This is a genomic window from Frankia sp. R43 (assembly GCF_001306465.1).
In the GTDB taxonomy this organism is placed as follows: domain Bacteria; phylum Actinomycetota; class Actinomycetes; order Frankiales; family Frankiaceae; genus Parafrankia; species Parafrankia irregularis.
Map to the genome: position 1 here is coordinate 1 of NZ_LFCW01000004.1, position 115,343 is coordinate 115,343.

A 115,343-nucleotide genomic window follows, 5' to 3' on the forward strand; every position below is an offset into this window, starting at 1 on the left:
GGTCCTCAAGAACTGGCACATATTCGACCGTTTCCGCGGCTGCCCACGCCGCGTCGGCATCTTCGCCCAGGCCGTCCTCGTCCTCTCCAGTGAGGGCCTTTAGGAAAATCGACTTTGAAAAGGCTCATTCTGAATAGTTCGTTCGGCATTCCTGTGTTGCCGATGATCCGGTGGGCGCGGAACATCGCTCAAACGGTCGGATTCGCGTGATCGCCGAGGCTGGCCGGCCCGCTCCTGTCCCAGGTCGCTCCGCCGTCCAGGTCGGTGCGACCGGGCCGGTGCCCGCCGCGGAGAACGTGCCGGCCGCGGTCACCGCCCACGACAGCGTTGTTCGCTCCGGACGCTGTCCAACAGAATGGACACGGACATGCAGTTGACGGTCCTCGGATGCCGGTCGGGAATGCCCGGCGCCGGCCAGTGCAGTTCCAGCTATCTGGTGGAGAGCGAAAAGGCTCGCCTGTTGCTGGACTGCGGCCCCGGGGCCGCGACCGCGCTCAGCACGATCACGCATCCGGACCAGCTCGACGCCGTCGTCATCAGCCACCTGCATCTGGACCACTGCTACGACCTGCTTCCCCTCGGGAAGACGCTGCTCGCCGGATACGGGCAGTTCGCCGAACTGTTCCCGACGCTGCCGTCGCTGACCCGGCGCGTCGAGCGGGCCCCGGTGCCGCTGTACGTTCCGGCGGGCGGACGGGAGCGGCTGACGGCGCTGGCGGCGCTGTTCCCGGTCGCGACGATCCCACTGCTGGACCGCGCGTTCGAGGTCGCCTTCGACGTCCGCGAATACGCGCCGGGGGACGTCTTCGAAATCGGCGACACCACCGTGAGCCTGCATGAGCTGCGCCATTCGGTGCCCAACTGCGGAACCCGCATCGACAGCGGAACCGGCAGCTTCGCCTACACCGGCGACACCGGGGTGACGGCGGATCTCGTCCCGTTCGCCCGTGACGTCGACATGCTGCTCGCCGAGGCGACGCTGGAGCTCACCGATACCACGGGCCACGGCCACCTCAGCGCCACCGACGCCGCCGCCGTGGCCGCCGCGGCCGGGGTGGACCAGCTCGTCCTCACCCATTTCGTGACCGCGGATCGGGCCTGGCTCGCCGCCCGCAAGGTGGACGCGGAGCGTGTCTTCGCCGGTCCGGTGCATCTGGCCGCCCCCGCGGCCCGCTTCACGACGCGGAGCCCCGAGGTGCTTGCGCCCGTCGTCCCAGGCGCGGAGCTGGCGCGATCCGGTCGGGCCGGAACGGAGCTGGCGGGTACGGAGCTGGCGCCCCGTGGTTGAACCGTTCAGCACGGCGCCCGCCGCGCCGCGGCGGCACCGGACGCCCGGCGCCGCCGCGGCCCTGACCGTGCGCGCACCGCGCACCGCGCCGCCGGTCCGAGCCCTGTGGTGCGACTACGGCGGTGTCCTCACCTCCCCCGTCGCCGACGCGCTCAGCCAGGTCGCGGCGGCTGCCGAGGTCCCGGCGGCGGACCTGATGGCGGCGATCCGCCAGGTCGCCGAACCGTTCGGCGGCACCCTCATCGAGCCGCTCGAGCTGGGCATTCTTCCGCAGCGGGAATGGGGGCTGCGGGTGACGGCGGCACTCGCGCCCCGCTGGACACCGCGCATCGACCTGACCCGCTTCGGCGACTACTGGTACGTCGGCCGGACCGTCAGCACAGAGCTGTTCACGCTGCTGGCGCGGGTGCGCGGTGAGGGCGTGCGGGTCGGCATGCTCACGAACAGCGTGCGGGAATGGGAGCCGCACCGGCGGGCCCTCGCCCCGGATGTCGACCCGTTCGAGGTGACGGTCAACTCGTTCGAGGTGGGCCTGCGCAAGCCGGATCCGGCGATCTTCCGGCTGGCCGAATCGATCTTCCGGGTGCCGCCGGAATCCTGCCTGCTCATCGACGACCTCGGCGCCAACTGCGCCGCCGCCCGGGTGCTCGGCTGGCAGACAATCGAGCACACCACCGTCGCCGACACCCTCGACGTGGTGCACCGACTGGTTTTCGAGCGGCGCTGAACCCACTTTCAATTCTTTTCCATCCCTGACCGTGGACCGCGGGACGGCGAGGGAGAACCGCCCGCGAGAACGATAAATAGTTTCCATCGATCCATCGAAATCGATCACGCGCCGACGATTGCTGTCGTTTACGGATCGTTCGCCACAATCGCATTGCCAACCGCGACGCACCGTTCGAGACTGAGTCCGGAAAATCCGCCAGGAATTCCCCGGAACTCGTCACGGAACAGGTGGTCGGTGTGTCGCAGTACACCCTGGGAGCGGGCCTCGTCCTTCCTGAGGACCGTGGCCTCTACTCCCTCGTCGACGACCGGGTACGGGTCACCCCCGAACTGGTTGTCCTGAGCCGCCCGGCGGCGTCGGGCTGGCAGGACATCACCTACCGCGAGCTCGACGCCCACGCGCGCCGGGTCGCGGCGGTCCTGCTGCACCGGGGAGTCGGCGCGGGCGACCGCGTCGGCGTCCTGGGCCGCACCAGCTACGAGTGGGTGGTGGCCGACCTCGCGGTGCTCGCGATCGGCGCGATCACCGTCCCGATCTTCCCGACCGCCTCCGCGGCCCAGATCGCTCACATCGTCGCCGATTCCGGGATGACGTGGTGCTTCGCCGAGACACCGGAGCATCAGGAACTGGTGGCCGGCGCGGCGGCGGGCGCGCTGCGGGCGGCCCCCTGGCCACTGGCGGACCTCGACACACTGGCGGCATCCGACGACACCGCCCGCACCGACGGCGAGTTCGAGCGGCGCCGCGACGCCGTCCGCGCGGACTCGATCGCGACAATCGTCTACACCAGCGGAACCACCGGGATGCCCAAGGGCTGCATTCTCACCCACGGCAACCTGTTCGCGTCCAGCGCGAACACGGTCGAGCACACCGGCGGGCTGTTCCGCGTGTGGCGTCCGGAGCACACCGTCGGCACCGGTGCCGACGGAGACGGCGCGGACGCCAGCGATGTCGTGACCGAGCAGGCCGCGACGCTGCTCTGCCTGCCACTGGCGCACGTCTTCGGACGCACCATCCTGGTCGCCTGCCTGTACGCCGGGACCAGGACCGGGCTGCTCTCGGCCGTCACCGACCTGCTGCCCGCGATGGCCGGTTTCCGGCCGACCGTGCTGGCGCTGGTCCCGTACGGGCTGGAGAAGATCCGCAAGGGCCTGCGGGCAGCCGTCGACGCCGACACCGAGCTGGCCGCGGTCGCCGCGGGGCTGGCACAGGTCGGCACCGGCACCGGCACCGGCACCGGCACCGATGAGCCTGGCGGCCGCCCGGACGAAGCCCTGCTGGCCCGGGTCGGCGCCGTGTTCGGTGGGCGGCTGACCCACGTGATCAGCGGCGGCGCGTCGCTGGACAGCACGACCGCGGCCTACTACCGCGGGCTCGGCGTGCACATCCTCAACTGCTACGGCCTGACCGAGGCCGCGACCGCCGTGACGGTCAACCAGCCCGAGACCAACCGGGTCGGCACCGTCGGCCAGCCCATCCCGGGAACGACGGTGGGCATCGCACCGGACGGCGAGGTGCTGGTCGCGGGCCCGAACGTCTCCCCCGGCTACTGGCGGACCGGCCAGGACCCGCTCAAGGCAGGCACAGACCCGCTGAAGGCGGGAACGGACCCGTCGACCGCCGGCGCCGACGGGCAGGACGGCACCGACGCCGCGCCCCGCTGGCTGTACACCGGCGACCTGGGCCGGCTCGACGCCGACGGCTACCTCGTCATCACCGGCCGGCGTAAGGAGATCCTGGTCACCAGCGGTGGCAAGAACGTCACACCGACCCTGCTCGAGGACCGGATGCGGTTGCACCCGCTGGTCGCCGACTGCATGGTCGTCGGCGAGGGCCGCCCGTTCGTCGCCGCACTGGTGACGCTGGAGCCGGCGGTGCTGGCGAAGCTGGCCGCCGAGGCCGGCCTCGACCTCGACGCCGACCGGTGGTGGGAGCATCCCGCCCTGGCGGAGCGGCTGCGCGACGCGGTCGACGACACGAACAGCCTGGTCTCCCGGGCCGAGTCGATCCGGCGCATCCGGGTGCTGCCGACCCAGTTCACCATCGCCGACGGCCATCTGACGCCCTCGATGAAGCTGCGCCGCGCACAGATCGAGGCCACGTTCGCCGCCGAGATCGACGAGCTCTACACCGCCGCACCCGAGCCGGCCGGCCCGGCGCCGACCGAACCGGCGACCTCCGCCGCCTGACCAGAGCCGCCGCCTGACCTGAACCAAAGGCCCCAGTCCTGTTCCACCCGCCTGTACGACGGGAGTTCCCAAGGATGTACGACGTCATCGTGGTCGGTGCCCGCTGCGCCGGATCGCCGCTGGCCATGCTGCTGGCCCGCCAGGGCCACCGGGTCCTGGTCGTGGACCGGTCGACCTTCCCCAGCGACACTGTGTCGACCCACTACATGCACCAGACGGGGCTGGCCCGGCTGCGTGACTGGGGCCTGCTGGACCGGCTGATCGCCAGCGGGGTGCCGCCGATCCGCAACCTGACCTTCTACTACACCGGCATGCTCGTCGAGGGCTTCGCCGACCCGATCGAGGGCATCGACGCGGTGTACTGCCCGCGCCGGACCGTCCTGGACAAGCTGCTGGTCGACGCCGCCCGCGAGGCCGGCGCCGAGGTGATCGAAGGCTTCACGGTCACCGACCTGCTGTTCGACGCCGGGCGGGTCACCGGCATCCGCGGGCAGGTCGGCGACGGGCCCGAGCAGGAGTTCCGCTCCGCGTTCGTGGTCGGCGCGGACGGGCGGACGTCCACCGTGGCGGACAAGGTCGGCGCCGACTTCTACAAGGTCGTGCCGGCGGAGGGCTTCATCTACTACTCGTACTTCGAGGGCCTGGACTGGGCGATGCAGCACCGGACCGGCCTCGGCGAGCAGCAGTTCGGCACCTGGCCGACGAACGACGGCCAGCACCTGCTGTCGATCATCCGGCCGCGCGCGGCGTTCAGCGAGTTCCGCGCCGACGTCGAGGGCAGCTTCCAGGCGATCTTCGACAACGTGCAGCCGGAGTTCGGCGAGGACCTGCGGGCCCGGGGCAAGCGGGTGGAGGAGTTCCGCCCGATGCGCTACCCGGACAACTACTACCGGCGCTCGAACGGCCCGGGCTGGGCGCTGGTCGGCGACGCCGGCTACCACAAGGACCCGTTCACCGGCTGGGGCATCACCGACGCCTTCCTGCAGGCGCAGCTGCTGGCCGACCGCCTGCACGCGGGCCTGGCCGGCGAGCGGACGCTCGACGACGCCGCCGCCGAGTACGTCAAGATCCGCGACGAGGAGAGCCACGGCACGTTCGAGCTGACCTGCACGCTGTCCAAGCTCGTCCTGCCGCCGTTCCTGGACTCGGTCTTCAACGCCACCGCGGCCAGCCCCCGGTACATCAAGAAGTTCTTCGCCATGATCGCCGGCGGCGCCGACGGCCACGACTTCTTCGAGCGCGACAGCCTCGCCGAGCTGTACGAGGAGGTCGGGACGCCGGCCGACAAGCGCCTGCTGCCGGCCGCCTGAGCCCGCGCCCGAGCCCAGAAACCCAGGAGGCGTCCCCCCGATGACCACCGCCCCGGCCACGCGTCCACCCGCGCCCGCCGGCACGCCCGAGCCCGCCGGTTCGCCCCCGCCCGCGGGCCCGGGGGCCGACGTCGCCGAGCTCGCCCGGCGCACCCGTGCCTTCGTCGACGACCACGTCCTGCCCGTCGAACGCGAGCTGGTCGTGGCGGGCCGGCACATGGACGACGACGTCCGGGTCGACCTGCAGCGCGCCGCCCGCGCGGCCGGGGTGTTCGGGCCGCTCACCCCGGTCGGGCTCGGCGGACTGGGCCTGTCCAACGCCGGCCTCGCCGAGGTGCTCGAGGCGGCCGGGCGCAGCCTGATCGGCCCGACCGCGGTCAACTGCGCCGCACCCGACGACGGCAACATGCACCTGCTCGCCGCGGTGTGCACCCAGGCGCAGGCCGAGCGCTACCTGCACCCGCTGCTGCGCGGTGAGACCCGCTCCTCGATCGCGCTCACCGAGCCCGCGCCCGGTGCCGGCTCGGACCCGTCGATGGTCCGCACCAGCGCCGTCCCGGTCGACGGCGGCTGGGTCATCGACGGGGCGAAGCACTTCATCACCGGCGCCGAGGGTGCCGCGTTCACCATCTGCATCGCCCGCACCGAGGGCGGCACCACCATGTTCCTGGTCGACCAGGACAACCCGGGCCTGCGGGTCGGGCGCCGCATGCCGACCCTGGACCACAGCGCCGCGGGCGGGCACTGCGAGGTCACCTTCGCCGACTGCTTCGTCCCGGACGACGCCGTCCTCGGTGACGTCGGCGCCGGCCTGCGCTACGCCCAGGTGCGCCTCGCCCCGTCCCGGCTGGCGTTCTGCATGGCCTGGCTGGGCCTGGCCGCGCGGGCGCACGAGATGGCCGCCGCGTGGATCACCGGCCGCTCCTCGTTCGGCCAGCGGATCTCCGACCACGGCATGGCGCAGGCACACGTCGCCGACAACGAGATCGACATCGCCGCCGCGCGGGCGCTGGTGCGGTCGGTGGCGCGGGTCCTCGACGAGGAGGGCCTGGCCAGCTCCGGCGCCCGCCACGGCGCCGCGATCGCGAAGACGTTCGTCGCCGAGGCGGTGTGGCGGGTGCTCGACCGGGTGGTCCAGCTCTACGGCGGGCTCGGCATCTGCGAGGACCACCTGGTCGCCCGCTTCCTGGTCGAGGCCCGCGGGTTCCGCATCTACGAGGGCTCGTCCGAGGTGCTGCGTGCCTCGATCGCCCGCCGGGTGCTGCGCGCGCACAGCAGCCCGGCTCCCATCAGCCCCGAGGAGGCCCGATGACATCGACATCCGCACCTGCCACGCCGCCCGCGACGCAGCAGGCCGGCGCCGGAGCCGGCGGATCCGGGCCGTTCTCCATCTTCGGCCCGGCGACGGCCGATCCGTCGGCACCGGACTTCGCGCGGATCTGCGAGATCGCCAACGCGATCGTGCCGTTCCGCCGGTTCGTGGGCATCGACATCACCCAGGTCGACCCCGACCACTCGGTCGTGGAGATCCCCGCCCGGCCCGATCTCACCAACCAGCTCGGCACCGTGCACGCGGGCGCGCTGTTCCTGGCCGCCGACCTCGCCGGGGCGGCCGCCGTCGCCGGGGCGATGGCGGCGCGGCTGAGCCGGTTCGAGAGCCTCGTCGTGCGCGACGCCCGCTCGTCCTTCCGCCGGCCCGCCCGCGGACGCATCCGGGCGATCGGCATGGTCGACGAGCGGGAGGCGCGCCGCGTCCTCGCCGGCACCGGGCCCGAGCGGTTCGACCTCGACGTGCGTGCCGTGCTCTACGACGACGACGACGTGATCGTGGCCCGCTTCGGCTTCGACTACGTCTGCGCGATCGGCGGCGACTGACCATGGCCACCACCGAGTCGACGGCGTCATCACCGTCCCCGGCCTCGTCCTCGTCCCCAGCCCCGGCCCCGGCGCAGGGCTCGTCCGCCGAGAAGGTGGCCGTGCCGGTCGGCGGCGGCGTCGTGCTGGGGCTGCGGATCATGGCCCAGCCCGACCCGGCCGTGCCCGTGGTCGCGCTGCTGCCCGCGATGGCGCTGAAGGCGAAGTTCTACGTGCCGCTGGCGAAGGCGCTGTTCGGCGCCGGCCTGTCGGTGGTGCTGTGTGACCAGCGCGGCTACGGCGACAGCACCCCCGGCCTGCGCGAGCAGCCGAACTTCGGCTACCGCGAGCTGATCGAGGTCGACGTCCCGGCGGTGGTCACCACGATCCGCGCCCGCTTCCCCGAGTCCGCGCTGTACCTGTTCGGCCACAGCCTCGGCGGGCAGCTCGCGCTGTTCCACGCGGCGTCCGCGCCGGCCGGTGTCGCCGGCATCATCACCATCGGCACCGGCACGCCCTACTGGCGGGCCTTCGGACGCCGCAACTGGCTCGAGGCGTACTGGAAGATCCAGACGATCGGCCTGGTCGCGCGGCTGCGCGGCCACTGGCCGGGCGGGATGCTCATCGGCGGCGCGATGTCCGGCCAGGTCATGGTCGACTGGGCGCGGCAGTCGCGGACGAGCTGGTGCCGGCCGCGCGGCTCGTCGCGCCGCCACGACGACGCGCTGCGGGCGCTGAGCCTGCCGGTGCTCGCGATCTCGCTCGACGACGACCGGCTCGGCCCCGCCTCGAACGTGGACTTCCTGTGCTCCCGGATGCCGGTCGCCCGGCTCACCCGCTGGCACGTCGTGGCGGCCTCGGGAGTCGAGAACCGGGACCACTTCGCGTGGATCAAGGACAGCGCGGTCATCGGGAAGGCCGCCGCGACCTGGATCGCCAGCGGCCGGCTGCCCGCCGCGGCCACCGCGGGCTCCGGCACCAGCTCGACCGACGGGGGCGGCCGGTGACCCGGGCCCGGCTGACCGTGCTCGGCGACAGCTTCGCCGAGGGCCGCGGCGACCCGCGGCCGGACGGCTCGTACGGCGGCTGGGTGCCGCTGTTCGCCGACCTGTTCGCCGTCCCGCGCGGCGGCCACCGCAACCTCGGCACCCACCAGGCCACCACATCCGACATCCTGCACCGGCAGGTCCCGGCCGCCCTGGTCAACAAGGCCACCATGATCGGTTTCATCGGTGGTGTGAACGACCTGGTCAGCGACTACGACCCCGATCGCTTCGCGCGCAACCTGGAGGCGATCCTGCGCCGGCTCGCCGGCCCGGACACCGTCCTGTTCACCGCCACCTACCCAGACATCCCCGGCAACCTCGACATCCCCGCGCCGTTCCGGGCCCTGCTGCGCGACCGCTTCGCCCGCGCGAACGAGGACCTGACCCGGGCCGCCACGGCCGTCGGCGCGGTCTGCCTCGACATCGCGGCCGCGGCCGAATGGCGCGGGCCGACGTTGTGGGACCCCGACGGGCTGCACCCGAACCCGCGCGGGCACCGCCACTTCGCCGACACCATGGCCGACTTCGTCGGCCTGCACACGGGCATGGCGCCGGTCGGGCGCGAACCCGTCGGCGCCGGCGCGGGGGCCGGCCTCCTGTCCTACTGACCCCTTCCCCCAGGCCCTGGCCTCCGGCGCCGCCGGCCGCTGTGCCCGCCCGCCGCGGGGCCTGCCGCCGCGGGGCCGCCGGCCGGCCCTGTGCCGCCGGTGCCGCCGTCATCCCCTGGCGGCACCGGCCCACCGGCCCCGCGGCCCCGCGGCCTGGCGCGGCTGACCATCCAGCGCCCCGCCCCCACCACCTGATGAAAGGTTCATCGTGCGCGAGAGCGGACCGCCCCGGCGACTCGCCGACACACCCATCGCCATCGTCGGCATGGCGGGTCTCTTCCCGCATGCCCGTGACGTCCGTGAGTTCTGGCAGAACATCGTCGACGCACGGGACTGCATCGAGGACATCCCGGCCAGCCGCTGGAACATCGACGACTACTACGACGCCGATCCGACCCGGCCCGACCACACCTACTCCCGGCGTGGCGGCTTCGTCCCGGACGTCGACTTCGACCCGCTGGAGTTCGGCCTCCCGCCGAACCAGCTCGAGGTCACCAGCACCCTGCAGACCCTCAGCCTCGTCGTCGCCCGCGACCTGCTGCGCGACGCCGGCGCCACCGACTCCACCTGGTACGACTCCGAGACCACCGGCGTGGTCCTCGGTGTCACCGGGCCGGTGCCGCTCATGCACCCGCTCGGCGCCCGGCTCACCACCCCGGTGCTGCGCGAGGTCGTGCGTGCCTGCGGGCTGACCGAGGACGACGCCCAGGCCATCGCCACCCGCTACGCCGAGGCCTTCGCGCCCTGGGAGGAGAACTCCTTCCCCGGCCTGCTCGCCAACGTCACCGCCGGGCGCATCGCGAACCGCCTCGGCCTCGGCGGCATGAACTGCACCGTCGACGCCGCCTGCGCGGCGTCGCTTTCCGCGGTGCGGATGGCGATCGCCGAGCTGGTCGACGGCCGCTCCGACATGATGATCGCCGGTGGTGCCGACACCGAGAACTCGATCTTCGGATACATGTGCTTCAGCAAGACCCAGGCGCTGTCGAAGTCCGACCGCATCCGCCCGTTCGACGAGGGCGCCGACGGCACGCTGATCGGCGAGGGCGTCGGCATGATCGCCCTGCGCCGGCTGGCGGACGCCGAGCGCGACGGCAACCGGATCTACGCGGTCATCCGCGGGCTCGGCTCGTCCAGCGACGGCCGTTCGAAGAGCATCTACGCCCCGCGGGCCGAGGGCCAGGAGCGCGCGCTGCGGCGCGCCTACGCCGACGCCGACTGCTCGCCGGCGTCCGTCGAGCTGTTCGAGGCCCACGCCACCGGCACCGCCGTCGGCGACCGCACCGAGCTGACCGCGCTGGACGGCGTCCTGCGCGCCGCCGCCGACGGGCAGGCCCACTTCGCCGCGATCGGCAGCGTCAAGTCGCAGATCGGCCACACCAAGGGCGCCGCGGGCACCGCCAGCCTGATGAAGCTGGCGCTCAGCCTCTACCAGAAGACGCTGCCCCCGACGATCAACGTCGAGCGCCCCAACGGCCCGCTCGCCGAGGACGCGACCCCGCTGTACGTGAACACCCGCACCCGGCCGTGGATCCGCGACCCGCGCCGGCCGGTGCGCCGCGCCGCCGCCTCCGCGATGGGCTTCGGCGGGACGAACTTCCACGTCGTCCTGGAGGAGCACAGCGCGCTGCGCCCGGCGAACGGGATGGTGCACCGCACCGCCCGTGCCTGGGTGTGGCACGCCCCGGACCCGGCCGCGCTGCGCGCCGCGCTCGAGGCCGGCGCCGCCCCCACCGACGGCCCCATCCCCGCCGACCACGCCCGGGTCGGGTTCGTGACCCCGGCCGGCGACCCGGACGGCGCCGAGCCGCGCCGGATCGCGCTCGCCCAGCTCGCCGCGTCCCCCGACGCCGAGCAGTGGACGCACCCCGCCGGGGTCTACTACCGCCGCCGCGCCCTGGCGGACCTTCGCGTCGGCGCGCTGTTCGCCGGCCAGGGCAGCCAGTACCTGGAGATGGGCCTCGACGCCGTGCTCGGCGTGCCGACCGTCGGCCAGGCCCTCGACGACGCGAACGCCGTGTTCGACGGCGACGCCACCGCGCTGGCCGCGGTGATGTACCCGCCGCCGGTGTTCGATCCCGAGCTGCGCCAGGAGCAGGAGTCCCGGCTGCGGGCCACCCGGTACGCCCAGCCCGCCATCGGCGCACTGTCGGTGGGCCAGTTCCGCTACCTGGCCGAGCTGGGCCTGGACTGCGCGGGCTACCTCGGCCACAGCTTCGGTGAGCTCACCGCGCTGTGGGCCGCCGGCGCGCTGACCGACGCCGACTTCTTCCGGCTCGCCCGCGCCCGCGGCGCCGCGATGGCCCCGCCCGACGCGCAGGCCTCCCCCCTCGATGCGGCGAGCTCCGATCCCGGGACGATGGCCGCCGTCCAGGCCGGCCGCGAGGAGATCGAGCAGATCCTCGCCGACTTCCCCGACGTGGTCGTCTGCAACCACAACGCCCCCGACCAGGTCGTCGTCGGCGGCGGCACGCAGGCCGTCGGCGAGGTGCTGGCGGAGCTGGCCCGGCGCGGCCTGAACGGGCGGCTGCTGCCCGTCTCCGCCGCGTTCCACACCCGCTACGTCGGGCACGCGGTGGACCGGTTCGCCGCCGACCTGGCCTCCGTCGAGATCGGGGCGCCGACCGCGCCGGTGTACGCCAACACGGCCGGCGCGAGCTACGGCACCGAGCCAGCGGCGAACCGCGCGGTTCTCGGCGGCCAGCTGCTGGCACCCGTCGACTTCGTCGCCGGTGTCCGCGCGATGCGCGCCGACGGCTGCAACGTCTTCGTCGAGTTCGGCCCGAAGCAGGTGCTCGCCCAGCTCACCCGCCGCATCCTCGGCGACGAGCCGATCGCGGTCGTCTCCACCGACGGCGGCCCGCTGCGCGACGGCGACGTCATGCTCAAGCAGGCCGCCGTGCAGCTCGCGGTGCTCGGCGTGGCGATCACCGACATCAACCGGTACGACCCGGCCTCGCACGCCGAGGGCGGGCAGGCCGCGCGCCGTGCGGCGATGACCATCACGCTCACCGGCGCCGAGTACATCCCCGACTCCCGCCGCGCGCTCTACAACGCCGGCCTCACCGACGGCTTCCGGGTCAGCGCGCTGGCGGCCCCGACCGCCGCCGCACCGGTCGCGGACGCCGCCGCGGTCACCGCCGTCACGCCGGCCACGCTCACCACGGCGGCGCTGGCTCCGGCCGCGCTCACCCCCACCGCGGGCGGCGCCCCCACCGCGAACGGCGGCTCCGTCCTCGGCGGCCTGGCCACCACCAGCGCCAACGGTGACCTGTCGGCCGCCAGCCACGCGCCGGCGGTCGACGGCCCACCCGCCCCGAACGGTCTGGCCGTGGCCGGTGCCGCCGCGGCGCCGAGCCCGGTGGTGGCCGCAGGCACGGACCTGGACCCGGCGCTGGTGACCGAGGCGGTGAACCGGCACCTGGACCTGCACACCCGGTACCTGGACGGACAGCTGCAGATCACCGGGGAGCTGGTCGCCCTGCTGCGATCGGGCGCTAGCACGGACCAGCCCGCCTGGATCCCGGCGGCCATCGAGCAGGTCGCCGAGCAGAGCCTCGCCGCCGGCCGCACCCACACCCGCGCCAACGAGGTGCTCGCCGCCCTCGCCGGTCTGCGGCTGCCGGCTCGGGAGGACGCCTTCCTTCCCGCGCCCGCCCCGGCCCCGGCTCTGCCGGTGGCCCCGGTTCACGCGGCACCAGCCGGACTCACGCCGGCCCCGCCGGCCGGTTCGGCGGCCCCGGTGGTGCCCTGGATCCCCAGCCAGGACTCCGGTGACGGCGTTGCCAGCGGCAACGGCAGCACCCCTGGCAACGGCAGTGCCAACGGCAACGGGTACCGGCCGGGGACGCCGGCCCTCGGCGCGGGCGAGCCCGTCGGGACCGAGACCCCGGCGAGCCCTGCTGCCAGCGCACCGGTCGCCGCGGGCCCCACCGCGGACGAGGTGCGCACCGCACTGCTGGGCGTCGTCGCGGACCGCACCGGCTACCCCGCCGAAATGATCGACACCGGCATGGACCTCGAAGCCGACCTCGGCGTCGACTCCATCAAACGCGTCCAGATCCTCGGCGCCCTCCAAGAACACTTCCCCACCCTCCCCGCAGTCGGCCCCGAACGCCTCGCCGAAATGCGCACCCTCGACCACATCACCGACCACGTCCTCACCAGCCTCACCAACACGGCAAGCAGCACCCCCACCGCCAGCACAACCGGACCGGCCACCGCCACGGCGAACGGCACCGCCACCACCGCCGTCTCCCCTGACGCCGTCCGCACCGCACTGCTCAGCGTCGTCGCCGACCGCACCGGCTACCCCGCCGAAATGATCGACACCGGCATGGACCTCGAAGCCGACCTAGGCGTCGACTCCATCAAACGCGTCCAGATCCTCGGCGCCCTCCAAGAACACTTCCCCACCCTCCCCGCAGTCGGCCCCGAACGCCTCGCCGAAATGCGCACCCTCGACCACATCACCGACCACGTGCTGACGAGCCTCGCCGGGCCGGCCGAGCCGGCCGCCGGAACGCTCGACCCCGTGGCACCGGCCGCGGCCGAGTCCCTCGACGGCGGGGCACCGCTGCCCCGGCGCCGGGTCGAGCTCGTACCGACCGCCCCAGTGGACGTCCTCGACGCCGCGCCGTTCGGGTCGGACCCGGTCGCCGTCGTCGTCGACGCCTCGGCCACCGGCACGGACGCCGCGACGCTGGCCGCGCTGGACGAGGAGCTGATGGGCCGAGGCTTCGCGGTCCGCACGGTGCGGCTGCCGGCCGCGGCAGCCGGCGGCACCGAGCCCGGCGCCGGCACCGAGACCGCCGACGAGCCGGCCGACCCGCTCGACGAATGGGACGCCGCCGCGGTCGAGAGCGCGCTCACGGACGCGTTCGGCGCGGGGGAGACCGCCGACCTGTGCCTCCTGCTGGTCGGCACGCCGGCTGGACCGGATGACGGTTCCGGCTGGACGGACGGCATCCGCCGGCTCGCCGACGCCGTCCTGGTGGCCAAGCACGCCGCCGGGCCGCTGCGCCGCGCGGCCGCGCGTGGCGACCGCGCCGCCTTCCTCACCATCACCCGCCTCGATGGCGGTCTGGGCCTTCGCGGTCCGGAGCCCGCGGTGCAACGCCTCGTCGGCGGGGTCTCCGGAGTGGTGAAGACGCTGGCCCGCGAGGAGACCTCGCTGTTCTGCCGGGCCCTGGACGTCGATCCCGCCGTGGCGCCCGCGGATCTGGCCCGGATCGCGCTGACCGAGCTGTGGGACGCGGCTGTCGACCTCCTCGAGGTCGGCGTCGACCCGGACGGCACCCGCTGGACGGTCCGGCCCGGCCCCTTCGGCGCCAGCCCGGCCACGGCGACCGCCGACCGTGACCCGGAGACCGGGCCCATCGACGACGGCGAGGTCACCAAGCTGAGCCCGCAGGACACGGTGATCGTCACCGGGGGCGGGCGCGGGGTGACCGCCGACTGCGTGCGGGCGCTCGCGGCCCGTGTCCCGGCGCACTTCGTGCTCCTCGGCCGGACCGAGGCCGACGCCGATCCCGCCTGGGCGCAGGGCGTCGCCGACGCCGCCCTGCTCGGCGCCGCCGCCGCCGACCTGGCGGCGCGGGCCGGCACCGACGGCCCACGCCCGACGCCCCGGCAGGCCGAGGCGGCGCGCCGCGACGTGCTGGCCCGCCGCGAGATCCGCGACACCCTCGCGGCGCTGGCCGCGACCGGCGCCACCGCCGTCTACCTGAGCGTCGACATCGCCGACCGGGCGGCGGTACGGGCCGCGCTGGCTCCCTACCGGGACGTGGCCAGCGCCCTCGTGCACGGTGCCGGGGCACTCGCCGACAGCACGTTGGAGGCCAAGACCCCCGACGCGGTCCGCCGGGTCCTGACCCCGAAGCTGACCGGGCTGCGCAACGTCCTCGACGCGCTCGGCGCGCTCGACGCATCCGAGGAATCCCGTTCCGGCGCGGCCTCGCCGCTGGGGCATCTGGTGCTGTTCACCTCGGTGGCGGGCCTGATGGGCAACCCGGGTCAGGCCGACTACGCGGCGGCGAACGAGGCCCTCGGCCGGCTCGCCGCCGGCTGGAAGCACGCGGCGCCCGGCCGGCACATCACCGCGATCGACTGGGGTGCCTGGGACGGCGGCATGGTCGACGCCGACCTGCGCGAGCTGTTCCGCTCCCGCGGCGTCGCGCTGATCGACCGGGCGCAGGGCGCCGAGGTGTTCGCCGACCAGTTCGAGCCGCCGGGCACCGCCGACGTCCGCCTGCTGGTCGGGTCGGCCGAGGCGCTGACCGGCGCGGGCGGGGTGCGGCCCGCACCGGCCCTGGTGGCCCGCCGCGACCTCGGCGAGATCGCCGAGCACCCGGTGATCCTGCACCACCAGGTCGGCGGGTTCCCCGTCCTGCCGGCGACCTTCGCGATCGGCTGGCTCGCGGGCGTCGTCGAGCGGGCCCACCCGGGGCTCGCGGTCGTGGAGGTCCGCGACTTCGACGTCCACAAGGGTGTGGTGTTCGACGGGACGGGTGAGCTGACCCTGCGGGTGCACGCCGCGGCTGCCGAGCCCGACCCGAGCGCCGGCGGCGCGGCCGGCACGGGTGACCGGCTCGTCGTGAAGGCGAGCGTGCGCAGCCCGGGCGCGCTGCCGATCGGCGTCTCCCGCTACGCGGCGACGCTGGTCCTCGCCGCGCGGCCACCGGCGCCGACACAGGTGGAGGACTGGTCGCGGCTGGAGGCGCTGTGGTCGGGGCCGGGCGCGCAGGACGGCCTGGAGATCTACACCGGCGGCACCCTGTTCCACGGGCCGTTGCTGCGGGGGATCACCCGGGTCCTGGAGCGCGCTGACCGCAGCCTCGTCATCGAGTGCCGCCTGCCCGCGGCTCCGGTCGCGCACGGCGCGTTCGCCGCCACGCTGCACGATCCGGCGCTGGCCGACCTGCTGCTGCACGGCCCGTCGGTGCTCGGGCGCTGGGTGACCGGCCAGGCCTGCCTGCCGCTGGCCGTCGGGCGGATCGACTACCGGGCCCCGCTGCCGGCGGACGAGCCGTTCGCCGTGGTGGTCGACGAGACCCAGGTCCGCGACACCGGCCTGCTCAACCGGGTGACCGCCGTCGGCCGGGATGGACGGATCCTCGTCCGCCTGCACGACGTGGCGATGGTCGCCACCCCGGACATGGCCGCGAAGTTCGCCGAGGGTGCCGCGCGCTGGGCGCAGGAGGTGACGTCATGACGATCGCCGAGGAGGCGCCCCGCATGTCCGTGCCGGGCTTCGGCCCCGGTGCGCTGCCGGCCGCCGCGTTGGACGACGAGCTCGGTTTCGAGGGCGAGCCCTTCGACGCGCTCCGGCTGACCGTCCCGGCCACGCCCACGGCGCCCACGGCGACCACCGTGGCGACCACGGAGGCGCTCGCTCCGGTGACCCCCGGGGCAACCACGGTGGCGGCGGTGACGGTGCCGCTGCCCGCCGGCTCCGCGCTCACCGGCGCGGGTCACCTCGCCACGACCCGGATCGCCGGGCTCATCCGCGAGGCGGGCGCCGTCGTGGCGGCGGCGCACGACTCCGCGCTGGCGGCGCAGCTCGCGCTGAGCCGGCTCACCCTCGCCGGCCCGGCGCCCACCGGCACCGGCACCGGCACCACCCGCCCCGCGCCCATCGTCACGCCGGCGATCGCGGGCACCCCGACGATCAGCGTCACGCCGGCGATCACGGGCACGGCGATCACGGGCACACCGGCGAGCGCCACGGCGGCGACACCAGGCATCACAGCGATCACGGCGGCCACACCGGCCCTCCCGCCGGCGGTCACGACGGCGGCCGTTCCTGAGACCGGGCCGGCGCAGGCCGGGCCGGCACCCACCGGTCCGGGCACGGAGGACGACCCGGTCACGGAGGCGTCCTTCAAGGCGCTGGCGCGCACGGAGCGCCGTGAGCTCACCGCCGCGGACCTGGCCGCGCTCGGCCGCGGCGAGATCGCGGGCGTCTTCGGGCCGGCCTACGACCAGGAGGGCGCCAGCCCCGACCTCACGCTCGTCGATCCGGGCGACCGGCCGCTGCTGGCCTGGGTGGCGGGGCTGCGTACGCATGGCGGTGCCAGCGCGGCCGGCTCCCTGCACGCCGGCCTGCTGCCGCTGGACGCCGCGAGCGGCACCGACGCGCTCACCACCGAGCTGCTGTCCGCGGCCGGGCAGGCGCTGCGGGTCTTCGCGCTGTACGTCGGCCTGCACCTGTGCCTGGCGGACGCACGCTTCGTCCCCGCCGCGCCCGCGGAGGACCCGGACGGCCGCCCGCGCACCGGCCCGGCACATCCCGCGCCCACCGTGACGCTCGTCGGCACCGGCGCCGACGGCGCGTCGCGGTGGGACGGCACCGGCGGGGAGGTCGTGCTCGACATCGACACGATCGACCTGCTGCCACGGCCCTGGCTGGCCGCCCGGGTGCTGGTCCAGGCCGGCGGACGGGTCGTCGCCGAGATCCGCGACGTGGCCGTGACCGTCCGGGAGCGTCCGGGCACGCAGATCGGACCCGACCACGGCGGCGCCGTCACGGCCTTCCTCGGCCGGCGCAACGCCGCCGGGGAGCGGGCGCTGCTCAACGAGTTCCACATGGCGCACTGCGCCCGCGGGGACCAGGGCATCGGGCTGGGCCCGGAGTTCGGCGCCTACCGGGGGCGGCGGGCCACCCGGCTGCCCGGCGGCGGGCTGCGGCTCGTCGACCGGATCATGGCGTCGGACTCCCGCCGCGGCGACCTGCGCGGCGGCGCCACCCACATCACCGAGTACGACGCGGCGGCGGACTGCTGGTACTACGCCGACACCGCGAACGCCTCGATGCCCAACGCCGTCTACATGGAGACGTCGCTGCAGTCGGCGCTGCTGCTCGGCTACTACCTGGGCGCGACCCTGGCCGAGCCGGAGGAGGACTACAGCCTGCGCAACCTCGGCGGGAGCGCGACGGTGCTGCGCGAGGTGGAGCTGCGCGACGCGACCATCCGCCAGCACTCGACGCTGATGTCGACGAACCCGATGCCCGGCACGGCGCTGCAGGACTTCTCCTACTCGATGGCCGTCGACGGCGAGCCGTTCTACACGGGCGAGTCGATGTTCGGCTACTTCAATGCGCCGGCACTGGCCCGCCAGACCGGCCTGGACGGCGGGCGGCTCGTGCCGACCTGGCTCGACGAGGTCGCCGAGCGGGGCGGTGAGGCCCCGGCGGTCCGCACGATCGACGTCGCCGCCCGCCGCGCGGACCCGGCGGCGCCGCTGTGTGCCCGCGGCCAGCTCGCGCTGCTCGACGACGTGGAGGTCGTCGACGGCGGGGGCCGGCACGGGCGCGGCTACCTGCGGGCGGTCCGCCCGATCGACCCGGCGGACTGGTTCTTCACCCGGCACTTCCACCTCGACCCGGTGATCCCCGGATCGCTCGGGGTCGAGGCGGTCATCCAGGCCATGCAGGAGTGGTCCGTCGACGCGGGCCACGCGGACGGGATGGCCCGGCCCGGGTTCGTCCTGCCGGTCGGCCTGACCATGCACTGGAAGTACCGGGGCCAGCTGCTCCCGTCCGACGGGACGTTCACCCTGGAGGTTCACATCTCCGATGTCAGCCGCCGGCCCGGCCGGGTCCGTGTCACCGCCGACGCGAGCCTGTGGAAGCCGACGATGCGGATCTACCAGCTGACCGACATCGCGATCGAGCTGCGCGACGAGGGAGCGCCGTCATGGTGAGCCCGCCCCTGGTCACCACGCCACTGGTCCCCACACCCCCTGCCGCGGCCTCGCCCGCACGACTCGCACCGCCCGGGCGGGCCACACCGCTCGCCCGGACCCCGGCGGACGTCCTCCGGGTGCTCGCCGACCTGGAGCGGCCCGTCTACGTCGTGCGCGACGCGGCCGGGATCGCCCTCACCGGCGACGAGCAGGCCGCGGCGACGGCCGGGCAGGTGCTGGCCGCCGCGGGCCCGCTGCCGCCGCGGCGCCTCGGCTCCCCCGCCTTCCGCCGCGACCACGGGGTCGACCAGGCCTACATGGCCGGGTCGATGGCGAACGGCATCGCATCCACCGATCTGGTGGTCAACCTGGCCCAGGCGGGCTACCTCGCCTCGTTCGGCGCGGCCGGCGTGGTCGCCGCCCGGGTCGAGGAGGCGCTCGCCGACATCAACCGCCGTGTCGGGGGGCGTCCCTTCGCCTGCAACCTGATCCACAGCCCGACCGAGGCCGCGATGGAGCGCGAGGCCATCGACGCGTGCCTGCGCCATCAGGTGCGCTGCATCGAGGCGTCGGCCTTCCTGGACCTGACCCCCCAGGTGGTGCGCTACCGGCTCGCCGGCCTGCACCGCGGCCCGGACGGGCGGGTCGTCGCGGCGAACCGGGTCGTGGCGAAGGTGTCCCGTACCGAGGTGGCCGAGCTGTTCCTGCGGCCGGCTCCGGAGGCACTGGTCCGTCCGCTGGTCGAGCAGGGGCTGGTCAGCGCCGAGCAGGCCGCGCTCGCCGCGGCGGTGCCGCTCGCCGACGACATCACCGCGGAGGCCGACTCCGGCGGCCACACCGACCGCCGCCCGCTGGCCGTCCTGCTGCCCGAGTTGCTGGCCCTGCGCGACGCCCTTCGGGACGCGCCGGGTGGCCCGGGCGGCGCAGGTGGCGGGTGGTCCGTCCGGGTGGGTGCGGCCGGTGGCCTCGGCACCCCCCGAGCCGTCGCCGCCGCGTTCGCCCTCGGCGCGGACTATGTCGTGACCGGCTCGGTCAACCAGTCCTCCGTCGAGGCGGCGCAGTCGCCGGCGACCAAGGCGCTGCTCGCCCAGGCCTCGGTGACCGACTGCGCGCAGGCTCCGTCCGCCGACATGTTCGAGATCGGCGCCGAGGTGCAGGTTCTCAGCCGCGGCACCATGTTCGCGTCGAAGGCGCGCCGGCTGTACGACCTGTACCACCGGTACGACGGGCTGGACGACATCCCCGCCGACGAGCGGGCCGCGCTGGAGAAGCGGATCTTCCGCCGGCCGCTCGACGACGTCTGGGCCGACACGGTCACCTACTTCTCCACCCGCGACCCCGAGCAGATCGAGCGGGCGCGGGAGAGCCCGAAGCGGCGGATGGCACTGGTGTTCCGCTGGTATCTCGGCCTGTCCTCGGGCTGGAGCATCGGCGGCGCGGCCGACCGGGTCGCCGACTACCAGGTCTGGTGCGGCCCGGCGATGGGTGCCTTCAACACCTGGGTACGCGGCAGCGTCCTGGAACCGCTGGAGAACCGGCACGCCGCCGCGATCGCCACCGAGCTGATGCGCGGGGCCGCGTTCACCAGCCGGGTCGCGGCTCTCGCCCAGGCCGGCGTCCGGCTGCCCGCCGCGGCCACCACCTACCGGCCGCTCCCCCACCGACCAGAACAGGAACGACGGCCATGACCGCACCGGTACTGCAGCACCAGCACCGTCCCGAGGGGGACGACGGCACCTCCGCGTGGCTCGTCTGCGACGGCTGCCGGCGGATGATCTACAGCCGGCGGTTCGCCCGCGGCGGGAGCGTCTGCCCCGAATGCGGCTGGCACGCGCGCCTGACCGCCGCGCAGCGGATCGACCTGCTGCTGGACGCGGACTCCGTCGAGCTCCTCGACACTCCGGTCACCGCGGCGGACCCGCTGCACTTCATCGACACCCGCCCCTACACCGACCGGCTTCGCGGCGCCCGGGCCGCGACCGGGATGTCCGAGGGGGTACTGGTCGCCCGCGGCACGATCGAGGGCTGCCCCGTCGTCGCCGCGGTGATGGACTTCCGCTTCCTCGGCGGCAGTCTCGGCGCGGCCGTCGGCGAGGCGATCACCTTGGCCTGCGAGATCGCCCTGCGGGAACGCACCCCGCTGCTGCTGGTGACCGCCTCGGGCGGCGCCCGGATGCAGGAGGGCGCGCTCTCCCTGATGCAGATGGCCAAGACGGCCCAGGCCATCGGTCAGCTCGACGAGGCCGGCATCCTCACCGTCTCGCTGGTCACCGACCCGACGTTCGGCGGTGTCGCCGCGTCCTTCGCGACGCTGACCGACGTCATCATCGCCGAGCCCGGCGCCCGCCTCGGCTTCGCCGGCGCCCGGGTGATCGAGCAGACCATCCGCCAGACCCTCCCGCCCGGGTTCCAGACCGCCGAGTTCCTGCTCGAGCACGGCGTCGTGGACCTGATCAGCCCGCGGGCAGCTCTGCGCCCGACACTCGGGCGGCTGCTGTCCGTCGCCACCCGCCGCCAGGCGCCGGCGCCCGCAACGGCCGCGGCCGCGGCGAGCCCGGACGGGGAAGCCGACGGGCACGGCTCGGCGGGCGTCGTCCGTGACCCCACCCGGCTCGCCGAGCGCCACCCCTGGGAGGCGGTGCGCCTCGCCCGCCGGCTCGGCCGCCCCAGCGCGCTGGACTACGTCGGCGCGCTGGTCGAGGACTGGACCGAGCTGCACGGCGATCGCGCCGCCGCCGACTGCCCGGCCATGATCGCCGGCCTGGGCCGCTTCGACGGGATGTCCGTCGTCGTCATCGGGACGCAGAAGGGCCACACCGCCGCCGAGCTCGCGGCCCGGGCCTACGGCATGCCCTCGCCCGCCGGCTACCGCAAGGCCGCTCGGGTGATGCGGCTGGCGGCGAAGCTGGGCCTGCCGGTCATCACGCTGATCGACACCGCCGGGGCGCATCCCGGCATCGAGGCCGAGGAGAACGCCCAGGCCGTCGCCATCGCCGAGAACCTGCGGCTGATGGCCGGCCTGCCGGTGCCCGTCGTCGCGGTGGTGACCGGTGAGGGCGGCAGCGGCGGCGCGCTCGCGCTGGCCGTCGCTGACCGGGTGCTGATGTGCGCGAACGCGATCTACTCGGTGATCAGCCCTGAGGGCTGCGCCGCGATCCTGTGGAAGGACCCGGCCGCCGGACCGGACGCCGCGGCCGCGCTGCGGGTCGACTCCCGTGCCCTGCTGGAGGCCGGGATCGTCGACGGCGTCATCCCCGAGCCCGACGGCGGTGCCGACGTCGACCCGCTCGCCGCGGCGGACGCCCTGCGCGCCGCCCTGGCCGGCACCCTCGCGGACCTCGTCCCGCTGGACCCGCCGACCCTGGTCTCCGGCCGCCGGGCCCGCTTCCGCCGCTTCGGCGCCCCGGTGCCGGCCTCGGCCTCCGCCACGACCCCGAGCGCCGCCACGCCTGCCGTACCCACCCTCCCCGCGGCACGCCCGCCGATGGGGCAGCGCTCCACCGCCGATCTCGACGACGTGAGGCAGCCTTGATCATGACCACCGCGAACGGCAGTCACACCACCCCGGTCACCGGGACCGGCCAGCGGGCCGGGGAGAACAGCCTCGGCGAGGTGATCGCGGTCCTGCGCCGCGAGGCCCTGGAGGCAGGAGCTGGCGGGGGGCGCCCGGTGAGCCGGGTACGGGTCAGCGCCGGGGACATCACCCTGGAGATCGACTGGACGACGCCCGCCGGGCCGGGCGCCCGGGACGGCTCGGTCGCCACCGGGCCGGCTGTGCCGGTGCCGGTGACGGGACCGGCCGCGCTCGGGGCCCCCGCCGGGCCGGGTCATGCCGACCCGGCCCAGGCCGCGGCGGCCCCGCGCCCGCGCGAGAACGCCGACGACGCGCTCGCCTACGTCGTCCCGGCGCACACCGTCGGCGTCTTCTACCACTCCCCCGAGCCGGGTGCGGACCCGTTCGTGCGGGCCGGCGACACCGTCGTCGCGGGCCAGCAGGTCGGGATCATCGAGGCGATGAAGCTGATGATCCCGGTCGAGGCGGATCGCGGCGGTGTGGTCCGTGAGGTCCTCGTCGCCGACGCCACCCCGGTGGAGTACGGCCAGCCCCTGCTCACCCTGGACGTCGACGCGCCCGCCGGCAGCCGGTGATGATCAAGAAGGTTCTCATCGCCAACCGGGGCGAGATCGCGCTGCGCGTCGCCCGCACCTGCCGCGAGCTGGGCATCGCCACCGTCGCCGCGCACTCGTCGGCGGACCGCGACAGCGCCGTCGTCGCGTTCGCCGACGAATCCGTCCAGATCGGCCCCGGACCGTCGCGGGAGAGCTACCTCAACATTCCCGCGGTCATCGAGGCGGCGCGCATCCGCGGCGCCGACGCCGTGCACCCCGGCTATGGCTTCCTGTCGGAGAACGCCGACTTCGCCGAGGTCTGCGCGGCCGAAGGGCTGACCTTCATCGGCCCGCCGCCGGAGGTCATGGCCCGCCTGGGCGACAAGGCCGTCGCCCGGCGGATCATGGCCGAGGCCGGCCTGCCGCTGCTGCCCGGCAGCCGTGACACCCCCGACCAGCCGGAGGCCGCCGCCGCGGTCGCGGCGGAGATCGGCTACCCGGTCATCATCAAGGCCGCGGCCGGCGGCGGCGGGCGCGGAATGACCGTCGTGCACGACGCGGACGCCTTCGCCCGCGCCTACCGGCACACCCGGGCGACCGCCCAGGCGGTGTTCGGCGATGGCCGACTGTATGTGGAGCGATACCTGCCGTCCGCGCGCCATGTCGAGGTCCAGGTCCTGGCCGACACGCACGGCAACGCCGTCCACCTGGGTGCCCGGGACTGCTCCCTGCAGCGGCGCCACCAGAAGCTGGTCGAGGAGACCCCGGCGCCCGGCCTGCCCGCCGAGGTCGTCGAGCCGCTCTGCGCGGCGGCGGTGCGCGGCACGCTGGCCAGCGGGTACGTCGGCGCCGGTACCTTCGAGTTCCTCGTCGACCCGCAGGGCCGCTTCTACTTCATGGAGGTCAACTGCCGGCTGCAGGTGGAGCATCCCGTCACCGAGATGGTGACGGGCCTCGACCTGGTCGCGGAGCAGATCCGGGTGGCCGCCGGCGAGCCGCTCGGCTTCGCCCAGGCGGACGTCGACGCCCGCGGCGTGTCGATCGAATGCCGCATCAACGCCGAGAACCCGCGGCGCGACTTCGCCCCCGCCCCCGGGACGCTCGAGGAGTTCACCGCGCCCGCCGGCCCGTTCGTCCGGGTCGACACCCACGCCCGCCCCGGGTACCGCATCCCGGCCTACTACGACTCCCTGCTGGCGAAGGTCGTCGTCTGGGCCCCGGACCGCCCCCGGGCCCTGGCCCGGATGCGCCGTGCCCTCGAGGAGCTGCACGCGGACGGCCCCGGCGTGGTCACGACCACGGAGTTCCTGCGCGGCCTGCTCGACCATCCCCGCTTCGTCGCCGCCGAGCACGACACGGTGATGATCGAGACCCTGACGTCCTGACCACCACGCCGTACACATCACTCGCCGCAGGCAACCGTCCCGGCGGCCCGACGCGACGGGGCGTCGGGCCGGCCGCGTGGACGTCAGGCACCGACCCGGACGGAGACCTCGGTGCTGCCCTTGAGCGGGAGGGACATCCCGACGAAGCCGTTCGCAGGGTCGCGGACGTACTCCAGGTAGTCCTCCTCCGCGTTGTCGTTGACGACGATCGCGCCGCCCCGCAGCTGCGGGGCGACCAGGCCGGTGATCGAACGGGACAGGCTCGGCGGGTTCGCCGTCGGCCAGCCGTCGACGAGCAGCAGGTCGACGGGCCCGCCGAGGTCGGCGAACGTCTCCAGCGCGTCACCCACCCGGATGTCGACCAGATGGTCCAGGCCCGCGTCGGCGAGGTTCTTGCGCGCCTTCGCCGCCTTCTCCGGGACGATCTCCGAGCCGATCACCAGCCCGCCGCCGTTGTCGCGCATCGCGGCGGCGAGATACAGCGTGGAGATCCCCAGCGACGTCGCGCACTCGGCGACCCGGGTCGCGCCCGTCGCCCGGCACAGCAGGTAGAGAAGGTCGCCCTGTTCGGGCGCGATCGGGAACGCGACATCGGTGAACTCGAACGGGTCGCGCGGCGGGAACCCGCCGCCCCCCGCCCGCGGACCACGCCCGCCCCTCCCACCGGGACCACCCGGCCCGCCGGCGCCACCGGGGCGGGGGCCCCAACCGGGCGGCCTGCCCTCAGCCCTGACACGCTCGATCACCGCGTGGACGTTGGTGTCCCGCAACGGTCCGTTCAGCACATCACTCACTTGACCCTCCATCGAGCTATCGCGATACATCGCGATAGTACCCGGTATTGGACGGCCCGCTACACCGCACACGTGGGGCACCGGCGTCTCACGTGTGTCGGGCTCGAACCCGACCATGGGACAGCAACGCGTTCCCACCCACAGGCGCAACCCGTTACAGGCTCGCCGTCCATCTCGCCACCGGAACGGGCGCCGCTCGGTAGCTGATCGAATCCGATCCAGCACCCGGCCGACGGCACCGCGAACGAGGCGAAAAGGCGAGGCGCTTCCCTCACCAAAGTGATCGATTGAGCCCGGATAGTCTCGACGCCAAACGCCTCTGCCGGGGGCACCGATTGCGTTACCACGATCTCGTTCTCACCCGATGGCCGCGCGCTTGCCTCCGCCACTGACGAGACATCCAGCAACCGGTACGGTGATATCAGAAAAGCCTTCCGAGTACACCCGACAACAGATTCGGCATTAAAGGCGAGCGAGCTCCTCCTTCACCCACAGGGTTTCAGGATGCTCTTCCCCCAGAATCTGGCGCGACTTCCTAAGGACATCAACAAGCATCTCACGAGCTGATGACACCTCACCCGATCCGTCTAGCGCGATAGCGAGGCGGGCGGCCGTGTACAGTGTTCTTGGATGTTCCTCTCCGAGCGCGTCCCGAAGCCGGCCAAGGAGTTCAGTCCCAATATCACGAGCCGCGATATAGTCGCCAAGCCCGTTCAGAGATATGATCAGACGGCTCGCCGTGTACAGCGTCCGGGCGTTGCCCTCTCCCAGCACTCTACGGCACCGAATCAGATTTTCCTCCGCCAGATCACGTGCTACGACATAGTCACCCATCTTGTTAAGGGCGGTCACCAAGTTGCCCGCTGTAAGCAAGGTGTCGGGATGGTCCTCTCCCAGAACTCTTTTCCGGCGCGACAGCGTGTCCTGGTGGAGCTCTCTGGCTTGCCCGTAGTCACCGGAAAGGTCCAGTGCTCCAGCCAGTTCGTTGGCGGACTCAAGGGTCACTGCATGGTCAGGACCGTAGACTGTGCGGGCCCGCTCAAAAATGTTATGCGCTAGCTCACGGGCTTCAGCGTATTGACCAAGGCCGTTGAGGTTGGCGACAAGGCTGTTCCCCAGCCGCAGCGTGTCGATATGATCGGACCCTAGGGTGGCGACCCAGTGGCCGTTGACCTGGCGAATGAGCGCCGCCCCGGTCGCAGATCTGCCAGCGGCATAAAGGTACTGGGAGACGTCCAGAAGAAGAACGCGAAACGAAGCGGGGTCGGGCTCGGTTGATTCAGGGGCGGGAAAGGGCGCGCCATCAGCAGAATCATGGTTCTCGCTGAGCGCCTGGACGTGTGGAGTGACAGCAGCGTAAGAACTCCAGGTCCCAGGATCCTTTGGATCTCCGGGTCTCGCGGTTGCTATGAGCTTCTGGGCCTTTTGATAGGAGCTGACGCGCTGGCCAGTTGTCATGCGAGCCCGGAGAAGGGCTTGCACGAGGCGATGCACCTGCAGGGCTGCTCCAACGCGCCGCGCCAGTCCGAGTCCCGTCAGGATCTGAACAACCCTCACAGTGGCGGCCGCGTCTCCTATTTGAACACTCTTTCCCTTCTCCTTGTAGGTCGTTTCGGCCGGAGCGAGGAAGAGAGGTTCGGGTGCGAGGAAAGCCACACAGTCAATAAGCTCGGCGGCGGCCGCGCTGAGAGATTCCACACGGCTACGGCCGTTAATGACCACATCGCTGAGGCCCGGGTGCCGTTGCAGGGTCGGCTCATCGAACCCGGAGGTCTGAGGTTGTCTCTTCAGTAGACGGAGATAGTCCACAGCCGGAAGGCCGCTCTCACCGAGAAAACAGGACGCCTGCTCTACCGCAAGTGGAAGGTCGCCGACCGCTGTCGCCACAGCATCCGCTTCCTCGGCTGTGAGTGACGGACACCGCCTCCGCAGTAGGGCGAGGGATTCTTCTCGATCAAATTCACCGACCTCTATCAGGTCAGCCACCCTACCGACCGCCGACCTGCGGCTTGTAACCAGCAGGTTCCCACTGCTCGGCGGACGCAACTCCGAAAGAACTTGCGCCTCGTCGATATTATCGAAGATCATCAACCAGTCACTCCGCGCCTGGAGTGCCATCCATAGCTGCTCGACAACGACCAGTACCGGCCCTTCGGTCGGAATTCCAAGCGCTCCAGCCAACGAAACTAAACTAGTAGTAACGAGATCGGAACTAGCCGCATCCACCCACCACAGGATGGAATAATTGGCCGCATACAGGTGAGCATATTCGACCGCGATCTGCGTTTTCCCTACGCCACCTATACCAAAGAGCGGGACGACGCCAACCGTGACACCTCGGCCCCCTTGCGTCAACTTTCGGTGGATCTGCGCAAGCATTTCCATACGGCCGGTGAAAAATGCGTTACGGGGCGGCATATTGGATATCGACGGTAGCTGTCGAGGGAAGATAACCCCTGGATCCACTTTTCGCCTCCCTGCCACCCCGTCGCCGTCAGGCTGCAATCCAGGGTATTGGATCGATTTCTTCCATGGTCCGGTCGGATAGTCGAGACCATCCAGCAGACGCCTCGAGGCCTCACTCTCGTCAAGACCGACGAGCTCGATCCGAATCAGGGTAGCATACAGATCAGGGATTTCGCACGACTCCACAAGAACCGGCACTATCCGAGGCAACGAGTTCTCCCTCTGCGAGACCAGCGCCGCATGGTGTTCAAATTGTGCGTACGGTCTCGTAAAATATGAGGGTGTGTAGACGGCAATGATCCGCGCCGCCCTTCGAAGGGCGGCCTCCATCGCGGCAACGAAGTTCGATCCTGGCGCCCACTCCCATACATCCAGTTCGACCTTGTAGCCCGCCGCCGTCAGCTGTTTTCCGATCCATTCCGCCCACTGCTGGTCGACCCCAGCATGGGAGATGAAGAAGTCTCGTCCGTCCGCATCGAGCCCACCCATCACGAACACATCATCGCAGGATTATTCGACACTGTCGCCCAGGCGGTCAATTTTACGGTGAAGTCATCACTCGGTCGCGCAAGCTAGGTGGTGCAGCACAGCACCGAGGCTGTGTCCCAGACATTTGACTGGCATCCTTGTCCAGAACGGATTTTCGTGACACGCACAGGATCGATGGTTCGACGCATGTAGGTTCTCGGCGGAATTGCCGACGGGACATCCGTGCTCGGCCCGTTACCCGGCAGCCAGCTCTCAGCAGGCCTCCTTCTGCTTCTGACGGAGGTTCGGGAGGCCGGTATGGCGAATCCCATGACGGCGCGCATGGGCGGTCACGGATGCCCTAGCCTGTGACTATGTCGACAGACCACCGCATGCGCGCCCAAGCGGCGTGGGTGGTCGTCGTGGTCATGACGGCGCTACTTGGCGTGGGTACCAGCACAGGCAGTTGGGCAGGCTACTCCGCGGACGGCGACGTGCACATCGCTGCCGGGTCGGCCCTAGCCACCGTGCCACCTGTCCAAAGTGGCCTGCAGTTCCCCAGCATCGACCGCGCCGCCCACCTCGCGAACTCGTTGCCGTCGTGGGCCGGTAGTCACGAGGTCGGCCTCGCCACCGCGCTCGTCCTGATCGCGTTATGCGATGTCCTCCTGGGATGGTCGGGCTCCCGCCGCGCGGCCCGACTGCTGTGTCCCGTCGGCCCTGGTGGCGCACGCAGCCCACCGACGCGGGATGGATCTGCGGACTGACCGCGCGCGCCGCGGCGCGCGCGGTCGCGGTGCACCCGGCCGCGAACCTTGATCGCGGGTTGGCGCTCAGTACCAGCGATGCCCAGACCGTTCACCGCCCGACGCCGTTCCCGCATATGCGAGTCCCGGGGCCTTCGTGGTTCGGCGGCGCTGACATCGCGCAAGGGTTCTCAGCCGTTCGCCGCCGGCCTGTGCCTCAGAGCAGCCAACTCACCGCCGCCAACCGGCCCCCGGCCTGCTGGCCTGCTGCGGGCAGCTCACAACTGCTCACGACCTGCCGCGGACTTCTGATGACCGCCGACGGCCGCAGACCCCCATGCGGCCGGCCCGACTCACTTCCTGACCTGACACGCACATCAATGACGGGGATCCCCATGAATGTCGAAGAAACCGGGCTTCCGGGAATCGGCCTGCGGCACGACTTCTCGACCCGCGCCGGCCGGCGGGTCGGTGTGGTGTCGCATCACAGCGGCCGCCGCGTCCTGGTGGTCTATGACGCCCAGGATCCCGATTCCTGCGCCGAGTCGATAAACCTGACTCCTGAGGAGAGCGATGTGCTGTCCGAACTACTTGGTGCTCCTCACATCGTCGAGAAGCTGGCCGACATCAGCCGGGCGTTCGCCGGCCTGGTAGGCGACCAGATCACGATCGTCGCCGGGTCGCCCTACGACGGACGACTGCTCGGCGACACCAGGGCCAGGACCCGCACCGGCGCGTCGATCGTGGCCGTGGTCCGCGACCGCGAGGTACTCGCCTCGCCGCGGCCGGACTTCAGGCTCCAGGCCGAGGATGTCGTTGTCGTCGTCGGGACACCGGAGAACACCGCCGCTGTCGGCGAGCTCCTGCGGTCCGGCTGAGGGGCGCCGCGACCATATGCATGATCTTGCCTCGATAATGATGGAGCTGGGCGCTGTCCTGTTCCTGCTCGGCCTCGTCGGCCACGGCGCGGCCCGGTTCGGGATCTCCCCGATTCCCTTCTATCTGCTGTGCGGCCTCGCCTTCGGCCATGGCGGGCTGATCCCGCTCGGCGCGAGCGAGGAGTTCATCGCGATCGGCGCCGAGATCGGCGTCGTGCTCCTGCTGCTCACCCTCGGCCTGGAATACACCGCCGGTGAGCTGCTGGTGGGCCTGCGGCGCAACGCTCCGGCCGGCGGCCTGGACCTCACCCTCAACGCCGCTCCCGGGGTGGCCGCCGCGTTCCTGCTCGGCTGGGACTGGCGCGCGGCGGTCGTACTCGGCGGTGTCACCGCCATCTCGTCCTCCGGCATCATCGCCAAGGTTCTCGGGGACCTCGGCCGGCTCGGCAACCGGGAGACCCCGGTCGTGTTGTCGGTGCTCGTCCTCGAGGACCTCGCGATGGCGGTCTACCTGCCCGTCCTGACCGCGCTGCTGGCCGGCACGACGTTCGCCGGTGCGGCACAGTCGCTCGCGATCGCGCTCGGCGCCATGGTCGGCGTCCTCTACCTCGCGCTGCGGCACAGCGCGCGGGTGACCAGGCTGGTGTACAATCCGACGTCCGACCGCAACGACGAGATCATCCTGCTGCGCGCGCTGGGCCTGGCGCTGCTCGTCGCGGGAGTGGCCCAGCAGGTGCAGGTGTCCGCCGCGGTCGGCGCCTTCCTCGTGGGCATCGCGCTTTCCGGCCCGGTGGCCGAAGGCGCGCGGGAGGTGCTGACACCGCTGCGCGATCTGTTCGCCGCCGTCTTCTTCGTGTTCTTCGGCCTGCAGTCCGACCCGGCGCAGATCCCGTCGGCGCTGCTGCCGGCGCTGGGGCTGGCAGCAGCGGGCATCGCCACGAAGACGTTCACGGGCTGGTGGGCGGCGCGGCGCTCCGGCATCGCCACCATGGGACGCTTCCGCGCCGGTGCGGCGCTGATCGCGCGCGGCGAGTTCTCCATCGTCATCGCCGGCCTCGCGGTCGCCTCCGACGTCGAGCCCCGGCTCGGGCCGCTCGCGGCCAGCTATGTGCTGCTGATGGCGATCATCGGCCCGGTGGCAGCCCGCGTCGTCGAGCCGCTCACCCGCGCCGCACTGCGCCGCCGGCGCGGCCCCCGCGCGGCGACCGGTCCAGCTCCCGCGACCAGATCAGCCCCGGCGACTGCCTCGATCGCCGTGACCAGCCCGGTCGCGTTGGCTGGCCCGGTTCCTCCCGAACCACGCGGCCCGCTGTCGGTCGAGGCCGCCGCCGATCCGGCCGCCGCCGGCCGGGACGATCCGGCTGATCGGCCACAGTCTCAGCGGGACACCGTGCGCGACTGACTCCGGCCCCAGGCACCGGCCCGCGGCACGTCCGTCGAGGGCGTGACCGCGGCCGGCGCTCGGGCCGCGATGCCGCCGTCCAGCACGATCATCGGGCCGTTGGGGAAGGATCCGGAACCACTGGCTCGAACCACCCCTGAACCACCCGCTTCCCGAAGCCACCGCCCGAAGGTCTGAGGATTCCGCCGCTACTGCCGCTGGCCCCGAGCAAGATTGAAGGATTTTGGCTGCTACAGCAACCATAATCCTTCAATCTTGCGGATCGCCAAATGATTCCGCGCCCCGTTTGTCCACCTTGGCGTGAATTGCTGACGCTGCGCGGCGACGCCGGATCCCCGGTTGGTCACCATGTGGTCGGCGGACGCGGACCGCCAGGTCAATATCGGTGGCCCCGGATCCGCCGCTTCTCTGGATTTTGCTACGCACTCCCCCCGCATCCACAATTCTCAGGGTCCCGCTCGGCAGTAGCGGCAGCCCGCAGCCACCGCCCGAGGATCTGAGCGTCTCTACGGCTAACGGAGGACCGGTGGGCCGTCGGCGAGGTAGTCGTGAATGCGCGCGAGATTGCTCTCCTGTATCTCCAGCTGGTCGAGCGTGGCGAGGTCATGAAAGCCGACCGCAGTGGATTCCTCGCTGACCTGCACCGATCCGCCCGTGATGGTGCAGGCGCAACAGATGTTGAACTGTTGGCGGATCTCACCGTTGTCGTAGGCGAAGACGTGATGCGGGTCGGAGTAGATACCGATGATGCGGTCGATCCTGACGTCGAACCCGGTCTCCTCCTTCGTCTCCCGGATGACGCAGTTCGCGAACGACTCGCCAATGTCCATCTGCCCACCGGGAAGGGCCCATTTCCCGGTGTCGGCGCGCCGCTGCAGCAGGATCCGGCCCTCGCCGTCGACCACCACCGCAGATCCCCCGACGACCAGGGAGTTCGCGGCGGGAGCGTCAGGGTCGTGGTAGTAGTCAACGCGTCCCATCAGGCAATACCTCCTGGTCTCGACAGGTCGTTCGGCCGAGCGGCGGCCGTCCGGCATCCCTGCGCCGCAGGTCTCACTATGGCGACGGCCGGGCCGCATCCGCACGGGAACGCACCAGAAGCCCACGCAAAGTCACCAGACCCACCGGCCCACCGAGACGGGGCTCCTTTCCTGCGACGTCGGCCCTGCCAGGAGATCCCAGCGGGGCTACCATCATCGGAGGATGCGCCGAAACCCGCGCGCGGCCGACCGTTTCGTGGAGGGGTCATGCCCGACCTGGGTGCACCGGAAATTCTGATCATCGCGATCGTCGTGCTGGTGTTGTTCGGGTCGAAGAGGCTCCCGGATGCGGCACGTTCCCTCGGCCGTTCGATGCGGATCTTCAAGTCCGAGGTGAAGGGCCTCCGCGAGGACGACCACAGCGAGCCCGCACCGGTGGCCACCACACCGGCCGTCGCCACTGCACCGGCCGTCGCCCCCGCGGCACCTGTCGCCCCCGCGGCAGCGCCCGACGCCGCGACCCCGGCCGCAGGCGAGGCAACCCCCTCGGCCGCCGCCAGGTAGCACCAGCAGCACTGGGCCAGCGGAGCAGCGCCGACGAGACCGACGCTGCAGAACGCCAGAGGCACTCAGGTCAGACAACCGGACACAGGGGCACGCAGCGGTATGGACGCACCGAGCGGAATCATCAGTGCGATCGTCACCGGGCTCGTCATCGGGGTGCTCGGCCGCCTCGTGGTTCCCGGGCGGCAGGCGATCGGCTGCCTCATGACGATCCTGGTCGGCCTGATCGGCGCCGCCGGCGGTCTCGCCATCGCGAACGCCATCGACGCCGCCTGGCTGCTGACGCTCCTGCTGCAGATCGGCGTCGCCGCCGTACTGGTACTGATCACTGCGTCAGCCACCGGTCGCAACCAGTAGCATCCACCCGTCCAGGGTCAGCAGTCGATCTAGGCAGGCGCGCCACCGCCGACACGGAGGACCTGGTCGATCTGCCCGTTGGTCCGGGCCTGGTGTATCACCGGCGAACCGACCATGCCACCAGATGCGTCGGCCCTACTTCCGTTCCTCTGTGTTCGAGCGCCCGTGGTAAACGGGTCCGGCTGCCATCGGATGCCGACAGCCACCTCGACAGCTATGACCGCAGGCGAGGATGGACTCTGACGGACGACGGTGGACGGTACGCACGAAATCACCGGACCGGGTGCACGGCCTCGGACGTCGATGGAAGATCCAAATCTGGCTACGGATCGGTGAATGTGTCGCTGCGGTGCTCCCGGGTCGGGTGCCCGCAGGCTCGGTGCCGGTAACCTCGGCGTGACTCGCTGCGGATTCGCCCACTGCGGCGTGCCCTGCATTTGACCCGTCCCGGGTCGCGGCGGGTGGTTTCCATCAGTGCCTCGTCCGCGTAGCTACGACAAGTACGGCATCAAGATTGGTCCGTAGCGTCGCCAGTAGGGGATGCTCCTCGTCCAGTACCCGTTCTGCGTCGGCCAGGGTGCGCTCGAACAGGCTCATTGCCTGCTCCACCCGTCCCGCTGCCCAGTAGGCGAGCGCCAAAGTATTCCTTGAAATCAGTGTGTTCGGATGGTCGCTGCCCAGTACGCGCTCTCGATCGTTCAGGCTCCGTTCGGACAACCTGATCGCCTGTTCCACCCGTCCCGCCTCGCGGTGGGCGCCAGCGAGGTTATGACGTGAGTACAGGGTATGTGGATGGTCAATACCCAAAACGCGTTCACGGTCATTCAGAGCCTGCTCGTACATACCGATCGCCTGCTCCAGCCGGCCGGCCTCCCGATATGCTCCTGCGAGGTCATTCCGCGAGTGCAGGGTATGCGGGTGGTCGCTACCCAGGACACGTTCGCGATCGAGCACAGTCTGCTCATACAAGCCGATCGCCCGCTCCAGCCGGCCCGCCTCCCGGTACGCGAAGGCGAGGTCATTTCTTGAGAGCAGCGTGTCAGGGTGGTCGCTACCCAGGACACGTTCGCGATCGAGCACAGTCTGCTCATACAAGCCGATCGCCCGCTCCAGCCGGCCCGCCTCCCGGTACGCGAAGGCGAGGTCATTTCTTGAGAGCAGCGTGTCAGGGTGGTCGCTACCCAGGACACGTTCGCGATCGAGCACAGTCTGCTCATACAAGCCGATCGCCCGCTCCGGCTGGCCCGCCCTCCGGTACGCGAAGGCGAGGTCATTTCTTGAGAGCAGCGTGTCAGGGTGGTCGCTACCCAGGACACGTTCGCGATCGAGCACAGTCTGCTCATACAAGCCGATCGCCCGCTTCAACCGCCCCGCCTCCCGGTATGCGCCGGCGAGGCTATTTTGTGAGGCCATGGTATCTGGGTGATTGCCACCCAAAACGCGCTTCTGATCGGCCAGATTTCGCTCGAACATCTGCGTCGCAACCGGAAGTTGTCCGTGCACCTGCAGGTATGTGGCTGCCCGGTGCACTAGCCAGCAGCCGTCGTTGAACGCTGGAGACCGCTTGTCGCGAGTATAGTCGGTCACTGCCAGTACGTGCGACAGCAGTGATTGCCACGCTGGCCACCCGGCAGGATTACTCAATATTTCATCGGGCAGTACAGCACGTAGCAACCCAGCCAACGTCTCCACACAATGTAAAGACCGCTCGGAGGGAGTCCTTCGACGGGTCGCCGCTGTCACTAGCCGGTGCACCACGAGCGCATCATGGTCGCGGCGCGCTAGATTGTATCCTACCAAGGCGCCGATGGTGTCGGCCCACTGCCTCCCTTCAGGGGAAATCTTCGACAACGCGCCACCCAAGAGGCCTGGATTTCCTGTGAAGAGATTCACCGGGATCGGTTCTGCGCCACACCACGCGCAGAGTTCCAGCAGTTCTACCGCCGCAGGGGATACCCCACGCAACCGTTCTACCGACAGGTGCCATGGGTCATCTATCGCCAACTCGGGATTGTCTGCTAAAAACCGCACGTACTCGCCGATAGGCGCGTCGGTTTCGTCCAGATACCCGGCCGCTGTCTCGACGGCCAGTGGAAGATCTCCCAAAAGTTCGGCCACCCGACCTGCTTCCGTCCGGTCAGCCTCCGGCAGCCGCAGCGTCAACAGTTCGATCGACGTGTCTCGGTCGAATGGCGCTACCGCGACCGACGTTCCCAAGCGCCGCGCTGCCCGCCGTCGCGACGTCACCAAAACCTTTCCTCCTCCGGAAGGCTGGAACTGGCTCACCGCGTCCACATCTTCGACGTTGTCGAATATCACCAGCCATGACTGCACCGCACGCAAGGCTAACCAGACCCTGGCTGAACCAATCCCGGCCGGCAATCCTAGTGGCTGTGCCAGCCCAGAAAGCCTTTGCTCGACTAGATCGACCCGTTCCGACGGCACCCACCACACGACGTCGAAGCGGTCGGCATGTCGATACGCATACTCGATCGCGAGCGATGTCTTACCGACGCCTCCCATCCCGTCCAACGCCACCAAGGCCACCCGGCCAGATTCCGACAACGCCGCATCCACCTGGGCCAGTAGATTCTCCCGACCCACGAACCGGACCAGCCTCGTGGGCAAATTCCACGCAACCGGACTCGCCGGCCCCCTTCCCGGCGCCGCAGCCGGGCCTCCTGAGCCAAACACCGCATTGTTCGGGTACAGCGTCCGGGCTGCATCCAACAGCCGGCCTCGCCCACCGGACATCACTCCGTCGCGCAGCAACCGCGACACGGACGTCCAGAACGCCAACCCACTGGTCGCGTCCCAGGGATGCGCCCCTTCAGGGAAGCCCGCCAGATCCAGCACCTGCCGCGCCGACACGGAATCCGCGAAGACCCTCGCGAAAGCCGCGATTTCGCTGTCCGACAGACTGTCGGTCACCGGCCACCCCCGTCAGCCAGAAGCCCCATGAAAACATCAGCGCAGTCGCCCACCGGCATTATCCATCGCGTCGGCGGTCGGCACCACATGCGGCCGGGCGCAGAGCGGAGGGCTGTCGCTCCACTGTGACAGCTCTTTCGGGCGGGCATACGACCGGAAGCCTCTTGGCGTGAATCCATCGTGTCAGCCAGAGTGACAGCCGGCTGGGCCGAAACCGTCCAACAAGCGTCAACCTCCCGGCGTCGATCTCACCAAAGGATCTTAACTGGGAGTAGGCTGTGAGTAGCTGGAGGACTACCGGACGGCGATCTCCGTCCAGCCTGTGCGGTCGACTGCAAGCTCATTCCGCGAGCGCCGTCGCAGCCAACCCTGTACTGCATTTGTACTGCGGCGGGGACCGACGACGGTGAACGCGGCCTGTGCCGTCGCCTGCGCCGATGGACGTCGGGGACGTCGGTGGACGGTGCGCCGAGGGCTGCGGAATACAAGGTTGAGTCGTGCCCGTTCGCACGTCGAGGAGAATCAGCGAGACTGCCGGCGGGGCGGCGTTGGTATGGCCACACCTAGCTGATCCCTTCCTCGGCTGGGCGCCAGATGATCTGACGAGAGAACAGGTGGGAGAAATGGGAGGGTGCGGCAGTCTCCGTGACCTCCACCCGATACTCCGAACCGCCAGCGGCGCTGTGGGCGGGTGCCGGTCGATCCCGAGGATTGTCACGCACCGCCGTCCTTGTGGCCGGCGGCGCCCGCAGGTCCCGCTGCCATGCACCGGTCCGAGGGCGGAAGACGACCCCCACCAGGGGCAACTACCGAAGGCGATAACTACAGGGCAGGTGGCAGAAAGTCGTCTGCTCTTGTTCCGTCCGGATCTCGCACCTCAGCCCGCAGACAGACCTGCCGAAGCACATCCGACGGCCGCGGTGGCGCCGGACTGGTCAGGTGGCCGCGGACCGCTAACGTACGGGGATGGCAACCGGGACTCAGTCTGATCTGGCTCTGGAGAGCACCGCCTGGGATCTTGGGCCGCTGCTCGGCGGCCAGGGCGAGGAGAGCATCGACGGGCAGCTCGCCGACGCGCAGGCACGCGCCGAGGCGTTCGCGCGGCGCCACGCGGGCCGGGTCGCCGCGTTGGACGGGCCGGGGCTGGTCGCCGCGATCGGCGAGCTGACCGCGATCTACGAGCTGATCGGTCGGGCGGGCAGCTACGCGTCGCTGCGGTTCTCCACCGACACGGCCGATCCCGGCCGGGGTGCGCTGATGCAGAAGGTGCGGGAGCGCTCGACCGCGATCGAGACCACCCTGCTGTTCTTCGGCCTGGAGTGGGCGGCACTGGACGACGATGCCGCCGAGCGGCTGCTCGCCGCGGACGGCCTCGACCACGCCCGCCACTACCTGCGGACGGAACGGCGCTACCGCCCCTACCTGCTCAGCGAGCCGGAGGAGAAGCTGCTGACCGAGAAGTCGGTGACCGGCCGGGCGGCGTGGAGCCGGCTGTTCTCCGAGCAGGTCTCGGCGATCGAGGTCGGCGCGGGTGGGGCAGGCGGCGCGGGTGGGGCAGGCGGCGCGGGGGCCGGTGGGGAGGCACTCGACGTCGCGCTGAGCCGGCTGGCGTCCAGTGACCGTGAGGTCCGGCGGGCGACCGCCGAGGCGGTCACCGCCGCGCTGGCGCCGGGGCTGCGCACCCGTGCCTACATCTTCAACACGCTGATTCACGACAAGGCGGTGAACGACCGGCTGCGCGGCTATCCCACCTGGCTGACCAGCCGCAACCTGGCGAACGAGGTGTCGGACGAGTCCGTCCAGGCGCTCGTCGCCGCCGTCCGGGAGCGGTACGACATCCCGCAGCGGTGGTACCGGCTCAAGGCGCGGATTCTCGGCCTGCCCCGGCTCGCCGACTATGACCGGATGGCCGCGGTCACGACCGCGGACGAGCAGTTCGGGTGGGAGCAGTCACGCGATCTGGTGCTCGACTCGTTCGGCGCGTTCTCGCCGGAGATGGCCCGCCAGGCCCGCCGGTTCTTCGACGAGAAGTGGATCGACGCTCCGGTGCGGCCGGGCAAGCGGGGTGGCGCGTTCGCGAGCTCGGCGGTGCCGACGGTCCATCCGTACGTCATGCTGAACTTCACGTCACGGCGCCGGGACGTGCTGACCCTCGCGCATGAGCTGGGCCACGGCATTCATTTCGCGCTCGCCGCGAAGCAGGGGATCCTGCAGCAGAACACGCCGCTGACCGTGGCCGAGACGGCGTCGGTGTTCGGCGAGACGATCGTGTTCAACCGGCTGTTGGCACAGACGTCCGACCCCGAGCAGCGGCTGGCGCTGCTGGCGGAGGCGGTCGAGGGGGCGATCGCCACCGTCTTCCGCCAGATCGCGATGAACCAGTTCGAGCAGGCCGTCCACACGCAGCGGCGGACCGCGGGCGAGCTGTCCGTCGACGGTTTCAACGAGGCCTGGGTGGCCAGCCAGCGGGAGCTGCTCGGCGACTCGGTGGAGCTCACCGAGGGGTACCGGACGTGGTGGAGCTACGTCCCGCATTTCATCGGCACGCCGGGCTACGTGTACGCCTACGCCTACGGGCAGCTGCTGGCGCTGTCGGTGTACCAGCGCTACGTCACCGATGGTGCCGCGTTCGTGCCGCACTACCTGGAGATGCTCGCCGCCGGCGGGTCGCGCTCCCCCGAGGAGCTGGGCCGCATCGTCGGCATCGACCTCGCCGACCCGGGGTTCTGGGCGGCCGGGCTCGACCTCGTCGAGGGCCAGCTGCAGGCCGCCGAGTCGGCCGCCCACGACGCCGGGCGGATCGCACCGGCCTGAGCCTCGCGCCTGCCCGGCAGTGGCGTCAGCCGATCCGGCCGGCCGGTGCCGGGCACGCGGCGGGGGGCGCGTCCGCGAAGCCTGTCGCCAGGTAGCCGTCGCGGCCTGGTACCAGGGTCACCCGGACCCGGGACCGGATGCCGACCTCCCCGGTCGGAACCGCCAGCCGGAGCTTCTCCCGCGCGGTCTCGTCGACACAGCTGTCCACCGCGATGCTGCCGCCCTGCTCGGACACCGAGGTCACGAGCAGGTGCACCGGGCCCCGGGTGGAGCGGCCCGCGTCCCCCCGGAGCAGGTCGACCAGGCTCATCAGGCTGCTCATGAAGCTCGAGTCCACCCGGGCCTGCAGCGCACGCAGATCCGGGCGGTCGCTTTCCTGGATGCCGGTGAAGGCGGCCCAGAAGGCGAGATGATCACGCAGGACGGGGCTGTTCGGGTCCACCCCGGCCGCGATCGTCAGCTGCACGGAACCCGCGCTGCCCGCGGCGGTGCCGGCCGGCGCCGGGGCGTCCTCCTGGCCACCGGCACGAGCCGGGGATCCGGTGCCGTCCCAGGAGGTGAGCGGCACGAGTGCGGAGACGAGCTGGCGGTCGGTGGGGGCGCTGAACACCTCGGCGCCCGCCCACGCGACCTTGACCGAGGTCGGGCAGCCGGCGGCCGCCGGGTCGACCGGCAGTGTGGCGACGACCGCGCCGGTGTGCGCCTCGCGCACGGTGATCCGGTAGGAGGTGCGGAAGAACGGCACCTCGTCGGCGGCGCCGATGTCGAACCGGCAGATGATGTCGGTGGGTTTCCGCCTGTCCCGCTCGGCACACGCCACCAGCTGGGTCCGCGCCATCGGGGCCCCGAACGCCGCCCGCTCCTGCTGGTCCGTGTCGGCCAGCAGGCGGATCGACAGTTTCGGGCCGGTGGGGTCGTTCCCCTGCGGCTGGCTGAACACCGTCACCGGATGCGGGCCCGGCCCCGCGTAGGGCGGCGCGCCGGTCAGGGCGACGTCGCCGTCGCAGACATCGCCCAGGGTGCCTCGGTCGACCGGTCCGTCGACAGCGCGTACCGCCGCGCCGTCGGTCCCGGCCCCACCATCACCGGATCCCTGGCCTCCGCAGGCGACGGAGCACCCGATCACCATTCCGGCGACAGCCACCGACACCCATCGCCGCATGCCTGATTCCCACCTCACGTGTCTCACCCAACCGCGGCGATGTCCAACCGGCAGCTCGATACCCGGCAGGCACAAAAGCGCCCCAGAAAACAGTCCCCGTGGAAAAGGCCTCGCGCCGACAACGGCACGACCAGCATTTCCCGCACCCTACCGGCAGGCGGGGCAGGCGGCCCGTCCCGGTCCCGACATCGGGGATTCCCCGGCGCCCGTTGGGCGCCGCGCGATGTGACGGCCCGGCCGTTGTCAGCCGGCGCTTTCTCTGCCGGCGGCGACACCCTCGGCCACATTCATTCACAACACAGGAACTGGCACGCCGACGCCGACGCCTGGCCTGACCGGCGGCGCAGGCGGAGGCTCAGAGCGGCCGGAGCAGGCTCAGAGCGTCGGGCAGAGTGTGGCGAGGAACTCGGTGGTCCGGCGGCGGGACTCGACCCGGGCGGCCAGGTCCGCGCCGAGCGGGATCACCCGCGCGCCGAGGTCGGTGACACCGGCGTCGCGGTAGCGGCGCAGGCGGTCGAGGATCGCCGCCTCGTCGCCGGCGGCCATGACGTCGCCGATGCCGCGGGCGTCGCCCTGCTCCAGCAGCCGCAGGTAGTTCGGGGAGAGCTCGGCATGCCCGAGGGTCTGCTCGGCATGCTCGCGGGCCGCGTCCACCTCACCCGGTGCGCACAGCGCCACCGGCACGCCGGCGACGATCCGCGGGGTCGGCCGGCCGGCGGCCTCGGCCGCCTTCGCCAGCCGCGGCGCGACATGGTCGGCGATGGCCCGCTCGTCCGCCATCCACAGGATGGTGCCGGATGCCTGGCCCCCGGCCAGTCCCAGCATCACCGGCGCGAGGGCCGCGAGCAGGATGGACGGCGGCGCGGTCGCGGCCGGGTCGAGGACGTCGAGCGGGCTGTGCACCTGGTAGCTGTCGTTCTCGACGTCGACGCGCCCCGCTCCGGCGAACGCCGCGTTCAGTACCTCCAGGTAGTCGCGCACCAGGCGGGCGGGACGCTCGTAGGGCAGGCCCAGCTGCTCGGTCACGATCCAGTGGTGCGACGGCCCGAGCCCCAGCGTGAACCGGCCGCCACAGGCGGCCTGGGTGGACAGCACCTGCTGGGCCATCGCGACGGGGTGCCGGGTCTGGATCGGCACGACCGCGGTGCCCAGCTCGATCCGGCTGGTCGCCTGGCCCATCAGCGTGACGGCGGTCAGCGCGTCGAAGTAGCCGGGGACCTGCGGCACCCACATCGAGGTGAAGCCGAGCTCCTCGGCCTGGCGCGCGTCGGCGGCGAGGTTCGCCGCCCGGTCCCGGGCGGGCCGGTCGCGGTCCGAGCCGATCATCGTCCCGATGCGCATCGTGGCAGCCCTCCAGTGGATCGGCGGCAGATCACCCGTCCGCCGGCGCCCGTCGGCAGCCACCGGCGGGACGAAGCGCTTCGGACGATACCGAGACGATCACTCACACGGTGCGGGTCCGCGGCCGGGTCGGCGCCGGCGCTGCGGCCGAGGCCGACCCGGCCGCGGCCTACTTCAGGCCGGAGCGGACGAAGGCGCTCACCACGTGGCGCTGCAGCATCAGGTAGATGGCGAAGATGGGCAGGCACGCCAGGCCCGACCCGGCCATGAGACCGCCCCAGTCGGGGCCCTCGACACCGACGAACAGCCCGCGCAGGCCGAGCTGGACGACGGACTCGGCCCGCTGCAGCACCAGCGCCGGCCAGAAGTAGTCGTTCCAGGCGTTGATGAACAGCACGATCGCGAGCGCCGCAAGCGGGGCCCTCAGGTTCGGCACGATGACCGTCCACAGGATGGACCAGGCCGAGCGGCCGTCGATGCGGGCGGCGTCGATCAGGTCCCGGGGGAAGCTGGCCATGTGCTGGCGCAGCAGGAGGACGCCGAGCGCGGACACCAGGTTCGGGATGATCACGCCGGGTAGCACGTTGAGCAGGCCCAGGCGGTACAGCAGGGTGTAGTTCGGCAGCATCGTCACCTGGAACGGCACGAGCCAGGTGCCGACGAACGCCAGGTACAGCAGCGTCTGGCCGCGGAACTTCCAGGCGGTGAAGGCGTAGGCGGCGAGCAGCCCGACCAGCATCTGGCCGACCGCGACGGCCAGCGCCACCAGGAACGTGTTGAGGATCAGCTGGCCCATCGGCAGGACGTCGGTGACGTGCGTGTAGTTGCCGATGGACAGCGGCCAGGGGAACAGCGTGACGTTGTAGACCTCGTCCGGCCGGCGCAGCGAGGTGGCGTACATCCAGTAGATCGGGAAGATGCAGAACAGGCTCAGCCCGGCCAGTACGCCGTGCCCGACGACCGCGCGCACCCGGTCACGCCAGCCGCTCTCCCCCGCAGGGCCGTCGTCGCCGGAGCGGCCGGAGCGGCCGGTCGCCGCCCGTGCCGACACCCGCCGCGGCGCAGGCGCGTCAGGCGTGGCCGGCGTGGACGGCGGGCCTGCCGGGGCCGGCATCGCCGTGTCGGCCGCTGCCATGGGGAGCTCCCTTCGAGGGCGTTCGGTGGTGTTCGGTGGTGTTCGGTGTTGTTCGGGGGCGTTCGGGGTGACGTCGCGGCGACCGCACCGGACCGTCAGGAGTCCCGCGATGTCAGGACTCGCGGACCGTCAGGACTCACGGAACGTCAGGAGTCGTGGAACGTCAGGAGTCGTGGAACGTCAGGCGGTCGGAGAGGCGGATCAGCCCGACCGCGATCACACCGAAGGCGACGAAGAACAGCAGTCCCGCGGCGCTGGCGAAGCCGGTGTCGAAGTTCTGGAAGCCGTACTCCCAGAGCAGGTAGTAGACGTTCGTGGTCTGCGAGTCCGGCCCGCCCTGGGTGAGGGTGTCGATCAGCGGGAACGTGAGGGTGCCGGACATCAGGACGGTCATGAGCGCGAGGAAGACCAGCGTCGGCGACAGCAGCGGCAGGGTGATCCACCGGGTGATCTGCCAGCGGGAGGCCCGGTCGAGCACGGCGGCGTTGCGGTACTCCTCGTCGATGCCCGCCAGCCCCGCGCTGACGACGAGCACGGCGAAGCCGAGCAGGTGCCAGCCGGTGATCACGACGATGGCGATCTGCGCCGGCCGGGTCTCGTGGATCCAGTTGATCTCGGTGCCGAGGACCTTGTCGACGGCGCCACTGTGCGGGTCGAGCATCCACTGCCACAGCGCCGCACCCGCCACCGGCGGCACCAGCACCGGAGCGAAGATCAGGGCGCTGTAGACGGTGCGCCCGCGGCCGCCGATCGCGGACGTCCACAGCGCCACGATGGTCGGCAGCACGACGGTGAACAGCATCAGCGCCAGCGTCATCATGGCCGTGATCCACAGCGCGGTCCGCAGCTCGGGCAGGTCCAGCAGGCGGTGGTAGTTGTCCAGCCCGACGTATTCCTTCGGGGTGGTGGGCAGCAGGTTCCAGGAGAAGAACGACAGGTTGAGCGCGGCGGCGAGCGGCCGGTACGTCCAGACCGCCAGGCAGCCGACGGCGGGCAGCAGGAACAGGTAGGGCGTCACGCCCTGCGCCGCTCGCCGGGCGAGCGGCGGCCGGCGCGCCGTGGCGACGGTGGTCGCCCGCGGTATCGCGGCGACCTCGACGAAGGTTCCGGACATTCCTGGTCCTCACGCGTTCTGTTCTGTGCGGCCTGTGCGGTCTGTGCGCCTGTTCGGCAACCGGTTCCGTTCGGCGGTCGGTTGGTGTGCGGCGGTCGGTTCTGTGCGGCGGTCGGAGCGCGGCGCCGGTCCGCCCGATGCTGGTCGCCCCCGGCGGGCGGGACGGCACGCCGGGGGCGACAGCATCTGGGTTCTCTCAGTGGTTCGTCACCGCGGCCGCCGGTTCACCGACGGCCGCGGGTTGGTCGACGCCGTTCAGGACTTGGGCAGCAGCTTCGTTGCCTCGGTCTGGGCGTCGGTCAGGGTCTTCTTCGGGTCCGCGCCGTTGTAGACGACGTTCTCGACGGCGCCGAGCATCGCGGTGCGGATCTGGACGTAGTCCTTGCCGGGGAAGGACACCCACGGCTTGAGCTTGGCCAGCTGGTCGAGGTTCGGCTTGATCAGCGGGTTCTCGGCGGCCCAGGTCTTGAGGCCGTTCGGGTCGTCGAGCAGGCCGGTGCGCAGCGGCAGGTAGCCGATGCCACTGGTGATCTTCGTGTAGGCGGCGTCGCTGGTCAGGAACTCGATCAGCTCCCAGGCCGCACGCTGCTTCGCCGGGTCCTTGGAGAACATGAACAGGGCGGCACCGGAGTTCGTCGGGACGACGGGCTTGCTGCCGAACGCCGGCATGGTGGCGGCCTTCAGCGTCCACGCCGGCTTGGAGCCGGCCGCGCCCTTGATGAAGACGCCCTGCGCCGAGCTGCTCTCGATGATCATACCGATCTCACCGCGGGAGAAGGCCGGGTAGGCCTGGTCCTGCGACAGCTTGGGGCTGGCGCCCGAGTTCACCAGGTCCTGGGCCATCGTGACGGCCTCGACGGCGGGCGCCTCGGCGAAGGTCATCCTGGTCTTGTCCGCGGAGATCACCGTGCCGCCGTTGGAGGCGACCAGCGCCTGGTAGCACCAGTCACCGGAGACCTTGGTGAGGCAGTCGATGTAGGCGCCCTGCTTGCCGGTCTTGTCCTTGATCGCCAGCGCGGCGGTCTTGAACTCCGCCCAGGTCGTCGGCGGCTTCTCCGGGTCGAGGCCGGCCGCGCGGAACAGGTCGGCGTTGTAGTAGAGGACCGGCGTCGAGAACACGAACGGCACGCCGAAGGTCTTGCCGTCGACGTCACCGAGGGTCTTGGCAGCCGGGGCGAACGGGTGCGTCCCGCCGAAGTTCTCCTGGACGGCGTCGCGCCCGACGATGTCGTCGAGCGGCTTCGCGCCGAGCGACTCGACGGCGTAGTTGAGATCGCCGAAGGTGAGCTGGGCGACGTCGGGGGCATTGCCGGTGGCCAGCTGCGCCTGGATGCTGGCGGTGGCCGCCGTGCCGAAGCCCTTGAGGGTGGACGTCTGCGGCTTCTGCGCGGTGACCGTGATGTTCGGGTGGCTCTTCTGGAAGTCCGCGACCAGGGCGTCGAAGGTCGGTGTCCAGGAGGCCTGGGCGAGGTTGTAGCTCTCGAAGACGATCGAGACCTTCTGGTCCGGACCCAGCTCCGGTACCGCCTTCACGGTGGGGGAGGCGGGGGACGCCGCGGTCTCGTCGCCGTCGTCCGATCCACACGCGGCGAGGCCGAGTGTCAGCGCGAGGGCGGCAGCGCAGGCGGCTGCCACGCCCCGGGCAGAGCGCCGTCGAATCACGTCTTGCTCCTTTTACAGTCGTACCTGGCGTCGATGTGATGCGTTGTCGTAAGCGACGGATCGTCGCGGCGCGCTGACGTTCCTCAGCGGTGCGGCGCGACGGGCGTCGGCTGCTTCTGGCGTGCCTGCCAGGCCAGCCGGCGCCCGCTGCTCCGGTCGAACAGGTGGATATGGTCACGGGCGGTGGTGAGCACGACCGGCTGCCCGGCGGCGAGGCCGAGCGGCCGGGCGCCGCGGAACTGCACGACGGCGCCACCGACGGTGCACTGGGCCGATTCCTCCGCGCCGAGGTTCTCGACCGCCTGCACCTCCCCGCGCAGGACCGGTGTCCCGACCGGTCCCGCGCTGTCGGTCTGGCGCAGGTGTTCGGGCCGGATGCCGAGGATGACGTCCCGGCTCTCGACCTCCTCACCTGGCCAGAGGTCGACCTCCACGCCTTGGGCGACCACCCGCACCCGGCCGTCGTGTCCTTCCACCCGGGCCGGGAGCAGATTCATCGGCGGGGAGCCGAGAAAACCGGCGACGAACACCGACGCCGGTTCGTCGAAGACCTCGGTCGGGGTGCCGACCTGTTCCAGTCGGCCGCCGTCGAGCATCGCGATCCGGGTCGCCAGGCTGAGCGCCTCAACCTGGTCGTGGGTGACGTAGACGACGGTCGCACCGAGGGTCTCGTGCAGGGTGCGGAACTGCGCCCTGGTCGCCTGGCGCAGCTTGGCATCCAGGTTGGACAGCGGCTCGTCCATGAGGAAGGCACGTGGATCACGGATGATCGCGCGGCCGACCGCGACCCGCTGGCGCTGGCCGCCGGACAGCTCCCGCGGCCGCCGTTCGAGCAGGCCGTCGAGCTCCAGCAGGGCCGCGACCTCCTCGACCCGCTGCCGGATCCGCGCGCGAGGCATCCGCGCGGCCCGCAGTGGGAAACCGATGTTGCGCGCGACGGTGAGATGCGGGTACAGGGCGTAGCTCTGGAACACCATCGCGAGGTCACGCCGGGCCGGTGGAGCGTAGGTGATGTCCTCGTCGTCGAGCAGCACCCGGCCGCCGGACGGCTGTATCAGGCCGGCGATCAGCCGCAGCAGCGTCGACTTCCCGCAGCCACTCGGACCGAGCAGCACGAGGAACTCGCCGTCGGCGATGTCGAGATCGATGCCGTCGACGGCGACGACGTCTCCGTACTGTTTGGTCAGTCCGTCGAGCACGATCCTGCCCACGCTGCTGGCTCCTCCCCCGGGCGCGACCTGTGGTGTCCCGTTGTCCGTGCGCTGATCTCCCGGCTCCCCCGGCTCCGATGGCCTGTCAGCCCGGCCCGAGACCGGTGGGATACCGGCTCGGTGTGGAGAGCGCGCGGGTGAAGAATACGGTCCACGCTTATTCCGGAGTCAGCCGATTGCATTTATGGATGAGGCGATTGCCCAGACGGATGACCAGACCCCGGCTGATTCTCCTGAAATTGGCCGGGAGTAATTTCTGGTGGATTTCAGATGTCCAGTTCCAGACGCTCGCCCAGGCTGCGCGAAACGCACACCATCATCGTTCGGCCGGCCGCGCGCTCGGCCTGACTCAGAACGGTGTCGCGGTGGTCCACGTCGCCGCCGAGCACGGCTGTCTCGCAGGTGCCGCAGGTGCCGTCCCGGCAGGACGACGTGACCGCCGCACCGGCGGACTCCAACGCCGCCAGGACGGACTGTCCAGGCCGGACGGTGAGCACCCGCCCGCTGCGGGCGAGACGCAGCTCGAACGGGTGGTCGCCGTCGCGGACAGCCGGCTCCGCCGGCCGGAAGCGCTCGGTGTGCAGCGCACCGGCCGGCCAGGCCGCGCAGGCCGCCTCGACCGCGCCGAGCAGGCCTTCCGGCCCGCAGCAGTACACCGCGGTCCCCTCGTGCGCGCCGGAGCCCGCCAGGTCACCGAGGACGTCCCCGATCGGGAGCAGGCCGTGGGTGTCCTGCGGGTGCAGGACGACCCGCGGACCGTACCGGGCCAGTTCCTCGGCGAACGCCATCGCCGCCAGTGCCCGCCCACCGTAGAGCAGGCTCCAGTCGGCACCGCGCGCCGCGAGGTCGGCCACCATCGGCATCAGCGGGGTTATCCCGATACCGCCCGCGACCAGCAGGTACCTCGGCGCCTCGACCAGCGCGAAGGCATTGCGCGGGTGGCTGACCGTCAGCGTGGTGCCGGCCCCGACCCGGTCGTGCAGGTGCATCGAACCGCCCCGGCCGGCGGCCTCACGCAGGACGGCGATCCGCCAGACCCCCCGGTCGGACGGGTCACCGCACAGCGAGTACTGACGGGTCAGGCCCGGCCGGACGGTGACATCGACGTGCGCGCCGGCCGTCCACGCCGGCAGCGGGGCGCCCGCGGGGTCGGCCAGGTCGAAGCAGACCACGTCGAGGGCCAGGGAACGCCGGGCGCGGACGATCAGCGTCAACTCCGGTCCGCCCCCGGACGGATCACGCCGCGAGCCAGATGCTCCGGACTGATCCGGCCCTGGGGCGGCAGACGGTGCCACAGACGAGGACAAGGACACGGACGACCTCCCGGGAATTCCCGACGGATACTGAATCCTTTTCCATCGTCGACGCGGGCTCACGGCAGCTGGCCGTGGACCGCGAGATGGTGAGCGATCACTGGTTCTGGAAAAGGTCAGGGCCTTCCCACGGTAGCGACGCCCCGGCGGCCGGCGAACCGCTCAGGGTGCCATCATTGAAAAGTTCGATCGCCGGGCCGTGGCAGACTGATCGCTTTTCGCCTCCGTGGTCTGCTGCTCGCGCTCCAGGTCGGCTTCGGCGTGTTCCAGGCTGTCCAGCAGGGTTTCCACCAGGCGGGTGCGTGGCGGGCGCCACACGACGTGCACGGGTATCGTCGGCACGGGGTCGACCAGTGGTACCGCACGCGCACCCGCGATGCCGAGTGCGCGTTCCTGTGAGGCGAATCCGACCACCGGCCGGGTGGTGACCAACAATGCGCTCGCGCCGGGATCGTCGACCTCGGCCACGACCCGGAGCTTTATGCCGGCCCGGTCGGCCGCCCGGGAAATCGTGTCGTAGAGCGCCGGGCACTGGGTGCGGTGGAACAGCAGGCATGGCTGGCGTTCCAGGTCGCCGAACGGCACCTGCGCCCGCGCGGCCCATTCATGATGCTCACCGACGACCGCGAGAATTCGGACCCGCAGCACCTCCTTCGAGTGCAGGCTGGAGGTGGGCGGCAGCCCGAAGATGAAGCCGACATCCAGCTCACCGCTGAGCAGGCTCTTGATCTGCGGGCCGGTCCGCCGCTCCCACAGCCGTGGCACGACTCCCGGGTGGGACGTGTGCATGTGGGCGAGCGTCGGCGGAAGAATGCGGTGCCCCGCCGGCAGGTTGAATCCGATGTTGATCTTCCCGGCCCGGCCGGCGGCGGTGTCACGGGTGATTTCGAGCGTTCGGCGCTTCAGCTCGAGGATTTTCTTGGCCTCACCCCGGAACGCGTGACCGGCGGGAGTGAGACGCACCTCACGCGAGTTTCTCGCGACCAGCTGCACACCGACCTCGCGTTCAAGGCGGGCCAGGTGCTGGCTCAGTGAGGGCTGGGTCAGGTTGAGCCGGCGCGCGGCCCGACCGAAGTGGACTTCATCGGCGATGGCGAGAAAAGAGACCAGATGACGGAACTCCACGAGCGTCCTCCCTCATTCCCCCGCTCGCCAGTCTAGTGTGGCTGCCTAACAGACGATGAAGCCCGAGTAAGCCACGAGTAATTCTTCGGCTGCCAGGGTGCGCCGGCACGCCTGCGGATCGGTGCGGAATTTATTCCGCAGCCGCACCGCAATGTGTCCTGCGCCGCTTTTTCGTCGACTTCGGGCGGATATCCCGACGACACGCTATGAAGAACCGGATGGGACGGGAATTTGCGCGAGCAATAGGGATGGGCAGTCGCACGGGCGGCTGCACGAGGCGTTCGCAAGCCGCGGGTCCGTGTCACGGGCCGCCTCCGCGGGCCGGCTCCGCCAGCCGATGCCGTCGATCAGTCGCCGACCGGCGACCGGCGACCGGCGGCCCGGATCAGGCCACAACGAGATCGGCCCTGGTCCGGGCATGCCCGGACCAGGGAATGCCCGGACCAGGGCGTGCCCGGTCCCGACGGGTCAGCCCGCGACGCGCACCGGCAGTGCCGACATGCCACGGACCACGATGTTCGGCCGGTACGGGGGCGGATCCGCCAGCAGCGTGATCCCGGTCAGCCTGGTCGCGACCGCGCGCAACGCCTCGCTGACCTCGAGCCGCACCAGCGGCGCGCCCAGGCAGTAGTGCAGGCCCATCCCGAGAGCGAGATGGCGGTTCACCCGGGCCCCACCCGCGTAGCGATCGATGCGGAACCGGTCGGCCTCGTCGAACGCCCGCGGGTCACGGTTGGCCGAACCGAGCACGAGAATGACCGCCTCGCCCGGGGTGAAGACCCTGCCGGCCACGGTCACCTCCCCGCGTGCGGTGCGTGTCGTCACCTGCGCCGGCGGGTCGAACCGCAGCATCTCCTCGACTGCGGGCAGCGCCAGCTCCGGCGCACGCCGCAGGGCGTCCAGCTGATCGGGGTTGCGCATCAGGGCGAGCACACCGTTCCCGATCAGGTTGACCGTGGTCTCATGGCCCGCGACCACGAGGATGAGCAGGGTGCCGAGCATCTCCGTCGTCGTGAGCCGGTCGCCCTCGGCGTGCACCTGCGCGAGCGCGCTGATCAGATCGTCGCGTGGGTCGGCCCGGCGGTCCGCCACGAGGGCGCCGAAGAACTCCCGGAACTCCCCGACCGCGGCGGTCCGCTCGGCGAGCTCGGCGGGTGAGAGAAGATCGTCCGGATCCAGACCGCGCGCGATCCCGGCCGACATCCGGCGCACCGCGGCGTGCTCGGAGGCGGGGACGCCGAGCAGCTCGCAGATCATGGTCAGCGGCAGCGGGTAGGCGAAATCCTCGATCAGGTCCAGCTCGCCGACGGCGAGCGCGCGGTCGAGCAGCTCGTCGACCACACGACGGGCCGTCGGGCGGGTCGCCTCGATCGTCCGCGGGGTGAAGGCCCGGCTCACCAGGCCACGCAGCCGGGTGTGGTCCGGCGGCTCCATCCACAGGAAGGATCCGGGCAGCTCGACGTCGCTGGCCGGGTGCAGCAGCTCGGATTCCTCGGCGTGGCTCCACACCGGGTCGGCCAGGATCGCGGCGCACTCGGCGTAGCCGGGCACCAGCGACGTGCCCAGCGGCCCCGGCAGGAAGGTGCCCGCCGCGCGCAGGATGCCGTATGCCCGGTAGGGGTCGTGCCGCCAGGCCGGGTCGAAGGAGTCGATCACCGCCTGGCCGAGCACCTCGGCGCTGATCCCCCCGGCCGGCGCGATCGGGGTCGCAGCGTCCGTGGGAGCCTGGCCCTCCGGGCCGGTCGCCGTGGCCGTCATGATGCCGGCACCGCCGGCTCGATCAGCAGGCAGGTCGACGTGCCGTGGGCCACCAGCGCGCCGGCCCGGTTGGTCACCCGGGCCTCGGCGGTCGCGGTACGACGTCCCACGTGCACGGCGGACCCGACGCAGGTGAGCAGGTCGTCGTCCAGCGCGACCGCTCGGATGAAGTTCACCTTCAGCTCCAGCGTCGTGTAGAGCACGCCCTCGGGCAGCTGGGTGTAGACGGCGCTGCCCATCGCGGTGTCCATCAGCGTGCTGATCACCCCGCCGTGGACGGTCATCATCGCGTTCGCCGCGGCTGGTGACGGGGTGAGCGTCCAGACCGACGAGCCGTCACCGAGCTCGGTCAGCAGCACGCCCAGCGAGTGACCGACGCCGATGCCCGCACGCAGGCCGTGGGTCACCAGGTCGGCGAGCTCCCGCAGGCGGCGGGCCTGGTCAGGCTGGTCGACGGTGACCACCGGTTCGGTGGCACGGTCCAGGTCCAGGGTGCGGTCCATGGTCGGCGGCTCCCCGCGCGTCGGTGTCGGCCAACTATGCGTCGCGCCGCATCGTGACCCCGGCCATCGGCGACTGACGAGATGCATTCGCAGCCCGAATCGATCGATCGGGTCCGCCCACACCCTCCCGGCCGCCACAGCCGGGACGGACCAGGCTGCCGCCCGGGTGGCGCGGTCGCCCGACCGGCGCAGTGGCCCGACTGGCTCGGCTGGCGCAATCGCCCGATTGGACTGTGCCGCTCATGGTGTCGGTCGGCGGTGCGATCGGACATCGTGCGTCCCGTCGGCGCGGTCGCGCCGCCACGCCCCCGCGTACGACAGGCGTACGACGACAGTGCCGTTGCGGACGTGCCCGGTGCCGAGGTGCCGTGCGTACCTGCCGGCGCGGACGACAGGAGTGGGACAGCCATGGTCGCCGGAGACGTCTCCACCGAGCCCACCCAGGCCGAATCCGACCAGGTGGAGTTCACCGCATTCCACCCGGCCCACAAGGCCGATCCGTACCGCAACTACCGGCAGGTGCGCCAGACCCGGCCGTTGTGCCCGTTCATGCTCGGCGACATCCCCGTCACCGTGGTCACCCGGTACGCCGACTGCGAGGCCGTGCTGCAGAGCGACGACTGGGTGCACGGGTACGACGCCGGGATCAGCCCGTTCCGCGAGGGCAACGCCAGCGCGCCCCGCTCCTTCCTGCGCATGGACCCCCCGGACCACACCCGACTGCGCGGGCTGGTGAACAAGGCGTTCACCCCGCGCATCGTCAACGCGATGGAGCCGCGCATCCGGACACACGCCGACCGGCTGGTCGCGGACGCCCGTGCGACCGGCACGCTGGAGGTCATCAGCGAGTACGCCGCACCCATGGCGAGCGCGACTCTGGGGCAGTTGCTCGGCGTGCCCGACGACGTCGGCGCGTCGCTGCGGGGATGGGCGCTGGCGATCGCCCGGGGCACCGACCCGGACAACCTGCTGAGCGAGGACGAGCTGGCCGCCCGCAAGAAGGCGACGCTGGACTTCCATCGCTACTTCGAGGAGCTCATCGCGCAGCGCCGGGCACACCCCACCGACGACCTGGTCAGCAAGCTCGCCGCGGCGCGCGACCGGGACGACGCCCTGAGCGAGACCGAGCTGCTGGGTGTCTCCTCGCTGATGGTCGTCGCCGGGATGGAGACGTCCATCAACTACATCGGGTCGGCGGTGCTCACCCTGCTTCGCCACCCCGACCAGCTCGCGCTGCTGCGCGAGCGGCCGGAGCTGCTGGCCTCCGCGGTGGAGGAGGTGCTGCGGTTCGACCCGCCGACCCAGTTCACGATGCGCACCGCGGCCCGGGAGACCGAGGTCGGCGGGCGCACCTTCCGGCGCGGCGACGGCGTGCTGCTGGTCAGTGCCGCGGCCGGCCGCGATCCCGACGCCTACGCGGAGCCGGACCGCTTCGACATCACCCGCTTCCACGGCCCGACGCCGGCTCGGCGCCATCTGGGCTTCAGCGTCGGCATCCACTTCTGCCTCGGGGCGCCGCTGGCCCGGATCGAGGCCGCGTCCGCGATCGGCGCGCTGCTCGCCGGATCCACCCACCTGGAGCTCGCCATCGACGAGAGTGAGCTCGTCTATCTCCCGAGCCTCATCCATCGAGCGCTGGCCACGCTCCCGGTCCGGATCAGCTGACCGCCGACCCAGCCCCGCTCCGCCCTGGCCGGCCCGGCTCCCAGCCCAGCCCAGCTCCCAGCCCGGCACAGAGCTCCCGCAGCCCATCCGGCGCCGCCCGGCGCCGGTCCGCAGCCGGGCTCTCCCGAAGTCCACTGGTACGTCCAGTTACAGTGAGGGAGAGTCCGGTTCTCGCGTCGTTTGTGTCGTGCCGAACCTGGATGGGAGACTAGTTCGCAGGACAGGGAAGGGAGCACCCCGCACTGTGAGTGACCTTGAGACGCCGGACTACTTCCGCGATGCGCAGCTCGTCGCCGACCCGTACCCGTTCCTGGAGCAGATGCGCGATCGCTGCCCAGTGCTGCGGGAGGACCATCACAACGTGGTGATGGTGACCGGTTACGAGGAAGCCGTCGAGGTCTTCCACGACTCGGCGACCTTCTCCTCGTGCACCTCGGTGACCGGCCCCTTCCCCGGCTTCCCCGTGCCGCTCGAGGGCGACGACGTCACCGCGCTCATCGAGGCGCACCGCCACGAGCTGCCGATGAGCGACCAGCTGCCCGTCATGGACCCGCCGACCCACACCGCGCACCGGGCGCTGCTGATGCGGCTGATCACCCCGAAGCGGCTCAAGGAGAACGAGGCCCAGATCTGGAACCTCGTCGACCAGATGCTCGACCCGTATCTGGCCAGCGGCGAGGGTGACTACATCTCCGGCTTCGCCGGGCCGTTCACCCTGCTGATCATCGCCGACCTGCTCGGCGTGCCGGAGGAGGACCAGGAGGAGTTCCTCGACCGGCTGCAGCGCCGGCCCGAGTCGCAGTCGGGCATCGGCAGCACCGGCGACGACCATCTCGCGCACAACCCCCTGGAGTTCCTCTACACCAAGTTCACCGCCTACATCGAGGACCGTCGCGCCGAGCCCCGCGACGACGTGCTCACCGGGCTGGCCCAGGCGACCTTCCCCGATGGTTCGACCCCGGAGGTCATCGACGCCGTCCGGGTGGCGGCGAACCTGTTCTCCGCCGGGCAGGAGACGACGGTGCGGCTGCTCAGCTCCGCGCTGAAGATCCTGGCCGAGGATCCCGAGCTGCAGGATCTGCTGCGCTCCGAGCCCGAGCGGGTCGGCAACTTCATCGAGGAGACGCTGCGGCTGGAGAGCCCGGTCAAGGGCGACTTCCGGCTTTCGCGGGTGCCGACGACCGTCGGCGGGGTCGACCTGCCCGCCGGGACGACCGTGATGGTCGTGAACGGCGCCGCCAACCGTGACCCGCGCCGGTTCGAGAACCCCAACGTCTTCGACGTGGCCCGCCCGAACGCGCGCCACCACGTCGCGTTCGGGCGCGGCATCCACACCTGCCCCGGCGCACCGCTCGCCCGGGCCGAGACGCGGGCCGCCATCGAGCGGATCCTGGAGCGGACCACCGAGATCCGAGTTTCCGAGAGCGTGCACGGCCCGGCCGGCGACCGGCGCTACAGTTACCTGCCCACGTTCATCCTGCGTGGGCTGACCCACCTCAACCTGGAATTCACGCTGGCGCCGAGGAACGTGTGATGAAGGTTTTCGTCGACGAGGACCGTTGCTGCGGGCATTCGACCTGCTGCACGCTGTGTCCCGAGGTCTTCTCCCTCTCCGATGACGGCTTCGCCGTGGTGATCGTGGACGAGGTTCCGCCGGACTTCGAAAGCGTTGTCCACGCCGCGGTCAGCAACTGCCCCGAGCAGGCCATCAGCGCGTCCTGACCCCTTTCGGCGATCCACGGCTGGCCGTTCACCGGTCGACTCACCGGTCGGCGGCCGCCCGCTCGTCCGGCCGTGGCGGAAGGCTCGGTGGCCGTGGTCAGTCCGCGGTCTGGTCAGTCCGCGGTCAGGTCAGTCCGCGGTCAGGTCAGTCCGCGGTCAGGTCGAGGACGGTAAGCGCGCGGCCCGGCAACCCACCGGGCCGTGCGCGCAGTCCGTCGAGAACGATCTCCCGGGCCCGCTCGTAGACGCGGTCGGCCACCTCGCCGGGCATCCGGTGCGACTCGTGCAGCAGCACCGCGAAGAGATGGGTGACGTCACCCGCCCCGACGTCGGTCCGCAGGGTGCCCTCCCGCTTCGCCGCCTCGACGAGCTCCTCGATCAGCGCGATGAGCTCGTGCCGGATACGCCCGACCCGCGGATCGGTCCGGATCGCCTCGGTGATCGCGGGCTGGAACAGGCTCGGGGTCCGCAGCGCGAACCTGAGCTCCGGCGAGCCGCCGAGGACGGCGATCAGGGCATCCCAGGCCCGCGGGCCCACCTCGACCGCGGTATGCGCCCGGGCGAGCATCGCCGCCAGGCTGTCCTCGACGACGGCCAGGACCAGGCTCTGGCGGTCCGGGAAATGCCGGTACAGCGTCCCCACGCCGACCCCGGCGAGTCGGGCGATCTCCTCCATGGGCAGGTTCGGGCCGTCCTCGGCGAACGCGGCCACCGCGGTGGAGATGATTTTGCCGCGGTTGCGCCGGGCATCGGCCCGTAACCGGACCGGGGACGCCGCGGTCATGCCGCCCGCTCCCCTGCCGGAATCCGGCCGCGGGCATGCGGGCATAACCCGATCGGCGGGCCCGATAAGCGAAAGCCGATGATGCGCGGCTGCCACATCGCTGCTCCCTTGATGTCTCGTGGTGCGTGATGGCCGTCTCGTGGTGCGTGACGGCAGGTGTCAGGTGACTGTGCGCCCGAGAGCGCGCGACGAGCGGTTGGCGATGGTGCTCCCCGCACCTGGCTACGGGCCGGTCGGGCGACGAGTGGGCAGGATTATGCCTGGCAGGCCCGGCCGGCGAAAGAAAACCCGTGGCCGGCCCGGCCCGGCAGCGACGGCGGCGCGGCCGGGAAACCGGGAAACCGCGGAACCGGTGCGGCCGGCGGCTCCCGGCAGCGCACGAACTGTTTCGCCCGCAGGCCGTTGCCGCTACTGTCCGCCTGGTGGCAAAGGCGATCGTCAACGGTCTCGGCATCGGCTACGACCTCGTCGGCGACGGCGACCGGACCTGGGTCCTCACCCTGGGCGGCCGGTTCACCCGACGGACTCCGGGGGTGCCCGAGCTGGCCGCGGCCCTCGCCACGCCCGGTAACCGGGTGCTGCTGTGGGACCGGCCGAACAGCGGCGAGTCCGACCTCTGCTTCGCCGGCGGAAGCGAGCCGCGGATGCAGGCCGACACCCTGGCGGCGCTGCTCACCGAGCTCGACCTCGGCCCGGCGGTGCTCGCCGGTGCCACGGTCGGGTCCCATGTCTCGCTGCTCACCGCCGCCTACCATCCCCAGGTGGCGGCCGGGCTGGCCGTGTGGTGGGTCAGCGGGGGTGTGCCCGGCCTGACGATCCTCGCGAACGCCTACTACACGGCGTCCGTCACGGCCGCGTGGACGACCGGGATGGAGGCGGTGGCCGCCCTGCCGGAGTGGGGCCCGTCGTTCGACGCCAACGCGCGCAACCGGCAGCGGCTGCTCGCCCAGGACCGCGCCGAGTTCGTCGCCACGCTCCAGCGATGGATGGCCGCCTTCAGCGCGCGGCCGGGCGAGGTGATCCCGGGCCTGCCCGACGATGTCGCGCGGTCGGTGCGGGTTCCGGCGCTCGTGCTGCGCAGCGGGGCGAGCGACCCGTTCCACCCGCGGGCCGTCTCGGAGGCACTCGCCGCGGCGCTGCCGCAGGCCCGGCTGGCGGAACCGCCGTGGGGGGACCGCGAGTACCTCGAGCGCCAGGCCGACATGGCCCGGGCCGGCAGCCTGTTCGTGCGCTGGCCGCTGCTGGCGCCGGTGCTCACCTCCTGGGCCGCCGACGCGCTCACCTGATCCGCGCGCCGGCGACAGCGATCGTCGTCCTGGAGCAGCCGTCGTTCCGGATCGACCGTCGTCCTACAGCAGCGCCGCGGCCAGGCGGCGCCACTGCTCGCGTGGGAAGGCCTGCTGGTCGGCCGTCAGCACCTGGATGCAGACGTGGTCCGCGCCGGCCGCGTGGTGCTCGGCGACGCGCCGCCCGACGGCCTCCTCGTCACCCCAGGCGATGAGGGCGTCGAAGAGACGGTCGCTCACGGAGGTGATGTCCTCATCGGTGAAGCCGAGGCGGCGCACGTTGTTCGCGTAGTTCGGCAGCCCCAGGTAGCCCGCGAGCCAGCCGCGGCCGATGGTGTGGGCCTCGTCGGCGTCGGTGGTGAGGATGACCGTCTGCTCCGGCAGCACGAGCGGCCCCGCGCCGAGGCGCTCGCGGACCTGGCGGGTGTGCTCGGGTGTGACCAGGTAGGGGTGGGCTCCACGGGCGCGGCTGCCGGCGAGCTCCAGCATCTTCGGGCCGAGCGCCGCCAGCACGCGGTCCTGCGCCGGGACGGGGGTTTCGGCCTTGTCGAGGCCGTCGAGGAAGGCACTCATCGCCGCCAGCGGGCTCCGGTACCGACCGGCCTCGGCCGCGTCGATCAGGGGCGCGTGGCTGACGCCGATCCCCATCAGGAACCGGTCACCGTGCGCGGCGGTCAGCGCGGCGAAGCCGGCGGCGACGTCCACGGGGTCGTGCATCCACAGATTGAGGATGCCGGTGGCGATCGTCACCCGACTGGTCGCGGTGAGCAGGGCGCCGACCGCGTCGAGGACCGGGCCGCCGACGTCGGGGATCCACAGCGCGCGGTAGCCGAGCTCCTCCAGCTCCGCCGCCGCCTCCGTCACCTCCGCCGGATCGCCGTAGCGCAGCTGCTGGCTCCACACGCCAATGCCTGACAGGTCCATCCCAGCCATCCCGTCCACTTGCCGGTCGCCCGGCGGCCGCCGTCGCTAGTGTGACTATCAGACGCCGGGCGGTGCCGCGACCGTGGCCGGATCCGCGCGGCTGGCGAGTGGGGCGATGCTTTAGATAAAGTATGCAATCGGGTGCCGGGCCTCGTACCAGGCCCGCCGCCTTCCGCCGCGCGTCGCGGGCCCCGCCGCGGGCTCGGTCGCGAACCAGTGCCTGAAGGGAGATCGCGTGCTCGACGACGATGTGCGCCAGATCATCGCCGCCACCCGCCGCTTCGTGCGCGAACGGGTCGTGCCGGCCGAGGCCGACATCGAGCAGTCGGACGCGATACCCCCCGACCTGCGCCGCGAGGCCGCCGAGATGGGCCTGTTCGGCTTCGCCATCCCCGAGACGTACGGCGGCCTGGGCCTGAACATGAGCGCCGAGGCCAGGCTGGTCTTCGAGCTGGGCTACACCACCCCCGCCTTCCGGTCGATGTTCGGGACGAACAACGGCATCGCCGGTCATGTGCTGCTCGAAGGCGCCACCGAGGAGCAGAAGAAGGCCTATCTGCCGCTGGTCGCCTCGGGTGAGTGGACGGCGTCGTTCGCGCTGACCGAGGAGAACGCCGGCTCCGACCCGGCGGGCCTGGCGACGTCCGCCCGCCGCGAGGGTGACGACTGGGTCATCAACGGCGCCAAGCGCTTCATCACCAACGCACCGGTCGCCGACGTCTTCATGGTCTTCGCCCGGACCGACCCGGACGCGAAGGGCGGCCGCGGCATCACCGCCTTCATGGTGGAGCGGGGCACCCCCGGCCTGAGCGTCGGCCCGAAGGACCACAAGATGGGCCAGGCCGGCGCCTGGACCGCCGACGTCACGCTGGACGACGTCCGCGTGCCGGCCAGCACGGTGATCGGCGGGGAGGACGGGGTCGGGCGCGGTTACGCGACCGCGATGCGCTGCCTCGCCCACGGCCGCATCCACATCGCGGCACTGTGCGTGGGCCTGACCCAGCGGCTGCTGGACGAATCCGTGGCGTACGCCGCCAGCCGGGTCCAGGGCGGCAGCGTGATCGGTGAGCACCAGCTCGTGCAGGGCCTGCTCGCCGACTCCGCGACCGACCTGTACGCGGCGCGTGCGCTGGTCACGGAGGTCGCGGCCGGCTTCGACGACGGAAGCGACACCCGGATCGGGCCGTCCTGCGCGAAGTACTTCGCCTCCGAGGCCGTCGGGCGGGTCGCGGACCGCGCCGTGCAGATCCACGGCGGGGCCGGGTACATGCGCGGCGTGCCGGTCGAGCGTTTCTACCGCGACGCCCGCCTGTTCCGGATCTACGAGGGCACCAGCCAGATCCAGCAGATCGTGATCGCCCGCCAGCTGCTGCGCGACGCCGGCGTCCGCTAGCACCAGCGGCAGCCGATGGTCGGGGCGGTTCCGCGGAACCGCCCCGACCATCGGACCAGACGTGGCCGCCGTCATGGCTCGGGTCATGGCCGGGCAACGCGTAGCCACCTGCCCCGCGGCGGATAGCGTCGGGCGGTGCAGCCGGAAGGCCGGCGCGGCGGGAGGGCTTGGGCGATGCGTTTCGTGGGCGTACGGGACGGTCGGCGGACCGTGGTCGGTCTGGTGCTGGAGCGCGCCGGGGTGTCGAAGCTGGCGCGGATCGCCGACGTCGACGACTTCTACGCCGATCTCCCCCGCTGGATGTCGGCGGCCGGCGAGATCACGGCGGGTGACCACGGCCACGCCGACCTGGACGATCTCGCGGACGTCGCCGCCAGCCCCGGTCTGGCCCCGCCCGTGCCGGCCGGGGCCCGCGTGCTGGGTATGGGCCTGAACTACCACGCCCACGCCGCGGAGACCGGCCTCGAGCTGCCCCGCAAGCCCCCGATCTTCGCGCGCTGGACCGCGTCGCTCACCGTGGACGGCACGCCCGTGCCGGTGCCGCCCGGCGAGCGCGGGCTGGACTGGGAGGGCGAGCTCGCCGCGGTCGTCGGGACCCGGCTCGTCGACGTCGACGAGGCCACCGCCCAGCGGGGCGTCCTCGGCTACGCGGTGTTCAACGATCTCAGTGCCCGCCGGGCCCAGGGCGCCTCCGCGCAGTGGACCCTGGGCAAGAACTCGGACCGCAGCGGGCCGATGGGACCGGTGGTCACCACCGACGAGGCCGGCGACCCGGCCGCCGGCCTGCGCCTGGTCACCCGGGTCAACGGCGAGGTCATGCAGGACGGGAACACCAACGACATGATCTTCACGGTCGGCGCGATCCTGTCCTTCGTCAGCCGCACCATCCCGCTGGATCCCGGGGACGTCCTCATCACCGGGACGCCGGCCGGAGTCGGCTACACCCGCACCCCGCCCCGCTATCTCCTCCCGGGTGACGTCGTCGAGGTCTCGATCGAGACCCTCGGCACCATCCGCAACCCTGTCACAGCAGCGCAGTAACAGCAGTGCAGTAACAGTGCATCGGTCCCGGTCGGCGATCGGACGCTGATCCGACCGCCACAGATCATCCGACGGATAGGATCCATCGCACCCAGCCGGTCCGAGCCAACCGAACCGCCGCGCTGGAGATGGGATGTCATGGAGCACTACCGGTCAGCCCCCATCGCCGGCGAGTCTGTCTGGCCTTCCGAGGCACACACCGTCGCGTTCTGCCCGGTGATGGACCGGGGGTTTCACTGGCCCGTGGCGGTCGGCCGCGACAACGGATCCATCGGGTTGTGGGTGGTGCCGCCGAAGGGCGCCACCGGCAACACAGCACGGAGAACGCAACTCGCGGGCCACCGCGACGCGGTGCGTGCCGTGGCGTTCTCCTCCGACGGTCGCCTGCTCGCCTCCGCCGCGGATGACCGCCAGGTGCTGCTCTGGAAGGTCGACGAGTTCCCGGAGCAGGCCACACCCGTGCGGCTGACGGGGCACACCGGCGCGGTCCGGGCCGTCGCCTTCTCGCCGGTCCGCCCGTTACTCGCGTATGCGGGCGACGACCGGACCGTCATCCTGTGGGACCTGTCGGACCCGGGCGCGCCACGTCTCGCGGCGGCGTGCGGCGGGCACGGCGCCACGGTCACGTCCCTCGCGTTCTCGCCGGACGGGACTGTGCTCGTCAGTGGCTGCGGCAACGAGGCCTTCCAGCTGTGGAACGTGGCCAGGCCCACCGAGCCGTCCCGGCTCGGCACAGCCAGCACAGGCCGCGGGGGCGGGGTGCACGCGGCGGCCGTCTCCCCGACCAGCCGGATACTCGCCACGGCAGGGGACGGCACCATCCAGCTCTGGAGCATCGACGGCGCCGCAGGTCCGGCCCGGTTGGGCAGTCCCCTCGTCGGCCACACCGACATCGTCACCTCGGTCGCGTTCACGCGGGACGGCCTTCGCCTCGCCAGCGCCAGCAGCGACCACACAGTGCGCTTCTTCGACGTCAGCCACCCGGCCGCGGCACACCCGCTCGGCGAGCCGATCCGTGGGGATGGTCCGTTCCGGGCGGTGGCGTTCTCCCCGGACGGCGCCGTGGTCGCGGCGGTTGGCGCCGCGTCACGCGCATCTCTCGACCTCTGGGCGATCCGCGACCTGTGACAGCCGGCGCGCTCGGCCCGGCCGGTCATCGACACGTGCCCGCCGAGCACGCGCCAAGGTACCTCCGCACGGAGACGCACCCGCCTGAGGACCTACCCGAAAGTCCTATGATGTGCCGCAATGAGCCGGTGTCGTCACGCAGAACGACCGCCGCGGCGCGCGGCGCGCGGCACGGGCGCGACCCGGCGACACGACGTATCAGCCGCGTACCGATGACAGGAGTCCCGTGAGCCAGGACAAGCCAGCCCAGAGTCCGCTGGTGCGTGCCATCCACGAGCCACCCGCCGGGTGGAGCCCGGAGGGAATCGACACCTCCGTCCCGAGCATCGCCCGGGTCTACGACGCCATCCTCGGGGGCAAGGACAACTTCCCCGTCGACCGCGCGGTGGCCGACGAGCTGATGCGGCTCGCGCCGCGGGGGCGGCAGTCCGCTCTGTACAACCGGGCGCTGCTGGGGCGGGGTGTGCGGTTCATGGCCAGCCAGGGCATCCGTCAGTTCGTCGACCTCGGCTCCGGTCTGCCGACGGCGCAGAACACCCACGAGACGGCGCAGGCCGTGGCGCCGGACGCCCGGGTGGTCTACATCGACAACGACCCGATCGTGCTCTCGCACGGCCGGGCGCTGCTCGCCGAGAACGAGAACACCACCGTGCTCACCGCGGACTTCCGTAGCCCGGAGCAGGTGCTCAACCATCCCGAGCTGACCGGGATCATCGACTTCGACCAGCCCGTCGCGCTGCTGCTGTTCGCCGTCGTGCACCACATCGAGGACGCCGAGGATCCCGCCGGCATCCTCGCCACCTACCGCGAGCACCTGGCGCCGGGCAGCTACCTGTTCCTCACCCATTTCGTGACCCATGGGGAGGAGACCGCGGAGCTGGAGAAGGTCATGCTCGCCGACCTCGGGCGGGGCCGCTTCCGGACGATCGCCGAGATCACGGCGTTCTTCGACGGGTTCGAGCTGCTGGAGCCGGGAGTCACCTACACGCCGCTGTGGCGCCCCGAGGAGCCGCTGCCCGACCCGCTCACCCTCACCGAGCGGCTGGTCGCCGGCGGCCTCGCCCGCAGGCCGTGACCCGGCGGGCCGGTGACGCCGTCGCCCACGGCGAGGCGGCACCGGCCCGGGCCCGACCCGGCCCGTGGCCCGGCCTGACCTGGATCGCCGCTCAGGTCTTCGGCCCACCTGCGACGTAGATCACCTGGCCGGTGACGAACCCGGCACCCTCACCGACGAAGAACGACACGGTGTTGGCGATGTCGTCGGGCTCGCCGACCCGGCCCACCGGGATGTCCTTGGCCCGCGCGGCCGCGTACTCGTCCCAGGTGCGCCCGAGCCGCTCCGCGGTCGCCCGGGTCATCTCCGTCGCGATCAGGCCCGGCGCCACCGCGTTGACGGTGATGCCGAACTTGCCGAGCTCGATCGCCACGGTCTTGGTGAAGCCCTGCAGACCGGCCTTCGCCGTCGAGTAGTTGGCCTGCCCGCGGTTACCGACCGCGGACGTGCTCGACAGGTTGACGACCCGCCCCCAGCCGGCCTCGACCATGTACTTCTGGACCGCCCGGGTCATCAGGAACGTGCCGCGCAGGTGCACGCCCATGACGGCGTCCCAGTCGCTCTCCGTCATCTTGAACAGCAGGTTGTCGCGAGTGATGCCGGCGTTGTTCACCAGGACGGTGGGGGCGCCCAGCTCGGCCGCGACCCGCTCCACCGCGGCGGCGACCTGCTCGGCGTCGCTCACGTTCGCCCCGACGGCGATGGCCTTCCCGCCGGCCGCGACGATCGCGTCCGCGGTCTCCTTGGCGGCGGACTCCTCCAGGTCGAGCACCGCGACGGCCAGGCCATCGGCCGCGAGCCGCAGTGCCGTCGCGGCACCGAGCCCCCGCGCGGCACCCGTGACGATCGCGACGCGTTCCTTGACAGCGGACATGCTGAAGTCCTCCCACTATGCGGGTGATGGCCCGAGTGCCCGCAGGCGGCCCTCGGGGGCAGATCAGGTCGTTGGTACCGAAGTCTGTCAGGCAGCACCGGCAGACGCATCGCGTCCCGAGCCCACCGGCCAGCGCGGGTGGGTGCCGCGGCGGGCGGCACGGCATGGCCGGCCCGGTTCGCGCCGGCTGCCCGGTGGTCGGACACTGGCTAGCCGGCCGGCCGGCCAGCTGACTGACCGGCTGGCCGGTCGGGACGCAGAAGCACCAGGAGCGCACGCAAAATCATTCGCCAACAGCCACGGCACCAGCGATCGTGGAACGCGACGCGAGGCGGTCCCGTCGAGAGACCATCGGCCCGCGAGAGACACGCGAGAGACGCGCGAGAGAGACCCACACGAGAAGACAAAGGAGTGATCCCCGTGCCCCCGGTTGACGAGCTGGCGGGAGCAGCGGCCCCGATCTGGATGTGGACCCATCCGCACGAGGTGGAGAGCGCCGCCCTCGACCAGCTCCGCACGATCGCCGACCTGCCCTACGTCCACCACCACGTCGCCGTCATGCCGGACGTCCACCTGGGCAAGGGCGCCACGGTGGGTTCGGTCATCGCGCTGCGCGACGCCGTCTCCCCCGCCGCCGTCGGCGTCGACATCGGCTGCGGGATGGCCGCGCTGCGGACCAACCTGACCGCGGCCGACCTGCCGGACGACCTCGGCCCGGTGCGGGCCGCGGTCGAGCGGGCCATTCCCGTCGGGCACCGCGGGCACACCGAGATCTCCCGGCGGGTCCGCGGCTACGGCGAGCTGTGGGCGGCGTTCGGTGATCTGCACCCGAAGGTGTCCGGGCGCAGCGGGGCCATCGACCGGGTGATGTCACAGCTGGGGAGCCTCGGCTCGGGCAACCACTTCGTCGAGCTGTGCCTGGACTCGACGGACGCGGTGTGGCTGATGCTGCACTCGGGGTCGCGCAACGTGGGCAAGACGCTGGCGGAGCTGCACATCGCGGCGGCCAAGAAGCTGCCGCACAACACCGGGCTGCCGGACCGGGACCTGGCGGTCTTCCTCGCCGGCACCCCCGAGATGGCCGCCTACCGGAACGATCTCACCTGGGCCCAGACCTACGCCCGCCACAACCGGGAGACCATGCTGGCGCTCTACGTCGACGCGCTGCGCACCCACCTCCCGCAGCTGCGGGTGCCGACACCGCCGACCGACGGCCCGCACGCGGGCGACGCCGCCTTCGCCGCCGTCAACTGCCATCACAACTACGTCTCCGAGGAGCACCACTACGGCGCCGACGTCCTGGTCACCCGCAAGGGGGCCATCTCGGCGCGGGCCGGTGAGTACGGCATCGTGCCGGGCTCCATGGGCACCCGCTCCTACATCGTGCGCGGCCTGGGCAATCCCGAGTCCTTCCACTCCGCCTCGCACGGCGCGGGCCGGCGGATGAGCCGTACCCGCGCCCGCAGGGAGTTCACCACCGAGGACCTCGTCACCCAGACCGCCGGCGTCGAATGCCGCAAGGACCCCGGCGTGCTCGACGAGATACCCGCCGCGTACAAGGACATCGACGCCGTCATCGCCTACCAGCGTGATCTCGTCGATGTCGCCGCGGAGCTGCACGCCGTGATGTGCGTGAAGGGTTAGCGGCACGGCGGCGGGGTGCCCGAACCCGACGGCGGGATGATCCCCGCGAACCGGGCTCCTCATGATGTCCGTCGCGGCACCGGCTCATAGTCTCCGCGTCTGCGCCACGAACGGGCGCCGACCGGAGGAGGCCGTGCCCAGTGCCGCATCGGAGGAGATCTGGACATCGTGGTGGAAACCGGGGGCTGACGGCCACGCCCGCCCCCGGTCTGGTGCTGGCACTCATCCTGGCGTTGCTCTCCGCCTGCTCAGGTGACGGCGAGGGCGCCTCGGGAAGCGCCGCCCCGGCCGGCACGGGCACAGCCGGCACCGGCCCGTCCGGCAGTTCGGCACGCCCGGCCGGCCCCGCGGCCGACCTCGCCACGGAGCTGTCCGGTGGCAACGGACCGTTCACCGCCGCGGGCACGCCGGCGGACCTGGGCAGCGCCGGGTACACGCAGCGGGAGCTGGCCGCCGCCGGCACCGCGTCGTCCTACCGGGCGGTGGGCGCGCTGGGGGCCGACGGCCGCTGGATGTTCGCCCCCGACACCAGCGCGCCCTTCCGGACCAGGGTCCTGGTCCGCCGTCCCACGGCGGCCGAGCGGTTCAGCGGCACGGTCATCGTCGAATGGCTGAACGTGAGCGTCGGTCTCGACAGCGACGCGGAGTGGACCACGCTGCACGAGGAGATCACCCGGCGCGGCGATGTCTGGGTCGGGGTGTCCGCCCAGCGGATCGGGGTCCAGGGCGGGCCGGTGCTCGTTCCGGTCACCGGGGCGGCCGGGCTCGCCGGGAAGGGCCTCACCGCGATCGACCCGGCCCGCTACGGCACGCTCAACCATCCTGGTGACGGCTTCTCCTACGACATCCTGACCCAGGTCGCCCGCGCGGTGCGCAGCGGCGCGGGCCTGGACGGGCTGCGGCCGCAGCGCCTCATCGCGGCCGGCGAGTCGCAGTCCGCGTACGCCCTGGTGACCTATCACAACGGTGTGCAGCCCCTGACTCGTGCGTTCGACGGCTTCCTCGTCCACAGCCGGGGCGCGACCGGGCTCGGGCTGGTCGGGCCCGGCGAGAACGCCGACCTGGTCAGCGTGCTCAACGACACGCCGACGATCTTCCGGACCGATCTGGACGCGCCGGTGCTGGACGTCCAGACCGAAAGCGACCTCACCGGGGTGCTGAACTCCGCTCGCGCCCGGCAGCCGGACAACCCACACCTGCGGCTGTGGGAGGTGGCGGGCACCGCTCACGCCGACGCGCGTCTGCTCGGCCCCGCGGCGGCCGTCGTCGACTGCGGCGTGTCGATCAACAACGGTCCGTTGCACTTCGTGGCCAAGGCGGCACTGCGGGCGCTGACGGTCTGGCTCACGACCGGCGCGCAGCCACCGGTGGCGCCCCGCATCGAGGTCGCCGCCGGCGGCGAGCCGCACATCACCCGGGACGCCGACGGCATCGCCGTCGGCGGAATTCGCACACCACCGGTCGACGTGCCCGTCTCGACCCTCTCCGGTGCCGGCGGCCCGAACACGTCGACGATCTGCGCGCTGGCCGGTTCATCCCGTCCTTTCACTTCCTCCCGGCTGGGCGAACTTTATTCGTCGGCAGCCGACTACCGTCACCGCTACGACGAGGCGGCCAAATCCGCGGTCAACTCCGGATTCATACTGACCGCAGATCTCGAATCACTGCGCAAAGCCGCCGACACGACCATGATCCCCTCCTGATCGAGGATAACCCGAAGTCACCAATCACGTTCTCAACCGCATTATCCGCAGCCAGCGGAAACCGTTCGGTCAGGGCCGCGACGGGGAGAGAATCCACGGCCTGGTCGCCGGCCGGCGACTGCGCCCCGGTCGACGCCGAACACCACGTCGACGCCGCCCGCCACCGCGCCCTCCCCCGTCCGCGTCGCAACGCGCACGGCCCGGCGCGGCGCACGCGGCCCGGGGAGGCCGGGGACGCCCCCGCGGCCAGCCACCCGCGACAGCGACCACACGGGCGACCACACGGCCGCGCGCCGAATGCCGGCACCCCGTCAACTCAATGACTTCTCGGGCTTCCCGGCCGGTCCGCACCGGTCCGCACCACCGGCCGCAGCCGCCTCGGGCCCCGGTCCGGCGCCCAGCCCGGATCCCTGCGACCGACCCCGGCGGCGAACCCCCAGCCGACCTCCGCACCCGGCCGCCGCTCCAGCACCAACCGGCAGATGCGGGCTTCGGCGGACACCGACGCCGGTGCCGTGACATCACCTGCCTGTCGACGCCGCCAGGCTCGACATCGACAGCTATCCGGATGATCCGTCACCGTTTTTCCGGTCCGACGCACGTGGATCCGTCCACTATTTGGTGACCGCCGTCACTGCCGGGAAGGCCGGACCTGCGCTCACCCGGGACGTCGGAGTCGGCCACCCACCGACAAAACAGTGGCCTCGACCACATCCGCCCGCATTCCGGGTGCCGCCGCGAGTCCACCGCGGCCCGCTCCGAGGCCGGGCCCGACCCGATGGTCGAACCCGCCTCCAGAATCCATCCCAGCGCCATTCGCACGGCTTTCAAAAACTCGGGAACGCCATTTCCGAAGTTTCGATATCGCACTTCTCCAGGCGGAAATGCGATGTCCGAAATGTCGCCAAACGGGACCTTGACTTCCATGATCATCCATCGCGCGGCGACTCCGAAACTTTGGGCGAGCGCCCGATCCAAGGGCCGACAGACAGCTCTGCCTGCGAACGTCAACCTCCCCGAGGAATGTTGGCAACGGCGCCGTCTACGGCTATAACGGTGCCCACGCCATATCGCCGTATTCGCCCTCAGTGAGGAACTCGGGTCAGTTCGGTCGTTGTCCGTGCGACCTTCAGACGATCAAGGAAGCGAGCTGTATGCTGCTCACCGCTGCGCGCCGTATTGGCCGCGCCCTGCTCGTGGTCTTACTCGTGACCATGGGGGCCGTGGCACTTCTCAGCCTGGCTCCGGGGTCGGCGGCCTCAGTCATCCTCGGCGAGAACGCGACACCCGAAGCGATCGACGCCCTGAACGCCGAGCTCGGGCTCGATCGGCCCCTGTGGTCACAGTACGTGCACTGGATCGGCGACGCCGTCACCGGTGATCTCGGCACCTCGCCGATCACACACCAGCCGGTGCTGGACGCGATCACCGAACGTCTTCCCGTGACGCTGGAGCTCGCCGCGCTGGGCCTGCTCGTCGCGCTGCTGGTCGCCGTGCCCCTGGCGGTGGCCTCCGCGGCCTGGCCCGGCTCCCTGCTCGACCGGGCGATCACCGCCCTGTCCTCGGTCTTCCTCTCCGTCCCCGCGTTCATCGCCGGTCCGGTGCTGGTCTACGTGTTCGCCCTGCAGGCCGGCTGGTTCCCCGTGACGGGCTGGACCCGCATCAGCGAGGACCCCGGCGAGAACCTGCGCGGCGTCATCCTGCCCGTCATCGCCATCGCGCTCACCGAGATCGCCTCGTTCCACCGGCTGCTGCGCACCGACCTGGTCGGAACGCTGCGCGAGGACTTCATCGGCGCGGCCCGGGCCAAGGGCATGAGCCCCGGCTACGTGATGGCCCGCCACGCCCTGCGCCCCTCGTCGTTCTCCCTGGTGACGCTGGTCGGCATCAACCTCGGGCGCCTCATCGGCGGCACGGTGATCGTCGAGTCCTTCTTCTCCCTGCCCGGGCTCGGGCAGCTCGTCATCTACTCGATCACCGCCCGCGACATCATCACCGTCCAGGGCGTCGTCGTGTTCATCGCCGTGGTCTACGTGGCCATCAACATGCTCGTGGATCTCAGCTACGGCTGGCTGGACCCGCGCGTCAGGAAGGCGGCGACCGCATGACCAGCCCCGATGTCGTGGCGAACACCACCGCCGGATCCAGGACCGCCCCGGCCGACACCACAGCCGACGGCACCACAGCCGACGGCACCACACCTGACGGCACCACACCTGACGGCACCGCGCCCAACAACACCCCGCCGCCGGCCACGGCGGTGCCCGGCACGCTTCCCGACGTGCCCGCGGTGCGCGAGCGACGCTCGATCCTGGTCGCGCTGTCCTTCGGCTGGCTGATCGCGATGATCCTGCTGGCCGCCATCGCGGACCTGCTGCCGCTGGCGTCCTACTCGGTGCCGATCGGCCGGCCGCGCCAGCCACCGAGCCTCGAGTCGTTCGACATGCTGCTGGGCACCGACCAGCAGGGCCGCTCCATCCTCTCCCGCTGCATCCACGGCGCCCGGGTGTCCCTGCTCGTCGGCACCGCCGCCGGCCTCATCGGCGCGGCCATCGGCACCTTCTTCGGGATGCTCGCCGGCTACCTCGGCGGGCGTACCAAGGCCGTCATCGGCCTGATCACCGACGCCATGCTGGCCTTCCCGCCGCTGATCCTGCTGCTGGCCCTGTCCTCGATCCTCACCCCCAGCGTGCGGACGCTGATGGTCGGCCTGACACTGCTGATCATTCCGACCTTCGTGCGCCTCGCGCTGGCCAACACCATCGCCTGGTCGTCACGCGAGTTCGTCACGGCCGCCCGGAACATGGGCGCCGGCCACGGCCGGATCCTGGTCAAGGAGATCCTGCCCAACCTGCTCCCCCCGCTGGGGGCGTTCCTGCCCGTCGTGATGGCGGCCCTGATCGTCGCGGAAGGCTCGCTCAGCTTCCTGGGCGTGGGCATCCCACCGCCGCAGCCGAGCTGGGGCGGCATGATCGCCGACGGCAAGGACGCGATCGAGAACGCCCCCCACATGGTCTTCGTGCCGGCCGCCGCCATCTTCCTCACCGTGTTCGCCCTCAACCAGGCAGGCGACCACCTCCGCCACCGTTTCGACCGCACCATGCGCGACTAACGCCAGGCGCGACCAGCGCCGGGCGCGACCAGCGCCGGGCGCGACCAGCGCCGGGCGCGACCAGCGCCGGGCGCGACCAGCCACCTCTTCGACCGCAGGATGCGCGGCCAGCCGCTGCGGCCGGATCCGGCCCGTGGGCGCGGTGTCGGCCCCGGTGCAGGCCACGCGTGCGGTTCACAGGGATGTCCGCCACCCCGGGCGACGGTCGGGACGCCGTGGCCCACCCGGACATCGACCCGATCCACCACAGCGAAAGGCAGCAGATGTTACATAGGACCCGAACTGTCGTGGCCGCCGTCGTGTGCGGCACGGTCCTCGCCCTGGGGGCATGCGGCGGGAGCAGCGACACCGCTGACACCACGTCGACATCCGGCGTCACCGGCCAACCGGTGGCCGGCGGCGAGGCACGGATCCTCGCGCTCAGCGAACCGAGCAGCCTCGATCCGGTGGTCAGCGGGAACAACGCGGTCATCGCCGGCGTCATCGGCAACGCGCTCTACGGCTCGCTGATGATCGACGACGCCGCCGGCAAGGTCGTCTACCGGATGGCGGAGTCGTTCGAGACGACCGACAAGGGCGCGAGCTTCACCCTCAAACTGCGCCCGGGCCTGCTCTTCTCCGACGGTACCCCGCTCGACGCCGCGGCCGTGAAGTTCAACTGGGACCGGTTCCGGGACCCGGCCAACCGCTCGACGTACCTCGCGGACGGATCACTGATCGCCTCCACCGAAGTGGTTGACGACGTCACGCTCAAGGCCACGATGGTGAGCCCGGTACCGTCCTTCGCCGGAGCGATCATCAACAGCTCGCTGAACTGGATCGCCTCGCCCGACGCACTGAAGAAGGGCCAGGCCGAGTTCGACAAGAACCCGGTCGGCGCCGGCCCCTTCAAGCTGCAGAGCTGGACCCGCCAGGCCGAGCTCCGCCTGGTGAAGAACCCGAAGTACTACGACGCGCCCAAGCCCTACCTCGACAGCCTCGTCGTGCGGGCGGTGACCGACGCCGGCCAGCGCATCAACACGGTGACCAGCGGCGGCGCCGACATCGCGATCGACTCGAACCCGGTCAACATCGACAAGGGCAACTCCGCGGACCTCAACGTCAACGTGGCCGCGCTCAACGGCGGCTTCTTCATGGCGTTGAACACCCGCCGGGCGCCGTTCAACGACATCCGGGCCCGCCAGGCGTTCAACGCCGCGATCGATCTGGACGCGGCCAACCTGGCCGTCTACAACGGCACCGGTGAGGTCCCCGAGACGCTGTTCACCAAGGACTCACCGCTCTACACGGACGTCCCGCTGCACAAGACCGACAAGGCCAAGGCCCAGAAGCTGTTCGACGAGCTGGCAGCCGAGGGCAAGCCGGTCACCTTCACCTTCACCTCGTTCGCGAGCACGGAGAACCGCACGCTGGCGGAGAACATCCAGGCGCAGCTCAGCGTCTACAAGAACGTCAAGGTCGAGGTCAAGGTCGTCGACTACGCGGAGGTGCCCAAGCTACGCAGCACCTATGACTTCGACATCCTGGTCAGCTCCGCCTTCTTCACCAGCCCTGACCCCCGGCTGACCACGGCCTTCGCCAGCGGCTCGGCCGCCAACCTCTCGGGCGTCGAGGACAAGGCGCTGACCGACGCCCTCGCCGCCGGGCGGGTCGCCACGACGGACGCGGAACGCAGGACCGCGTACACCACGGTGCAGAAGCGGCTGGCCGAGCTCTCGCCGCTGGTGTTCTACACCCGGCCGAACTTCGCCGCGATCGCCGGTACCGACGTCGGCGGTCTGCACCAGTACGGCAGCGGTTCGCTCCTGCCCGAGGAAGTCTGGATCAAGAAGTAGCCGGTCGTCCGCAGGGCGGAGGAGAGGTCCCGCATCCCATGAGCATCGAGCCCGTCAAGAGCGCTCCGCAGGCAACGAGCGCCGAGCCCACCGGCAGCGCCGAGCCCACCAACAGCACTGAGCCCACCGGCAGCGCTGGGCCTGTTCTGCAGGTGCGCAACCTGCGCGCGTACATCGGCACCCCACGCGGTGTCGTCCGGGCCGTCGACGACGTCTCCCTCGACCTCGACCACGGCCAGGCGCTCGGTGTGGTCGGCGAGTCCGGGTCCGGCAAGTCGGTGATGGCCCGGGCGATCATGGGGCTGATGCCCGGGCGGTCCGCCTGTTCGGGCGAGGTGCTGTTCCAGGGCCGGGACCTGCTCTCCCTCCCCCGCCGGCAGCGCGCCGAGATCTGGGGCAAGCAGATCGCGATGGTGTTCCAGGACCCCGGTCGCTCGCTCAACCCGGTCGTCCGGGTGGAGCGCCAGCTCACCGAGGGAATGCGACGCCATCTCGGCGTAAGCCGTACCGAGGCGCACACCCGGGCCCTCGACCTCCTGCGGGAGGTCGGGGTGCCCGACCCCGAACGGCGGCTGCGCAACTACCCGCACGAGCTCTCCGGTGGGATGCGCCAACGCGTCATGATCGCGACCGCGCTGGCGTGCGAGCCGACGCTGCTGATCGCCGACGAGCCGACCACGGCGCTGGACGTCACCGTCCAGCGCCAGATCCTCGACCTGCTGCGGCGGGTGCAGCGCAGCCACGGCATGTCCATGATCCTCATCAGCCACGACCTGGCCATCGTCGCCGGACGCACCGACCGGACCGCGGTGATGTACGCCGGCCGGCTCGCCGAGGCCGGCTCCACCGGTGAGGTCTTCGGCGCGCCGCGGCACCGCTACACCCACGCGCTGCTCGAGGCGACACCCACCCTCACCCACGAACGCCACGCGCCGATGCGTCTCATCACCGGTTCCCTGCCCGACCCCACCGATCCGCCGGCGGGCTGCCGGTTCGCGCCGAGATGCGCGCACGCCGACGCCGCGTGTTCCGAGCCGGGGCCGACGATGACCTCCGTCGGCGCTGACCACCAGGTCGCCTGTCTGCGCCCCGCGCAGACCGGCACCGAGAACCTCACCGGAGGTGAGCTCGTTGGCCGGTAGCGGGACCGCGCATCTGCGTGGCGAGGAAGCCCTGCTCAGCGTGCGGGAGCTGGTCGTCGAGTACCCGACGGGCGGCGGGGTCGTGCAGGCCGTCTCGAAGGTGAGCTTCGACGTCCTGCCCGGCAGGACGCTCGGCATCGTCGGCGAGTCCGGCTGCGGCAAGTCCACCACCGGTCGGGCCGTGCTGCGCCTGGACCGCCTCACCGCCGGCGAGATCACCTTCGCCGGCGAGCGCATCGACGGTGTGAGCGAGAACCGGATGCGCGAGCTCCGCCGCTCCATCCAGATGATCTTCCAGGACCCGGTGGGGTCGCTGAACCCCCGGCGCTCCGTCAGAGACATCGTCGTCGAGGGCCTCACCGTTGCCGGGGCATCGAAGTCCGAGCGCGCGACCGCCTCGGCGGAAGTTCTGTCGCAGGTGGGGCTCGGCGGCGAGCGGTTCGCCGACATGCTGCCGCGCCAGCTCTCCGGCGGGCAGGCCCAGCGGGTCGCGATCGGGCGCGCGCTCGCGCTGCGGCCCCGCCTGCTGATCTGCGACGAGCCCGTCTCCGCGCTGGACGTCTCCGTGCAGGCGCAGATCCTCAACCTGATCGAGGAGCTCAGGGCCGAGTTCGACCTGACCGTCGTGTTCATCGCCCACGACCTCGGGGTGGTGCGGGCGGTCAGCGACGACGTCCTGGTCATGTATCTCGGCAAGGTGTGCGAGTTCGGCGACGCCGACCTGGTCTACGACCAGCCCGCGCACCCCTACACCCGGGCGCTGCTCGACTCGGTGCCGCTGACCGACGCCGGTCGCGGCTTCACCGGCCCCGCGCTCGAGGGGGACCTGCCCTCACCGCTGGCGCCGCCGTCCGGCTGCCGCTTCCGGACCCGCTGCCCGCGGGCCGAGGACCGCTGCGAGGCCGAGGAGCCACCGGTCCTCGAGATCCGTCCCGGACAGTTCGCCGCCTGCCACTTCCCGCTGACGCCGGTGACGGTGGCCGTGTCGGCCGCACCGGCGGACACCGCCGTCGAGCCGGAGCCCACCCCGACCGCCGATGCCACGCCCACGCCCACGCCCGATGCCACGCTCACGGCCCAACCCACGTCCACGAACGAAGCCGAGCCGGCCACCGGGCAGAAGACGACCAAGGCGCTCGGCGGCCCGGACGCAGCCGGGTGAGCCACCGGTAACCGCCTCGACCGGTTCCGCCGGAACCCGCGGTACCGGCTGAACCGGCGGCAGCGCGGCCTCAGCGGGCGGTGCGGGCGACGGTGGCGACGCAGTAGGGCTTGCCGGCCGGCCCGCGGGCGGTCACCTTGTACACGGCGACCGTGCGCCCGCGGTGCTCCGGCACGACGTCGTAGCTGACCGGGGCGTCCACCTCGGCCCGGCGCAGGTAGTGCACGGTGACCGAGGTCGTCCGCAGGAGGCCTTCGGGGTCGTCGGCCGCCACCGCGGCCTGCTCCACGCCGCAGAACAGGATGCCGCCGTGCACGGCACCGCTGCCGTTGCCGAACTCCGGGCGGGCCGGCACCACGATCCGCGTGCCGCCCGTGGTGTCACCCGGCCCGGCCACGGCGGCGACGGCAGCCGCGGACGTCCGGGCAGCTGCGGAGGAGGCGAGGGAACCGTTCGACGCGGCGGGCCCGAGGACGTCGAGAGCCGACAGATCGCTCGCCCCGGCCACGGTCGTCGCGCCGGTCCGCTCGGGCTGCGCCCAGCCGGCGGCGACGAAACGCAGCTGCGCACGCCCGGTGGCGACCAGCCGACCCGCGCCGTCGACGATCTCGCAGTGCGACAGCCCACGCGCCGCGTCGACGTCGACGACCGTGCCGTATGCCCGCAGCAGCGGCCCGGACCAGGGCGGCGGCGTGACGATCTCGACCGAGAGCTCGAACGTCACGAGGTGACTCCCGGTGGGGCGCGCCATGAAGACGGGCCGGCCGAGAACATCGTCGACCAGCACGCCGAGGGAACCGACCGCCGTGGTGGCGCCGACGCCGGTCAGCCAGGGGCCGACCCCCATGGTCAGCTCGGCGCCGTCGGGCCCCTGCCGGTAGCCGCCGACCCGGAAGATCGCCTGTGGCCCGCCGATCTCCTCATCCGCCGCGGCGTCCGTTGCCGCCGCGCTCACCGCGGCCGGGTTCGGGTTCGGGTTCGGGGTCGGCGTCGGCGTCGGGACAGACGGAACGGACGGGCCTGTCGCCAGGCCGAAACCACTGCTCACGAACGGATGCCCTCCATGCTCGTCCACTGCGGCGTCTCCGCCACGAGGTCCGGACGCATGGTTCGTGCCGCGGCAGCAGGATCAGCCTTCGCATCCTGCGGTCCGCTCGGCCGCCCGGACAAGCCGGGGATGCCTGCGTGTCAGCAAAGACACATTTCGGTCACCGGCCGGGCCGGGCAGCGGGCGAGGCGTCGGGCCGGGTGTCAGCTCGGCAGGAACGGGTTGTCCCAGGTGTCGAGAGCCGTCACGGTGCCCACCGGGCGGCGCCGCACCGGACCGTGCTTGCCCTCCGGCCAGCCGGCCGCGACCAGCGACGCGATCCGCCAGTCGTCCGGCATCCCGATGACCGACCGAAGCTTGTCCTCCCCGAAGGTGAACCAGGTGCTCGGCACTGTGCCGAGCCCCTCGGCCCGGGCTGCGAGCAGGAAGTTCTGCATGGCGGGGAAGATGGAGCCGGCCTCGATGAACTCGGAGACGAACCCGGACAGGCGGTAGCAGAACAGCACGTAGACCGGCACCTGCTCGAAGTTGTCGACCAGGTGCAGCATGGTGCGGGTGAGCCGGGCCTGGCGTGACATGTCGTCGGGGGCCGGCGGCTCGGCCGACTGGCCGTAGATGGTGCGGACCCAGTCCCAGCCCTCGCGGAACGCCGGGCCCAGCACGGCCCGCGCCTCGGGCGACCGCAGGACCACGAACCGCCAGGCCTGCGCGTTCGAACCGGACGGAGCCCAGGTCGCCGCCTCCAGGCAGCGGGCGAGCACCTCGTCCGGCACCGGGTCGGGGCGGAACCGGCGCAGCGAGCGCGCGGTGCGCATGGCCTCGCGCAGGTCGATGGTGGGCGCGGTCCCGGGTTCGGAATCACTCATTCGGCTTTACTCCTTCGGCACCGCGCCCCTGGACGGACACGACGCGGCATGAGGGAAACGACAGCGGTGACGACGTGGCGCAACGACAGCGGGGCTGTGCCGGTCAGGCCAGGGCCTCGTCCGCCCAGGCGAGCAGGGGCGGGGCGAGCAGGGGCCAGCGGGCGAACAGGCCCTCCTTGCGCGCCTCGGGGGTGTGCCGGTCGTTCCACTCGGTGTCACCCCACGGCGGCTCGGCGAGCACGGCCCGCGGGAGCAGTTGCGCGATGTGCTCGGAGGTCTCGCGCCGGTGGTGCAGGTCGCTCTCGCCACTGCGGAACACCAGGGCCGGGATGTCCAGGCCGCGCGCGTCGTCGTCGGGCAGGCCCGGGACCAGCTCACCGTCGCGCGGGCTGTAGACCGCCATCCACCGCTCCATCGTCGCCAGGAACTCCCGGCGGTCCTGGTCGAGGATGCGCTGGCGGTTGGCCGGGTTGCGGGTGATGGGCTCCTCCCATTCCGGCAGGTCGGCCACGGCCTCCATCCCGTGGTGCCAGGCCGCGGTGAAGGAGCCCGCCGCGTAGTGCACGCCGATGCTCATCAGGCCGTACACGCCGCCACTGAGCCACCAGATCGCGAGCCCGGCGGCGATGTCACGGTGGCGCGCGGCGGTGAGCAGGGAGACCCGGGAGCCGCCCGAGCCACCCGCGATGACGGTCGGGCCGAGGCCGAGGTGACGGATCAGCCCGGCGAGGGCATCGGCCTGCATCTGCGACTCGGACTCGCCGTCGAAGCAGACGTCCGACTCGCCGGTGTTGGGACGATCCCAGACCAGTACCCGCCGACCGGTGGCGGCGATCTCCGCCGCGAGCTCACGGATTCCCGGATCGTCCTTGCTGTACCGACCACCCGGAGTAATCACCCAGGGCCGCCCGGCGGTGCCGATCAGGTCGTAGGAGATCGATAACCCGTCAACCGTTGCTAGTGCCATGGCTCACATATTAACATTGATGTCTATGTCAAGTTCCTTAAAAGAGAGTGGCCTGTTCATCGTCGACGCGGACTCCCACTGGTCCGAGCCGCCGGATCTGTTCACCAAGCGCGCGCCGGAGGCGTACCGCGACCGGGTTCCGCGGGTGGCCGATGTCGACGGCACTCCTATGTGGATCTTCGACGGCAAGCCGGTGAGCCGTTTCAGCGCCGCCGGTGTCATCGGGCGCGACGGCCGCAAGGAGGCCGCCGACATCGCCCTGCACCACTGGACGGTCGACCAGGTGCACGTCGGCGCCTACGACCCCCAGGTCCGCCTCGGGGTGCTCGACGAGTGCGGCATCGACGCCCAGATCATCTTCCCGAGCACCATCGGCCTGGGCGGCCAGGACCTCGGCGCCGCCAGCGACCCCGCGCTGACCAGGCTCTCCGTCGAGATCTACAACGACGCGATGGCCGAGATCCAGAGCGACTCGAACAACCGGCTGCTCCCGCTGCCGCTGATGCCCGCCTGGGACGTCGACCTGTGCGTGCGGGAGGCCAGGCGCGTGCACGCGCTCGGCGCCCGCGGGGTCAACATGACCTCCGACCCGCAGGACCTGGGCGCCCCGGACCTGGCCAACCGGGCCTGGGACCCCTTCTGGGAGGTCTGCACCGAGCTGCGGCTGCCGGTCCACTTCCACATCGGGGCCAGCGTCACGACGATGACGTTCTACGGCAAGTACCCGTGGGAGTCCCATGGCAGCAACACCAAGCTCGCCATCGGCGGCACACTGCTGTTCATCGGGAACGCCAGGGTGGTCACCAATCTCATTCTCTCCGGTATCTTCGACCGGCATCCGGGACTGAAGACGGTGTCGGTGGAAAGCGGCGTCGGCTGGATCCCCTTCATTCTCGAGGCCCTTGACTACGAGATGGCCGAGAACGCGCCGGAAGAGCTCGCCGCGATGGGCAAGGCACCCTCCGAGTACTTCCGCAGCAACATCTACGCCACCTTCTGGTTCGAGAAGAACCGGAACAAGCTACCGGCCCTCATCGAGGCCGTCGGCGAGGACAACATTCTTTTCGAGACCGACTTCCCGCATCCGACCTGCCTCTACCCGAACCCGCTGGAGACCGTCGGGCCCAAGCTGGCGACGCTCGCTCCCGAGACCCGGGCGAAGATCCTCGGGGAGAATGCACGCAAGCTGTACCGGCTCTGACCTTGCACCAGCTCTGACCTTGCACCAGCCCTGACCTTGCACCAGCTCTGACGTTTCGCCGCCGCGGTGGCCCGCTCCTCCCGTTCCCGGCCACCGCGGCATCCCCTGTCCGCCACCGCAGCAGGCCCGGCGCCTGGCTGCGAGTCAGGAGTACGCCCGCGTGAAGACGATCGGCCACTGGATCAACGGCACCGCCGCAGCCCCCTCGGACCCGAGCCGCCTCGGCCCGGTGTTCGACCCGGCCCGCGGGGTGCAGACCGCCGAGGTCACTCTCGCGTCACCGGCGGATGTCGACACCGCGGTCCGTGCGGCGGTGGAGGCGGCGCGCACCTGGGGCGCCTCCTCGCTCTCCCAGCGGGCGACGCTGCTGTTCCGGCTGCGTGAGCTGCTCGACGGCAGCCGGGACGAGCTCGCCGCGGCCATCGCGGCCGAGCACGGCAAGGTCCACTCCGACGCGCTCGGCGAGGTCGCCCGAGGCATCGAATGCGTCGAGTTCGCCTGCGGCATCCCGCACCTTCTCAAGGGCGCGCACAGCTCGGAGGTCTCCCGCGGGGTGGACGTCCACACCGAGCTGCACCCGGTCGGGGTGGTCGCGGGGATCACCCCGTTCAACTTCCCGGTCATGGTGCCGCTGTGGATGCTCTCGAACGCGATCGCCTGCGGCAACACCTTTGTTCTCAAGCCGTCGGAGAAGGACCCGTCGGCGTCGCTGCTGCTGGCCGATCTCGTCACCCGGGCCGGCTTCCCCCCCGGCGTCTTCAACGTGCTCCAGGGTGACGCGGAGGCGGTCCGCGGCCTGCTGGCCCACCCGGACGTCGACGCGATCTCCTTCGTCGGCAGCACACCGGTCGCCCGCAGCATCTACGAGACCGGCACCGCGGCGGGCAAGCGGGTGCAGGCTCTGGGCGGGGCGAAGAACCACATGGTCGTGCTGCCCGACGCCGACCTCGACGCGGCCGCCAACGCCGCCATCTCGGCCGGCTACGGGTCGGCGGGTGAGCGTTGCATGGCGATCTCGGTCGTCGTCGCCGTCGGCGACATCGGTGACAGGCTCGTCGAGGCGATCGCGGCCCGCATTCCGGACGTCGTCGTCGGTCCGGCTACGGACGAGTCCTCGCAGATGGGCCCGCTGATCAGTGCGGAGCACCGTGACCGGGTCCGCTCGTACGTGCAGCGGGCGACCGACGAGGGTGCCCGTGTCGTCGTCGACGGCGAGACCGCCGGCCGCCCGGACGGATATTTCGTCGGATGCTCGCTGGTCGACGGGGTGAAGCCGGGAATGCGGGTCTACGACGACGAGATCTTCGGCCCCGTTCTCAGCGTCGTGCGGGTGGACACCTACGACGACGCCATCGCCCTGATCAATGACAACCAGTACGGCAACGGCGTCGCGCTGTTCACCCGCGACGGCGGCGCCGCCCGCCGGTTCACCCGGCAGGTCGACGTCGGGATGATCGGCATCAACGTGCCGATCCCCGTCCCGGTGGCCTGGCATTCCTTCGGCGGCTGGAAGGCCTCCATCTTCGGCGACGCGCCGATCTACGGCCCCGAGGGAGTCCGCTTCTACACCCGCCCGAAGGTCGTCACCTCACGGTGGCCCGAGGCCGCCGCCGCCAGCACCGTCGACCTGGTCTTCCCCGCCAACCGCTGACAACCGCCGGCCCCACCTGCCGCACGCCCGCCGGAAACCGGTCGGCCGGCCGATCAGAGTCGATCGGCCGGCCGGCTCCCCCGCGCCTGCCGGCTCGTGTTCCCGGCTCCCGCGTTCCCTGCTCCCGCTTTCCTACCGCGGCGCGCGGCGCAGGATCTGGCGGGCCTGCGCGACCAGCGGCGCGTCGATCATCTGGCCGTCGAGCAGGAACACCGCGCTGTCGGTGCTGCCCGCCACGACCTTCTCCGCCCAGGCGACCTCGTCCGCGGATGGGCGGAACGCCTCACGCACCACCGCCGCCTGCGACGGATGAATGCAGGCCTTCGCCACGAAACCGGACGCGACCGCCTCGTCGGCCTCCGCCCGCAGCCCCACTGCGTCGGCGGTGTCGAGGAAGACCGTGTCGATCGCGGGCACACCGGCCACCGCGGCGTTGAGCAGCACCGTGGACTTGGCGTACCGCGCGACGTCGCGGTATCTCCCGTCGGCCAGCCGGCTCCCGCTGCCGCCGATCGAGGCCATCAGGTCCTCGGCGCCCCACATCACGCCCGCCAGGTTCGACGCCTGCACGATCTCCGGGGAGGCCAGCACCCCGCGGGCCGTCTCGCACAGCGCGACCACCTGGTACGGCGCCGCTTCCTCGACCTGGCGGGCGCTCTCCGCCTTGGCCAGCATGATCACGCGATACTCGGTCCGCCCGAGGGCGCGGAGGTCCTCGTCGTAGTCGGCGGTGGTGCGCGGGTTGACCCGCACGATCACCCGCGACGGATCCACCGGGTGCTCGACGAGCGCCTCACGGGCCAGCGGCCGGCGCGCCGCGGAAACCGCGTCCTCAAGGTCGAGGATCACCGTCTCGGCTGCGGCCAGCGCCTTCTGGTACCTGTCCGGCCGATCGGCGGGGCAGAACAGCAGGGATGCGCCCAGGGTCCACTCGGTCACGCTTTCTCCAACCTCGACAAGAACCGGCGAGAACTCATGCCCACCGGGATTCAGCCCGCCGCATCCGAATCGGCCTCGCCGGCCGGAACCCGCAACATCAGCGCGGTGCGCTCGGCGAGCGCCACCAGCTCACCCTTCTGGTTCAGGGCCCGGTGCTGGAAGACGACGATTCCGTTCGTCGGCCGTGACCGGGAATCCCGCTTCGACAGCACCTCGGTCTCCGCGTAGAGCGTGTCCCCGGCGAAGACGGGGGCCGGAAAACGGATTTCACCGAACCCCAGATTCGCGACGGTGGTGCCCTGGGTGAGCTGCGCGACGCTGAGCCCGACCAGGATGGAAAGGGTCATCATGCTGTTGACGAGACGCTCGCCGAACTCCGTCGACGCGCTGGCGGCGGCGTCCAGATGCAGGCTCTGCGGGTTCATCGTCAGCGTGGAGAAAAGGGTGTTGTCCGCCTCACCGACCGTGCGGCCCGGACTGTGGGCGTAGACGACGCCGGTCTGCAGTTCCTCGAAATATAGCCCTCGCTGCTGAATTCGCTTCACATCTCCACCCGAATGTATCCGCAGTTTTCCCAGCCGCACAACATCCTGTACTGTACGGAGGAGGCAAGACGACTGTCAACGTTTACACCGACCCGTCGACACGCGACCCGGCCCGACTCATATCAGTTTTTCCGGTGCCGGTCGAGCCGACCACCCTTCACGGTGGCCAATATCGCTTTTCGATGTCGGTCGTGATGTCAGCCCGTATTCGAATTCCCGATCGGTCCGGAGCCTGCCTGCGCCGGGTGGCCCGGCTCGCCCACACGTGCCGGGCCAGGCGGCCCGCCAAGACCCGCCGGGCCCGCGTTCGACCGGTTCGGCGGCGGTACCGGACAGGGCGAAGGACCGGCCCTGCTCGGGAAACAGGTCGCGGCCGGCGGGACCGCACCGAAACCGACAATGACTCGTGGCACGGACGGATGACTGCGGTGCGTTCTGGGAGAACCGCTACCGCGAGACGGAACGGATGTGGACGGGCGCTCCGAACGAGCTGCTGGTCCGCGAGATCAGTTCCGTCGGACCGACCACGGCGCTCGACCTGGGCTGCGGCGAGGGCGGCGACGCGGTCTGGCTGGCCGCGCGCGGCTGGCAGGTCACCGCGGTCGACATCGCGCCCACCGCGCTGGAGCGGGTGCGGGATGCCGCGCGGGCCACCGGCGTCGCCGAACGCGTGACGCCGATGTGCCGGGACCTGGCCTGCGGGCCGCCGCCCGGTGAGTTCGGGCTCGTCGTCGCGATGTTCCTGCACTCACCGGTCGGCATGCCGCGCGGCGAGGTGCTCCGCGCCGCGGCGCAGCGTGTCGCCGCAGGCGGCACGCTCCTCGTGGTGGGTCATTCCGGTGCCCCGTCGTGGCAGCCTCGGACCAGCCCGCACACCCGCCTCACGACCCCCGACGACGTGCTCGCCGAGCTCGGCACGACGGTGCGGGGGTGGTCGGTGGACCTGCGGGAGATGTACGAGGCACCGATGTCCCGCCCGAACGGGCAGGTGGGTTTTCGGGTCGAGAACGCGCTGCGGCTGGGCCGCCCGGTCTGAGACCGGGCGGCCGCGCCCGTTCGCCAGGAGGCGGATCAGGCGGTTCGAGCGGTTCTGGCGCGTCAGGTGGTCACGATCGACACACCGGCCGTTCCCGGCGCGCCGTAGAGCTGGGCGTAGCCCACCCGGGGGTTGCCGGGGACCTGCCGCTCGCCGGCCTGGCCTCGCAGCTGCAGGACCAGCTCGTGGATCTGGCGCAGACCGGAGGCACCGACCGGCTCGCCGTTCGCGATCAGACCACCGTCGGTGTTGACCGGCAGCCGACCGCCGATCTCGGTCGCGCCCTCGGCGAGGAGCTTCTCCTGCTCACCGTCGGCGCAGAAGCCGTTCTCCGCCATGTGGATGATCTCGGCGCCGGAATCGGTGTCCTGGACCTGGATGACGTCCACATCGCCCGGGGCGATCCCGGCCGCCTCGTAGGCCGCACGGGAGGCGTAGACCGTCGGCGCCTCGGCGGGCTCGACCGCGGCCCAGGAGCTGTGCACCTCGTGGGCCCCGTAGGTACGGGTACGCAGCACGCTCGCCCGCAGGTAGATCGGGCTCGACGTGTACCGGCGCGCGATGTCGGCCCGGCAGAGCACGACCGCGGCCGCCCCTTCGTCCGGGCTGCAGAACATGTACTTGGTGAGCGGGTAGTTCAGCATCGCGGAGGAGAGGATCTCCTTCTCCGAGATCGCCTTGCGGCGGAACGCGTTGGGGTTCAGCACACCGTTGCGGTAGTTCTTCGCCGCCACCCGCGCCAGCGTCTGGTGCGAGATCCCGTGGTCGTGCATGTAGCGGTTGATCTTCATGCCGAAGAACTTCGTGGTGAGGAAATGGCCGATATCCCCGTACCACGGCGGAGCGCTGTAGTGCACCGGGTCCGCGGTGAAGGCGCCGAACGCGTGCTTGTCCATGCCGACGGCCACGCCGATGTCGTACTTGCCGAAACGGATGGCGTCGGCGGTGAGATCCAGTGCGGTCGCGGCGGTGGCGCAGCCGTTGTAGACGTCCATGAAGGGGATGCCGGTCAGCCCGAGCAGGCCGACGACCGCGTCGGGGTTGTCCACCTCGCAGCTGCCACCGAAGGCGAACTGCACCTGCTTCCACTCCACGCCCGCGTCGGCCAGCGCGGACCGGATGGCCTCGGCCCCCATCTGGATAGCGGACTTGTCACCGAAACGCCCGAAGGGGTGGATGCCCACCCCGATGATCGCGACGTCCTCCATCTCAGTTTCCTTCCTCTGCCGGCGCGAACGCGTAGGACATCACCTGGGTGCCGTCGGAGTCGGTACGGAACGGGTAGATCACCAGCTCCAGCTTCATTCCGAAGCGGATCTGCTTGGGATCACTCACGGTCAGGCGGCCCTCGACGCGCACGTCGTCGCCGAGCTGCACCAGACCCATCCCGAACGGCTTGAAGGTCTGCGGGGTCTCACCGCTGGCGTAGGGCTCCTTCGGCAGGAAGTCCTGCGTCGTCCACGTCCACAGGGTTCCTTCCCGCGGCAGCAGGAGCTGCTCCATCTCCAGCTTTCCGCACCGCGGGCAGGAATCCTGGGCGGGAAAGGTCACCGCCGCGCAGCTCGCGCACCGCGCGCCGATGAGCTGTGGTTTCTCCGCGGGCCAGGTGAAGACGTCCGGAGCAAAGGGAACTTGGGCCATCAGAACACTCCTAGCATCTCGACCAGCCCGTAACGTCGTCACCGGCTTTGCCCAGGTGAATGAATGAGCCTTTTCCGCCGTCGACGCGAACCCGCGTCGCTCCTGACCGTGCGCCCTGAGCTGGAAAAGGCCGGTGGGAGCGGAACCGCACCGCGCCGGAACGCGGCCGCCGGCGAAAGCGCACCGCCGACTCCCCTGCCAGGCACCCGGCCGCCCCTGCCCGCCTGGTGGTTGCGGCCGGCGCAGCACGGCCGGTGCGGGGACGGCATGCAACGGATTCCAACCCTCCGCGTGGTCAGCTTCGTTTCGCCGGACGACGGCGATCAGCAGCCGGCGAATGCCGGCCGCCTTCGGGTAGGAGGAGCATATGCGCATCCGACCCGCACCCGCACGATAAGGATCTCCGCCGCGGGCGACCGCAATCCAGGCCGGACCAGGGCGGATGCCCCTGGTACGCCACCGTGGTCCGGGCCGGCCCCGCACAGGCCCGGCAGCATCGTGACCATGCCGACATGCCAGGCCACGCCAACCCGATTCTGTGCTTTCCGCCTACCGAGAACGCTCCTCTCGGCCTGACGACCACGAGGCGCCGGCGGCGGCGCAGACGGCTCCCGCCAGCCCCGGCGCCACCCCAGACTTTCCACCGCCAAGGCCGGTCGCAACCCGCTGACCTGCGGGAATCCGTAGATGCGGTGGAAAATTCCTGATAGATTCGCAGATGCGGACCAAACCGTGGTGCCGTGGGAGAAGGAACGGCGGTCGCCGACACCGCTGCGGTCCCTGACCGGCCCGCCGGCCCGTCGCAGACCGGCCCGCCGGCCCGTCTCTCCCTCAGGTTTCGTCCGGAGCTGTGGAGTATGCGCGCCGTTCTCATCCCACCCGCGCACACGGGTGCCACCAGCACGACCGAACCGGCCGACGTGGCCCACCCGTGAACCGCGCGACCACGCAGCGCACATGGGAGAACGACCGGGTCCTGCTCGACCAGGCCTATTCGCCCGGCCTGTACGTACCCGACCTGGCCTACCACCTCGACGAGTACGCGGCACGATCGGCGCTCGCCCGGCGGACCCTGCGCTGGGAGGAGATCTCCTACGGCCCGTCCTACGCCGAGGCCCTCCATTTCTTTCCCGCGGTGGCCGGCTCGACGTCGGCGGCCAGGTCGAGCGCGGGCCACGCCCCGCGCGCGCCGTACTCGGCTCACCCCGGCACCCCACTGCTGATCTTCATTCATGGCGGCTACTGGCGGGATCCGAGCCGCTGGGAGTCATCCTTCGCCGCCGCGGAGTTCGTGCGCGCGGGCGCGGCCTTCGCGGCGCTCGGCTACGGCCCGGCGCCGGAGTTCCGGCTGGACGACATCGTGGCCCAGGTACGTCGGGGCGTCCTGTGGCTCTATCGGCACGCGGCCGAGCTCGGCGTCGACCCCGGCCAGATCTTTCTCGCCGGCGCCTCAGCCGGGGCGCAGCTGGCGGCCATGTGCCTGGTGGACGACTGGCTGCCGATCACGTTGCGGGTGCGCGACGTCATCCGGGGGGTCTGCCTGGTCAGTGGCGTCTACGAGCTGGAAACACTGCGGCACTCCTACCTCGGGGAGGCGTTCGGCCTCACCGCGGCCGAGGCCGCCCGCAACAGCCCGCTGCGCCACGTGTTCCGGGCCGCGAACCGTGCGCACCGGGCACACCAGCCCGGGGCGGGGCTTCCCCCGCTCGTGCTCGCCAGCGGGGACCGCGAGACCGTGCCTTCGCCGCCCAGCACGAATGGTACGAGGCCGCACTGCGCCAGGCGGGCGCGCACGTGACATCGCTGGTGGCCGCGGCGCGTCACCACTTCGACCTGCCACTCGGCCTGGGAGACCCGGCCACGTCCCTGGGCCGGGCGACGCTGGCGCAGCTGGGAGTGGGGCCGGGACCGGATCTCGGGCTGGGGCCGAACCAGCGGTCGGCGGGTGTCTCACACCGGCGGTGACCCATGACCCGGCCGCATGACCAAAGTCGCTGAGCACTGCTGCTTGTGACCCACAGAGAGTGATTCCGCCGATTCGCCACGTATCTTCGGGCGAAATAGCGAAATATCCGCTTCGTTCAGGTTGCGGGCGGTTCCGGTCCAAGGAGGGCTCGGCGGTGGCGGAGAAGATTGGTCCGGAGTTCGGTCCGTTGGCGGCTCTGGCCGGCGAATGGGAGGGCGACCAGGGCGTGGACGTCGCCTTCGGCAACGCCGAAGGCAAAATGATCACAACGCCGTTCCGGGAGAAGATGACGTTCAAGCCGTTCGGCCCGGTGAACAACGGCGCCCAGCAGCTCTACGGGCTGGACTACCACATGATCGCGTGGCCACTCGGCAAGGACAAGGCGTTCCACACCGAGATCGGCTACTGGCTGTGGGACTCCGTGCTCGGCCACGTCATGCGCTGCTTCATGGTGCCCCGAGGCCAGGCACTCATCGCCGCCGGCACCGTGGCGCCCGACGCGACCAGCTTCACGCTGCGTTCCGACCTCGGGTCCACCACCTACGGGATCCTCTCCAACCCCTACCTGGCCCGCGCGGCGAACACCACCGCCTACGAGGTGACCGTCACGGTCCGTCCGGACGGGTGCCTGGAGTACGAGGAGACCACGACGATCGACCACGCGCGGGTCGCCGACCCGGTCGCCCACACCGACCGCAACGTGCTGCGGAAGCTGTCCGCATAGGCCTGGGTATCTGACAACGGCGGCACCCGGGCCGACCGGGGCCGTGCCTTCTGAGCGTGGCCGGGAACTCACGACGGTTCCCCGCGCTCACCACGGCCCCGTCTCCCAGGTGCCCCGCGCGACGTCCCTCGCCCACACCCATCGGCCGGGAGCGTCCCGGCCGGTATCCCGCTGATCCACGACGGACCCTCGCGACGCCACAGCCTGCTCCCGGCACTGACGACGTAGGCTGAGTGCGTTTCCGACCTAACCGGTCGGGTATTCGTGGATTATGTCGTCAGGGGATACCGCTCATGAGCGCAACAGATGACCTGCTGGCCAACGCCGCCGTCTACGCCCGCGACTTCGACAAGGGCGACCTGCCACTGCCCCCGGCCCTCGGTGTCGCCGTCGTGGCCTGCATGGACGCCCGGCTGAACGTCTACGGCCTGCTCGGGCTGAGCGAGGGTCAGGCCCATGTCATCCGCAACGCCGGCGGCGCGGTGACCGACGACGAGATCCGCTCGCTGGCGATCAGCCAGCGCCTGCTCGGAACCCGCGAGATCATCCTTATCCACCACACCGACTGCGGGATGCTGACCTTCACCGACGACGGCTTCAAGGCCCAGGTCGCCGCCGACACCGGCATCCGCCCGCCGTGGGCGGCCGAGGCCTTCACCGACCTCGACCAGGACGTCCGCCAGTCGATCGCCCGGATCCGGGCCAGCCCGTTCATCCCGCACACCGACGCGGTCCGCGGTTTCGTCTACTCGGTCGAGAAGGGCACCCTCACCGAGGTCAGCTGACCTCGCCTCGAGACACCCTGACCGCAGCGAGGCATCCTGACGGCAGTACGCCGGGCGCCCGGCGCGGCACATCCGGCGCCCGGCACTGGTACGGGAGCCCGGCGCGACGCATCCGAACCCCGCGTATCTCCACGCCGCGCGGTCAGCCGCGCCAGGCCGCGCCCGCCGCCGCGGTACCGCTTCCGGCCCGCCGCCGGCTTCCTGCGCTGGGAATTCATGCGGACAGCGACAATAGCGCCGCCTTTACCAGCCGCACAAAGCGACACCTTTACCGAGCGCACAAACCCCACGAAAAGCCGCACATCTGTTGACAGATCGCCGGATTCTCACGAAGCTTGGTGACGCACCGAAGCCGAAGCCGAAACGGCCACCGCGTCCACCGGCATCCCGAGCCGTCGATCCCAGGCGTCGGTCCTGGATTTCCCGCCACCACCTCCCGCCCCCTCGGCGCGCTTTCCCTCCGTGCCGATTCATTTCCCGGCGTCCCGCGCCACGACCCTTCGCCGCGGATTTTCTCGTCACGCCGCCACGATGCCCGGTGGCACGCGTGCCCGTTTTGGAGAGGCGCTCGACCGAGCGCCGGACTTCCCGTGGAAACGGAGCCCAACATGGCCGAGCAGACAGTCGACACCCCGCTGGCCACCGGCGGTCTCAGCCGAAGGAGGTTATTCGGCACGGCCGCGGTCGGGGCCGCCGTCGCCGGCGGCATCGTCGGTGCCGGCGCGTCGCCGGCGCGGGCCGCGACCACGGCGGCGACCGTGCCCACCACCGTCACGCGGGAGCGTGCGGTGGTCGTCGGCAGCGGCTTCGGCGGCGGGGTCACCGCGCTGCGGCTGGCCCAGGCCGGTGTGTCGACCCTGGTGCTGGAGCGTGGGATCCGGTGGCCCACCGGCCCGAACGCCACCACGTTCTGTCGCTTCTCGAATATTGATAACCGGTCGTCCTGGCTGACCGACCACGCCACCATCGGTGGCGTCGTGAAGACCTGGGACCCGTATGTCGGTGTCATCGAGAGCGTGGCCGGCAACGGGATGACGATCAACTGCGGCGCCGCCTACGGCGGCGGCTCGCTGATGTACCACGGGATGACCCTGCAGCCCACGAAACAGTATTTCGCGAAATCCATGCCAGTGGCGGCCGGCCTGTATGACGAGCTCAATCTGTGGGCATATCCGCTGGTTGCCCGCATGTTGGGAATCTCGACCATTCCCAATGACATCCTGAACACCGACCCCTACAAGTCGTCCCGCCTCTTCCGCGATGTCGCGCCGCAGGCGGGGCTGGATCCGGTGGCGGTTCCGCTGCCCATCGACTGGAGCTATGTACGCGGTGAGCTGGACGGCCGTTACACGCCCACCTACACCACCAGCGACATCGCGTTCGGCGTCAACAACGGCGGCAAGCGTTCGATCGACGTCACCTATCTCGCCGCGGCCGAGGCCACCGGCCGGGTGCGGGTGGCGACGCTGCACGTCGTCCGGGACATCGCACTGGACGCGAACAAGCGCTGGGTGCTGTCGGTCGACCGCATCGACACCGGCGGAGTCGTCCAAGAACGCAAGACCATCGTCGCCGACGCGGTCTTCCTCAACGCCGGCTCCGCCGGCACGACCCGCCTGCTCGTGAAGTCGAAGGCGAAGGGCCTGGTGCCGGGCCTGCCCGACGCCATCGGCACCCAGTGGGGCAACAACGGCGACCGCATCTACGCCTGGATCGGCATGAACGGGGACCCGGGCACCATCCAGGGCGGGCCGGCCTGCGTCGGCGGTCGCGACCCGAACGCGACGATCCCCTACACGATCATTCATGCGGGCTCGCCCGCGCCGACGGGCGGGAACAAGGTGCTGACCATGGTCGGTCTGGGCATCGTGGACGCCGCGGGAACCTGGGCCTACGACGCGGCCAAGGACGACGCCGTCCTGACCTGGCCGTCCACCGGCGACGCCGCGCTGCAGGCGCTGATCGCCGCGAAGATGCAGCAGATCGCGCAGGTCGGCGGCGGCATCATGATGGACACCAACGCCCAGGTCCAGTCGACCTGGCATGCCCTGGGCGGCGTTCCGATGGGCTCGGCGGTCGACCTGACCGGCCGGGTGCTCGGCCAGCGCGGTCTCTACGTGCTGGACGGCGCACGCATCCCGGGCTCGACCGGTGCCTGCAACCCGTCGATGACCATCGCCGCCCTCGCCGAGCACAGCATGGCGAAGATCATTCTTCAGGACGTCGGCCGCGTCTTCTGAGGCCTTCCTCTTCCCTTCCCGGCTGCCCCGGGCCGTGACCCATCACCGCCGTCCGCGCCCGGCGGCCGGCGCGGGATGGTGGCGCGGCCCGGCACCGGGCATGGTTGCCCTGGGAGCCGATGCGACCAGGAGGTCCTCATGGCCAACGTCTCCGGTGCCGGCGCCGGGCTGCTCACCGACGCGTTCGGGCGGATCCGCGAGGTCGTGCACGAGGTCGTCGACGGGCTGAGCGTGGACGAGCTGAACAACCGCCCGGATGGCCGCGCGAACTCCATCAGCTGGCTCGTCTGGCACCTGAGCCGGGTCCAGGACGACCATGTGGCGGACGTCGCGAAGTATGACCAGGTGTGGTTCTCGGGCGGCTGGGAGCAGCGGTTCGGGCTCCCGGCGACGGCCGGCCCGGCGAACCGATACCGGTCGATCGGGTACGGGCACAGCTCCGCCGACGTCGACACCGTCCGCGTCACCGATCCCGCCCTGCTCGTCGGCTACCACGACGCCGTCCACGAGCAGACCGTGCGCTACCTGGCCGGGCTCGCCGACGCCGACCTCGACCGGGTCGTCGACACCTCCTGGGATCCGCCGGTCACCCTCGCGGTGCGCCTGGTCAGCGTCGTGTCGGACGACCTGCAGCACGCCGGTCAGGCGGCGTTCGTCCGCGGGCTCGTCCACCCAGGCTGATCACCGCCGGGCCGCCGCCGGCCCGCCGCCGAGCCTCGGCCGGACCGTCGGTTGGCCGCGGTACCGCCTACGGGCACTGGCGGGGCTCGGGCTTCTCCGCCGCGGGCATCACGACGTCGTATGCCCGCGCGGTCAGGGACAGCCCGTCCGGGCCGCTGGAGGCCTCGACGATGTTCAGGTCGAGCGGCAGCTGGCCCACCGGGATCGGCAGCGCCGGCAGCAGCGAGCCACCCGGAATCGGGATGGAGAGGTTGATCGCACCGCGCAGCGCGACCTCGCTGGGTACCAGCGTCAGGACGTTGTTGCGGACCTCGAAGGTCGTCACCCCGCCGACCTCCTGAGCCCCGAGCAGCGGGATGTCGACGCGCCCGGAGATCTCGATCCGCCGACCGCCGTCGACCGGGTTGACCTGGATCTCACCGGGCAGCCCGGCCAGGTAGGTGTTCAGGTCGGCGTAGTCCAGCCGCACCGTCGCCCGGATGTCGTCGACGGGGACCTCGCCGACGTTCCCCGAGATCATGTCCCCGAGCGGCACGTGGATGCCGTTGAGCCTGGCCTGCACCCAGGAGATCCGCGGCCCCGGCGTGGGGATCCCCTCGATGGTCACGCCGATGTCCTTGAACGTGCCGGACAGGATCTGGGTGAGGAACGGGAAGCCGCCGATGGTGACATCACGCACCGTGGGCGCCGGCACGCCACAGTCCAGGCCCTCCAGCACCGCGACCTTGATCTGCTTGGCCATCTGGCCCTCGGCCACCGCGACCGCGGCGCGGTCACCCGCGATGAGCAGGACCAGAACCACCAGCAGCGCCACCACGGCGCGCACCCCACGGCGGCGACGCCTCGGCGCCGGTGCCCCCTGGACACCGACGGCCTGGGGACCGTCCGGAGGCATCCCGGCACCCGCAGGCGGCCCGCCGGCCTCCGCGGGCGGTGCTCCCCAGCCGGCTGACGGTGCTCCCCAGCCGGCGGGAGGGCTCTCACCACCCGGGTACGGTGCCTGCGCGACCGCGGCCGGAGCCCATCCGCCGGGATGGGGGGCCCCCTCGTCGGGCGGCCGTGACCAGACGCTTTCCTCCGGGTGCTGCCACCCGCCATACCCGGGCCCGGGCCCGCTGACATCCGCGGACTCGTCCAACCGCCAGGTCGGCGTGGCTGCCGCCTGGCGGGTGGGCGGAATCTCCCCCACCGTCGGCACCCCGAGCTCCGCCGGATCCACCTGGTACCCCGGTTGAGCGGAATCCGCCTCGCGGCCGTAGTGCCCGGCATCGGAGCGCCCGGCGTCGGAGCGCCCGGCGTCGGTGTTCCCGGCATCGGCTGGTGTCAGCGGAGCCTGCGGCTGGGCGCGACGCGGAAGACGCATCGTCGGATGGTCGGTGTCGGCATCGGTGGATGGCGGCGCCGACGCCGCCGCCGGGCTCGACGGATCCACGGGCTGCTCCCCGTCACCGCCGTGATCCACCGGAAGGTCTCCCGTCCTGTTCCAGTCCCCGAGACCTGGCCGCCGCCCGCGTTGCTCTGGGCACTGAGCCTACTGCGCTGCCGGCCCGATCCAGCCACCTCGACACCGCACGAGTTGACAGCATCCCGACTCCTTCGGGACCGGGCCGGCGACCTCCCCTGCCACCGGCGTGCCCCGGACCAGGCGCGTCAGAGCAGGGCTGGCCAGGACAGCCCGGCCGGGCTGGTGCGCCGCAGTGCTTCGACGGTCTGCGCGGAGACCGGTGCGGTCACAAAGCCGGCGACGCCGTCCAGCAGGTCCATCACATGCACTTCGAAGGGAAGCAGCGGCCGGTCGCTCGCCCGGGCGCGCTGCCGCTCGGCGGTCGCGTCGATGATGAGCGCCATCGCCTGTGAGATCCGGTGTGCGCGCATGTGCTCGGAAAGGAACGGCAGGTGGGCTCCCACCTGTTCCTGAAAAGCCCGTGTCGATGCCCGCATCGACGGTGACATGCAGTCGAAGACGTCACGCCGACCGTACTGCTTCAGCATTGCGACGAAAGTCAGGTAGTAGCTGTCCACCTCCTCGCTGTGCTCCATGAGGGTGCGGACCTGGCATTCCAGCAGGGAACGGAGGTCGTGTGACGCCCGGGTTGCGACGAGATCCGCCCGGCGCTCGTGCAGCCGGGGCAGCCGGTATTCGAAGATCGCCCGAATCAGCCGGTCCTTGGAGCCGAAGTGGTACTGCACGGCGGAGTTGTTTCCGTTGCCCGCCGCGGCGCCGATCTGCCGCAGCGAGATCCCGTCAATACCGTGAAGTGCGAACAGCCGCTCGGCGGAGAGGACGATCTGCTTCTTGCTCGACGTGGTGACCACCGGCATGGGCGGATGAAAGCATCAGCCGGCGCTCCCGGTCAAGCGACCCAACAGCTGATGACAGTGCGGCCTGCCCAGGTGACACCGCCGCCTGGACAGGCCACCGCGATACCTTCAGGGCTTCCTGCCGACACCGCAGGATTCCAGTGGCGCAAACGGCCCGTCCGGCTCCGGGTTGTTACGCCAGTATGGCGGCGAGACGATTCCCGGCGCGATGAGCTCAAGCCCGTCGAAGAAACGGGTGATCTGATCGACGGTCCGGTAGTGATATCCGTTCCCGACCGTGGTGACCTCGTTGAGGTCGTCCATACTGAGGTCTTTCTTGGTCGCCGGTACCGGTGCCGGGTCCGAGGTCCGGTCGTCGGAGCCGTCCTCCAGCACGAGGAAGCTTCCCGACGGCAGCTCGCCGAGCAGGTGGCGCACGATGGAGTAGGCCTCGTCGAGGTCCGCGATCAGGCCCATGATCGACATGAGCATCAGACCGACCGGCTGGGAGAAGTCCAGCGTCTGGCGGGCGAACGCGAGGATGCGCGCGGGGTCGCGCGCATCGGACTCCAGGTAGGTGGTGACGCCCTCGGGCGTCCCGGCCAACAGCGCCCGGGCGTGAATGAGCACCATCGGATCGTTGTCGACGTAGACGACCCGCGACTGCGGCGCTATCCGCTGCGCGACCTGGTGCGTGTTGTTCTCGACCGGCAGTCCGGTGCCGACGTCCAGGAACTGCCGCACCCCCTGCTCGGCCGCGAGGTAGGTGATCGCGCGGGCCAGAAACGCCCGTGACGCCCGCGCCACGTCCAGGATCTGGGGGAAGACGGCGATGGTCCGATCGCCGTGCTCCCGGTCGACGGGAAAGTTGTCCTTGCCCCCCAGGTAGTAGTTCCACACCCGGGCCGAATGCGGGCGGCTGGTGTCGAAGGTCGGGGGCGGATAGTCGGTCATGCGGTGTGGGCTCCCGTTCCGGACCAGGCCGGGCCGGGCGGTTCCTGACGGCACCGCCCGGCCCGGACCATGGTGGCTTCCGGCTCCATGCCGGCCTGGTTACGTGAGCCGGCCTGGGTTACGTGAGCCGGCTGTGGCGGGCCGGCTAGTTGAGCGAGATGCCGGTGTCGATGAACTCGTCGGTGACGACGTCGGCCGGCTTCAGCCCGGCCGCCGGCGGGGTCCCGGCCTCGGCGAGTCCGGGGGTCAGCCTCGTGATCAGCTGCTGGACCCGCGCGGTGTCGAAGGTGCCGTACACGCCGTCCGCACCGTTCCTGACGAGCCCGAGCTCACGCTGCTTGGTGTTGCCATCCGAGAGCAGACCGCTGGACAGCTCGTACCCGGCGGTGTCCAGCCGGGACGTGACCTCGATCATCAGGTCGTTCGCCGGCTTCGGGTCGGCCAGGTAGTCGACCATCGCCCGCTGGAACAGGGGCACGAGCTTGGACAGGCACTCCCGGTTCTCCGCCAGCTTGTCCTTGCGGATGCCCAGCACGTTGGCATAGGCGGGATACTCGTCGCCGACCATCAGATATTTCACCGGCTTCGCCCACTCGGCGACGTCGTGCTCCAGCCGGTACGGCTCGTCGGTGACGAAGCCGACCTGGACGAGCTTGCCGTCCTCGGCGACGAACCGCCGCAGGTCACCGTCGTAGGAGTTGTCGATCTGGGAGCGCTGGAACAGCCCTTCCCCGACGAGCGCGTTGAGATACGCCTCGTCCCCGACCAGCACCGTCCGGCCGGACCTGCCGATGTCGGCGAGCGTGCGGAAGTCCGACGACTGGTCGCCCCAGAAGAACATCAGCGGCGTCTTGGCGTACGGCGCCAGCACCCCGACGGACGGGTGCTCGGCGGAGTTGCGGATCACCTCGTCCAGGTCGAGGTAGCCCAGCAGGATGTCGTCGTCCTTCTCGAACAGCGCGGAGGTCGAGTCGAAGGACACCGCCGGCCCACCGGAACGGATCTCGAGGTTGACCCCGGTCGCGCCGAGCGGCCCGGACACCCGGAACCTGCCCTCGTCGATCTTCGGGTTGGCCCCGAGCAGCTGGTAGGTCGCCCCGTAGTCGACCTCCGGCCACCAGCTGGTCTGGACGACCACGGTGTCGGGGCAGATCCCCTTCAGCGGCGTGTTGTAGCTCGCCGACGCGGCGGTCCCGGCACCGGCGGATGCGGACGGTTCGGTCTCGGACGCGGAGTCCCCACACGCGGCCAGGCCCACGGCCAGGCCCACGGAGCAGACCCAGGCCGCCACCGAACGAAGTCTCGTCACGTGCTCTGCTCTCCTCGGTTCAGGAAGGACGGGCAGAAGGGAGGCACGGTCAGGCCCGGCCCGGGGACCGGCGAACCGCCAGCGTGAGCGCCCCGCCCGCATTCCGTGACCTCCACTTCCGGGCCAGCCTCCCACGCCCCACCAGACCTCCAGCAACCAGGTGTCTCCATCGCATTGCGTACCGAAGCCGACGGAGACTCACCGCAACCATCCGAAGCGGACCGAAATGGCGGATACCGACCGACCGCCGAGATAGGGTTCCGGCGTGCCAGACGGCCACCTCCCCCTACCGCCCGCGGCCACGCCCCCGACCGGTACCCCACGCCTGCTCGGGCTCGCGGCGAGAACCGCGCGGACGGTCCTGCCGCCGCTCGCCGTACTCGGCGTGGTGCTGGCCATCTGGTACGTGGTCTCCTACTGCTTTCTGACCCCGCGGCGCCGTTTCCTGCTCCCGCCGCCCCACGAGATCGTCGCGGAGGGCTTTCTCGACCGCCGGGCCGCGGGCGAGATCCTCACCGCGCTGGGCGGCACCGCCCAGGTCGCCCTCGCCGGCCTCGCGATCGCCGCGGCGATCGGTGTCGGCGCGGCGATCCTGATGGCCCAGGCACGCTGGATCGAGAACTCGTTCTACCCCTGGGCGATCCTGCTGCAGACCATCCCCGTGCTGGCGATCGTGCCCCTGATCGGATTCTGGCTCGGCTACGGCTTCTGGTCACGCACGGTCGTCTGCGTCGTCATCGCCATGTTCCCGATGATCACGAACACTCTGCTGGGCATCCAGTCGGTCGACGCCGGCCACCACGACCTGTTCACCCTGCGCCGGGTCGGCCGGTGGCGCCGGCTGATCCATCTGGAGCTGCCCAGCGCGCTGCCCGCGATCTTCGCGGGCCTGCGCATCTCGGCCGGCCTGGCCGTGATCGGCGCGATCGTCGGGGACTTCTTCTTCCGCCGGGGCGACGTCGGCATCGGCGCGCTCATCGACAACTACACCCGCGACCTCTCCTCTGGCCGGCTGTTCGCCGCGATCATCGCCGCCGCGTTCCTCGGCCTGGTGGTGTTCTGGATCTTCGGCCTGGCCGCCCGCCTCGCCGTCGGCTCCTGGCACGAGTCCGCGCGCTGACCCAGGCCTCCGACTGTCAGCAACGCGATACGACGACCTTGCCGGAGGCGGCGAGAGATCATCCGGTGTGGGCGTGATGTCGCTAGCCTGATGCGGAGCGGCGCTGGACGCGTGGACGGAAGCGGCGCCCGGCCGGCGCGGGGGGTCTGCGGTGCGGGGTCTGCGGGGGAACACTGTGCGGCAGGGAAACACTGTGTGGCGGGGAAGCACTGTGTGGCGGGGAAGCACTGTGCGCGCCGGTACGGTCACGCTCGCCGCACTGCTCGCCGTGCTGACCCTCCTCGGTGTGCTGGGTACCAGCCCCGGCGCGGCGGTCGTCCGCGTCACCGACAGCGGCGCCTGGCTGTGGAGCGCGGCAGAAGGCTGGGTCACCCACGTGAACGGCCCCTCCGGCGCCCCCGACTTCAACGTCGAGCTCGCGGCGGCCCGCGGGCATCCCGTCGAGCTGGCGCAGGACGGCGTGTCGGTCCTGGTCACCGATCTGCGGACCGGAGTCGTCAGCCGCATCGACCCGGCGACGATGGACCTCGCCTCCCGGCGCTTCGGGTCGGCGGGGGCCGACGGCTCCACCGGTGCGGTGCGGGTGGTGGCCCGCGACGACCTCGCCTTCGTGATCGAGACCGACAGTGGCCTGGTGACCCGGATCGACCCACGAACCCTCGACATCATCGGCGAGCAGATCTCCGTCGGAGCGCGCGTCACCGGGGCCGGCATCGACGCGAACGGTGTGCTCTGGGTGGTGGTCGCCGAACGCGGCGAGGCCGTTGCGATCAGGGATGGCCAGCGGCTGGCCACGGTGCCGGTCGCCGCGCCGCGTTCCACGTTGGGCCTGACCATCGCCGGCGGGCGGCCTGTGGTCATCGACGCGACCTCACCCGCGCTGGTGCCGGTCACCGCCACCGGTGCCCGCCCGGCGGTCAGCCTCCCGGCACCGGCGGGCGGCAACCGCCGTCTGCTGGTGGCCCCGACGATCGAGGGACGTGTCGTTCCGGTCCTGGTGGAGGGCACCGGCACCGTGCTGCTCGTCGATCTGGACGCGCACGACGGCGACGGGTCGACGCAGCAGGTGCAGCTGGCCGGGCAGCGACCGTCGCCGGACCTCGGCGCCCCGGTCATCGAGGCCGGCCGGTTGTACGTGCCGGACAACGGCACCGGCCGCGTTCTCGTCTACGACCGGTCAGCGGGACGATTCGAAGCTCCGATCCAGCTCGCCGGCGGCGCGGGCATGGTGACGTTGTTCGTCCGCAACGGCACCGTGTGGGCGAACAACACCGATGGGACCAGCGCCGTCGCGGTCGACCCGGACGGCCGCCGCCGCAATGTCGACAAGTACGCCCCGGACGCGACGGTGCCCGTGACGAACGCCAGCGCAAGCATCCCCCCGCCCCCAGTCGTCGTGCCGTCAGCGCCCCGGCGGCAGGCTCCGCCGTCACAACGCCCGAGCCGTTCCGCCGGGCCGACCGGGCCGACCGGGCCCGATCCTGCCCCGCCCCAGCGCGGCCCCGGCCCGAACCCGCCACCCGACACGGGAAACAGGCCGCCGGACACTCCCAGGACATCGGCCACCTCGCTGTCGCCGCGCCCCTCGGTGACCACGACGACAGGTCCAACGATCTCGCCGCGGCCGGGCCAGCCGTCCGTCACCGCGCGGTCCGCGGCCGGTGCCGTCATCTTCACCGTGGCCGCCGGAGCCGGCGGGCCCGCCACCACCTTCACGGTGACCACGAGCCTCGGCGCAAGCACCACCCTCGGCGGCCCGGGTGACCTGACCGTGCCCGCGACCGACTGTCAGACCGTCCAGGCCACCGCGACCGCGACCGGCCCGGGCGGCACCTCCGCCGCGTCCGCCCCGGCCCAGGCCATCGGCTGCGTGCCGCCCGGCCCGGTGCGGAACGTCCGCGCCACCGTTGTCGAGGAAATCATCGAAGGCGGGGGGTATCGATACACGACCCGGATCACGTGGCAGCCGCCCGCGGAGGACGGCGGCGCGCCCGTCGACTACATCGTCACGGTGACCGGCTCCGATATCGAGACGTCCACTTCGACGACAAGCGTGACGACCTTCGAGATCTCCACCGTGACCGGCGGTGTCAGTGTGTGCCAAGGATGCGACAGGATGGTCTGGATTCAGGCAAGGAACGCTGCCGGTACGAGTGCGAGGGAAGGCATCCATGCCGCCTAGCGCCGTACCTGGGCCCGCGCCGGCAGCAGCCCACCGAGTACGGAGCCCAGCAGCTCGAAGCCGTCCTCGCTGAGCACCGACTCGGGATGGAACTGCAGGCCGGCGAACCCCGGCCCGCGCAGCGCGTGGACCGCGGCGCCGGGGCCGGCGGGATGCTCCTCGGTGTCCCGGTCGAGGTCGACGGTGCCGTACGGGGTGGCCAGCTGGCTGTGCGCGGCGACGGCGGTGAACGTCGAGTAGAAGCCGACCCGGCGTCGCTGCCCGAAGACGTCGATCTCGCGGGTCAGCCCCTGGCAGGTCTGCTCCCACCGGCGCAGGCGCAGCCCGAGCACGTCGGCGAGGATCTGGTGTCCCAGGCAGACGGCGAGCAGCGGCTGGCGGCGGTCCAGCGCCGCGGTGACGAGGGAACGCAGCGTCGTCATGCGCCGGTCGTCGCGCACGGTCGGATCACCGGGGCCGGGGCCCGCGACCAGCAGGTCGAAGCCCTCGGTGTCCCCGACCTCGTCCCAGCCGCGCACCGTCACCGCCAGGCCGAGGCCGCGCAGCTGGTGCGCGAGCATGCCGCTGAACGCGTCCTCGCCGTCGGCGATCAGCGCCGATCGGCCGTCGAGCGCGGACCGGGTACGCGCGCCGGTGCCGCGGTCACGCAGCCAGAAGCGGGCCAGCCGCTCGGTGCGGGCCGCGAGCGCGGTCACGATCAGCGGATCGTCCGCGAGCGACGGCGCCGCGAACGACCGTGCCGCGGGCGACGGTGCCGCGGGCGACAACGCTGCCGGCGACGGCGGCACCGCGGAACCGGGCGGCCCCGAGCGCCGTGGCCGGAGCTGGGGCTGGGGCTGGGGGCGTACGCCGAGGGCCGCGAGTATTCCGGCTGCCTTGGTGTGGGTCTCCGCGGTCTCGCCGGCGGGAGTGGAGTGACGGACCAGGGTGGCGCCGACCGGCACCCGCAGTTCACCGGTGGGTGAGATCTCCGCGGTGCGGATCAGGATCGGCGCGTCGAGGGTCTGGCAGCCGGCGTCGTCCCGGCCGAACAGGGCCAGCACGCCCGCGTAGTACCTGCGGCCGCGCCGCTCGTGCCGGGCGATCACCCGGGCCGCGTTCTCCAGCGGACTGCCGGTGACCGTCGGCGCGAACATCGTCTCCCGCAGGACGTCGCGCACGTCGAGGTGGCCCCGGCCGACCAGCAGGTACTCGGTGTGGACGAGGTTCGCCATCTCCTTCAGATACGGCCCCAGCACCTGACCGCCCGCCTCGGCGACCCGGGCCATCATCTTCAGCTCCTCGTCGAGGACCATGTGCAGCTCGTCGATCTCCTTGCGGTCGGCCAGGAAGCTCAGCAGCGTGTCCCGGTCGGGGCCGGTGGCGGGCAGCCGGTGGGTTCCGGAGATCGGGTTCATCATGACGAGTCCGTCCGACACGCTGACGTGGCGTTCGGGGGTGGCCCCGACCAGCACCCGGGTTCCGGTGTGGACGACGAACGTCCAGTAGGTGCCCCGTTCGCCGACGAGCAGCCGGTGCAGCACCGCGAGCGCCGCGGTCAGCGGCGGGCCGGCGATGGAGGCGGTGTAGGTGCGGTGGATGACGAAGTTCGAGCCCTCGCCCTGGCCGATCTCGTCGCGCAGCACCGCAGCGACCGTGCGCGCGTACTCGTCGTCGTCGATGTCGAAGCCGCCGCCCGCGCAGACGACGTCCCGCTCGGGCAGGCCGCTCAGGGCGTGCAGGGCGACCGGCAGGGCGACCTTTTCGGAGCCGCCGATGCGCAGGCATTCCAGCGGGGTGCCGTCGTCGACGCAGGTGAAGCCCCGTTCGGCGAGCTGCCGGTAGGGGACCAGGGCCAGTACCTGCGGCCCGGCCGGGCCCGGTGGCAGGTCGATGTCGGCGAGGTGGGTGACGGTCTCGACCGTTCCGGTGAGCACGTCGAGGTGGTCGGCACCCTCGCGGCGGATCAACGCGAACGGGCCGGGATCGCGGCCGGTGGCGAGTGCCGCGAGCAGATCGTGGAGCAGGGGCATCGTCGTGTCCTCGGTGGCCGGGGGCCGCCGCGACCAGGCAGCCCGCCCGCGATGAGGAGACGACGGCGGCCGCCGGAGCGGCGGCCGCGTGAAGGGAGCTACGCGCGAAGAAGGTGGGCCGCCACCGGGGCGGGCCACCACAGGTTCGTCATCGAGCGCACGCGCCTACTATAGGCGACCGCGACGGCGCCGCGGCGGACACCCCTCCGGCGCCGCCCGACGGCACTGCCGGGCGGCGCCACAGGCCGGGCCGGCCCACGCCGGACCGCGGCCGACGGCACCGACGGCACCGACGGCCGACAGCTTCTTTGCCCGGCCGCAACCGTGCGGACGTGGAAAACTACGATGATCGGCGCGACCCGCGGAGGTGATGACCATGATGATGGCCGGCGACCGGCGTGCCCCGGGCGACCTGGAGCGCACCGTCATGGAGACCCTCCGCTCGGCCGCCCGGCCGCTGACACCGCGTGAGGTGCAGAACCTGCTCGGCGGAGACCTCGCCTACACGACGGTGCTCACCATCCTCACCCGGCTGTACGACAAGGGCCTGCTGGATCGGCAGCGGGCGGGGCGGGCGCACGCCTACAGCCCCGTCACCGACGAGGCCGGCATGACCGTCCGGCGGCTCCACCAGGTGCTGGACGAGGCACCGGGCCGGGAGATCGTGCTGGCCCGGTTCCTCGGTTCGCTCTCCCGTCGGGACGGCCAGCTCGTGCGGGAGATGCTTCGCGAGCTCGACGCCCGCCAGGCACCCGACGAGGGCGCCTGACGGTTCGGCGGGCCGGGTCCTGTCAGGCCCGGCCGCCCGACCGCAGCTCGCGGCTGAGCAGCCAGATCAGGTAGACCCCGCCGATCGCGCCGGTGCTGAGCCCGACCGGCATCTGGATCGGGTGGAGCAGCCGCTGCCCGGCGAGGTCGGCACTCGTCACGATCAGCGCGCCCATGAGGGCGGCCGGCAGGAACACCGGAGCCCCGGTGCCCACCAGCCGGCGGGTGATCTGCGGCGCGGCCAGCGCGACGAAGGCGATCGGGCCGGCCGCAGCGGTGGCGACGGCGGTCAGCGCCACCCCGCACACGACCAGGCAGAGCCGCACCCGCTCGACCCCGATGCCCAGCGAGAGCGCCAGGTCGTCACCCAGCTCCATGACGGCGAGCCGCCGGGAGAGCAGCAGCGCGACCGGGAGCAGGACGGCGAGCGCGGCCCACAGCGGCCCGACGTAGTCCCAGCCACGGCCGTTCACGCTGCCCACCAGCCAGCGCTGGGCGTCCTGGGCGTCCTCGAGCGCGGCCCGGCTGAGCAGGAACGAGTTGGCGGACTCCGCGACGGCCGACACCCCGAGGCCGACCAGGATCAGCCGGTTTCCCTGCACGCCGCGACGGTAGGCGAGCGCGTACACCACCAGTGCCGCGACCAGCCCGCCGAGCAGGGCCCCGGCCGGGACGCCGACCGGGCTGTCCGGGAAGACCAGGATGACCAGGAGCGCACCGGTCGCCGAGCAGGTGGTGAACCCGATGACGTCGGGGCTGCCCAGCGGGTTGCGGGCCAGGCTCTGGAAGATCCCGCCGGACACCGCGAGGGCCGCGCCCACTCCGATCGCGACCAGCAGCCGGGGCATCCGGAAACGATGCACGACGGTCTCCAGCCCTCGTGGGCCGTCACCGAACACCGTGCGGACGACCTGGGCAGGTGACGCCGGGTAGTCGCCGGTCAGCAGCAGCCACAGGGATGCCAGGAGCAACAGGGCGGCCAGCACGGCCCCGACGACCACGGTCCGTGGGCGCACCCGGGCCGAGACCCGCCCGTCCAGGATCCGCAGCACCCGCCCCGGGAGCGGTGACCCGTCCGGTCGGACGGCCGGCGCCGCCACCGGCCCGGTCACAGGGCCACCATCCGGCGGCGGCACAGGAAGACGAACACCGGGGCACCGAGGAACGCCGTGACGATCCCGACCTCGAGCTCGCCCGGAGCGACCAGCACCCGGCCGGTCACATCGGCGAGCAGCACGAGCAGCGGGGCGAGGACGGCGGAGTAGGGCATCACCCAACGGTTGTCCGGCCCGGTGATCAACCGGGCCATGTGCGGCACGGCGAGCCCGACGAAGCCGATCGGCCCGGCGATCGCCGTCGCGCCGCCGCACAGCAGCGTCACCGCGAGCGCGCCGCGCAGCCGGACGCTGCCGGCCCGGACCCCGAGCGCCCGGCCGGCGTCCTCGCCCAGCGCGAGCGCGTTGAGACCTCGGCCCAGCCCGGCCGCGAGCACCACCCCCACCAGGATGAACGGCCCGAGCTGCCACACCAGGTCCAGCCCGCGGCCGGCGAGCGACCCGACCACCCAGAATCGCCAGCGGTCGAACGTCTGCCCGTCGATGATCAGGATCGAGCCGACGAACGCACTGAGAGCGGCGCTGACCGCGGCGCCGGCCAGCACCATCCGGTCCGGCGAGGTCACCCGGCCCAGCGAGCCCAGCAGGTAGACCAGCGTGGACGTCGCCGCCGCGCCACCGAGAGCGAACCAGACGTACCCGGTGGGCGAGGTGACCCCCAGCAGGGCGATCGCGACGACCACGGCCATCGCGGCGCCCATGTCCACGCCGAGCAGGCCCGGGTCGGCCAGCGGATTGCGGGTCAGCGCCTGCATGAGCGCGCCGGCGAGCCCCAGCGCCATCCCGACGCCGACACCGAGGATCGTGCGGGGCAGCCGCAGCTCCCGCACGATGTAGGCGTCCTCGCTGCCGTCGTCGTGGCCCAGCGCGCTCCAGACGGTGCTCAGGTCGATGTGCCGGGCCCCGACGGTGAGGCTGAGCAGGACCGCCCCGCCCAACGCCAGCACCGCCACGACCAGCCCGAGGCCGCGCGCATCCGGGCGGGCCCGGGTCGTCCGGGCCGCCCCCGTCGCCCCGGCGACCACCGCCTCAACTGCCATCTGCTCCACCCCGCTCCGCCGGCGTGCCGGCCTCGGCCCCAACCTGCCCGTCGACCCCGTCGACCCCGTCGACCCGGCCGACCCCGCCGCCCTCCGCGGGCGTCGGCCCTCCGCCACCACCGTCCGCCGCGGTGGGCGCGCCAGCGCCGTCAGCCGCGGTGGGCCCGTCGCCGATCCGGGTGGCCGACCACGTCCGCCACAGCCGCGCGTACCGGCCGGCGGTGGCGACCAGTTCGTCGTGCGTCCCACGTTCGACGATCTGGCCGTCGTCGACGACGAGAATCAGGTCGGCCGCCGCGGCCTGGCTGAGGCGGTGCGCGACGACGATCGAGGTCCGGCCGCGCAGCACCCGGCGCGCCGCGGCGTCCAACAGGCGCGCGCCGCTGCTGCCTGCCTCCGCCGTCGCCTCGTCGAGGATGGCCACCGCGGGATCGACCAGCGCCAGCCGGGCCAGCGCCAGGTGCTGGGCCCGGGCCGGGTCCAGCTCGAGCCCGCCGTCGCCGACGACGGTGTCGAGTCCGTCCGGCAGGCCGCGGACCCAGTCGGCGATCCCGGCGGTGCCCAGCGCTGCCCACAGCTGCTCGGTGCCGGCCCGGGGAGCGGCGAGGAGCAGGTCATCGGCGAGGGTGCCGGCGAACACGTGGACCTCCTGGGTGACCAGCGCGATCGCGGCCCGGCGCCGCGCCGGGTCCAGCTCCGCCATCGGCACACCGCCGACCCGGACCACCCCGCCGGTAGGAACGTGCACGCCCGCCACCAGCTTGGCGAGCGTCGTCTTGCCACCCCCGCTGGTGCCGACCAGCGCGACCGAGCCACCCGCCGGGATGTCGAAGCTCACCCCGCGCAGCACCTCCTGCTCTGGCCGGTAGGAGAACCTCAGCTCGCGCACCGTCACCGCGCCGTCAGCCGGGCCCGGCGCCGCGACCGGCCGCGGTGGCCCGGGCAGCTCGATCACGCCGACGAGCCGGGCGAGGCTCGCGGTCGCGGACTGCAGGGTGTCCAGGAGGAACAGCACCGAGTTGACCGGGCCGAAGACGGCGGCGAAGTACAGTGCCGCGGCGCTCGCCGCGCCGATGGTCACCTCGCCGGCGTCGACCAGCAGGTATCCCGTCACCAGCACGGCGGCCAGGCCAGCCGCCTCGGCGATGTTGAGCCGGCCGAAGAAGCGGGTCTGCAGGCGGGTGACCGTGACCACCGCCGCGACGGTGCGGTCGACTCGGCTCGCGACCCGGGCGAGATGGTCGTCGGCGAGCCCGAACGCCCGCACGGTGCGCATCCCGCCGATCGTCTCCAGCAGCTGCTGCTGCTCACCTCCGGACGCCCGGCGGCGCTCCCCGTACACCGGGCCGGAGCGCCGCAGGTACCAGCGCGCGGTGGCGGCCTGTATCGGCACACAGACCAGCGCCGCGGCGGCGAAACGCCAGTCGAGGGCGGTGAGGCCGACCAGGGTCAGCGCGAGGGTCAGCGCCGACTGCGCGAACTCCGGCACCGGTCCCCGGACGGCCTCGCTGATCATCGCGATGTCCTCGGTGATCCGGGAGGAGAGGTCACCCGAGCCGCCACGCTCGACGCGTTCCAGCGGCAGGTCGAGGGCCCGGTCGACGAACGCCTCCCGGATCGTCGCCAGCACCTGCTCGCCCAGCCGGGCCACCGCCGTGAGCCCGCAGAAGGCCAGCAGGCCCTGTGCCACGGCCGCGACGACCAGCGCCAGCACCGGCCCGTCGACGCCGGCGGAGTCCCCGGCGGCGGCCCGGTCGACGACGCGGCCGAGCAGCGGCGCGGTGAGCAGACCGCAACCGGCAGCGGCGAACAGGCAGACCGCCGCGAGCACCGCCCGGCGCCGGTGCGCACCCAGCAGCGCCCGCACCGCCGTGCGGGTGGCCCGGGCATCCGCCACCGGCAGCAGCTCCGCCGGCGCCTGCCCCCCTGCCGCTCCGGTCGCGCCCGGTGCCATCGGCCCGTCGACCGGCCTGCCGGCCGGCCGCGCCACGGGCTCTCGCACCGGCACGGGCTCGGATGCCGGCACCGGCACTGGCACCGCGGCATCGTCCACGGGCGCGCTCACGCCAGCACCGCCTCTCGGTAGCCTGCGCTGGAACGTGCCAGGACGTCGTGGGCACCGGTGGCGGTGACACGGCCGTTCTCGACCAGGACGACCCGGTCGGCCGCGGTGAGCAGGGCCGGGCTGCTGGTGACGATCAGCGTGGTGCGCCCGGCCCGCAGCTCCCGCAGCCCGGCGGCGATCTCCAACTCCGTGACGGTGTCCACGGCCGTCGTCGGCTCGTGCAGCACCAGCACCGGTGGGTCGGCGTGCAGCGCCCGTGCGAGCGCGACCCGCTGGCGCTGCCCGCCGGACAGGGATCTCCCCCGCTCGGCGACCGCTCCGTCGAGGCCGCCGGGCAGCGCCGCCGCCACCTGGTCGGCGCGGGCGGCGCGGGCCGCGCGGGTGACGTCGCCAGGCCGGCCGGCGGCGATGTTCTCCCGCAGGCTGCCCTCGAACAGGTTGCCGTCATGCGGCGGCACGAGCATCGTCCGGCGAACCGCCGCCGGCGCGAGCGCGCCCAGTGGCGTCCCGTCGAGCAGGATGTGGCCCGCTTCCGGCTCGGCCTCCCCGGCCAGGCAGCGCACCAGCGTGGTGGCGGCGGCCGGGTCGGTGGTGACGACGCAGACGAGCCCGCCCGCCGCGACGGTGAGATCGACACCGTCGAGCCCGGGCCCGCGCACCCCCGACAGGACGATCTTCTCGCGGGCCGGGCGCGGAGCGGGGAGATCGCCGTCGCCATCGCCCGCCGGGACGCGACTGTCGCCCTCGCCGGCCGGGTCTGGGACGCGGCCCGCCGCGTCGAGCATGCGGCCCTCGTCGTCGAGCAGCGCGCCGACCCGGGCCGCCGATGCCCGTCCGGCGGCCAGCGCCGCGATGATCTCCCCGAAGGTCGTCAGCGGAGTCAGCAGGAACTGGGCGAGACCGACCGCGGACACAAGCTCACCGATGGTGATCTCGCCTTTGGCGGCGAGCCGGCCGCCGACCAGCGCGACGAGCGCGAGGAACAAGCCGGTCAGGGCGGTCAGCGCGCTGGTGTGCCCCGCCTCGGCCCGGGTGGTCGGCAGGGTCGCGGCCAGCGACGCGCGGCTGACGTCCCGGTACCGGGCACGGCCCGCCGTCTCCACTCCGAGCCCCTTGAGCACGCGGATGCCCCGGATCAGGTCGACGGCGACACCGGCCGCGTGCGCGGCACGGTCCTGCTGCTGCTCGGCCCGCCGTTCCAGCGGCACCGCCAGCCAGCGCGCCGCCGCCAGCAGGACGGGTGTGCCCACCAGCACGAGCAGCCCGAGCGGCACGGACACGATCACCAGAGCGGCACCGGCGACGACCGCGCCCACCATCGCGGCGACGCCGTGCGGGAGCAGGAAGTTCACCATCGTCATCCGCCGGACGTCCGCCGTGGCGATGCTCACCAGCGCCCCGGCGGGCAGGTCGGAGGCGCCTGCCGTGCCCCGGTCGTCGAGGAGCCGCTCCGTGACGGCGAGCCGGAACGCCCGGTCGGCCCGCACTCCCGCGAACAGCGCGACCCGCATCCCGGACCGCCAGCACAGCGAGAGGAAGGCGAAGTCCGCCATGAGCACACCGAGCCAGAGCAGCAGGCTCGGTGCGTCCCCGGCGGCGGTCGCCCGGTCGATGATCACACCGATGAGCACCGGTACGAGCGCCTCGCCGGCCTGGTAGCCGACGAACAGCGCCGCGGCGGCCAGGATCCGCCCACCGTGCGCCCGCATCGACCGGCGCAGCGTCCTCGTACCCGTGGTCACCGGGCCGCGCCCGGGTCCGACGACTCCGAGCGCCCCGACAGCTCCGAGGGCTCGGCCATCGCGACGGCGATGCGGCGCGGACCGGTGTAGGGCTCACGGCCGTGCGCGACAGCCATGTTGTCGACGACGAGCAGGTCGTCCTCCTGGTAGTCGAAGCGGACGGACACCGCGCGGTAGCACGCCCGCAGATGCTCGACGACCTCGTCGGGGATGACGCCGCCGTCCCCGTAGCGGGAGTTGTTCGGCAGCCCGTCAGGCCCGTAGGCGTCGAGGAGCACCTCGCGGACGTCCGCCGGCAGGCTGCTCTCGTGAAAGATCACCACATGGTTGAACCACAGCGGCAGCCCGGTGACGGGATGGCGGTGCACGGCGCGGCGCACGGCGGTGGTGCGCAGGCCGTCCGTGCCGGTCCAGGTGGGGGTCAGGCCACCACGGGCGCACTGCCGTTCGACCTCCTGGCGGCTGTCCGTGCCGAAGGCGGTCCGCCACCGCAGACCGACGTCCTCGCCATAGGTGCGGACCGCCATCCACCCGCGCCGGACGAACTCGGCGCAGACGTCCGGGTCGATCAGCTCGTGCACCGCACCGACGTGCGCCAGCGGGGTGGCGCCCTGGGTCAGGGGTGGGCGCACGCAGTGGAAGAACAGGGTCAGCGGCCAGACCGCCTGGTAGGACATCTCGTTGTGCAGCGGGATCTCGGCGGTGGGCGGGTAGTCCGTCGAGGTGTAGACGTTGCCCTTGATCACACTGCGCGGCGAGGACTGCTCGGTGTAGGCGAGCGGCTCGTCGGCGAGCGCGCGGACGGCTGCCGCCAGACCGTCGGCGCCGCCGACGTCGAAACCGCGCAGCAGGATGGCCCCGCTCGCGGCGAGCCGCGCACGCAGCCGGGCCCGGTCACGGTGCAGCAGGTCCGTGACAGGCCCGGCGCCCTCGACGACCAGCAGCGGCCCGGCGGGCGCCGCCGGCTCCGTGGATGTCAGCGCCTCAGTGGATGTCATGCGGTCGGCCAAGGCGGTCAGGCCTTGCCCGCCGCCGCGACCAGCTTCGGCACGATCTGCTCCAGCGCGTAGGGGATGCTCAGCGTGGAGGGGAACGCCATCGACAGCGCGGTCTCGACCTCCAGCGGCACGTAGGCACCGCGCTTCACCGCCGGCAGGGCCTGGAACAGCCGGTCCGACTCGACCTGGGTGCGCTCGTCGTCGTCGCGGAACGAGAACAGCACGATGTCGGCGTCGAGCAGGTCGGTGCGCTCCTGGGACACGACCGCCCGGCCCGCGGGCCCGGCCTGCTCCAGGTCCTTGACCTTCGACGACAGCGTCAGGCCGAGACTCGACAGGAACTGGGCCGAGGCGTCGGTCGGCAGGATGATCGTGGCCAGCTGGCCCTCGCCGTTGAGCAGGCTGAAGCTGAATGTCTTCCCCGCCAGCGCCGCGCTGTTCTTCTCCTTCGCCGTGGCGATGCCCGCCTCGACCTCCGTCACCAGCCCGCTGGCGGCCTCCGACTTCCCGAGCGCCTTGCCGATGCGGGTCACCCGGGTCTGCCAGGTGTCCTCGGCGACGTCCGTCTCGTAGGACAGCGTCGGCGCGATCGCCGTCAGGTTCGCGAAGTCGTCGGCGAGGCTGTAGCTGTCGGTGGCGAGGATCAGGTCCGGGGTCAGCGCCGCGATGCGCTCGAAGGGCAGGTTGTCCTCGTAGCTGAGCTGCTCCGGCGCCTTCGCGCTGCCGAGCTTCGCCTCGACCCAGGGCGGCAGGCCGGAGTCGAAGTTCGTCGCCGGGGTGACCGCGACCGGCACGACCCCGAGGGACACCGCCTCGTCGATGTCACGCATGAACCCGACGGTGACGATCCGCTCCGGACGGGCCGGCAGGACGGTGTCCCCCTCCGCGCCCTTGATCGTCAGCGGGAAGCCCGCGCCCGCGCCGGCCGAGCCGCCGGTCACGGGATCGCCGTCGTCACCGCAGCCGGCCAGCCCGACCGCCACCGCGCCGGCCGACAGGGACAGCAGGAACGACCTGCGCGAGAGCGGGCCGCCGGGGAGGCGCTCGATCGAGTTCTTCATGGGAGGGATGCGCCCTTCTGGGATGTATACCGCCACGCGGCGGGGGTTGTTGTGGGTCACCGCGGCCGCAGCGCGGCCGCGACGAGCGGGCCGACGACGGCGAGCGCCGTCGGAGACATGAGCTCCTCGTGGACGACGTCCACGGGATGGATGCGCAGCCCGCCGGCGACATACGGCGCCCAGGCCTCGGGATCAGCCTCGGGCTCGCCTGGTTCGGTGGGCTCCGGCCGGGCGCGGATGAACTCCACCCGGCCGCGGTACCGCCCCGGCGCGGCGCTCAGATCGACGTTCGCCACGGCCAGCAGGCTGCGCGCGAGCGCGGCGAGACGCCCTTCGCCGACACCGCGCAGCGGTCCGTCGGTCTGCCCGGCGATGGCGTGCGCGGCTGCCGGGGTGAGGCCGTCCGGGTCGAGCCCGCCGACGGGGTACCCGGCCCGTTGCAGCAGGGTGTGCAGGAAACGCGCCAGCGCGACGCCGTCACCGGCCTGCTCGGCGATACTCGGATCAGCGGCGCTCGGCGGCGGACCGACCGCGGGCCCGGTCTGGCTGCCGGCGGCCTGCGGGTAGCCGTCCAGCATCACGATCAGCGGGACCTCCCGGCCGCGCCGCTCCAGTTCGCCGGCGAGTGCGTGGGCCAGCACCGCGCCCAGCGACCAGCCCAGCAGGTGGATCGGCCCGACCGGCTCCGCCGCGACCACGGCGTCGGCGTAGCGCGCGGCGATCTCGCCGACCGCGGGCCGCCCAGCGCCGTCGAACCCGGTCGCCTGCAGCCCGTAGACGGCGCGCTCTGCGCCGACGTGCCCCAACAGCCCGGTGTACGCCCAGCTCAGCCCGAGTCCGGGATGCACGCAGAACAGCGGCGGCACCATGGCCGCGGCCGGCTGGCGGCGCGCACGCTGCAGCGGGAGCAGCAGGTCGAGCGCGTCGTGGGCCGCCGGGGCCGCACCTGCCCCGAGGGCGGCCCCGGCGCTGGCGGCGGCTCCGGCCCCAACCGCCCCGTCCAGCCAGGCAGCGAGCCCGGCCGGGGTCGGTTCCCGCAGGACGACACTCAGCGCCACGTCGACCTCGAGCTCACGGCGGATCCGCACGGCGAGGCGGGCGGCGAGCAGCGAATGCCCGCCGAGTGCGAAGAAGGAGTCGTCCGCCCCGACCGCGGGCAGGCCCAGCAGCTCGGCGAAAAGCGCGCACAGCGCCTTCTCGGTGACGGTCGACGGTGGTCGGGAGACGTCCGATGCGAAGGTGGGTACGGGCAGGGCACGGCGGTCGAGCTTCCCGTTCCGCGTCGACGGGAACTCATCGAGCACCAGCACCACGGACGGCACCAGATACTCCGGCAACCGCTCCGCCACCGCCGCCCGCAGGGAGACCGGCTCCAGATTCCAGCCCGGCCGCCCGGTCACATACCCGACCAGCCGGGTGATCCCACCATCGGTCCGGGCGACGACAACCGCCTGGCTCACCCCGGGCAGCCCACCGAGCGCAGCCTCGACCTCACCCGGCTCCACCCGATAACCACGGATCTTCACCTGGTCGTCGGCACGGCCCAGATACTCCAACGCACCATCGCCCCGCCACCGCACCACATCACCCGTGCGATACAGCCGCCCACCCGAACCAAACGGATCCGCCACGAAACGCGACGACGTCTCACCCGGTCGACCCACATACCCCCGGGTGACGCCCGCACCACCCACATAAAGCTCACCGGGAACACCCACCGGCACCGGCAGAAGCGCACCATCGAGCGCGTATACGTTGTCACCCGCCACCGGCCGGCCGATATGCGGCGCCACACCCGCCTCAATCTCCGTCCACGTCGCATCCACCGTGCACTCCGTCGGACCATAGAAATTCAGACCCCACGTCCGCTCCGCGGAACCCAGCACCCCCCACAACCGCGAACCCACCGCCTCCGCACCCGTCGCCACCACCGACGGAACCCAGGCACCCGCAAGAAGCCCATCCCCCACCAGCAACTCCAGCAAAGAAGGCGGCACATCCACAAAATCAACCCGCTCTCCCCGAACCAACCGCACAATCCCCGCCGAATCCCCCATCAACCCATCCGGCAGAACATGCATCGCATGCCCCGACAACATCCACACCAGCGGATCCAACGAACCATCGAAAGCAAACGAAAGAACATTCAGCACCCGCAGCCGCCGGCCCCCCGCCGCGGCCACCGCCCGCTCCACCACCGCCGCACGATGCGCCAACACCAGATTCACCAACCCCGCATGCGTCCCCACCACACCCTTCGGCCGACCCGACGACCCCGACGTGAACACCACATACGCCGCCGCATCCCCACCCACCCGAGAACCGGAGAAGGAACCCGGATCCGTGGGAACAACCGGCCACGAAGCCGGCTCATCCACCAACACCACCGGACCCGCAACCCCCCCCAACCGGCCCACCAGAGCCGACACCGAAACCACCACCGACGCACCCGCCTCGCCCAGGATCGCGTTCACCCGACCCGCCGGAGCCCCGGCGTCCACCGGCACGAACACGCCCCCCGCCTTCCACACCGCCACCATCACCACCACCACATCCACACCCCGCGGCAAAACCACCCCCACCCGCGACTCCACACCCACACCAAGAACCCGCAACACCCCCGCAAGACGACCCGCCAAACCATCCACCACACCAAACGACAACGAAACCCCGTCACACACCACCGCCACCTCACCCGAACCCCCCGCCACCACCGCATCCCACACATCGAGGAGATTCACCGGGGTATTCGACGAGGCATTGACGGCCTTACCCGGCCCGTTTTCGGTGATGGTGACCTCGGCCGGGAAACACGGCGGTGCCGGCACGGCCAGGCGGGCGATCGGGGTGCGTGCCGGGGCCACGGTCATGGCGGCGAGGACAGCGGCGAGCGTGCTCGCCACCTCGTCGGCCTTCCGCGAGGGCAGCAGTTCGGGGCGGTGTTCCAGTTCGAGGACCGGGCCGTCGGCGGTCTCGGCGACGAGGGTGAGTGGGTAGTGGGTGGCGTCCTCGGTGCGGACCGCGGCCACGTCGAGGCCGATCGCCGCCCGCACCCGGCCGATCTCGGCCTCGTCGACGGGATACGACTCGACCACCAGGAGGGTGTCGAACAGCGCTCCGAGCCCGGCGACCGCCTGCACCTCGGCCAGGGACAGGTAGTGGTGGTCGAGGGTCGCCGTGTGCGTCCGGTGCAGGCGGGCCAGCAGCCCGCTCACCGTCTCCCCCGGCCGCAGCGCGACCCGGACCGGGACGGTGTTGATGAACAATCCCACCATCGACTCGACACCGGTGATCTCCGGTGGGCGGCCCGAGACGGTGGCGCCGAAGACGACATCCTGCCGGCCGACGGCGCGGCTCAGGGTGATCGCCCAGGCCGCCTGCAGGACCGTGCTCAGGGTGACGCCCCGATCGCGACCGAGCTCGACGAGCCGCCGGCGGGTGTCCGGGTCGAGCGGCACCGCCAGGCGGACCGGCGTAGCGGCGACGGCCGACGGCGCCGGCCCGCCCGCGCCGTCCACAGTGCCGGTGGCGGTGGCGGTGGCGGTGGCGGTGAGCAGGGTCGGCTCGGTCAGCCCGTCGAGGGCCTCTCGCCAGACCGCGAGGGAGTCGTCCTTGTCCCTGCCGGCCAGCCAGGCCAGGTACTCCCGGTAGGGCCGCGGTGGTGCGCTGCGCGTCCCGGCGTAGAGGTCGAACAGGTCCCGCAGCAGCAGGGGGCCCGACCATCCGTCCAGGAGGATGTGGTGCGAGGTGATGACCAGCCGGTGCCGGTGTGGCCCGGTCCGGATCAGCAGGAAACGGATCAGCGGGGGTGCGTCCATCACGAACGGGCGGTCCCGTTCGGCGTCCACCAGCAGCTGCGCCCGCGGTTCCGCGGAACCGCCCGCCGCGGCCTCCGCCGCGGGCACGGCCGCCGGTGCGCTGGTCACGTCGGCAGTGGACCAGGGGACGGTGACGGTGCGCAGCACCACCTGCACAGCTCCGGTGGGAGCGGTGATGAAGGCCGTCCGCAGGTTGGCGTGCCGCTCGACCAGCGCCTGTGCGGCGGCGTGCAGGCGAGGCTCGTCGAGATCCCCGGCCAGGTCGAGGATGGTCTGCACCGTGTAGGCGGCGTCCGTCTCGGCCAGCGCGTGGAAGAAGAGGCCTTCCTGCAACGGCGCGAGGGGGAGGATCTCCTCGATGTTCGAACGGCTCACGGGGTGCGCCACCTCTCCTCGAAGGCGTCGAGCGTGCTCTGGTCCAGCGCCACCAGAGCCATGTCCGACGGGGTGTGGCCGCCGCCGGCCCCGCCGGCGACATGGGTGGCGAGCGCGCTGAGGGCGTCGCGCCAGGCGGCGGCGAGGGCGTCGAGCTCGGCCGCGGTGAACAGCCCGCCGGGTGCGGCGAAGGTCGCCCGCAGCACGGGGCCGTCCGCGGTGTCCTCGGTGAGCGCGGTGATCTCCAGCGGGGCCGCGGCGACGGCCGAGGGGTCCTCGACTCCGGCCAGGTCGGCGAACTCGGCCGACTGCGTCCACGGACCGCCGGCCGCGGTGCCGCCGTACCGGCCCAGGTAGTTGAAGACAATCTGCGGTTCGGGGGCCCGTGCCAGCTGCGGCGCGGTCCGCGGGTTGAGGACGCGCAGCAGCCCGTGGCCCAGGCCGTGGTCCGCGATCGCGCGCAGGCGTTCCTTCGCGGCCTTGACCAGGTCGCCCGCCGCCGGACCGCCGGCCAGCGCGTCGTCCAGGTCGACGCCGCCGACGGCCAGTTTCACCGGGTACCGCGTGGTGAACCAGCCGACGGTGCGCGACAGGTCGCTGCCCGGCACCACCGGCTCCTCGCGCCCGTGGCCCTCCAGCAGCACCCGGACGTCCGCCGCGGCCCGGCCACGTTCCCGGTTCCAGGCGCCGACAGCCAGTCCCAGCCCGGCGAGCAGGACGTCGTCGACCCGGGCGAAGAAGGCCTCCGGGACGTCGGTCAGCAGCGCCCGGGAGACCGGCACGCCCAGCTCGCACCGCGCGGTGCGCACCGTCGCGGCCAGGTCGCGGGCCGGGTCCAGGGGCCGCGTCCCCAGCGGCGGCTCGTCGCCGGCGCCCATCTCCCGCCACAGCGGCAGTTCGGCGAGCCGCACGGGCTGGCGGGCCGCCTCGGTCAGGCCGAGCGCCCAGTGCCGGAACGAGGTGGCGGGCGGGCCGAGATCCGGCTGCCGGCCGGCGGCCACGGCCTGGTAGGCGGCGGCCAGGTCCGGGATGAGGATCCGCCAGGAGACACCGTCGACGGCCAGGTGGTGGATGACGATCGAGAGCCGTCCCGGCGCGGCCCCCGCGTCGAACCACACCGCCTGGATCATCCGGCCGGTGGCCGGGTCGAGCCGGTCCGCCGCCGCGCCGGTCTCGGCGCGGACCAGCGCGGCAGCCGCGGGCAGGCCCCACATTCCAGCGCTCGGCGCGGCTCCGGCGGCGTCCGCGGCGTCGGCAGCGTCGACCCGGCGCACGGCGGTAGCGCCCGACGCGGGCGCGGGCGCGTCCACGGCCACCGGTGGGACGGTCAGGGTCCAGCCGCCGTCGGCGTCCCGGCCGGTGACGGCGCGCAGCATGTCGTGCTCGCGGCACAGCGTGTCGACCGCGGCGCGCAGCGCGGCGAGGTCGAGGCTCCCCGGCACGGTGAGCACCGCGGCCTGGGCGAACCGCGGTCGCGGGCCACCGTCCCGGTCGAGGATCTCGCGCATGATCGGGGTGAGCGGCACGGCGCCGACGGCGGCGTGCTGGCGGGCGGCCGGCTCGCCGTCGCCCCGCGCGGCCTGGGCGGCCCGCGCGTCGGCGGCCGCCGCCAGCTCGGCGACCGTGCGGTGGGTGAAGACGTCCGCCGGGGTGATCCGCAGCCGGGCCGCCCGAGCCCGGGCGACCAGCTGGATGGAGACGATGCTGTCCCCGCCGAGGGCGAAGAAGGAGTCGTCGGGACCGACCTGCGCCACCCCGAGCAGTCCCGCGATCAGCTCGGCGAGCAGCTCCTCCGTCGCCGAGCCGGCCGCCCGGCCGGTGCCGCGCAGGTCCGGCGCCGGCAGCGCGCGCCGGTCGACCTTGCCGGCGGGTGTCAGCGGGATGGCATCCAGCCACTGGATGACCGTGGGCACCATGTGGTCGGGCAGCAGGCCGCCCAGCCAGGCGCGCAGCGCGTCACCGTCCGCCGGCTGCCCGTGCTCGGCGCCGGTGTGATCGGCATGGCCGGTCTCGCTGGTCTCGTCGGTGCGATCGGCATAACCGGTGTGGCCGGTGACGTAGCCGACCAGCAGGGTGGCCCCGCCGGCGGTGCGGTGCGTGACGACCACGGCCTGACGGACGTCCTCGTGCTCCCCGAGCACCGCCTCGATCTCCTGCGGCTCGACCCGCATCCCGCGGATCTTCACCTGGTGGTCCGCCCGCCCGATGAACTCCAGGGTGCCGTCGGGGGCCCAACGGGCGAGGTCGCCGGTGCGGTAGAGGCGGGCACCGGGCGTCCAGGGGTCCGCCACGAAGCGCGCCGCGGTCTGGCGGGGATCGCCGACGTACCCGCGGCCGAGCGGCAGGCCGCCGGCGTACAGCTCACCGGCGACCCCGACCGGCACCGGGCTGAGCGCCTCGTCGAGGACGTACAGGCGGGTGTTGGGGTTGGGCCGGCCGATGCTCAGCGCGTCGCGGGCGGCGCCGCCGCGGTAGATGTCGTGGCTGACGCCGATCGTCGCCTCGGCCGGGCCGTACCCGTGGTACATGACCGCGTCGAGGCGGGCCCGGAACCGCGCGAACAGCTCGGGGGTGAGGGCCTCGCCGCCGCACCACACATGGCGTAGGGTGCCGGCGGCGGCGTCGATGCCGGCCAGGGCCAGCAGCATGTCGAGCATGGAGGCGACCAGGTAGGTGAACGTCACCCGGTGCCGGACGATCGTGTCGAGCAGGTAGTCGACGTCCCGCTCGCCGCCGGGTCGGGCGATCACCACCGCGGCGCCGGTGACGAGCGGCAGGAGGACCTCGTTGACG

Annotated in this window: 84 protein-coding genes (1 of these 84 running past the window's edge); 47 read left to right on the top strand and 37 right to left on the bottom strand. The window is 71.8% G+C overall.

From position 1 onward, the window contains the following. Positions 1-367 precede the first annotated feature (367 nt). The 14 genes from ACG83_RS17575 to ACG83_RS17640 all read left to right on the top strand — a co-directional run bounded on the left by ACG83_RS17575 (position 368) and on the right by ACG83_RS17640 (position 24,207). Positions 368-1,288 carry an MBL fold metallo-hydrolase gene (locus tag ACG83_RS17575; protein WP_235497984.1) on the top strand — a complete coding sequence of 307 codons (921 nt, stop codon included), beginning with the start codon at positions 368-370 and terminating at the stop codon, positions 1,286-1,288. After that, positions 1,281-2,015, top strand: a complete 735-nt coding sequence (locus tag ACG83_RS17580; RefSeq protein WP_083473332.1) for an HAD-IA family hydrolase — start codon at positions 1,281-1,283, stop codon at positions 2,013-2,015. Before ACG83_RS17575 ends, ACG83_RS17580 begins: the two co-directional genes overlap by 8 nt. 239 nt (positions 2,016-2,254) lie before the next feature. Further along, positions 2,255-4,207, top strand: coding sequence for a long-chain fatty acid--CoA ligase (locus ACG83_RS17585; protein ID WP_054567859.1), 1,953 nt, complete (start codon positions 2,255-2,257; stop codon positions 4,205-4,207). Between the two features lie 74 nt (positions 4,208-4,281). Then, the gene (locus ACG83_RS17590) at positions 4,282-5,517 is read left to right on the top strand and encodes an NAD(P)/FAD-dependent oxidoreductase (RefSeq protein ID WP_054567330.1); all 1,236 of its coding nucleotides are present in this window, start codon (positions 4,282-4,284) and stop codon (positions 5,515-5,517) included. 40 nt (positions 5,518-5,557) lie between these two features. Further along, entirely contained in the window at positions 5,558-6,829 is a 1,272-nt protein-coding gene (locus ACG83_RS17595) for an acyl-CoA dehydrogenase family protein (RefSeq protein ID WP_054567331.1), read from the top strand. After that, positions 6,826-7,392, top strand: a complete 567-nt coding sequence (locus ACG83_RS17600; protein ID WP_054567332.1) for a YiiD C-terminal domain-containing protein — start codon at positions 6,826-6,828, stop codon at positions 7,390-7,392. Before ACG83_RS17595 ends, ACG83_RS17600 begins: the two co-directional genes overlap by 4 nt. Before the next feature lie 2 nt (positions 7,393-7,394). After that, positions 7,395-8,378, top strand: coding sequence for an alpha/beta fold hydrolase (locus ACG83_RS17605; protein ID WP_054567333.1), 984 nt, complete (start codon positions 7,395-7,397; stop codon positions 8,376-8,378). Further along, positions 8,375-9,025 carry an SGNH/GDSL hydrolase family protein gene (locus ACG83_RS17610; RefSeq protein ID WP_054567334.1) on the top strand — a complete coding sequence of 217 codons (651 nt, stop codon included), beginning with the start codon at positions 8,375-8,377 and terminating at the stop codon, positions 9,023-9,025. Before ACG83_RS17605 ends, ACG83_RS17610 begins: the two co-directional genes overlap by 4 nt. A 208-nt stretch (positions 9,026-9,233) precedes the next feature. Then, on the top strand, positions 9,234-16,238 hold the full coding sequence (locus ACG83_RS17615; protein ID WP_063793122.1) for a type I polyketide synthase: 7,005 nt from the start codon (positions 9,234-9,236) through the stop codon (positions 16,236-16,238). Further along, the gene (locus ACG83_RS17620; RefSeq protein ID WP_083473333.1) at positions 16,235-18,730 is read left to right on the top strand and encodes a beta-ketoacyl synthase; all 2,496 of its coding nucleotides are present in this window, start codon (positions 16,235-16,237) and stop codon (positions 18,728-18,730) included. Before ACG83_RS17615 ends, ACG83_RS17620 begins: the two co-directional genes overlap by 4 nt. Further along, positions 18,724-20,400, top strand: coding sequence for a PfaD family polyunsaturated fatty acid/polyketide biosynthesis protein (locus ACG83_RS17625; RefSeq protein WP_054567335.1), 1,677 nt, complete (start codon positions 18,724-18,726; stop codon positions 20,398-20,400). Before ACG83_RS17620 ends, ACG83_RS17625 begins: the two co-directional genes overlap by 7 nt. Beyond that, complete coding sequence (gene accD, locus ACG83_RS17630; protein ID WP_054567336.1) at positions 20,397-22,244, top strand: acetyl-CoA carboxylase, carboxyltransferase subunit beta; 1,848 nt, start codon at positions 20,397-20,399, stop codon at positions 22,242-22,244. Before ACG83_RS17625 ends, accD begins: the two co-directional genes overlap by 4 nt. Positions 22,245-22,246: 2 nt before the next feature. Beyond that, a complete protein-coding gene (locus ACG83_RS17635) occupies positions 22,247-22,861 on the top strand; it encodes a biotin/lipoyl-containing protein (RefSeq protein ID WP_054567337.1) in 615 nt (204 codons plus the stop codon). After that, the gene (locus ACG83_RS17640; protein ID WP_054567338.1) at positions 22,861-24,207 is read left to right on the top strand and encodes an acetyl/propionyl/methylcrotonyl-CoA carboxylase subunit alpha; all 1,347 of its coding nucleotides are present in this window, start codon (positions 22,861-22,863) and stop codon (positions 24,205-24,207) included. Before ACG83_RS17635 ends, ACG83_RS17640 begins: the two co-directional genes overlap by 1 nt. A gap of 83 nt (positions 24,208-24,290) precedes the next feature. Here the strand turns inward: ACG83_RS17640 and ACG83_RS17645 are convergent, their stop codons facing one another. Then, complete coding sequence (locus tag ACG83_RS17645) at positions 24,291-25,001, bottom strand: O-methyltransferase (protein WP_054567339.1); 711 nt, start codon at positions 24,999-25,001, stop codon at positions 24,291-24,293. Positions 25,002-25,463: 462 nt separating this feature from the next. Continuing rightward, positions 25,464-27,956, bottom strand: coding sequence for an FxSxx-COOH system tetratricopeptide repeat protein (gene fxsT / locus ACG83_RS42515; RefSeq protein WP_152991426.1), 2,493 nt, complete (start codon positions 27,954-27,956; stop codon positions 25,464-25,466). A 347-nt stretch (positions 27,957-28,303) separates the two neighbouring features. Between fxsT (ACG83_RS42515) and ACG83_RS17650 the strand changes: the two genes are divergently transcribed. The 3 genes from ACG83_RS17650 (at position 28,304) to ACG83_RS17660 (ending at position 30,961) form a co-directional block, all read left to right on the top strand. Beyond that, positions 28,304-28,702: a hypothetical protein gene (locus tag ACG83_RS17650; RefSeq protein WP_054567340.1), complete on the top strand. Its 399-nt coding sequence runs from the start codon at positions 28,304-28,306 to the stop codon at positions 28,700-28,702. A 374-nt stretch (positions 28,703-29,076) separates the two neighbouring features. Further along, entirely contained in the window at positions 29,077-29,559 is a 483-nt protein-coding gene (locus ACG83_RS17655) for a cation:proton antiporter regulatory subunit (protein ID WP_054567341.1), read from the top strand. Between the two features lie 16 nt (positions 29,560-29,575). Then, complete coding sequence (locus ACG83_RS17660) at positions 29,576-30,961, top strand: cation:proton antiporter (RefSeq protein WP_054567342.1); 1,386 nt, start codon at positions 29,576-29,578, stop codon at positions 30,959-30,961. Between the two features lie 512 nt (positions 30,962-31,473). On the opposite strand, the gene ACG83_RS17665 is transcribed toward ACG83_RS17660, so the two are convergent. Beyond that, a complete protein-coding gene (locus ACG83_RS17665; RefSeq protein WP_054567343.1) occupies positions 31,474-31,941 on the bottom strand; it encodes an NUDIX domain-containing protein in 468 nt (155 codons plus the stop codon). 267 nt (positions 31,942-32,208) lie between these two features. Between ACG83_RS17665 and tatA the strand changes: the two genes are divergently transcribed. Then, the gene (tatA, locus tag ACG83_RS17670; RefSeq protein ID WP_054567344.1) at positions 32,209-32,505 is read left to right on the top strand and encodes a Sec-independent protein translocase subunit TatA; all 297 of its coding nucleotides are present in this window, start codon (positions 32,209-32,211) and stop codon (positions 32,503-32,505) included. 102 nt (positions 32,506-32,607) lie between these two features. Next, on the top strand, positions 32,608-32,862 hold the full coding sequence (locus ACG83_RS17675; protein WP_054567345.1) for a GlsB/YeaQ/YmgE family stress response membrane protein: 255 nt from the start codon (positions 32,608-32,610) through the stop codon (positions 32,860-32,862). A gap of 471 nt (positions 32,863-33,333) precedes the next feature. On the opposite strand, the gene fxsT (ACG83_RS42520) is transcribed toward ACG83_RS17675, so the two are convergent. Beyond that, entirely contained in the window at positions 33,334-35,793 is a 2,460-nt protein-coding gene (gene fxsT / locus ACG83_RS42520) for an FxSxx-COOH system tetratricopeptide repeat protein (protein ID WP_083473335.1), read from the bottom strand. 966 nt (positions 35,794-36,759) lie between these two features. Here fxsT (ACG83_RS42520) and ACG83_RS17685 point away from each other — a divergent pair. Continuing rightward, the gene (locus tag ACG83_RS17685) at positions 36,760-38,607 is read left to right on the top strand and encodes a M3 family oligoendopeptidase (protein ID WP_054567347.1); all 1,848 of its coding nucleotides are present in this window, start codon (positions 36,760-36,762) and stop codon (positions 38,605-38,607) included. A 25-nt stretch (positions 38,608-38,632) separates the two neighbouring features. Here the strand turns inward: ACG83_RS17685 and ACG83_RS17690 are convergent, their stop codons facing one another. The 10 genes from ACG83_RS17690 to ACG83_RS17735 form a co-directional block, all read right to left on the bottom strand. Next, entirely contained in the window at positions 38,633-39,769 is a 1,137-nt protein-coding gene (locus tag ACG83_RS17690) for a hypothetical protein (protein ID WP_054567348.1), read from the bottom strand. A gap of 375 nt (positions 39,770-40,144) precedes the next feature. Further along, positions 40,145-41,110: a TIGR03564 family F420-dependent LLM class oxidoreductase gene (locus ACG83_RS17695; protein ID WP_054567349.1), complete on the bottom strand. Its 966-nt coding sequence runs from the start codon at positions 41,108-41,110 to the stop codon at positions 40,145-40,147. Between the two features lie 169 nt (positions 41,111-41,279). Next, positions 41,280-42,245: a carbohydrate ABC transporter permease gene (locus tag ACG83_RS17700; protein WP_193209668.1), complete on the bottom strand. Its 966-nt coding sequence runs from the start codon at positions 42,243-42,245 to the stop codon at positions 41,280-41,282. 163 nt (positions 42,246-42,408) lie between these two features. Continuing rightward, complete coding sequence (locus tag ACG83_RS17705) at positions 42,409-43,359, bottom strand: carbohydrate ABC transporter permease (protein ID WP_054567350.1); 951 nt, start codon at positions 43,357-43,359, stop codon at positions 42,409-42,411. 255 nt (positions 43,360-43,614) lie between these two features. Further along, positions 43,615-45,021 carry an ABC transporter substrate-binding protein gene (locus ACG83_RS17710; protein ID WP_054567351.1) on the bottom strand — a complete coding sequence of 469 codons (1,407 nt, stop codon included), beginning with the start codon at positions 45,019-45,021 and terminating at the stop codon, positions 43,615-43,617. An 83-nt stretch (positions 45,022-45,104) separates the two neighbouring features. Next, positions 45,105-46,232 (bottom strand): ABC transporter ATP-binding protein, encoded by a 1,128-nt coding sequence (locus ACG83_RS17715; protein WP_054567352.1) that lies wholly within the window; start codon positions 46,230-46,232, stop codon positions 45,105-45,107. A 266-nt stretch (positions 46,233-46,498) separates the two neighbouring features. After that, a complete protein-coding gene (locus ACG83_RS17720; protein ID WP_054567862.1) occupies positions 46,499-47,440 on the bottom strand; it encodes a PDR/VanB family oxidoreductase in 942 nt (313 codons plus the stop codon). Positions 47,441-47,707: 267 nt separating this feature from the next. Continuing rightward, the gene (locus tag ACG83_RS17725) at positions 47,708-48,670 is read right to left on the bottom strand and encodes a LysR family transcriptional regulator (RefSeq protein ID WP_054567353.1); all 963 of its coding nucleotides are present in this window, start codon (positions 48,668-48,670) and stop codon (positions 47,708-47,710) included. 468 nt (positions 48,671-49,138) lie between these two features. Next, complete coding sequence (locus ACG83_RS17730) at positions 49,139-50,428, bottom strand: cytochrome P450 (protein ID WP_083473336.1); 1,290 nt, start codon at positions 50,426-50,428, stop codon at positions 49,139-49,141. Further along, the gene (locus ACG83_RS17735) at positions 50,425-50,931 is read right to left on the bottom strand and encodes a PaaI family thioesterase (RefSeq protein ID WP_054567354.1); all 507 of its coding nucleotides are present in this window, start codon (positions 50,929-50,931) and stop codon (positions 50,425-50,427) included. Before ACG83_RS17735 ends, ACG83_RS17730 begins: the two co-directional genes overlap by 4 nt. A gap of 408 nt (positions 50,932-51,339) precedes the next feature. Between ACG83_RS17735 and ACG83_RS17740 the strand changes: the two genes are divergently transcribed. From ACG83_RS17740 to ACG83_RS17750, 3 genes are all read left to right on the top strand, one after another. After that, positions 51,340-52,596 carry a cytochrome P450 gene (locus ACG83_RS17740; RefSeq protein ID WP_054567355.1) on the top strand — a complete coding sequence of 419 codons (1,257 nt, stop codon included), beginning with the start codon at positions 51,340-51,342 and terminating at the stop codon, positions 52,594-52,596. A gap of 244 nt (positions 52,597-52,840) precedes the next feature. Continuing rightward, positions 52,841-54,130: a cytochrome P450 gene (locus ACG83_RS17745; RefSeq protein WP_054567356.1), complete on the top strand. Its 1,290-nt coding sequence runs from the start codon at positions 52,841-52,843 to the stop codon at positions 54,128-54,130. Then, on the top strand, positions 54,130-54,318 hold the full coding sequence (locus tag ACG83_RS17750; protein ID WP_054567357.1) for a ferredoxin: 189 nt from the start codon (positions 54,130-54,132) through the stop codon (positions 54,316-54,318). The genes ACG83_RS17745 and ACG83_RS17750 overlap by 1 nt, the downstream gene beginning before the upstream one ends. A gap of 145 nt (positions 54,319-54,463) precedes the next feature. Here the strand turns inward: ACG83_RS17750 and ACG83_RS17755 are convergent, their stop codons facing one another. Next, positions 54,464-55,102: a TetR/AcrR family transcriptional regulator gene (locus ACG83_RS17755; protein WP_054567358.1), complete on the bottom strand. Its 639-nt coding sequence runs from the start codon at positions 55,100-55,102 to the stop codon at positions 54,464-54,466. A 422-nt stretch (positions 55,103-55,524) separates the two neighbouring features. On the opposite strand from ACG83_RS17755, the gene ACG83_RS17760 reads away from it, so the two are divergent. Then, positions 55,525-56,388 (top strand): alpha/beta fold hydrolase, encoded by an 864-nt coding sequence (locus ACG83_RS17760; RefSeq protein ID WP_054567864.1) that lies wholly within the window; start codon positions 55,525-55,527, stop codon positions 56,386-56,388. A 63-nt stretch (positions 56,389-56,451) separates the two neighbouring features. Here ACG83_RS17760 and ACG83_RS17765 read toward each other — a convergent pair whose 3' ends face one another. Next, entirely contained in the window at positions 56,452-57,312 is an 861-nt protein-coding gene (locus ACG83_RS17765; RefSeq protein WP_054567359.1) for an LLM class F420-dependent oxidoreductase, read from the bottom strand. Positions 57,313-57,547: 235 nt separating this feature from the next. On the opposite strand from ACG83_RS17765, the gene ACG83_RS17770 reads away from it, so the two are divergent. The 4 genes from ACG83_RS17770 (at position 57,548) to ACG83_RS17785 (ending at position 61,949) form a co-directional block, all read left to right on the top strand. Next, positions 57,548-58,705: an acyl-CoA dehydrogenase family protein gene (locus tag ACG83_RS17770; protein WP_054567360.1), complete on the top strand. Its 1,158-nt coding sequence runs from the start codon at positions 57,548-57,550 to the stop codon at positions 58,703-58,705. Positions 58,706-58,879: 174 nt separating this feature from the next. Then, positions 58,880-59,746, top strand: coding sequence for a fumarylacetoacetate hydrolase family protein (locus ACG83_RS17775; RefSeq protein ID WP_054567361.1), 867 nt, complete (start codon positions 58,880-58,882; stop codon positions 59,744-59,746). A 243-nt stretch (positions 59,747-59,989) separates the two neighbouring features. Beyond that, positions 59,990-60,874 (top strand): WD40 repeat domain-containing protein, encoded by an 885-nt coding sequence (locus ACG83_RS17780; RefSeq protein ID WP_161934770.1) that lies wholly within the window; start codon positions 59,990-59,992, stop codon positions 60,872-60,874. A 226-nt stretch (positions 60,875-61,100) separates the two neighbouring features. Continuing rightward, positions 61,101-61,949 carry an SAM-dependent methyltransferase gene (locus ACG83_RS17785; RefSeq protein ID WP_054567363.1) on the top strand — a complete coding sequence of 283 codons (849 nt, stop codon included), beginning with the start codon at positions 61,101-61,103 and terminating at the stop codon, positions 61,947-61,949. 91 nt (positions 61,950-62,040) lie between these two features. On the opposite strand, the gene fabG is transcribed toward ACG83_RS17785, so the two are convergent. Next, on the bottom strand, positions 62,041-62,802 hold the full coding sequence (gene fabG / locus ACG83_RS17790; protein ID WP_054567364.1) for a 3-oxoacyl-ACP reductase FabG: 762 nt from the start codon (positions 62,800-62,802) through the stop codon (positions 62,041-62,043). A gap of 420 nt (positions 62,803-63,222) precedes the next feature. Between fabG and ACG83_RS17795 the strand changes: the two genes are divergently transcribed. The 7 genes from ACG83_RS17795 to ACG83_RS17825 all read left to right on the top strand — a co-directional run bounded on the left by ACG83_RS17795 (position 63,223) and on the right by ACG83_RS17825 (position 73,400). Beyond that, positions 63,223-64,446 (top strand): RtcB family protein, encoded by a 1,224-nt coding sequence (locus tag ACG83_RS17795; protein WP_054567865.1) that lies wholly within the window; start codon positions 63,223-63,225, stop codon positions 64,444-64,446. A 140-nt stretch (positions 64,447-64,586) separates the two neighbouring features. Next, positions 64,587-66,149, top strand: a complete 1,563-nt coding sequence (locus tag ACG83_RS17800) for an alpha/beta hydrolase domain-containing protein (protein ID WP_054567365.1) — start codon at positions 64,587-64,589, stop codon at positions 66,147-66,149. A gap of 1,154 nt (positions 66,150-67,303) precedes the next feature. Continuing rightward, positions 67,304-68,257: an ABC transporter permease gene (locus ACG83_RS17805; protein WP_054567366.1), complete on the top strand. Its 954-nt coding sequence runs from the start codon at positions 67,304-67,306 to the stop codon at positions 68,255-68,257. Then, a complete protein-coding gene (locus ACG83_RS17810; protein WP_200931338.1) occupies positions 68,254-69,261 on the top strand; it encodes an ABC transporter permease in 1,008 nt (335 codons plus the stop codon). Before ACG83_RS17805 ends, ACG83_RS17810 begins: the two co-directional genes overlap by 4 nt. A 263-nt stretch (positions 69,262-69,524) precedes the next feature. Beyond that, a complete protein-coding gene (locus ACG83_RS17815) occupies positions 69,525-71,096 on the top strand; it encodes an ABC transporter substrate-binding protein (RefSeq protein ID WP_054567867.1) in 1,572 nt (523 codons plus the stop codon). Positions 71,097-71,134: 38 nt separating this feature from the next. Then, positions 71,135-72,238, top strand: coding sequence for an ABC transporter ATP-binding protein (locus tag ACG83_RS17820; RefSeq protein ID WP_235497985.1), 1,104 nt, complete (start codon positions 71,135-71,137; stop codon positions 72,236-72,238). Further along, positions 72,219-73,400 carry an oligopeptide/dipeptide ABC transporter ATP-binding protein gene (locus tag ACG83_RS17825; protein ID WP_369812897.1) on the top strand — a complete coding sequence of 394 codons (1,182 nt, stop codon included), beginning with the start codon at positions 72,219-72,221 and terminating at the stop codon, positions 73,398-73,400. The genes ACG83_RS17820 and ACG83_RS17825 overlap by 20 nt, the downstream gene beginning before the upstream one ends. A 70-nt stretch (positions 73,401-73,470) precedes the next feature. On the opposite strand, the gene ACG83_RS17830 is transcribed toward ACG83_RS17825, so the two are convergent. The 3 genes from ACG83_RS17830 to ACG83_RS17840 all read right to left on the bottom strand — a co-directional run bounded on the left by ACG83_RS17830 (position 73,471) and on the right by ACG83_RS17840 (position 76,281). Continuing rightward, positions 73,471-74,448 (bottom strand): PaaI family thioesterase, encoded by a 978-nt coding sequence (locus ACG83_RS17830; protein ID WP_235497986.1) that lies wholly within the window; start codon positions 74,446-74,448, stop codon positions 73,471-73,473. A gap of 203 nt (positions 74,449-74,651) precedes the next feature. After that, positions 74,652-75,314: a nitroreductase family protein gene (locus ACG83_RS17835; RefSeq protein ID WP_054567369.1), complete on the bottom strand. Its 663-nt coding sequence runs from the start codon at positions 75,312-75,314 to the stop codon at positions 74,652-74,654. A 103-nt stretch (positions 75,315-75,417) separates the two neighbouring features. Continuing rightward, on the bottom strand, positions 75,418-76,281 hold the full coding sequence (locus ACG83_RS17840) for an alpha/beta fold hydrolase (RefSeq protein WP_054567370.1): 864 nt from the start codon (positions 76,279-76,281) through the stop codon (positions 75,418-75,420). A 25-nt stretch (positions 76,282-76,306) separates the two neighbouring features. Between ACG83_RS17840 and ACG83_RS17845 the strand changes: the two genes are divergently transcribed. Beyond that, the gene (locus ACG83_RS17845; RefSeq protein WP_054567371.1) at positions 76,307-77,482 is read left to right on the top strand and encodes an amidohydrolase family protein; all 1,176 of its coding nucleotides are present in this window, start codon (positions 76,307-76,309) and stop codon (positions 77,480-77,482) included. Between the two features lie 160 nt (positions 77,483-77,642). Beyond that, a complete protein-coding gene (locus tag ACG83_RS17850) occupies positions 77,643-79,133 on the top strand; it encodes a CoA-acylating methylmalonate-semialdehyde dehydrogenase (RefSeq protein WP_054567372.1) in 1,491 nt (496 codons plus the stop codon). A 132-nt stretch (positions 79,134-79,265) separates the two neighbouring features. On the opposite strand, the gene ACG83_RS17855 is transcribed toward ACG83_RS17850, so the two are convergent. Further along, on the bottom strand, positions 79,266-80,072 hold the full coding sequence (locus ACG83_RS17855) for a CoA ester lyase (protein ID WP_054567373.1): 807 nt from the start codon (positions 80,070-80,072) through the stop codon (positions 79,266-79,268). Positions 80,073-80,122: 50 nt separating this feature from the next. After that, on the bottom strand, positions 80,123-80,617 hold the full coding sequence (locus tag ACG83_RS17860) for a MaoC family dehydratase (protein WP_006538464.1): 495 nt from the start codon (positions 80,615-80,617) through the stop codon (positions 80,123-80,125). 406 nt (positions 80,618-81,023) lie between these two features. Between ACG83_RS17860 and ACG83_RS17865 the strand changes: the two genes are divergently transcribed. Continuing rightward, a complete protein-coding gene (locus tag ACG83_RS17865) occupies positions 81,024-81,653 on the top strand; it encodes a cyclopropane-fatty-acyl-phospholipid synthase family protein (RefSeq protein ID WP_054567374.1) in 630 nt (209 codons plus the stop codon). Between the two features lie 62 nt (positions 81,654-81,715). Here ACG83_RS17865 and ACG83_RS17870 read toward each other — a convergent pair whose 3' ends face one another. Both ACG83_RS17870 and ACG83_RS17875 read right to left on the bottom strand, forming a co-directional pair. Next, positions 81,716-82,861: a thiolase family protein gene (locus ACG83_RS17870; protein WP_054567375.1), complete on the bottom strand. Its 1,146-nt coding sequence runs from the start codon at positions 82,859-82,861 to the stop codon at positions 81,716-81,718. A 1-nt stretch (position 82,862) separates the two neighbouring features. Further along, positions 82,863-83,294, bottom strand: a complete 432-nt coding sequence (locus tag ACG83_RS17875; RefSeq protein WP_054567376.1) for a Zn-ribbon domain-containing OB-fold protein — start codon at positions 83,292-83,294, stop codon at positions 82,863-82,865. Positions 83,295-84,225: 931 nt separating this feature from the next. On the opposite strand from ACG83_RS17875, the gene ACG83_RS17885 reads away from it, so the two are divergent. The 6 genes from ACG83_RS17885 (at position 84,226) to ACG83_RS17905 (ending at position 89,690) form a co-directional block, all read left to right on the top strand. Beyond that, positions 84,226-85,092, top strand: a complete 867-nt coding sequence (locus ACG83_RS17885; protein WP_054567378.1) for an alpha/beta hydrolase — start codon at positions 84,226-84,228, stop codon at positions 85,090-85,092. Beyond that, positions 85,089-85,259 carry a hypothetical protein gene (locus tag ACG83_RS46755; RefSeq protein ID WP_235497987.1) on the top strand — a complete coding sequence of 57 codons (171 nt, stop codon included), beginning with the start codon at positions 85,089-85,091 and terminating at the stop codon, positions 85,257-85,259. The genes ACG83_RS17885 and ACG83_RS46755 overlap by 4 nt, the downstream gene beginning before the upstream one ends. A gap of 155 nt (positions 85,260-85,414) precedes the next feature. Next, positions 85,415-85,984 carry a heme-binding beta-barrel domain-containing protein gene (locus ACG83_RS17890; protein ID WP_054567379.1) on the top strand — a complete coding sequence of 190 codons (570 nt, stop codon included), beginning with the start codon at positions 85,415-85,417 and terminating at the stop codon, positions 85,982-85,984. A gap of 293 nt (positions 85,985-86,277) precedes the next feature. Then, positions 86,278-86,769, top strand: a complete 492-nt coding sequence (locus ACG83_RS17895; RefSeq protein WP_054567380.1) for a carbonic anhydrase — start codon at positions 86,278-86,280, stop codon at positions 86,767-86,769. Positions 86,770-87,377: 608 nt separating this feature from the next. Then, complete coding sequence (locus ACG83_RS17900) at positions 87,378-89,009, top strand: GMC oxidoreductase (RefSeq protein ID WP_054567869.1); 1,632 nt, start codon at positions 87,378-87,380, stop codon at positions 89,007-89,009. Positions 89,010-89,147: 138 nt separating this feature from the next. Further along, positions 89,148-89,690: a DUF664 domain-containing protein gene (locus tag ACG83_RS17905; protein WP_054567381.1), complete on the top strand. Its 543-nt coding sequence runs from the start codon at positions 89,148-89,150 to the stop codon at positions 89,688-89,690. A gap of 67 nt (positions 89,691-89,757) precedes the next feature. On the opposite strand, the gene ACG83_RS17910 is transcribed toward ACG83_RS17905, so the two are convergent. The 4 genes from ACG83_RS17910 to ACG83_RS17925 form a co-directional block, all read right to left on the bottom strand. After that, a complete protein-coding gene (locus ACG83_RS17910) occupies positions 89,758-91,122 on the bottom strand; it encodes a DUF2993 domain-containing protein (protein WP_235497988.1) in 1,365 nt (454 codons plus the stop codon). Positions 91,123-91,340: 218 nt separating this feature from the next. After that, on the bottom strand, positions 91,341-92,012 hold the full coding sequence (locus tag ACG83_RS17915) for a TetR/AcrR family transcriptional regulator (protein ID WP_054567383.1): 672 nt from the start codon (positions 92,010-92,012) through the stop codon (positions 91,341-91,343). A 108-nt stretch (positions 92,013-92,120) separates the two neighbouring features. Next, positions 92,121-92,945, bottom strand: coding sequence for an SAM-dependent methyltransferase (locus ACG83_RS17920; RefSeq protein ID WP_054567384.1), 825 nt, complete (start codon positions 92,943-92,945; stop codon positions 92,121-92,123). 145 nt (positions 92,946-93,090) lie between these two features. After that, positions 93,091-94,254, bottom strand: a complete 1,164-nt coding sequence (locus tag ACG83_RS17925; RefSeq protein ID WP_063793123.1) for a hypothetical protein — start codon at positions 94,252-94,254, stop codon at positions 93,091-93,093. Between the two features lie 265 nt (positions 94,255-94,519). Between ACG83_RS17925 and ACG83_RS17930 the strand changes: the two genes are divergently transcribed. Then, entirely contained in the window at positions 94,520-95,374 is an 855-nt protein-coding gene (locus ACG83_RS17930) for an ABC transporter permease (RefSeq protein WP_083473337.1), read from the top strand. A 229-nt stretch (positions 95,375-95,603) separates the two neighbouring features. Beyond that, on the top strand, positions 95,604-97,556 hold the full coding sequence (locus ACG83_RS17935; RefSeq protein ID WP_054567386.1) for a hypothetical protein: 1,953 nt from the start codon (positions 95,604-95,606) through the stop codon (positions 97,554-97,556). Here ACG83_RS17935 and ACG83_RS17940 read toward each other — a convergent pair. After that, complete coding sequence (locus ACG83_RS17940) at positions 97,553-99,568, bottom strand: anthranilate synthase family protein (protein WP_054567387.1); 2,016 nt, start codon at positions 99,566-99,568, stop codon at positions 97,553-97,555. The two genes, ACG83_RS17935 and ACG83_RS17940, sit on opposite strands and share 4 nt — an antisense overlap. A 370-nt stretch (positions 99,569-99,938) precedes the next feature. Here ACG83_RS17940 and ACG83_RS17945 point away from each other — a divergent pair, with 370 nt between their 5' ends. Next, positions 99,939-100,337: a BlaI/MecI/CopY family transcriptional regulator gene (locus ACG83_RS17945; RefSeq protein WP_198955445.1), complete on the top strand. Its 399-nt coding sequence runs from the start codon at positions 99,939-99,941 to the stop codon at positions 100,335-100,337. Positions 100,338-100,359: 22 nt separating this feature from the next. Here ACG83_RS17945 and ACG83_RS17950 read toward each other — a convergent pair whose 3' ends face one another. The 8 genes from ACG83_RS17950 to ACG83_RS17985 form a co-directional block, all read right to left on the bottom strand. Further along, entirely contained in the window at positions 100,360-101,448 is a 1,089-nt protein-coding gene (locus ACG83_RS17950) for an iron chelate uptake ABC transporter family permease subunit (protein ID WP_235497989.1), read from the bottom strand. Continuing rightward, positions 101,445-102,491, bottom strand: coding sequence for an iron ABC transporter permease (locus ACG83_RS17955; RefSeq protein ID WP_054567873.1), 1,047 nt, complete (start codon positions 102,489-102,491; stop codon positions 101,445-101,447). The genes ACG83_RS17950 and ACG83_RS17955 overlap by 4 nt, the downstream gene beginning before the upstream one ends. Continuing rightward, entirely contained in the window at positions 102,481-104,445 is a 1,965-nt protein-coding gene (locus ACG83_RS17960) for an ABC transporter ATP-binding protein (RefSeq protein WP_083473417.1), read from the bottom strand. The genes ACG83_RS17955 and ACG83_RS17960 overlap by 11 nt, the downstream gene beginning before the upstream one ends. Positions 104,446-104,552: 107 nt before the next feature. Continuing rightward, on the bottom strand, positions 104,553-106,298 hold the full coding sequence (locus ACG83_RS17965) for an ABC transporter ATP-binding protein (protein WP_235497991.1): 1,746 nt from the start codon (positions 106,296-106,298) through the stop codon (positions 104,553-104,555). After that, entirely contained in the window at positions 106,295-107,296 is a 1,002-nt protein-coding gene (locus ACG83_RS17970) for a TauD/TfdA family dioxygenase (RefSeq protein WP_083473418.1), read from the bottom strand. The genes ACG83_RS17965 and ACG83_RS17970 overlap by 4 nt, the downstream gene beginning before the upstream one ends. Before the next feature lie 17 nt (positions 107,297-107,313). After that, positions 107,314-108,357, bottom strand: coding sequence for an ABC transporter substrate-binding protein (locus ACG83_RS17975; RefSeq protein WP_054567389.1), 1,044 nt, complete (start codon positions 108,355-108,357; stop codon positions 107,314-107,316). A gap of 56 nt (positions 108,358-108,413) precedes the next feature. Next, a complete protein-coding gene (locus ACG83_RS17980; RefSeq protein ID WP_161934771.1) occupies positions 108,414-112,550 on the bottom strand; it encodes a non-ribosomal peptide synthetase in 4,137 nt (1,378 codons plus the stop codon). After that, positions 112,547-115,343, bottom strand: partial view of a non-ribosomal peptide synthetase gene (locus ACG83_RS17985; protein WP_152991427.1) — the end only. 13,631 nt of this gene lie beyond the right edge of the window; only the last 2,797 of its 16,428 coding nucleotides appear in the window; its start codon lies beyond the right edge, outside the window — the gene reads right to left on this strand; it ends in the stop codon at positions 112,547-112,549. The genes ACG83_RS17980 and ACG83_RS17985 overlap by 4 nt, the downstream gene beginning before the upstream one ends.

Bases quoted from the DNA above. Each gene is read 5' to 3' on its own strand.
- ACG83_RS17625 (WP_054567335.1), top strand. From the start codon at position 18,724: ATGGTGAGCCCGCCCCTGGTCACCACGCCACTGGTCCCCACACCCCCT.
- ACG83_RS17735 (WP_054567354.1), bottom strand. From the start codon at position 50,931: ATGGACCGCACCCTGGACCTGGACCGTGCCACCGAACCGGTGGTCACC.
- ACG83_RS17805 (WP_054567366.1), top strand. From the start codon at position 67,304: ATGCTGCTCACCGCTGCGCGCCGTATTGGCCGCGCCCTGCTCGTGGTC.
- ACG83_RS17900 (WP_054567869.1), top strand. From the start codon at position 87,378: ATGGCCGAGCAGACAGTCGACACCCCGCTGGCCACCGGCGGTCTCAGC.
- ACG83_RS17845 (WP_054567371.1), top strand. From the start codon at position 76,307: ATGTCAAGTTCCTTAAAAGAGAGTGGCCTGTTCATCGTCGACGCGGAC.
- ACG83_RS17740 (WP_054567355.1), top strand. From the start codon at position 51,340: ATGGTCGCCGGAGACGTCTCCACCGAGCCCACCCAGGCCGAATCCGAC.
- ACG83_RS17700 (WP_193209668.1), bottom strand. From the start codon at position 42,245: ATGGCAGCGGCCGACACGGCGATGCCGGCCCCGGCAGGCCCGCCGTCC.
- ACG83_RS17815 (WP_054567867.1), top strand. From the start codon at position 69,525: ATGTTACATAGGACCCGAACTGTCGTGGCCGCCGTCGTGTGCGGCACG.
- ACG83_RS17640 (WP_054567338.1), top strand. From the start codon at position 22,861: ATGATCAAGAAGGTTCTCATCGCCAACCGGGGCGAGATCGCGCTGCGC.
- ACG83_RS17660 (WP_054567342.1), top strand. From the start codon at position 29,576: ATGCATGATCTTGCCTCGATAATGATGGAGCTGGGCGCTGTCCTGTTC.
- ACG83_RS17810 (WP_200931338.1), top strand. From the start codon at position 68,254: ATGACCAGCCCCGATGTCGTGGCGAACACCACCGCCGGATCCAGGACC.
- ACG83_RS17690 (WP_054567348.1), bottom strand. From the start codon at position 39,769: ATGCGGCGATGGGTGTCGGTGGCTGTCGCCGGAATGGTGATCGGGTGC.
- ACG83_RS17970 (WP_083473418.1), bottom strand. From the start codon at position 107,296: ATGACATCCACTGAGGCGCTGACATCCACGGAGCCGGCGGCGCCCGCC.
- ACG83_RS17620 (WP_083473333.1), top strand. From the start codon at position 16,235: ATGACGATCGCCGAGGAGGCGCCCCGCATGTCCGTGCCGGGCTTCGGC.
- ACG83_RS17870 (WP_054567375.1), bottom strand. From the start codon at position 82,861: ATGGAGGACGTCGCGATCATCGGGGTGGGCATCCACCCCTTCGGGCGT.
- ACG83_RS17920 (WP_054567384.1), bottom strand. From the start codon at position 92,945: ATGACCGACTATCCGCCCCCGACCTTCGACACCAGCCGCCCGCATTCG.
- ACG83_RS17595 (WP_054567331.1), top strand. From the start codon at position 5,558: ATGACCACCGCCCCGGCCACGCGTCCACCCGCGCCCGCCGGCACGCCC.
- ACG83_RS17775 (WP_054567361.1), top strand. From the start codon at position 58,880: ATGCGTTTCGTGGGCGTACGGGACGGTCGGCGGACCGTGGTCGGTCTG.
- ACG83_RS17600 (WP_054567332.1), top strand. From the start codon at position 6,826: ATGACATCGACATCCGCACCTGCCACGCCGCCCGCGACGCAGCAGGCC.
- ACG83_RS17665 (WP_054567343.1), bottom strand. From the start codon at position 31,941: ATGGGACGCGTTGACTACTACCACGACCCTGACGCTCCCGCCGCGAAC.
- ACG83_RS17975 (WP_054567389.1), bottom strand. From the start codon at position 108,357: ATGAAGAACTCGATCGAGCGCCTCCCCGGCGGCCCGCTCTCGCGCAGG.
- ACG83_RS17675 (WP_054567345.1), top strand. From the start codon at position 32,608: ATGGACGCACCGAGCGGAATCATCAGTGCGATCGTCACCGGGCTCGTC.
- ACG83_RS17765 (WP_054567359.1), bottom strand. From the start codon at position 57,312: ATGGACCTGTCAGGCATTGGCGTGTGGAGCCAGCAGCTGCGCTACGGC.
- ACG83_RS17695 (WP_054567349.1), bottom strand. From the start codon at position 41,110: ATGCGCATCGGGACGATGATCGGCTCGGACCGCGACCGGCCCGCCCGG.
- ACG83_RS17940 (WP_054567387.1), bottom strand. From the start codon at position 99,568: ATGCCCCTGCTCCACGATCTGCTCGCGGCACTCGCCACCGGCCGCGAT.
- ACG83_RS17575 (WP_235497984.1), top strand. From the start codon at position 368: ATGCAGTTGACGGTCCTCGGATGCCGGTCGGGAATGCCCGGCGCCGGC.
- fxsT (WP_152991426.1), bottom strand. From the start codon at position 27,956: ATGGGTGGGCTCGATGCGGACGGACGAGACTTCTTCATCTCCCATGCT.
- ACG83_RS17820 (WP_235497985.1), top strand. From the start codon at position 71,135: ATGAGCATCGAGCCCGTCAAGAGCGCTCCGCAGGCAACGAGCGCCGAG.
- ACG83_RS17590 (WP_054567330.1), top strand. From the start codon at position 4,282: ATGTACGACGTCATCGTGGTCGGTGCCCGCTGCGCCGGATCGCCGCTG.
- ACG83_RS17705 (WP_054567350.1), bottom strand. From the start codon at position 43,359: ATGTCCGGAACCTTCGTCGAGGTCGCCGCGATACCGCGGGCGACCACC.
- ACG83_RS17840 (WP_054567370.1), bottom strand. From the start codon at position 76,281: ATGGCACTAGCAACGGTTGACGGGTTATCGATCTCCTACGACCTGATC.
- ACG83_RS17755 (WP_054567358.1), bottom strand. From the start codon at position 55,102: ATGACCGCGGCGTCCCCGGTCCGGTTACGGGCCGATGCCCGGCGCAAC.
- ACG83_RS17835 (WP_054567369.1), bottom strand. From the start codon at position 75,314: ATGAGTGATTCCGAACCCGGGACCGCGCCCACCATCGACCTGCGCGAG.
- ACG83_RS17915 (WP_054567383.1), bottom strand. From the start codon at position 92,012: ATGCCGGTGGTCACCACGTCGAGCAAGAAGCAGATCGTCCTCTCCGCC.
- ACG83_RS17905 (WP_054567381.1), top strand. From the start codon at position 89,148: ATGGCCAACGTCTCCGGTGCCGGCGCCGGGCTGCTCACCGACGCGTTC.
- fabG (WP_054567364.1), bottom strand. From the start codon at position 62,802: ATGTCCGCTGTCAAGGAACGCGTCGCGATCGTCACGGGTGCCGCGCGG.
- tatA (WP_054567344.1), top strand. From the start codon at position 32,209: ATGCCCGACCTGGGTGCACCGGAAATTCTGATCATCGCGATCGTCGTG.
- accD (WP_054567336.1), top strand. From the start codon at position 20,397: ATGACCGCACCGGTACTGCAGCACCAGCACCGTCCCGAGGGGGACGAC.
- ACG83_RS17605 (WP_054567333.1), top strand. From the start codon at position 7,395: ATGGCCACCACCGAGTCGACGGCGTCATCACCGTCCCCGGCCTCGTCC.
- ACG83_RS17895 (WP_054567380.1), top strand. From the start codon at position 86,278: ATGAGCGCAACAGATGACCTGCTGGCCAACGCCGCCGTCTACGCCCGC.
- ACG83_RS17875 (WP_054567376.1), bottom strand. From the start codon at position 83,294: ATGGCCCAAGTTCCCTTTGCTCCGGACGTCTTCACCTGGCCCGCGGAG.
- ACG83_RS17635 (WP_054567337.1), top strand. From the start codon at position 22,247: ATGACCACCGCGAACGGCAGTCACACCACCCCGGTCACCGGGACCGGC.
- ACG83_RS17955 (WP_054567873.1), bottom strand. From the start codon at position 102,491: ATGGCAGTTGAGGCGGTGGTCGCCGGGGCGACGGGGGCGGCCCGGACG.
- ACG83_RS17685 (WP_054567347.1), top strand. From the start codon at position 36,760: ATGGCAACCGGGACTCAGTCTGATCTGGCTCTGGAGAGCACCGCCTGG.
- ACG83_RS17750 (WP_054567357.1), top strand. From the start codon at position 54,130: ATGAAGGTTTTCGTCGACGAGGACCGTTGCTGCGGGCATTCGACCTGC.
- ACG83_RS17945 (WP_198955445.1), top strand. From the start codon at position 99,939: ATGACCATGATGATGGCCGGCGACCGGCGTGCCCCGGGCGACCTGGAG.
- ACG83_RS17960 (WP_083473417.1), bottom strand. From the start codon at position 104,445: ATGGCACCGGGCGCGACCGGAGCGGCAGGGGGGCAGGCGCCGGCGGAG.
- ACG83_RS17655 (WP_054567341.1), top strand. From the start codon at position 29,077: ATGAATGTCGAAGAAACCGGGCTTCCGGGAATCGGCCTGCGGCACGAC.
- ACG83_RS17730 (WP_083473336.1), bottom strand. From the start codon at position 50,428: ATGACGGCCACGGCGACCGGCCCGGAGGGCCAGGCTCCCACGGACGCT.